101 protein-coding genes (1 of these 101 cut by a window edge) are annotated in these 113,770 nt (G+C 73.3%); 60 read left to right on the top strand and 41 right to left on the bottom strand.

Annotated features, from left to right (window positions below; translation table 11 throughout):
• Together DT076_RS07885 and DT076_RS07880 are read left to right on the top strand one after the other, a co-directional pair.
• Positions 1-1,857, top strand: the 3' portion of a protein-coding gene (locus tag DT076_RS07885; RefSeq protein ID WP_114126118.1) for a carbon starvation CstA family protein. The gene continues 381 nt to the left of window position 1, outside the view; only the last 1,857 of its 2,238 coding nucleotides appear in the window; its start codon lies off the left edge, out of view; its stop codon occupies positions 1,855-1,857.
• Positions 1,857-2,069, top strand: a complete 213-nt coding sequence (locus DT076_RS07880; RefSeq protein ID WP_114126117.1) for a YbdD/YjiX family protein — start codon at positions 1,857-1,859, stop codon at positions 2,067-2,069. Before DT076_RS07885 ends, DT076_RS07880 begins: the two co-directional genes overlap by 1 nt.
• Positions 2,070-2,158: 89 nt before the next feature.
• Here DT076_RS07880 and DT076_RS07875 read toward each other — a convergent pair whose 3' ends face one another.
• Entirely contained in the window at positions 2,159-3,130 is a 972-nt protein-coding gene (locus tag DT076_RS07875) for a DNA polymerase domain-containing protein (protein WP_114126116.1), read from the bottom strand.
• A 25-nt stretch (positions 3,131-3,155) separates the two neighbouring features.
• Here DT076_RS07875 and DT076_RS07870 point away from each other — a divergent pair, with 25 nt between their 5' ends.
• Both DT076_RS07870 and DT076_RS07865 read left to right on the top strand, forming a co-directional pair.
• Positions 3,156-3,833, top strand: coding sequence for an HAD family hydrolase (locus DT076_RS07870; protein WP_199539042.1), 678 nt, complete (start codon positions 3,156-3,158; stop codon positions 3,831-3,833).
• Between the two features lie 73 nt (positions 3,834-3,906).
• The gene (locus DT076_RS07865; protein ID WP_114126115.1) at positions 3,907-4,245 is read left to right on the top strand and encodes a TFIIB-type zinc ribbon-containing protein; all 339 of its coding nucleotides are present in this window, start codon (positions 3,907-3,909) and stop codon (positions 4,243-4,245) included.
• Positions 4,246-4,267: 22 nt separating this feature from the next.
• Here the strand turns inward: DT076_RS07865 and DT076_RS07860 are convergent, their stop codons facing one another.
• A complete protein-coding gene (locus DT076_RS07860) occupies positions 4,268-5,116 on the bottom strand; it encodes an NAD-dependent epimerase/dehydratase family protein (RefSeq protein WP_114126114.1) in 849 nt (282 codons plus the stop codon).
• Between the two features lie 119 nt (positions 5,117-5,235).
• Between DT076_RS07860 and DT076_RS20240 the strand changes: the two genes are divergently transcribed.
• The 3 genes from DT076_RS20240 (at position 5,236) to DT076_RS07845 (ending at position 7,508) form a co-directional block, all read left to right on the top strand.
• Positions 5,236-5,607: an ArsR/SmtB family transcription factor gene (locus tag DT076_RS20240; RefSeq protein WP_114126113.1), complete on the top strand. Its 372-nt coding sequence runs from the start codon at positions 5,236-5,238 to the stop codon at positions 5,605-5,607.
• On the top strand, positions 5,604-6,083 hold the full coding sequence (locus DT076_RS07850) for an SRPBCC family protein (protein WP_114126112.1): 480 nt from the start codon (positions 5,604-5,606) through the stop codon (positions 6,081-6,083). Before DT076_RS20240 ends, DT076_RS07850 begins: the two co-directional genes overlap by 4 nt.
• Positions 6,084-6,287: 204 nt before the next feature.
• Positions 6,288-7,508, top strand: a complete 1,221-nt coding sequence (locus tag DT076_RS07845) for an ATP-binding protein (RefSeq protein ID WP_114126111.1) — start codon at positions 6,288-6,290, stop codon at positions 7,506-7,508.
• A gap of 135 nt (positions 7,509-7,643) precedes the next feature.
• Here DT076_RS07845 and DT076_RS07840 read toward each other — a convergent pair whose 3' ends face one another.
• From DT076_RS07840 to DT076_RS07830, 3 genes are all read right to left on the bottom strand, one after another.
• A complete protein-coding gene (locus DT076_RS07840) occupies positions 7,644-8,090 on the bottom strand; it encodes a DUF779 domain-containing protein (protein ID WP_114126110.1) in 447 nt (148 codons plus the stop codon).
• Positions 8,090-9,613 carry an acetaldehyde dehydrogenase ExaC gene (exaC, locus tag DT076_RS07835; RefSeq protein ID WP_114126109.1) on the bottom strand — a complete coding sequence of 508 codons (1,524 nt, stop codon included), beginning with the start codon at positions 9,611-9,613 and terminating at the stop codon, positions 8,090-8,092. Before exaC ends, DT076_RS07840 begins: the two co-directional genes overlap by 1 nt.
• A gap of 114 nt (positions 9,614-9,727) precedes the next feature.
• A complete protein-coding gene (locus DT076_RS07830) occupies positions 9,728-11,005 on the bottom strand; it encodes a sigma-54-dependent transcriptional regulator family protein (RefSeq protein WP_114126108.1) in 1,278 nt (425 codons plus the stop codon).
• A 60-nt stretch (positions 11,006-11,065) separates the two neighbouring features.
• Here DT076_RS07830 and DT076_RS07825 point away from each other — a divergent pair, with 60 nt between their 5' ends.
• The 10 genes from DT076_RS07825 (at position 11,066) to DT076_RS07780 (ending at position 22,674) form a co-directional block, all read left to right on the top strand.
• Positions 11,066-11,359 (top strand): DUF503 domain-containing protein, encoded by a 294-nt coding sequence (locus DT076_RS07825; protein WP_114126298.1) that lies wholly within the window; start codon positions 11,066-11,068, stop codon positions 11,357-11,359.
• A 105-nt stretch (positions 11,360-11,464) separates the two neighbouring features.
• Positions 11,465-11,755 (top strand): DUF1540 domain-containing protein, encoded by a 291-nt coding sequence (locus tag DT076_RS07820; RefSeq protein WP_114126107.1) that lies wholly within the window; start codon positions 11,465-11,467, stop codon positions 11,753-11,755.
• Between the two features lie 69 nt (positions 11,756-11,824).
• The gene (locus DT076_RS07815) at positions 11,825-12,445 is read left to right on the top strand and encodes a trimeric intracellular cation channel family protein (RefSeq protein WP_233493775.1); all 621 of its coding nucleotides are present in this window, start codon (positions 11,825-11,827) and stop codon (positions 12,443-12,445) included.
• A gap of 54 nt (positions 12,446-12,499) precedes the next feature.
• Positions 12,500-14,065: an FAD-dependent monooxygenase gene (locus DT076_RS07810; protein WP_114126106.1), complete on the top strand. Its 1,566-nt coding sequence runs from the start codon at positions 12,500-12,502 to the stop codon at positions 14,063-14,065.
• 108 nt (positions 14,066-14,173) lie between these two features.
• Complete coding sequence (locus DT076_RS07805) at positions 14,174-15,160, top strand: ABC transporter permease (RefSeq protein WP_114126105.1); 987 nt, start codon at positions 14,174-14,176, stop codon at positions 15,158-15,160.
• A gap of 10 nt (positions 15,161-15,170) precedes the next feature.
• Positions 15,171-16,148, top strand: a complete 978-nt coding sequence (locus DT076_RS07800) for an ABC transporter permease (RefSeq protein ID WP_114126104.1) — start codon at positions 15,171-15,173, stop codon at positions 16,146-16,148.
• Entirely contained in the window at positions 16,148-18,283 is a 2,136-nt protein-coding gene (locus DT076_RS07795; RefSeq protein ID WP_114126103.1) for an ABC transporter ATP-binding protein, read from the top strand. The genes DT076_RS07800 and DT076_RS07795 overlap by 1 nt, the downstream gene beginning before the upstream one ends.
• Positions 18,284-18,407: 124 nt before the next feature.
• Positions 18,408-20,099: an ABC transporter family substrate-binding protein gene (locus tag DT076_RS07790; protein WP_114126102.1), complete on the top strand. Its 1,692-nt coding sequence runs from the start codon at positions 18,408-18,410 to the stop codon at positions 20,097-20,099.
• 165 nt (positions 20,100-20,264) lie between these two features.
• Positions 20,265-21,620 (top strand): hemolysin family protein, encoded by a 1,356-nt coding sequence (locus tag DT076_RS07785; RefSeq protein WP_199539041.1) that lies wholly within the window; start codon positions 20,265-20,267, stop codon positions 21,618-21,620.
• Positions 21,613-22,674, top strand: coding sequence for a hemolysin family protein (locus tag DT076_RS07780; protein WP_114126101.1), 1,062 nt, complete (start codon positions 21,613-21,615; stop codon positions 22,672-22,674). The genes DT076_RS07785 and DT076_RS07780 overlap by 8 nt, the downstream gene beginning before the upstream one ends.
• Positions 22,675-22,820: 146 nt before the next feature.
• Here DT076_RS07780 and DT076_RS07775 read toward each other — a convergent pair whose 3' ends face one another.
• Both DT076_RS07775 and DT076_RS07770 read right to left on the bottom strand, forming a co-directional pair.
• On the bottom strand, positions 22,821-23,642 hold the full coding sequence (locus tag DT076_RS07775; RefSeq protein WP_114126100.1) for a carbohydrate ABC transporter permease: 822 nt from the start codon (positions 23,640-23,642) through the stop codon (positions 22,821-22,823).
• Positions 23,639-24,565 (bottom strand): carbohydrate ABC transporter permease, encoded by a 927-nt coding sequence (locus DT076_RS07770; protein ID WP_233493773.1) that lies wholly within the window; start codon positions 24,563-24,565, stop codon positions 23,639-23,641. The genes DT076_RS07775 and DT076_RS07770 overlap by 4 nt, the downstream gene beginning before the upstream one ends.
• 545 nt (positions 24,566-25,110) lie before the next feature.
• Here DT076_RS07770 and DT076_RS07765 point away from each other — a divergent pair.
• Both DT076_RS07765 and DT076_RS07760 read left to right on the top strand, forming a co-directional pair.
• The gene (locus tag DT076_RS07765) at positions 25,111-27,354 is read left to right on the top strand and encodes an alpha-L-rhamnosidase (RefSeq protein ID WP_233493772.1); all 2,244 of its coding nucleotides are present in this window, start codon (positions 25,111-25,113) and stop codon (positions 27,352-27,354) included.
• 114 nt (positions 27,355-27,468) lie between these two features.
• Positions 27,469-28,392, top strand: coding sequence for an aminoglycoside phosphotransferase family protein (locus tag DT076_RS07760; RefSeq protein ID WP_114126098.1), 924 nt, complete (start codon positions 27,469-27,471; stop codon positions 28,390-28,392).
• A 64-nt stretch (positions 28,393-28,456) separates the two neighbouring features.
• On the opposite strand, the gene DT076_RS07755 is transcribed toward DT076_RS07760, so the two are convergent.
• Positions 28,457-29,770, bottom strand: a complete 1,314-nt coding sequence (locus DT076_RS07755) for an ABC transporter substrate-binding protein (protein ID WP_114126097.1) — start codon at positions 29,768-29,770, stop codon at positions 28,457-28,459.
• 202 nt (positions 29,771-29,972) lie between these two features.
• Entirely contained in the window at positions 29,973-31,031 is a 1,059-nt protein-coding gene (locus DT076_RS07750) for a glycerophosphodiester phosphodiesterase family protein (RefSeq protein ID WP_233493765.1), read from the bottom strand.
• A gap of 197 nt (positions 31,032-31,228) precedes the next feature.
• On the opposite strand from DT076_RS07750, the gene DT076_RS07745 reads away from it, so the two are divergent.
• Both DT076_RS07745 and DT076_RS07740 read left to right on the top strand, forming a co-directional pair.
• Positions 31,229-31,804, top strand: a complete 576-nt coding sequence (locus DT076_RS07745) for a type 1 glutamine amidotransferase domain-containing protein (RefSeq protein WP_114126096.1) — start codon at positions 31,229-31,231, stop codon at positions 31,802-31,804.
• Positions 31,804-33,192: a glucose-6-phosphate dehydrogenase gene (locus DT076_RS07740; RefSeq protein WP_114126095.1), complete on the top strand. Its 1,389-nt coding sequence runs from the start codon at positions 31,804-31,806 to the stop codon at positions 33,190-33,192. The genes DT076_RS07745 and DT076_RS07740 overlap by 1 nt, the downstream gene beginning before the upstream one ends.
• 96 nt (positions 33,193-33,288) lie before the next feature.
• On the opposite strand, the gene DT076_RS07735 is transcribed toward DT076_RS07740, so the two are convergent.
• From DT076_RS07735 to DT076_RS07720, 4 genes are all read right to left on the bottom strand, one after another.
• Positions 33,289-34,134 carry an ATP-binding protein gene (locus DT076_RS07735; RefSeq protein WP_114126094.1) on the bottom strand — a complete coding sequence of 282 codons (846 nt, stop codon included), beginning with the start codon at positions 34,132-34,134 and terminating at the stop codon, positions 33,289-33,291.
• Between the two features lie 33 nt (positions 34,135-34,167).
• Positions 34,168-35,535, bottom strand: a complete 1,368-nt coding sequence (locus DT076_RS07730) for a hypothetical protein (protein ID WP_114126093.1) — start codon at positions 35,533-35,535, stop codon at positions 34,168-34,170.
• 79 nt (positions 35,536-35,614) lie between these two features.
• Complete coding sequence (locus DT076_RS07725) at positions 35,615-37,594, bottom strand: choice-of-anchor I family protein (RefSeq protein ID WP_114126092.1); 1,980 nt, start codon at positions 37,592-37,594, stop codon at positions 35,615-35,617.
• A gap of 115 nt (positions 37,595-37,709) precedes the next feature.
• Positions 37,710-38,231: a GNAT family N-acetyltransferase gene (locus DT076_RS07720; protein WP_199539040.1), complete on the bottom strand. Its 522-nt coding sequence runs from the start codon at positions 38,229-38,231 to the stop codon at positions 37,710-37,712.
• A 114-nt stretch (positions 38,232-38,345) separates the two neighbouring features.
• On the opposite strand from DT076_RS07720, the gene DT076_RS07715 reads away from it, so the two are divergent.
• Positions 38,346-38,780 carry a PPOX class F420-dependent oxidoreductase gene (locus tag DT076_RS07715; RefSeq protein WP_114126091.1) on the top strand — a complete coding sequence of 145 codons (435 nt, stop codon included), beginning with the start codon at positions 38,346-38,348 and terminating at the stop codon, positions 38,778-38,780.
• A 106-nt stretch (positions 38,781-38,886) separates the two neighbouring features.
• On the opposite strand, the gene DT076_RS07710 is transcribed toward DT076_RS07715, so the two are convergent.
• Both DT076_RS07710 and DT076_RS07705 read right to left on the bottom strand, forming a co-directional pair.
• On the bottom strand, positions 38,887-40,221 hold the full coding sequence (locus DT076_RS07710) for a lytic transglycosylase domain-containing protein (protein WP_199539039.1): 1,335 nt from the start codon (positions 40,219-40,221) through the stop codon (positions 38,887-38,889).
• Positions 40,222-40,326: 105 nt separating this feature from the next.
• Complete coding sequence (locus DT076_RS07705; protein WP_158548075.1) at positions 40,327-41,364, bottom strand: Y-family DNA polymerase; 1,038 nt, start codon at positions 41,362-41,364, stop codon at positions 40,327-40,329.
• A gap of 112 nt (positions 41,365-41,476) precedes the next feature.
• Here DT076_RS07705 and DT076_RS07700 point away from each other — a divergent pair, with 112 nt between their 5' ends.
• The 5 genes from DT076_RS07700 to DT076_RS07680 all read left to right on the top strand — a co-directional run bounded on the left by DT076_RS07700 (position 41,477) and on the right by DT076_RS07680 (position 47,183).
• Positions 41,477-42,265 (top strand): NUDIX hydrolase, encoded by a 789-nt coding sequence (locus DT076_RS07700; protein ID WP_199539038.1) that lies wholly within the window; start codon positions 41,477-41,479, stop codon positions 42,263-42,265.
• Positions 42,262-43,518: a quinolinate synthase NadA gene (nadA, locus tag DT076_RS07695; RefSeq protein WP_114126088.1), complete on the top strand. Its 1,257-nt coding sequence runs from the start codon at positions 42,262-42,264 to the stop codon at positions 43,516-43,518. The genes DT076_RS07700 and nadA overlap by 4 nt, the downstream gene beginning before the upstream one ends.
• 22 nt (positions 43,519-43,540) lie before the next feature.
• Entirely contained in the window at positions 43,541-45,049 is a 1,509-nt protein-coding gene (nadB, locus tag DT076_RS07690; protein WP_114126087.1) for an L-aspartate oxidase, read from the top strand.
• 108 nt (positions 45,050-45,157) lie between these two features.
• A complete protein-coding gene (gene nadC, locus DT076_RS07685) occupies positions 45,158-46,006 on the top strand; it encodes a carboxylating nicotinate-nucleotide diphosphorylase (protein ID WP_114126086.1) in 849 nt (282 codons plus the stop codon).
• 67 nt (positions 46,007-46,073) lie between these two features.
• Positions 46,074-47,183: a cysteine desulfurase family protein gene (locus tag DT076_RS07680; RefSeq protein ID WP_114126085.1), complete on the top strand. Its 1,110-nt coding sequence runs from the start codon at positions 46,074-46,076 to the stop codon at positions 47,181-47,183.
• Between the two features lie 77 nt (positions 47,184-47,260).
• Here DT076_RS07680 and DT076_RS07675 read toward each other — a convergent pair whose 3' ends face one another.
• Positions 47,261-47,890 carry a TetR/AcrR family transcriptional regulator gene (locus DT076_RS07675; RefSeq protein ID WP_114126084.1) on the bottom strand — a complete coding sequence of 210 codons (630 nt, stop codon included), beginning with the start codon at positions 47,888-47,890 and terminating at the stop codon, positions 47,261-47,263.
• Positions 47,891-47,968: 78 nt separating this feature from the next.
• On the opposite strand from DT076_RS07675, the gene DT076_RS07670 reads away from it, so the two are divergent.
• The 8 genes from DT076_RS07670 to DT076_RS07635 all read left to right on the top strand — a co-directional run bounded on the left by DT076_RS07670 (position 47,969) and on the right by DT076_RS07635 (position 56,057).
• Positions 47,969-48,724 (top strand): alpha/beta fold hydrolase, encoded by a 756-nt coding sequence (locus DT076_RS07670; protein WP_199539037.1) that lies wholly within the window; start codon positions 47,969-47,971, stop codon positions 48,722-48,724.
• A gap of 112 nt (positions 48,725-48,836) precedes the next feature.
• Positions 48,837-49,838 (top strand): CPBP family intramembrane glutamic endopeptidase, encoded by a 1,002-nt coding sequence (locus tag DT076_RS07665; RefSeq protein ID WP_114126083.1) that lies wholly within the window; start codon positions 48,837-48,839, stop codon positions 49,836-49,838.
• 29 nt (positions 49,839-49,867) lie between these two features.
• The gene (locus DT076_RS07660) at positions 49,868-52,417 is read left to right on the top strand and encodes a DEAD/DEAH box helicase (RefSeq protein ID WP_267896811.1); all 2,550 of its coding nucleotides are present in this window, start codon (positions 49,868-49,870) and stop codon (positions 52,415-52,417) included.
• 40 nt (positions 52,418-52,457) lie between these two features.
• Complete coding sequence (locus DT076_RS07655) at positions 52,458-53,444, top strand: exonuclease/endonuclease/phosphatase family protein (protein ID WP_114126082.1); 987 nt, start codon at positions 52,458-52,460, stop codon at positions 53,442-53,444.
• A gap of 213 nt (positions 53,445-53,657) precedes the next feature.
• Positions 53,658-54,371, top strand: a complete 714-nt coding sequence (locus tag DT076_RS07650; RefSeq protein ID WP_233493763.1) for a L,D-transpeptidase family protein — start codon at positions 53,658-53,660, stop codon at positions 54,369-54,371.
• Positions 54,372-54,424: 53 nt separating this feature from the next.
• Positions 54,425-54,616, top strand: coding sequence for a hypothetical protein (locus tag DT076_RS07645; RefSeq protein WP_114126288.1), 192 nt, complete (start codon positions 54,425-54,427; stop codon positions 54,614-54,616).
• Between the two features lie 133 nt (positions 54,617-54,749).
• Entirely contained in the window at positions 54,750-55,661 is a 912-nt protein-coding gene (locus DT076_RS07640) for an endonuclease/exonuclease/phosphatase family protein (protein ID WP_147264100.1), read from the top strand.
• A gap of 75 nt (positions 55,662-55,736) precedes the next feature.
• Positions 55,737-56,057: a putative quinol monooxygenase gene (locus tag DT076_RS07635; protein WP_114126080.1), complete on the top strand. Its 321-nt coding sequence runs from the start codon at positions 55,737-55,739 to the stop codon at positions 56,055-56,057.
• A 6-nt stretch (positions 56,058-56,063) separates the two neighbouring features.
• Here the strand turns inward: DT076_RS07635 and DT076_RS07630 are convergent, their stop codons facing one another.
• Together DT076_RS07630 and DT076_RS07625 are read right to left on the bottom strand one after the other, a co-directional pair.
• Positions 56,064-56,612, bottom strand: coding sequence for an rRNA adenine N-6-methyltransferase family protein (locus DT076_RS07630; protein ID WP_114126079.1), 549 nt, complete (start codon positions 56,610-56,612; stop codon positions 56,064-56,066).
• A gap of 96 nt (positions 56,613-56,708) precedes the next feature.
• Positions 56,709-57,452: a helix-turn-helix domain-containing protein gene (locus DT076_RS07625; protein WP_114126078.1), complete on the bottom strand. Its 744-nt coding sequence runs from the start codon at positions 57,450-57,452 to the stop codon at positions 56,709-56,711.
• A 326-nt stretch (positions 57,453-57,778) separates the two neighbouring features.
• On the opposite strand from DT076_RS07625, the gene helR reads away from it, so the two are divergent.
• Positions 57,779-59,947, top strand: coding sequence for an RNA polymerase recycling motor ATPase HelR (helR, locus tag DT076_RS07620; RefSeq protein WP_114126077.1), 2,169 nt, complete (start codon positions 57,779-57,781; stop codon positions 59,945-59,947).
• Positions 59,948-60,065: 118 nt separating this feature from the next.
• Positions 60,066-60,629: a VanZ family protein gene (locus tag DT076_RS07615; protein WP_114126076.1), complete on the top strand. Its 564-nt coding sequence runs from the start codon at positions 60,066-60,068 to the stop codon at positions 60,627-60,629.
• 155 nt (positions 60,630-60,784) lie between these two features.
• On the opposite strand, the gene DT076_RS07610 is transcribed toward DT076_RS07615, so the two are convergent.
• The gene (locus DT076_RS07610) at positions 60,785-61,915 is read right to left on the bottom strand and encodes a citrate/2-methylcitrate synthase (protein WP_114126075.1); all 1,131 of its coding nucleotides are present in this window, start codon (positions 61,913-61,915) and stop codon (positions 60,785-60,787) included.
• A gap of 78 nt (positions 61,916-61,993) precedes the next feature.
• Between DT076_RS07610 and DT076_RS07605 the strand changes: the two genes are divergently transcribed.
• Together DT076_RS07605 and DT076_RS07600 are read left to right on the top strand one after the other, a co-directional pair.
• A complete protein-coding gene (locus DT076_RS07605; protein WP_114126074.1) occupies positions 61,994-63,286 on the top strand; it encodes a citrate/2-methylcitrate synthase in 1,293 nt (430 codons plus the stop codon).
• A gap of 94 nt (positions 63,287-63,380) precedes the next feature.
• Positions 63,381-64,481 (top strand): NADH:flavin oxidoreductase/NADH oxidase, encoded by a 1,101-nt coding sequence (locus DT076_RS07600; RefSeq protein WP_114126287.1) that lies wholly within the window; start codon positions 63,381-63,383, stop codon positions 64,479-64,481.
• A gap of 28 nt (positions 64,482-64,509) precedes the next feature.
• On the opposite strand, the gene DT076_RS07595 is transcribed toward DT076_RS07600, so the two are convergent.
• Positions 64,510-65,790, bottom strand: coding sequence for a glucuronyl esterase domain-containing protein (locus DT076_RS07595; protein ID WP_199539036.1), 1,281 nt, complete (start codon positions 65,788-65,790; stop codon positions 64,510-64,512).
• A gap of 97 nt (positions 65,791-65,887) precedes the next feature.
• On the opposite strand from DT076_RS07595, the gene DT076_RS07590 reads away from it, so the two are divergent.
• The gene (locus DT076_RS07590; protein ID WP_158548074.1) at positions 65,888-66,406 is read left to right on the top strand and encodes a class I SAM-dependent methyltransferase; all 519 of its coding nucleotides are present in this window, start codon (positions 65,888-65,890) and stop codon (positions 66,404-66,406) included.
• 274 nt (positions 66,407-66,680) lie between these two features.
• On the opposite strand, the gene DT076_RS07585 is transcribed toward DT076_RS07590, so the two are convergent.
• Together DT076_RS07585 and ligD are read right to left on the bottom strand one after the other, a co-directional pair.
• A complete protein-coding gene (locus tag DT076_RS07585; RefSeq protein ID WP_114126073.1) occupies positions 66,681-67,295 on the bottom strand; it encodes a TetR/AcrR family transcriptional regulator in 615 nt (204 codons plus the stop codon).
• The gene (ligD, locus tag DT076_RS07580; RefSeq protein ID WP_114126072.1) at positions 67,295-68,305 is read right to left on the bottom strand and encodes a non-homologous end-joining DNA ligase; all 1,011 of its coding nucleotides are present in this window, start codon (positions 68,303-68,305) and stop codon (positions 67,295-67,297) included. Before ligD ends, DT076_RS07585 begins: the two co-directional genes overlap by 1 nt.
• A 189-nt stretch (positions 68,306-68,494) precedes the next feature.
• On the opposite strand from ligD, the gene DT076_RS07575 reads away from it, so the two are divergent.
• Positions 68,495-70,621: a hypothetical protein gene (locus DT076_RS07575; protein WP_147264099.1), complete on the top strand. Its 2,127-nt coding sequence runs from the start codon at positions 68,495-68,497 to the stop codon at positions 70,619-70,621.
• A 15-nt stretch (positions 70,622-70,636) separates the two neighbouring features.
• Positions 70,637-71,581 (top strand): DUF4436 family protein, encoded by a 945-nt coding sequence (locus DT076_RS07570; protein ID WP_114126070.1) that lies wholly within the window; start codon positions 70,637-70,639, stop codon positions 71,579-71,581.
• A 61-nt stretch (positions 71,582-71,642) separates the two neighbouring features.
• Here DT076_RS07570 and DT076_RS07565 read toward each other — a convergent pair whose 3' ends face one another.
• From DT076_RS07565 to DT076_RS07550, 4 genes are all read right to left on the bottom strand, one after another.
• Positions 71,643-72,350, bottom strand: a complete 708-nt coding sequence (locus DT076_RS07565; RefSeq protein WP_114126069.1) for a ZIP family metal transporter — start codon at positions 72,348-72,350, stop codon at positions 71,643-71,645.
• A gap of 9 nt (positions 72,351-72,359) precedes the next feature.
• Positions 72,360-73,538, bottom strand: a complete 1,179-nt coding sequence (locus DT076_RS07560) for a pyridoxal phosphate-dependent aminotransferase (RefSeq protein ID WP_233493761.1) — start codon at positions 73,536-73,538, stop codon at positions 72,360-72,362.
• A gap of 52 nt (positions 73,539-73,590) precedes the next feature.
• Positions 73,591-74,622, bottom strand: coding sequence for a sigma-70 family RNA polymerase sigma factor (locus DT076_RS07555; RefSeq protein ID WP_114126068.1), 1,032 nt, complete (start codon positions 74,620-74,622; stop codon positions 73,591-73,593).
• 77 nt (positions 74,623-74,699) lie between these two features.
• Positions 74,700-75,029, bottom strand: coding sequence for an ArsR/SmtB family transcription factor (locus tag DT076_RS07550; RefSeq protein ID WP_199539035.1), 330 nt, complete (start codon positions 75,027-75,029; stop codon positions 74,700-74,702).
• A gap of 16 nt (positions 75,030-75,045) precedes the next feature.
• Here DT076_RS07550 and DT076_RS07545 point away from each other — a divergent pair, with 16 nt between their 5' ends.
• Positions 75,046-75,519: an SRPBCC domain-containing protein gene (locus DT076_RS07545; RefSeq protein ID WP_114126066.1), complete on the top strand. Its 474-nt coding sequence runs from the start codon at positions 75,046-75,048 to the stop codon at positions 75,517-75,519.
• A gap of 20 nt (positions 75,520-75,539) precedes the next feature.
• Here DT076_RS07545 and DT076_RS07540 read toward each other — a convergent pair whose 3' ends face one another.
• Positions 75,540-76,412, bottom strand: coding sequence for an alpha/beta fold hydrolase (locus tag DT076_RS07540; protein WP_114126065.1), 873 nt, complete (start codon positions 76,410-76,412; stop codon positions 75,540-75,542).
• 249 nt (positions 76,413-76,661) lie between these two features.
• Here DT076_RS07540 and DT076_RS07535 point away from each other — a divergent pair, with 249 nt between their 5' ends.
• A complete protein-coding gene (locus DT076_RS07535; protein ID WP_114126283.1) occupies positions 76,662-77,993 on the top strand; it encodes a hemolysin family protein in 1,332 nt (443 codons plus the stop codon).
• A gap of 9 nt (positions 77,994-78,002) precedes the next feature.
• On the opposite strand, the gene DT076_RS07530 is transcribed toward DT076_RS07535, so the two are convergent.
• The 5 genes from DT076_RS07530 to DT076_RS07510 form a co-directional block, all read right to left on the bottom strand.
• On the bottom strand, positions 78,003-78,944 hold the full coding sequence (locus DT076_RS07530) for an FAD-dependent oxidoreductase (protein WP_114126064.1): 942 nt from the start codon (positions 78,942-78,944) through the stop codon (positions 78,003-78,005).
• Between the two features lie 264 nt (positions 78,945-79,208).
• Positions 79,209-79,559: a bifunctional 3-phenylpropionate/cinnamic acid dioxygenase ferredoxin subunit gene (locus tag DT076_RS07525; protein WP_114126063.1), complete on the bottom strand. Its 351-nt coding sequence runs from the start codon at positions 79,557-79,559 to the stop codon at positions 79,209-79,211.
• 39 nt (positions 79,560-79,598) lie between these two features.
• Positions 79,599-80,384: an aldo/keto reductase gene (locus DT076_RS07520; protein ID WP_114126062.1), complete on the bottom strand. Its 786-nt coding sequence runs from the start codon at positions 80,382-80,384 to the stop codon at positions 79,599-79,601.
• A 118-nt stretch (positions 80,385-80,502) separates the two neighbouring features.
• On the bottom strand, positions 80,503-81,486 hold the full coding sequence (locus DT076_RS20235) for a hypothetical protein (protein WP_114126061.1): 984 nt from the start codon (positions 81,484-81,486) through the stop codon (positions 80,503-80,505).
• A gap of 264 nt (positions 81,487-81,750) precedes the next feature.
• On the bottom strand, positions 81,751-83,109 hold the full coding sequence (locus tag DT076_RS07510; protein ID WP_114126060.1) for a cryptochrome/photolyase family protein: 1,359 nt from the start codon (positions 83,107-83,109) through the stop codon (positions 81,751-81,753).
• A gap of 97 nt (positions 83,110-83,206) precedes the next feature.
• Between DT076_RS07510 and DT076_RS07505 the strand changes: the two genes are divergently transcribed.
• Together DT076_RS07505 and DT076_RS07500 are read left to right on the top strand one after the other, a co-directional pair.
• A complete protein-coding gene (locus DT076_RS07505; protein ID WP_147264098.1) occupies positions 83,207-84,703 on the top strand; it encodes a trypsin-like peptidase domain-containing protein in 1,497 nt (498 codons plus the stop codon).
• 91 nt (positions 84,704-84,794) lie between these two features.
• A complete protein-coding gene (locus DT076_RS07500; protein WP_147264097.1) occupies positions 84,795-85,412 on the top strand; it encodes a DUF4232 domain-containing protein in 618 nt (205 codons plus the stop codon).
• Positions 85,413-85,425: 13 nt separating this feature from the next.
• Here DT076_RS07500 and DT076_RS07495 read toward each other — a convergent pair whose 3' ends face one another.
• A complete protein-coding gene (locus DT076_RS07495; RefSeq protein WP_114126057.1) occupies positions 85,426-86,721 on the bottom strand; it encodes a glycosyltransferase in 1,296 nt (431 codons plus the stop codon).
• 66 nt (positions 86,722-86,787) lie between these two features.
• On the opposite strand from DT076_RS07495, the gene DT076_RS07490 reads away from it, so the two are divergent.
• A complete protein-coding gene (locus DT076_RS07490; RefSeq protein WP_114126056.1) occupies positions 86,788-87,432 on the top strand; it encodes a TetR/AcrR family transcriptional regulator in 645 nt (214 codons plus the stop codon).
• Positions 87,433-87,454: 22 nt separating this feature from the next.
• Here DT076_RS07490 and DT076_RS07485 read toward each other — a convergent pair whose 3' ends face one another.
• A complete protein-coding gene (locus DT076_RS07485; protein WP_199539034.1) occupies positions 87,455-87,619 on the bottom strand; it encodes an Lsr2 family DNA-binding protein in 165 nt (54 codons plus the stop codon).
• A gap of 208 nt (positions 87,620-87,827) precedes the next feature.
• A complete protein-coding gene (locus tag DT076_RS07480) occupies positions 87,828-94,856 on the bottom strand; it encodes a DUF7927 domain-containing protein (RefSeq protein WP_114126054.1) in 7,029 nt (2,342 codons plus the stop codon).
• 463 nt (positions 94,857-95,319) lie between these two features.
• On the opposite strand from DT076_RS07480, the gene argE reads away from it, so the two are divergent.
• Positions 95,320-96,492 carry an acetylornithine deacetylase gene (gene argE, locus DT076_RS07475; protein WP_114126053.1) on the top strand — a complete coding sequence of 391 codons (1,173 nt, stop codon included), beginning with the start codon at positions 95,320-95,322 and terminating at the stop codon, positions 96,490-96,492.
• Here the strand turns inward: argE and DT076_RS07470 are convergent.
• A complete protein-coding gene (locus DT076_RS07470) occupies positions 96,489-97,325 on the bottom strand; it encodes a class I SAM-dependent methyltransferase (RefSeq protein ID WP_114126052.1) in 837 nt (278 codons plus the stop codon). The genes argE and DT076_RS07470 overlap by 4 nt on opposite strands.
• A 113-nt stretch (positions 97,326-97,438) precedes the next feature.
• On the opposite strand from DT076_RS07470, the gene DT076_RS07465 reads away from it, so the two are divergent.
• Together DT076_RS07465 and DT076_RS07460 are read left to right on the top strand one after the other, a co-directional pair.
• Positions 97,439-97,915 (top strand): hypothetical protein, encoded by a 477-nt coding sequence (locus DT076_RS07465; protein ID WP_114126051.1) that lies wholly within the window; start codon positions 97,439-97,441, stop codon positions 97,913-97,915.
• Entirely contained in the window at positions 97,912-99,087 is a 1,176-nt protein-coding gene (locus DT076_RS07460) for a zinc-dependent alcohol dehydrogenase (protein ID WP_114126050.1), read from the top strand. The genes DT076_RS07465 and DT076_RS07460 overlap by 4 nt, the downstream gene beginning before the upstream one ends.
• A gap of 55 nt (positions 99,088-99,142) precedes the next feature.
• On the opposite strand, the gene DT076_RS07455 is transcribed toward DT076_RS07460, so the two are convergent.
• Both DT076_RS07455 and DT076_RS07450 read right to left on the bottom strand, forming a co-directional pair.
• Positions 99,143-99,505 carry a YciI family protein gene (locus DT076_RS07455; RefSeq protein ID WP_114126049.1) on the bottom strand — a complete coding sequence of 121 codons (363 nt, stop codon included), beginning with the start codon at positions 99,503-99,505 and terminating at the stop codon, positions 99,143-99,145.
• Positions 99,506-99,540: 35 nt separating this feature from the next.
• Positions 99,541-99,891 carry a cupin domain-containing protein gene (locus DT076_RS07450; RefSeq protein WP_114126048.1) on the bottom strand — a complete coding sequence of 117 codons (351 nt, stop codon included), beginning with the start codon at positions 99,889-99,891 and terminating at the stop codon, positions 99,541-99,543.
• A gap of 83 nt (positions 99,892-99,974) precedes the next feature.
• Between DT076_RS07450 and DT076_RS07445 the strand changes: the two genes are divergently transcribed.
• From DT076_RS07445 to DT076_RS07430, 4 genes are all read left to right on the top strand, one after another.
• Complete coding sequence (locus tag DT076_RS07445) at positions 99,975-100,961, top strand: DUF5937 family protein (protein WP_114126282.1); 987 nt, start codon at positions 99,975-99,977, stop codon at positions 100,959-100,961.
• A 41-nt stretch (positions 100,962-101,002) separates the two neighbouring features.
• A complete protein-coding gene (locus DT076_RS07440; protein ID WP_114126047.1) occupies positions 101,003-101,398 on the top strand; it encodes a hypothetical protein in 396 nt (131 codons plus the stop codon).
• On the top strand, positions 101,391-101,825 hold the full coding sequence (locus tag DT076_RS07435) for a hypothetical protein (RefSeq protein ID WP_114126046.1): 435 nt from the start codon (positions 101,391-101,393) through the stop codon (positions 101,823-101,825). Before DT076_RS07440 ends, DT076_RS07435 begins: the two co-directional genes overlap by 8 nt.
• A gap of 61 nt (positions 101,826-101,886) precedes the next feature.
• Positions 101,887-102,408, top strand: coding sequence for a hypothetical protein (locus tag DT076_RS07430; protein ID WP_147264096.1), 522 nt, complete (start codon positions 101,887-101,889; stop codon positions 102,406-102,408).
• Between the two features lie 5 nt (positions 102,409-102,413).
• Here the strand turns inward: DT076_RS07430 and DT076_RS07425 are convergent, their stop codons facing one another.
• A complete protein-coding gene (locus DT076_RS07425; protein WP_233493759.1) occupies positions 102,414-103,457 on the bottom strand; it encodes an EamA family transporter in 1,044 nt (347 codons plus the stop codon).
• Positions 103,458-103,704: 247 nt separating this feature from the next.
• On the opposite strand from DT076_RS07425, the gene DT076_RS07420 reads away from it, so the two are divergent.
• A complete protein-coding gene (locus tag DT076_RS07420; RefSeq protein ID WP_233493757.1) occupies positions 103,705-104,247 on the top strand; it encodes a CGNR zinc finger domain-containing protein in 543 nt (180 codons plus the stop codon).
• A gap of 36 nt (positions 104,248-104,283) precedes the next feature.
• Entirely contained in the window at positions 104,284-105,177 is an 894-nt protein-coding gene (locus DT076_RS07415) for a mechanosensitive ion channel family protein (protein WP_114126044.1), read from the top strand.
• Between the two features lie 259 nt (positions 105,178-105,436).
• Here DT076_RS07415 and DT076_RS07410 read toward each other — a convergent pair whose 3' ends face one another.
• Positions 105,437-106,027: a mycothiol transferase gene (locus tag DT076_RS07410; protein WP_114126043.1), complete on the bottom strand. Its 591-nt coding sequence runs from the start codon at positions 106,025-106,027 to the stop codon at positions 105,437-105,439.
• A 75-nt stretch (positions 106,028-106,102) separates the two neighbouring features.
• On the bottom strand, positions 106,103-107,380 hold the full coding sequence (locus tag DT076_RS07405) for an alpha-L-fucosidase (RefSeq protein WP_114126042.1): 1,278 nt from the start codon (positions 107,378-107,380) through the stop codon (positions 106,103-106,105).
• A gap of 335 nt (positions 107,381-107,715) precedes the next feature.
• Here DT076_RS07405 and DT076_RS07395 point away from each other — a divergent pair, with 335 nt between their 5' ends.
• The 4 genes from DT076_RS07395 to DT076_RS07380 all read left to right on the top strand — a co-directional run bounded on the left by DT076_RS07395 (position 107,716) and on the right by DT076_RS07380 (position 113,553).
• Complete coding sequence (locus DT076_RS07395; RefSeq protein WP_147264095.1) at positions 107,716-109,482, top strand: type 2 periplasmic-binding domain-containing protein; 1,767 nt, start codon at positions 107,716-107,718, stop codon at positions 109,480-109,482.
• A 28-nt stretch (positions 109,483-109,510) separates the two neighbouring features.
• Positions 109,511-110,401: a carbohydrate ABC transporter permease gene (locus DT076_RS07390; RefSeq protein WP_114126039.1), complete on the top strand. Its 891-nt coding sequence runs from the start codon at positions 109,511-109,513 to the stop codon at positions 110,399-110,401.
• Positions 110,398-111,405 carry an ABC transporter permease gene (locus tag DT076_RS07385; RefSeq protein ID WP_233493755.1) on the top strand — a complete coding sequence of 336 codons (1,008 nt, stop codon included), beginning with the start codon at positions 110,398-110,400 and terminating at the stop codon, positions 111,403-111,405. The genes DT076_RS07390 and DT076_RS07385 overlap by 4 nt, the downstream gene beginning before the upstream one ends.
• Positions 111,406-111,609: 204 nt before the next feature.
• Entirely contained in the window at positions 111,610-113,553 is a 1,944-nt protein-coding gene (locus DT076_RS07380) for a S9 family peptidase (RefSeq protein WP_114126278.1), read from the top strand.
• Positions 113,554-113,770: the final 217 nt, after the last annotated feature.

Raw genomic sequence — 113,770 nt, 5'->3', positions numbered from 1 at the left:
GGTCCGGTGCTGGCCGCGCAGATGGGCTACCTGCCCGGCACCCTGTGGATCATCGTCGGGGTCGTGCTGGCCGGGGCCGTCCAGGACTACCTGGTGCTGTTCTTCTCGATGCGCCGCAGCGGCCGCTCGCTCGGCCAGATGGCCCGGGAGGAGCTCGGCCGGATCGGCGGCGCGGCGGCCATCGTCGCGACCCTGCTCATCATGGTCATCATCACCGCGATCCTCGCGCTGGTGGTCGTCAACGCCCTCGGCGAGAGCCCGTGGGGCGTGTTCTCCGTCGCGATGACGGTGCCGATCGCGCTGTTCATGGGTGCCTACCTGCGCTGGCTGCGTCCGGGCCGGATCACCGAGGTCTCGCTGATCGGCTTCGTGCTGCTGATGGCCGCCATCATCGGCGGCGGCGTCATCGCCGACACCGCCTGGGGCGCGGAGCTGTTCACCCTGGACCGCACCACCATCGCCTGGGGCATCATCATCTACGGCTTCATCGCCGCCGTGCTGCCGGTGTGGGTGCTGCTGGCCCCGCGCGACTACCTGTCGACGTTCATGAAGATCGGCGTCATCCTCGCCCTGGCGCTGGCCATCGTCGTGGTACGGCCAGAGATCTCGGTGCCGGCGTTCAGCGAGTTCGCGAGCGGGGAGACCGGACCGGTCTGGCCGGGCGCGCTGTTCCCCTTCCTCTTCGTCACCATCGCCTGCGGGGCGTTGTCGGGCTTCCACGCCCTGATCGCCTCCGGCACCACCCCGAAGATGCTGGAGAAGGAGCGCCAGACCCGCTTCATCGGCTACGGCGGCATGCTGATGGAGTCGTTCGTGGCGATCATGGCGCTGGTCGCGGCCATCTCCATCGACCGCGGCATCTACTTCGCGATGAACGCCTCCGCCGGCGCCACCGGCGGTACGGTCGAGGGCGCGGTGGCCTTCGTCAACGGTCTCGGCCTGACCGGTGTGAACCTCACCCCGGAGATGCTCACCTCCACCGCCGAGGCGGTCGGTGAGGAGTCGATCGTGTCCCGCACCGGTGGCGCTCCGACGTTGGCCCTGGGGCTGGCGCAGGTGATGCAGGGCTTCATCGGCGGGCCGGCGCTGATGTCGTTCTGGTACCACTTCGCGATCATGTTCGAGGCGCTGTTCATCCTCACCGCCGTCGACGCCGGCACCCGGGTGGCCCGCTTCATGCTGCAGGACACCCTGGGCAACGTCGTCCCGCGCTTCCGCGACACCTCCTGGCTGCCCGGGGCCTGGCTGTGCACCGCGATCATGGTGGCCGCGTGGGGCGCGGTGCTGCTGATGGGCGTCACCGACCCGCTGGGTGGCATCAACACGCTGTTCCCGCTGTTCGGGATCGCCAACCAGCTGCTGGCCGCCATCGCGCTGGCGGTGGTGCTGGCCATCGTCGCGCAGCGGCGCACCTTCCGCTGGCTGTGGATCCCGGCGCTGCCGCTGGCCTTCGTCGCGGTGGTCACCATCACCGCCTCGTTCCAGAAGATCTTCTCCCCGGTGCCGGCGGTCGGCTACTGGGCCCAGCACGCCGCCTACCGCGACGCGCTGGCGTCCGGCCAGACCTCCCTCGGCAGCGCCGACACCGTCGAGGAGATGCAGGCGGTGGTCCGCAACACCGCCATCCAGGGCACGCTGTCGATCGTCTTCGTGGTGCTGGCGATCGTCGTCATCATCACCGCGCTGGTGGTGGTGGCACGCGCCCTGCGCGGGGAGCAGCTGACCGAGCACGAGGACGCCCGGGTGCCCTCGCGCCGGTTCGCCCCGGCCGGCCTGGTGCCGACCGCCGAGGAGCGCGAGCTGCAGCGGCAGTGGGACGCGCTGCCGGCCGAGCAGCAGCCGTCGCGGGGCCACTGATGGCACGCCCCGGCGTCGACGTCCCCGTCGCGCGGCGGGTGTGGCGCGGGCTCCGCTGGTACCTGCACGGGGTGACCGGGGAGTCGCGCTACGAGGCCTACCTCGACCACGAGCGCCGCACCCACCCCGACCGGACGCCGCTCAGCCGGTCGGAGTTCTGGCGCGGCGTCCACGCCGACCAGGACCGCAACCCGCAGGGCCGCTGCTGCTGAAGGCTGCGCCAGTTCCTGTCGATGGCGTCCCGTCAGGGCCCCTACGGGCCTGAGGGGACGCCATCGACATGTTCTGGAGCGCTCCCGGGCTAGTCGGTGTCGTCCGTCTCGCGACGCCGCCGCGCCCGGCGCCTGCCCTCGTGCATGGCCGCCACCCGGGCGACCGGGATGTCGTGGCCCTCGGCGACCAGGTTGGCCGGCAGCTGCTGCGGGTCGGGCAGCTCGGCCCAGCGGTCGGTGCCGAGCCGGGCGGTCACCGCGCGGAGCGTGAAGTCGCTCGGGTGGACGTCGGTCAGCTCGTCCCAGGCCAGCGGCCAGGAGACCGGCGTGCCCGGGCGGATCCGCGGGCTCCAGGCGGCGACCACGGTGGCCCCGCCGGCCCGGGTGGAGTCGACGAAGACCCGTCCGCCGCGGTCGGCCTTCACGTACTCGACGGTCGCCCGGTCCGGGTCGAGGGCGGCGGTGCGGGCGGCCAGCGCGCGGGTCGCGGCGGCGGCGTCGGCCGGGTCGCCCCCGGCCAGCGGGACGACGACGTGGACGCCCTTGGAGCCGCTGGTCTTCACCGCCCCGGCCAGGCCGCACCCCGACAGCACCTCCCGCACCACCAGGGCCACCGCGGCCGCGGCGGCGAAGGCGTCCGAGCCCTCCGGCGGGTCGAGGTCGACCACCAGCCGGTCCAGCACGGACGCGTCGTCGGCCCCGCGCCGGTGCAGGGTCGGGTGGTACTCGACGGCGCGCTGGTTGCCGAACCACACCAGCGTCCGGGTCTCCTCGCACAGCGCGTAGGACACCTCGCGGTGCGAGGCCTCGGCCCAGATCGGCACCCGCGGGATCCAGTCCGGGGCGGAGGCCGGCAGGTTCTTCTGCATGAACGGCTGCTGGCCGGGCCGCACCCGGATCACCGACAGCGGACGCCCGGTGAGCTCGGGCAGCAGGAACGGCGCGACCGCCTCGAGGTAGTCGAGCAGGTCCCGCTTGGTCGCCCCGGCCCCGTCGAAGAGCTCGGAGTCGAGACTGGTGACGGGGACGCCGGCCCGCGTCTGCGTCGTCGCTGCGGCCACGACGTCAGCCTGCCATGCTGACGGGGTGATCGACACGGTGCTGCTCGACCTCGACGACACCCTGCTCGACACCCGGGCCGCCACGCGGGCCGCGGTGCTCGCCTGGGCGGCTGACCTCGGCATCGGCGGCGACCCCGACGAGATCGCCTCCCGTTGGAGCCGCGTCGCCGAGCCGCTCTACGCCCGCTACCAGCGCCGCGAGCTCAGCTTCACCGAGCAGCGACGGGCCAGGGTGCGTGCCTTCGCGACCCACCTCGACCTCGCCGAGGACGCGGTCGTGGACGAGCTGTTCGCCGACTACCTGCGCCGCTACGAGGACGGCTGGCGCCTGTTCGACGACGCGGTGCCGACCCTGCGGCGGCTGCGGGCGGCGGGTCTGCGCACGGGGGTGCTCACCAACGGCGAGGAGGAGCAGCAGACCCGCAAGGTCGAGCGGCTCGGGCTCGCCCCGCTGCTCGACGTGGTGATCGCCTCCTCCTCCCTCCCCTTCGGCAAGCCGCACCCGCTGGCCTTCTCCGGTGCGGTGCAGCGGCTGGGCACCCGGGCCGAGCAGGTGCTGATGGTCGGCGACTCCCTGGAGAACGACGTCCGCGGCGCCTCCGCCGCCGGGCTGCGGGCCGTCCTGCTCGACCGTGACGACGTCCACGGCGAGGCCGACGTCGAGCGGATCCGCGAGCTGGGAGAGCTGACCGTCCCCGGCTGAGCGTCGCCACCGCGCCATGACGGCCGGGGCCGCGTCCCTGCCGGCCCGGCGGGTGGGCTCCTAGAGTTGCGCCATGGACCTGACCTGTCCGAAGTGCCGAGCCGGCATGCGCCACTACGAGCGCAGCGGCGTCATCATCGACCAGTGCACGGAGTGCCGCGGGGTCTTCCTCGACCGCGGTGAGCTGGAGAAGCTGATGGACGCCGAGACGTCCTACTACGGCGGTGGTCAGCAGGCCGCCCCTCCGCCGGCGGCCGGCTACCCGTCGCACCAGGGCGGCTACCCGCCGCAGCAGCCGGTGCGGCCGCAGCGGCGCGGGTGGGGCAGCCCCGGCTCGCCGGACTCGCCGAGCTACCACGGCGGCTACCACCGTCGGCGCAAGGGCGGCTTCCTCGGCGACCTGTTCGGCTGAGCCGGCCCGGCGCGGCGCCCCGTCAGCCGCCGACGTGGTCGCGCCAGCTGTGCCGCGGCTCGTAGCCCAGCACCCGGCGCGCCTTGTCGATCGAGAGCAGGGTGTCGTTCGGGCCGGCGGTCTCCCGGTACTCCACGCCAGGGAACACCTCGGCCACCAGCTCGGCGTTGGGCCGGCTCATCACGGTGTCGGCGTTGGCGATGATGTAGCGCTCGAAGCCCTGCGGCGCGCGCTCGAGCGCCCGCTCGACCGCCTGCGCGGCGTCGCGGCCGTCGATGTAGCCCCACAGGTTCCACTTGCGCTGCATCGCGTCGGCGTCGAAGGACGGGAAGCGGGCGTAGTCCTCGGGGTCCATCACGTTGGAGAACCGGAAGGCGCTGATCGAGAGCCGCGGGTCCCACCGGCACAGCTCGACCGCCATCGTCTCCTCCAGGTGCTTGACCAGGGAGTACACCGATTCCGGCCGGGCCGGGTACTCCTCGTCGACCGGGATGTAGGGCGGCGGGGTGTCGAAGGGCAGACCCAGCACCGTCTCGCTGGAGGCGTAGACGATCTTCGTGATGCCGAGCCGGACCGCGGCCCAGAACGCGTTGAAGGTGCTGACGACGTTGTTGGCGAAGGTGGCGGCGTCGGTGAGGATGCCCGGCGCGGGGACGGCCGCCAGGTGCACCAGCGCCTCCACCGGCTCGCTGCGGTCGACCCCGGCGAGCGCGTCCAGCACCTGGCCGAAGTCGGTCGTCTCCAGCACCACGTCGCCGGCCGCCCGGTCGCCGCGCCGGTCCAGGCTCAGCACGTCGTGCCCGGACGCCCTCAGCTCCCGCACGACCGTCCGCCCCAGCTTGCCCGCCCCGCCCGTCACCGCGATCCGCATGCGGACCAGTCTGCCCTGCGGCCTCCTGTGTCCACCGGCCGACGCCTTCGTCAACCAGATGGTTGACAACGCCTGAGCGCCGGTGTGTAATCAACCTATCGATTGACGAAGGAGGCGGCATGGCGACGGAGGACGAGCTCGACCGGGCGTTCCTGGCCCTGGCCGACCCGGTGCGGCGGACCATCGTCGCCCGGCTCAGCCGCGGCTCGGCGACCGTGAACGAGCTGGCCGACCTGTTCCCCATCTCCAAGCAGGCGGTCTCCAAGCACATCCAGGTGCTGGAGCAGGCGGGGCTGGTCACCCGCTCCCGGGACGCCCAGCGCCGCCCGGTGCACCTCGCACCGGAACGGCTGGAGGCGCTGACCGCCTGGATCGACCGCTACCGACTGGTCCGCGAGGCGCAGTACCGCTCGCTGGACGCCCTGCTCGGGTCGAGCGACCCGGGCGCACCACCACACCACGCACCACCCGACAAGGAGCACCCGTCATGAGCAACGCACTGTCCGTCGAGGCCCCGGAGGGCCTGCCCTTCATCGACTACACCCGGGAGTTCGACGCCCCGGTCGAGGACCTCTTCCGCGCCCACGCCGACCCGGGGCTGTTCGCCCGCTGGGTCGGCCCGTCCGACCTCACCACCGAGCTGCCCACCTACGACTTCACCAGCGGCGGCCGCTGGCGGATGGTGCAGCGCCGGGGCGAGGAGGAGTACGCCTTCCGCGGCACCTTCCACACCGTGCGCGAGAACGAGCTCGCCGTCCAGACCTTCGAGTTCGAGGGCTTCCCCGACGCCGTGAGCCTGGAGTTCCTCACCTTCGAGCAGCTCCCGGGCAACCGGTCGCGACTCGTCGGGCACGCGGTCTACCCGACGCTGGAGGCCCGCGACGGCATGATCTCCAGCGGGATGGAGAGCGGGATGGCCGACGGCTACGCCACGCTGGAGGCCCTGCTGGCCGAGCAGGCCGGCTGACCCCCGACCCCCACACACCTCCGTCGACCCGCACACCGGTTGCAGCCGGTGTGCGGGTCGACGGACGTGTGTGCCGGACGGCGATCACCGTCGCTAGGGACGTCTAGGGCCGGCGCTAGACCGCGCCAGAGGGCGGCATCGCCGACGCCCCGACACGCTACGGATGTCTACGACGCAGCCTAGACAGCGCCATACGCTGCGATCGTGGACCCGATCCAGAACCCGTACGCCCCCGGCGCCGGGCAGCGTCCGCCCGAGCTGGCCGGACGCGACGACCAGCTGCGGGCCTTCGGCATCGTGCTGGAACGGGTGTCGCGCGGACGCCCGGAGCGCTCGCTGGTGCTCACCGGGCTGCGCGGGGTCGGCAAGACGGTGCTGCTCAACGCGCTGCGCTCCGACGCCGTGCGCCGCGGCTGGGGCACCGGCAAGCTCGAGGCCCGTCCCGACCAGGGGCTGCGGCGCCCGCTGTCGGGCGCCTTGCACCAGGCCGTCCGTGAGCTCGCCCCGGGCGGACCGGAGTCGGCGCACGCGGACTCCCAGCAGCACGTGCTCGGCGTGCTGCGCTCCTTCGCCCAGCGCGACGCCGGGGCCGGCGCCAAGCTGCGCGACCGCTGGAGCCCGGGCATCGAGGCCGCCCCGGTGCGCGGCCGGGCCGACTCCGGAGACATCGAGATCGACCTGGTCGAGCTGCTCAGCGACGTCGGCGGGCTGGCCGCCGAGCTCGACCGCGGGGTGGCGGTGTTCCTCGACGAGATGCAGGACCTCGGCCCCGACGACGTCTCCGCGCTGTGCGCGGCCTGTCACGAGATCAGCCAGGCCGGGCTGCCGCTGATCGTGGTCGGCGCGGGTCTGCCGCACCTGCCGGCGGTGCTCAGCGCCAGCAAGTCCTACTCCGAGCGGCTGTTCTCCTACCAGCGGATCGACCGGCTGGGCCGCGAGGCCGCCGACCTGGCCCTCACCGCCCCGGCCGCCGAGGAGGGCGCGGCCTACCAGCCCGACGCGCTGGCCGCGATGTACGCCGCGACCGGCGGCTACCCCTACTTCATCCAGGCCTACGGCAAGGCGGTGTGGGACCGGGCCCCACGCTCCCCCATCACCGCCGAGGACGTCGCCGTCGCCGCCCCCGAGGCCGAGGAGGAGCTCGCCGTCGGCTTCTTCGGCAGCCGCTACGAGCGCGCCACGCCCGGTGAGCGGGAGTACCTGCGGGCGATGGGTGAGGTGGCGCTGCAGCTGTCGGAGGACGAGCGCGACGAGATCGGTTCCGTCCCCACCGCCGACGTCGCAGCCTTCCTCGGCCGCAAGCCGCAGTCGCTCTCCCCCGCCCGGGACGCGCTGCTCAAGAAGGGGCTGATCTACTCCGGCGAGCGCGGCCGGATCGCCTTCACCGTCCCGCACTTCGGCCGCTACCTGCGCGACCAGGCCTGATCCGGGTCCGGCCGCTGCTGCTCGGACGGGCCCGGATGATCCACCGGGTGCGGTCGACGGCGGAATCCAGTCGTGTCTGGACGCCGCCGTCGGCCGCACCCGGTGGGGAGGACCGCGCTGGGACAGTCGGGGGATCTACCCCAGCGCGGCCCGTTCGTGGGGGGTGAACAGCCGGGAGCGGAGGAGGAACCGCTGCCCGGTGGGGCTCTCGACCGAGAACCCGGCACCCCGTCCGGGGACGACGTCGATGGTCAGGTGGGTGTGGCCCCACACCCGGTACTGCTCCTTGGAGATCCACACCGGCACCCGGTCCGGACGCGGCCCGTCGGCCGGCGGCTGCGCCGACGCCTCGGGAGCGTCCGGATCGGTGATGTCGAGGTCGCCCAGGTGCAGGTCGGCGCTGCCGGTGAGGAAGGTCCCCGCCGGATAGCACATCGGAGAGGAGCCGTCGCAGCAGCCGCCGGACTGGTGGAACATCAGCGGCCCGTGCTGCTGCACCAGCTGGCGCAGCAGCGCAGCCGCCGCCGGCGTGACGGCCACGCGCGTCACGGTCTCCGGCGTCCCGGCGGGGCTGGTGGTCATCAGAAGAAGCCCATCGCCTTCGGCGAGTAGCTGACCAGCAGGTTCTTGGTCTGCTGGTAGTGGTCGAGCATCATCGAGTGGTTCTCCCGCCCGATGCCGGAGGACTTGTAGCCGCCGAAGGCCGCGTGCGCCGGGTACTGGTGGTAGCAGTTGGTCCACACCCGACCGGCCTGGATGGCCCGTCCGGCCCGGTAGGCGGTGTTGACGTCACGCGACCACACCCCGGCACCGAGCCCGTAGAGGGTGTCGTTGGCGATCCGCATGGCGTCGTCGAAGTCGTCGAAGCCGGTCACCGAGACGACCGGGCCGAAGATCTCCTCCTGGAAGATCCGCATGTCGTTGGTGCCCTGGAAGATCGTCGGCGCCACGTAGTAGCCGCCCGACAGGTCACCGCCGAGGTCGACCCGCTCGCCGCCGGTGATGACCCGCGCGCCCTCCTGAATGCCGATGTCGATGTAGGACAGGATCTTCTCCAGCTGGTCGTTGCTGGCCTGGGCGCCGATCTGGGTCGCCGGGTCGAGCGGGTTGCCCTGCACGATCCGCTTGGTCCGCTCGGTCGCCTCGGGCAGGAACGCGTCGAGGATCGAGTCCTGGATCAGCGCCCGGCTGGGGCAGGTGCACACCTCGCCCTGGTTGAGCGCGAACATCGCGAAGCCCTCGAGCGCCTTGTCGTAGAAGTCGTCCTGGGCCTGGGTGACGTCGGCGAAGAAGATGTTGGGGCTCTTGCCGCCGAGCTCGAGGGTGACCGGGATGAGGTTCTGGCTGGCGTACTGCATGATCAGCCGGCCGGTGGTGGTCTCACCGGTGAAGGCGATCTTGCGGATCCGGCTCGAGGACGCCAGCGGCGCGCCGGCCTCGACGCCGAAGCCGTTGACCACGTTGACCACACCGGGCGGCAGCAGGTCGCCGATCAGCTCCATCAGCAGCATGATCGAGGCCGGGGTCTGCTCGGCCGGCTTGAGCACCACCGCGTTGCCGGCGGCCAGCGCCGGAGCGAGCTTCCAGGTGGCCATCAGCAGCGGGAAGTTCCACGGGATGATCTGCCCGACCACACCCAGCGGCTCGTGGAAGTGGTAGGCGACGGTGTCGTCGTCGAGCTGGGAGAGGTGGCCCTCCTGGGCGCGGATGGCGCCGGCGAAGTAGCGGAAGTGGTCCACGGCCAGCGGCAGGTCGGCGGCCAGCGTCTCGCGGACCGGCTTGCCGTTGTCCCAGGTCTCCCCGACAGCGAGCATCTCCAGGTTCTGCTCGATCCGGTCGGCGATCTTGTTGAGCACCACGGCCCGCTCGGCCACCGACGTCCGGCCCCAGGCGGGTGCGGCGCGGTGGGCGGCGTCCAGGGCGAGCTCGACGTCCTCGGCGGTCGAGCGGGCGACCTCGCAGAAGACCTTGCCGTTGACCGGGGAGGGGTTCTCGAAGTACTGGCCCTTGACCGGGGCGACGTAGCCACCGTCGATCCAGTTCTCGTAGCGCGAGCGGTAGCTGACGACACTGCCCTCGGTACCGGGGGCGGCGTAGACGCTCATTCCGAGGCTCCTCTCCTGGCACCGCCGACGCTGGCGGGGCCTCCGACGCCGCCGACGTTACGCAGCCCGACGTTGCAACGACGTTGCGTGCGCGGGTGGCGTGCGGGCGGGGCCTCAGGCCAGCTCGGACTCCAGCGTCGCGACCTGAGCAGCAGCCCAGCCCGCGCGCACCGACCCCGCCGGGGCGCGGTCGCGCAGCGCCGTCCACAGCTCGAGGTCGTCGTGGCCGTGCGGGCTGTCGGCCAGGGCGAGCAGCGCCTCCTCGTCGTCGCCGGCGAGCACCGCGGTGCGCAGCTGCTGGTGCAGGGACTGGCGCAGCCGGACCACCCCGGGCGCCTCGGAGGCGGGCAGCACCGGCCCGCGGTAGCCCGCCACCGCCCGGGCCAGCTCGCCCTCGCGCAGGTGGCGCCGGACCCGCTCGGCGTCCACCTCGGGCCGCTGCGGCAGCCGGTAGGGCCGCGAGCTGGGGGCCAGCGCCGGCAGCAGCCCCCGCAACCGTGAGAGCTCGGCCCGCACCGTGACCTCCGGCAGGTCCTGCTCGCTCAACGCCACCGCCAGCTGCCCGGCGGTCAGACCGTCCTCGGAGGTGGCCAGCAGCAGCAGGATCTCGCTGTGCCGCAGCGACAGCCGCAGCGGGCTGCCGACCCCGCGCAGGACGGCGCCGTGGACGCCGAGGACGTCCAGCCCGAGCCGGCGCGGGCGGGGCGCGGGCCGACGCGGGCGCCGGTCGTCCAGCCGTCGCAGCCGCAGCTCCGCCTCGGCCGCCGCGACGGTGGCGCGCACCAGCGACAAGCTCTGCACGCCGGCCACCTCGGGCCCGCCGGTGAGGTCGACCGCCCCGAGCACCCGGCCGGTGTCGGGGTCGTGGATGGGTGCCGCCGAGCAGCTCCAGGAGGTGACTGGGCGGCTGAGGTGCTCGGGGCCGAAGATCTGCACCGGGGCGTCCAGGGCCAGTGCGGTGCCCGGCGCGTTGGTGCCGGCGCTGGTCTCCGACCAGTCCGCCCCCGGCAGGAAGTGCATCCGCTCCGCGGCCCTGGCCAGCTCCGGGGCGCCCTCCACCCACAGCAGCTGGCCGCAGGCGTCGCTGACCGCCACCAGCAGACCCGCGTCGGCCGCGGCCTCGACCAGCAGCCGGCGCACCACCGGCATCACCGCGGCCAGCGGGTGGCACTCGCGGAACTCGGCCACGGTCGCCTCGTCCAGCCGGATGATCGGCAGCGAGCTCTCGGGGTCGACCCCGTGGCCGAGGCTGCGTCGCCAGGACTCCGCGACCACCGGGCGCACGGCGGGGTCGGCCGCACCGGTGCTGAGGAACGTGTCGTGGGCACGGTGCAGCGAGGACGCCAGGTGCCGCAGGTCGACACCGCGAGGCACCGCCACCTCGGAACCCATGGTGCGGAGTGTACGGAGCGCCCAGCTCCAGCCAGCACCGGTCCGGCTAGCGTGGGCGCGGTGTGGATCGGCTGGATCGAGTTCGACCTGCTGCTGGGCGACGTGCACTCGCTCAAGGCCAAGCGATCGGTGGTGCGGCCGCTGGTGGCCGAGCTGCGCCGACGGTTCGAGCTGAGCGTGGCCGAGTCCGGCCACCTCGACCTGCACCGGCGGGCGGCGGTCGGGGCCAGCGTGGTGGCCGCCGACCCGGGCCACGTGCGCGACGTGCTGGACGCGGTCGAACGGGCCGTCGCGGCCCGTCCCGAGGTCGACCTGCTGTCGGCCCGCCGGGGCCTGCATTCCAGCGATGACTAGGGGCTTCGGGAAGCCTTCCCTACGCCTTATCAGTCTTCCCTGACCGGGGGGTCGGCGTCCTAGCGTGGGCCGCAGGACGACACCGACCGACCCGAAGGGAGTGCCATGACCGTCACCGAGCTTCCCACCGTGCACGACTGCTCCGTCACCGGCTGCTCGTACAACCACGACACCGAGTGCCACGCGGGTGCCATCAACGTCACCGGCTCCTCCGCCGGCTGCGCCACCTTCATCGAGCTCGGCCAGCACGGCGAGCTGGCCCGCAACGTCGCCTTCGTCGGCGCCTGCCACCGCAGCGACTGCGTCCACAACGAGGGTCTGGAGTGCCACGCCGAGTTCATCCGCGTGGGCGCCAAGGAGGATCCGGCCGACTGCCTCACCTACCAGACCCGCTGAGCCCGGCCGGCTGAGCCCGCCGCCGCCGCGACCCGCGGCCGCGGCGGGTCGGCGCAGTAGCGTGCGGGCGTGCTGACCCCGCTGCAGCTGGCCCTCGACCTGGGCGGCGTCTTCGTGTTCGGGCTGTCGGGGGCGCTGGTCGGCGTCCGCAACCGGCTCGACGTGCTGGGCATCCTCATGCTGGCCGGGCTCACCGGGCTCGGTGGTGGGGTGGTCCGCGACGTCCTCATCGGCTCGGTGCCCCCGGCCAACCTGGCCGACTGGCGCTACCTGCTGGTCCCGGCGCTGGCGGGGCTGGTCGCCTTCCGCTTCCACCCCCGGCTCAGCCGGATCGAGCGCTACATCAACTGGTTCGACGCCCTCGGCCTCGGGTTGTTCTGCGTCACCGGCGCGGCCAAGGCCCTGCAGTTCGGGCTCAACCCGGTGGCTGCTGCGCTGCTCGGCATGCTCACCGCCGTCGGCGGCGGCATCCTGCGCGACGTGGTGGCCGGACGCACCCCGCTGGTGATCCGCAACGACGAGGTGTACGCGCTGGCCGCCCTGGCCGGTGCCTGCGTGGTCGTCGTCGCCTGGGAGACCGGCTGGTACGCCCCCTGGGTCGCGGTCGCGGGCGCCGGGGTGTGCATCGCGCTGCGGCTGCTGGCGATCCGCTACTCGTGGCGGGTGCCGCGAGCACAGAGCCCCGACTGAGGCAGGACGCCCGACCCCCTGGCCGGACGCCCGGGCTGGCGCTAGCGTGCTGCCGTGGCCGACACCAGCACCGACGTCCTCGTGGTCGGCGCCGGCCCGACCGGGCTGATGCTCGCCGCCTGGCTGGCCCGCCTCGGCGTCGACGCGGTGCTGGTCGATGATGGCGAGGCCCCGACCGTGGAGTCGCGGGCGATCGTGGTGCAGGCCCGCTCGATGGAGCTCTACGCCCAGCTCGGCATGGTCGACGCCGTGCGCGACCGCGTCACCTGGGCACGCCGGCTCCGCCCCGGGTGGGAGGACCGTCCCGCCCCCGGCGGTGCGCTGCCGCTGGCCGACATGATGCGTGGGCTGACGCCCTACCCCGGCGTGCACGTGCTGGAGCAGTCGGCCAACGAGCGGCTGCTGGGGGCGCGGCTGCGCGAGCTCGGCGGGCAGGTCACCTGGCGGCACCGGCTCACCGACCTCCACCAGGACGCCGACGGCGTCACCGCCGAGCTGGACACCCCCACCGGCCGCCGTCGGCTGACCGCCCGCTGGGTGGTCGGTGCCGACGGCGCCCGCTCGGTGGTGCGCGGCCGCACCGGGGTGCCGTTCACCGGCACGACCCACGCGCAGACGTTCTGGGTGGCCGACGCCACCGGCGTGGACGGCCTGGCCGACGCCACCATCACGGTGCGTGGCGGGCGCGACCGGTTCCTGCTCACCTTCCCGCTCGGACCCGACCACCACCGCCTGATCGGCATCGCCGAGGGCGAGGACGTCGACCTCGGACGGACCCGGCAGCAGGTGGCCGAGCGGTTCGGGCTCACCATGCCCGAGCCCAGCTGGTTCGCGACCTACCGGCTGCACCACCGGGTCGCCGACCGCTTCCGCGCCGGCCGGGTGCTGCTGGCCGGGGACGCCGCCCACGTGCACTCCCCCGTCGGCGGGCAGGGCATGAACACCGGTCTGCAGGACGCCCACAACCTCGCCCTCGCGCTGGCCGACGTCCTCGCCGGGCACGCCGACGACATCCGGCTGGACCGCTACCAGGCCGAACGGCGCCCGGTCGCCGAGCGGCTGGTGGGCACCACCGACCGGCTCTTCGCCACCGTGGTCGACCCCTCCCCGCGGGCCGTCGCCACCCGGCGGGCGGTGTTCCCGGTGCTGGCCCCCCTGCTGGCCACGGCGGTGCCCCGGCTGCCGCTGGCCCGACGGATGGCCGGCTACGTCGGCCAGCTGCGGATCCACTACTGGATGACCCCGGACGCCGAACGCGAGGCCGGCGGCCGCCGCGGGCGGGTGGTCGGGCGCCGGCTGCCCTGGACCGGCGCCAACCACGACGTGCTGCGGGCGGCCGGCTGGCAGGTGCACGCCTACGGCCCCACCCTGCCCGAGCTGGCCGGGCTGCCCTCGCTGGTCGGCGCGAGCCACCGCTTCGACCCCCGCCCCGACCTCGGGCTGGACGCCGGGCGGTGGCTGCTGGTGCGCCCCGACGGGTTCGTCGCGGCGGCCGCCGAACCCGGGCGGGCGGCGTCGGTCTTCACCGACGTGCTGCGCGCCCAGGGCTACCGCGACGCGGCGCTGCGGCCCCACCCGGCACCCGCGACCGCCGTCGGTCCCGACGCCGGGCCGGGCTGAATCGTTACCGGGCGGTCACACGGCGGCTTGGGAACCGGGGAGGGCGTCGCTTAGGTTGTCCGCGATCGGGCCACCGGAGGCCACGGAGAGAGGACGCGCCAGCCACCCATGGGCAGATACATCCTGCGGCGGTTGCTGAACTACGCCATCCTGCTCTTCGTCGCGGTCAGCCTCACCTACTTCCTGGCTGCCAGCCAGCTCAACCCGCGGGTGCTGTGGGAGGTGGCCAACCCGCCGCCACCGGAGGGGGTGATCGAGGCCTCGCTGCGCGCCAAGAACCTCAGCGACCAGGTGCCGCTGCTGCAGCGCTACTGGACCTGGCTCACCGGGATCGTCACCGGCTGGGAGTGGGGCGAGCAGCCGCGGGCGGCCGTCGACGTCAGCGAGGAGGTCGGCCGCCGGATCGGGGTGAGCATCCGGCTCATCACCATCGGCGTCCTCGGCGGCATCACCCTCGGCGTGGTGCTCGGCGCCTGGACCGCCACCCGCCAGTACAAGATCAGCGACCGGGTCACCACCTTCGGCGCGCTGGCGATCTTCTCGGTGCCGGTGTTCGTGCTCATCAGCGTCATCCAGGTGCTCGCCACCACCTGGAACGACGTCACCGGCATCCGGGTGTTCGAGTACATCGGCGAGACCGGCTCGGTCGGCAGCTACCCCGGCGCCTGGCTGGTCGACCGGCTGCAGCACCTGCTGCTGCCGACCCTCGTCCTCGTGCTCAGCCAGGCCGCCTTCTTCAGCCGCATCCAGCGCAACCTCATGCTGGACGCCCTCGGCTCCGACTTCGTCCGGACGGCCCGCGCCAAGGGTCTACGCCGGGGGAAGGCCGTCATGAAGCACGCGCTGCGCACCTCGCTCATCCCCACCGGCACCTACTTCGCGTTCAGCGTCGCCACCCTCTTCCTCGGGTCGACGTTCGTGGAGGTGCTGTTCAGCTTCCACGGCATGGGCGAGTTCGCCATCACCACCATCCAGGGCCAGGACGTCCACGGCGCCGTCGCGGTCGCCGCCTTCGGCGGGGTGTGCGTGCTGGTGGGCGCCACCCTCGCCGACATCATGGTCGCGGCCCTCGACCCCCGCGTCCGCGTGAGCTGAGGAGACGCCGATGTCCGTCGTGAACCCCGAGGTCCTCGAGCCCGCCGTCCCCGGCGCCGGTGGCGGCGGCGGTGCGCCGGTGCAGCGCCGGATCACCCGCCGCCGACTGGTGCTGCGCCGCTTCCTGCGCAACAAGACCGCCGTCGTCGGCGCCGTGCTCATCCTGGCGCTCGGCTTCCTCGCCGCCTTCGGTCCGCTGATCTCGGCCTGGGACTACAACCAGGTCGACCGGTACGCCTTCCTGCAGCCGCCGGACTCCCGCCACCCGTTCGGCACCACCCAGAGCGGCCAGGACGTCTTCGCCCTCACCATGCGCGGGCTGCAGAAGTCGCTGCTGATCGGTCTGCTGGTCGCCGTCTTCTCCACCGGCATCGCCGCGATCGTGGGCTCGTTCGCGGCCTACTTCGGCGGCTGGTTCGAGCGGGTCGCGCTGTGGATCATCGACCTGCTGCTGGTGGTGCCGTCCTTCCTCATCATCGCCATCATGAGCTCGGCCAACCGCGGCGGCTCCAACCAGTCCTTCTTCGACCGCGCGGTGCTGCTGCTGCCGCAGTGGATCCTGCTGGTGGTGCTGCTGACGCTGTTCGGCTGGATGCTCGCCGCGCGCGTGGTCCGCTCGCTGACGCTGTCGGTGAAGGAGCGGGAGTACGTGCAGGCGGCGAAGTTCATGGGCATCCCGGCGCCGGTCATCATCGTCCGCCACATCCTGCCCAACATCAGCTCGCTGCTGATCATCGACGCCACCCTCAACGTGGCCGGCGCGATCCTCGCCGAGACCTCGCTGTCGTTCTTCGGCTTCGGCATCAAGGCCCCCGACACCTCCCTCGGCGCGCTGCTCGGCACCGGAGCCCGGCAGGCCACCACCTTCCCCTGGCTGTTCGTGCCCGCCGCCGTCATCGTCGTGCTGCTCATCCTCTCGGTGAACGCGGTCGGTGACGGCCTGCGCGACGCCCTCGACCCCAACTCCGCCTCAGGAGGCCGCGCCTGATGGCCAGCCGACCCGCCGCCCCGACGAGCTCGACCGACCGACCCACCGGACGCCGGACCGCCGCCGGCGAGGTGGTGCTCAGCGTCCGCGACCTGCACGTCTCCTTCCCCAGCGAGGCCGGCGAGGTGAAGGCCGTCCGCGGGCTCGACTTCGACCTGCGCGCCGGTGAGACCATGGCCATCGTCGGCGAGTCCGGTTCGGGCAAGTCGGTGACGTCGCTGGCGATCATGGGACTGCACCCGTCCTCGGCCCGGATCAACGGCTCGGTCCGGCTGCACGGCGAGGAGCTGCTCGGACGCACCGACGAGCAGCTGTCGAAGCTGCGCGGCAAGGCGATGTCGATGGTCTTCCAGGACCCGCTGTCGGCGCTCACCCCGGTGTACACGATCGGCGACCAGATCGTCGAGGCGATCCGGCTGCACCGCGACGTCAGCGCGGCGCAGGCCTGGAAGGAGGCCGTCGAGCTGCTCGACCTCGTCGGCATCCCCCACCCGCAGTCGCGGGTGCGCTCCTTCCCCCACGAGTTCTCCGGCGGCATGCGGCAGCGGGCGATGATCGCGATGGCGGTCGCCAACGACCCCGACGTCATCATCGCCGACGAGCCCACCACCGCCCTCGACGTCACCATCCAGGCCCAGGTGCTGGAGGTGCTCAAGCGGGCCCAGCGCGAGACCGGTGCGGCCGTCATCATGATCACCCACGACCTCGGCGTGGTGGCCGGGATGGCCGACCGGGTGACGGTGATGTACGCCGGACGCCCGGTCGAGCAGGGCTCGGTGGACGACATCTACTACCGCCCGCACATGCCGTACACCATCGGCCTGCTCGGGTCGGTGCCGCGGCTGGACGCCGGGGAGAAGCAGCCGCTGGCCACCGTGGAGGGCAACCCGCCCTCGGTGGTCTCGCTGCCGCCGGGCTGCCCCTTCGCGCCGCGCTGCCCGCTGGCCGAGGACCAGTGCCGTGAGGTCGAGCCGGCCCTGGTGCCGCACGCCCCGGCGCACTCGGCGGCCTGCCACCTGGCCGACCGGGTGATCCGGGACGGGATGGGCTACACCGACATCTTCCCCGTGGGCGAGCACACCCCCGGCGCGCTCGAGCGGCTGCCGCGGGAGGAGCGCGAGACCGTCCTCGACATCTCCGGGCTCAAGCGGCACTACCCGCTGATGAAGGGGTCGGTCTTCCGGCGCCGGGTCGGCACCGTCTACGCCGTCGACGGCATCGACCTGGAGCTGAAGGAGGGCGAGACCCTCGGGCTGGTCGGTGAGTCCGGCTCCGGCAAGTCGACCACCCTGATGGAGGTGCTCAACTTCGTCCCGCCGACCGAGGGCCTGATCACCGTCCTCGGCCAGAACCCGGCCGAGCTGCGGGGGAAGGCGCGCAAGGCGCTGCGTCGCGACCTGCAGGTGGTCTTCCAGGACCCGATGGCCTCCCTCGACCCGCGGATGACGGTGTTCGACCTCATCGCCGAGCCGCTGCACGCCCACCGCTGGTCCAAGGCCGACACCAGCGCCCGGGTGGAGGAGCTGATGGCCACCGTCGGGCTCGACCCGGCCCACGTCAACCGCTACCCCGGGCAGTTCTCCGGCGGGCAGCGCCAGCGCATCGGCATCGCCCGGGCGCTCGCGCTGAAGCCGCGGCTGCTGGTGCTGGACGAGCCGGTCTCGGCCCTGGACGTCTCCATCCAGGCCGGCGTCATCAACCTGCTCGACGAGCTCAAGGCCGAGCTGGGCCTGTCCTACCTGTTCGTGGCCCACGACCTGGCGGTGATCCGTCACATCGCCGACCGGGTGGCGGTGATGTACCTGGGCCGGATCGTGGAGCAGGGCGAGGTCGACGAGGTCTACGACCACCCGCGCCACCCCTACACCGAGGCGCTGCTCTCGGCCATCCCCATCCCCGACCCCCAGACCGAGCGCACCCGGGAACGGATCCTGCTCACCGGCGACCTGCCCAGCCCGGCGAACCCGCCCTCGGGCTGCCGGTTCCGCACCCGCTGCCCCCGCAAGCCGGCGCTCGGCGAGGACGACCAGCGCCGCTGCGTGGAGGAGTCCCCGGTGCTGCTCGGCGTCGGGCCCGACCACACCTCGGCCTGCCACTTCAACGACGTCGACCGCCATGTCGACTTCCGGGCCTGAGCCCGGGCCCGGCCGCATTGTTGTCAGCCTGTAACCGCCCCGGGCACCCACGGCCGGCCGATCCGGCTTAGGGTCACCCTCAACTGCGAGAAGTCCCCCGCACGACCATTCCTCTGGAGGAACAGTGAAGTTACGCAAGCTCCTTGCGTTGCCGGCCACGGCGGCCCTGCTGCTCACCGCGGCCTGCGGTAGCACCGAACCACCCGCACCCACCGACCAGGGCGGCGGCAACGCCCCGGAGGAGTCCGGCATCGGCGCGGTCGACCTCAACGCGGTGCCGCGCGAGGAGCTGCAGCAGGGCGGCACGCTGCGCATCCCGGTCACCGAGTTCGTCTACTGGAACCCGTTCAACGTCAACGGCAACGAGGCGGACTACGCCGACATCTCCGAGGCCCTGTTCCCCAACCTCTTCGTGGTGCCCGACTCCGGTGAGCCCGAGCCCAACCCGCTGTACCTGGAGTCGGCCGAGCTGAGCTCGGAGGACCCCACGGTGGTCAACTTCACGCTCAACCCGGCCGCGGTCTGGAACGACGGCGAGCCGCTCGGCGTCGACGACTTCCAGGCGATGTGGCAGGCCTGCAACGGCGAGAACACCGAGTTCCAGTGCGCCACCAACCAGGGCTACGACCAGATCGAGTCGATCGAGCAGGGGGCGACCGAGCAGGAGGTGGTGGTCACCTTCTCCGGCCCCTACCCGGACTGGACCCAGCCCTTCTCCCAGCTCTTCCGGGCCGAGTCGCTGGCCGACCCGGCCACCTTCAACGAGGGCTGGTCCGACGTCACCCAGATCGGCGACTGGATGTCGGGCCCGTTCGAGGTCGGCAGCTACGACGAGACCCAGCAGGTGCTGACGCTCGTGCCGAACGACACCTGGTGGGGTGACGCCCCGCTGCTGGACGAGGTCCAGATCCGCGTCATCTCCGCCGACGCCCAGGCCAACGCCTACATCAACGGCGAGCTCGACTCCTTCGAGATCGGACCCGACCCCGACGCCTTCCAGAAGGCCAGCGGGTACGCCGAGGGCGACGTCCGCAGTGCGCTGGGCCCCAACTTCCGCCACTTCACCTTCAACCACGAGGCCGGTGTCCTCACCGACCAGGCCGTCCGCCAGGCCATCGTCATGGGGCTGGACCGCCAGGCCATCGGCCAGTCCGACATGGCCGGCATCGACGTGCCGGTCCAGCCGCTGAACAACAACATCTTCCTGGCCTCCCAGGAGCAGTTCGTCGACATGGCCGCCGAGACCGGCATCGACTACAACCCCGACGCCGCCCGCCAGAAGCTGGAGGAGGCCGGCTGGACGCTGCCCGAGGGCGCGACCGTCCGCGAGAAGGACGGCGAGCCGCTCGAGGTCGACTTCAGCCAGATCGTCGGCGTCCCCGTCTCGGAGAACGAGGCGCTGCAGGCGCAGGCCCAGCTCGCCGAGATCGGCGTCCAGGTGAACATCGTCGACGCCACCCAGGACAACTGGATCGACAGGCTCACCGCCGGTGAGTTCGAGATCTTCGCCTTCTCCTGGATCGGTACGCCGTACCCGTACCAGTTCCGCCAGATCTACGTGACCGGCGGGGAGTCGAACTTCGGCCACCTGTCCAACGAGCGGATCGACGAGCTGGCCGACCTGGTCGACACCACCGTCGACCCGACCGAGCGCACCACCCTGGCCAACGAGGCCGCCCGGCTGATGTGGGAGGAGGTGTCCACCCTCCCGCTGTACCAGCGTCCGGAGATCGTGGCCGCCAGGTCCAACCTCGCCAACTACGGCGCGTTCGGGCTGAACACCATCCGCTGGGAGAACGTCGGCTTCCAGGCCTGACCCACCCTCCAGCACCGCCACCGGGGCCCCGTCCAGCACGGACGGGGCCCCGGGGCCTCTCCCGGGGTCGCCGGTCTGTCGCTAGGATCTGCGGACCATGGGTGATCCTCCGAGTCCGCAGCCCCATCCCGGGGCTCCCTCCAACCCGTCACCGGACGGTGCACGGTGACCTTCGACCTCCTCATGCTCGGCGTCGGCCTCGTGCTGACGATCGGCACCGGGCTCTTCGTCGCCTCGGAGTTCTCGCTGGTCAACCTCGACCGCGGAGAGCTCGAGGCCCGCCAGTCCCGTGGCGAGAAGCGTCTCGGCCCCACCATCGGGGCGCTCAGGACCACCTCCACCCACCTCTCCAGCGCCCAGCTCGGCATCACGCTGACCACGCTGCTCACCGGCTACACCTTCGAGCCGGCGATGAGCCGGCTGCTGGAGCGCCCGCTCGCCACCACCCCGATCCCCGACGCCGCCCTGCCCGTCATCGGCATGGTGGTCGGCGTCGGGCTGGCGACGCTGCTGTCGATGCTCATCGGTGAGCTGGTGCCGAAGAACTTCGCGCTGGCGCTGCCGCTGCGCACCGCCAAGGTGGTGGTGCCGTTCCAGGTCGCCTTCACCGCCGTGTTCAAGCCGCTGGTGCTGCTGTTCAACGGCACCGCCAACGCGGTGATCCGCTCGATGGGCATCGAGCCGAAGGAGGAGCTCTCCGGCGCCCGCAGCGCGGAGGAGCTGTCCTCGCTCGTGCGGCGCTCGGCGCGCGAGGGCCAGCTGGACGCCGACCACGCCACCCTGCTCAGCCGGACGCTGCGCTTCACCGACCACTCCGCCGGGGAGGTGATGACCCCGCGGGTGCAGATGGCCAAGCTGTCGGTCGACGACGACGCCCGCGCGATCATCGACCTGGCCCGCCGGACCGGCTACTCCCGCTTCCCGGTGATCGGGGAGGACGTCGACGACATCGTCGGCGTGGTGCACGTCAAGGCCGCCTTCGGCCTCGACCCCGACCAGCTCGGGCGGACCAGCGTCCGCAGCCTGATGGTGGAGCCGCTGCGGGTGCCGGAGCTGATGGGGGTGGAGCGGCTGCTCGGGCTGCTGCGCACCGCCGGGTTCCAGATCGCCGTCGTCACCGACGAGTACGGCGGCACCGCCGGGATCGTCACGCTGGAGGACCTGGTCGAGGAGCTGGTCGGTGAGCTGGAGGACGAGCACGACCGGGCCCGGGTCGGCCTGGTCCGCCACCGCGACGGCTCGGTCGTCTTCAACGCCCGGCTGCGCCCCGACGAGCTGCTGGAGCGCACCGGCATCGACGTCCCCGACGACGACGAGTACGAGACGGTCGGCGGGTTCGTCATCGACGTCCTCGACCGGCTGCCCGAGGTGGGTGACGAGGTGCGGCTGCGCCAGGGCGTCCTGCGGGTCGAACGGCTGGACGGGCCCACGGTGGAGCGGCTGAGGTTCATCGAGGTCGTCCCCGACCCCGACAACGCCAACGCCACGGCCCCGACGCGGACGGAGGGCGAGGATGTCTGAGTACGTGCCCGGGCTGGTCGCGCTCTTCGTGCTGCTGCTGGCCAACGCCTTCTTCGTCGGTGCGGAGTTCGCCGTCATCTCCGCGCGCCGTTCCCAGATCGAGCCGCGGGCCGAGCAGGGCAGCAGCGCGGCCCGCACCACGCTGTGGGCGATGGAGCACGCCACCCTCATGCTGGCCACCAGCCAGCTCGGCATCACCATCTGCTCGCTGCTGATCCTCAACGTCTCCGAGCCGGCGATCCACCACCTGCTGGAGTACCCGCTCGGGGCGACCCCGCTGCCGGAGGGGGCGATCAGCGCGATCGCCTTCGTCATCGCGCTGCTGCTGGTGACCTTCCTGCACGTGGTGTTCGGCGAGATGGTGCCGAAGAACCTGTCGTTCTCCCTGCCCACCCGGGCGGCGCTGCTGCTGGCCCCGCCGCTGGTGTTGTTCTCCCGGCTGGTACGCCCGGTGATCTGGCTGCTCAACGGCGCCGCGAACGCCGTCCTGCGGCTGTTCCGGGTCGAGCCCAAGGACGAGGCGCAGAGCACCTACACACTGGAGGAGGTGGCCACCATCGTCAAGCAGTCGACCCGGGAGGGCACCCTCAGCGACACCACCGGCACGCTGAGCAACGCCTTCGAGTTCACCGAGAAGACCGTCGCCGATGTCGAGGTGCCGCTGGAGTCGCTGGTGCTGCTGCCCTCCGACGTCACCCCGGCGCAGCTGCAGCGGGCGGTCGCCGAGCACGGCTTCTCCCGCTACGTGGTGACCGACACCGAGGGCTCACCGGCGGGGGGCTCACCGGCCGGCTACCTGCACCTCAAGGACGTCCTCGACCTCACCACCGACTCCCGCCGCGACGAGCCGGTGCCGACGAGCCGGATCCGCACCCTCAGCCCGGTCTCCCGCGACGCCGAGCTGGAGGACGCGCTGGCCGTGATGCGGCGCGAGTACAGCCACCTGGCCACCTGCCTGGACGCCGAGGGCGAGCCCACCGGCGTCCTCTTCCTCGAGGACATCATCGAGGAGCTGGTCGGTGAGGTCGAGGACGCCGCCAGCACCACCGACTGACCCATCCGTCGGCCGCCGCCACGCACCGCCGCCCCCTCCGGACCGGCCACCTCACACACCTTCGTGCGACGCCACACCCGCTGCAGCATGTGCGCCGTCGCACGAAGGTGTGTGGAGCGGGGCGGAGGGCGGGCCGGGGCGCCCGCTCAGCCCTTGATCGCCCCGGACGTCATCCCCGCCACCATCTGCCGGTTGAACACCAGGAACATGATCAGCGGCGGGATGGTGATGAGCAGGATGTTCATGAACAGCAGGTTGTTCTGGGTCAGGTACTGGCTCTGGAAGTTGTAGAGGGTCAGCTGCACCGTCGGGTGCGAGGGCAGGAAGTACAGCGGGTTGACGAAGTCGTTGAAGACGTTGACCGACTGCACCACGATGACCGTCACCGCGACGGGACGCAGCAGCGGGAAGACGATCCGGAAGAACAGCCGCAGCGGCCCGGCCCCGTCCACGATGGCCGCCTCGTCCAGGTCCTTCGGGATGGTGGCGATGAAGGCCCGGAACAGCAGGGTCGAGAACGACAGCCCGAACACCACCTCGATGAGGATCAACCCCGGCATGGTGCGGAACAGCCCGAGCGCCTGCAGCACCCAGATGGTGGGCACCACCGCCGGCGGGATGATGAGCCCCGACAGCACGATCAGCTGGATCACCGGGCCGCTGCGTCCCGGCCGGCGCTGCCAGACGAAGGCGGTCATCGCCGAGAGGATGACCATCAGCGCCACCGAGACCACCGTCAGCACGGTGGAGTTGATGAAGGCGATCACCAGCAGGTACTCCCGGGTCTGCAGCACCTCGACGAAGTTCTGCACCAGGGCGACCTCGGTGGGCCAGCTGAACTGCAGCAGCGACGACTCCGCCGGGGTCTTGATCGCCGTCAGCGCGATGAAGACGAACGGCACGATGAACACCACCGCGAAGACGGCCAGCACGAGCACCGAGAGCGCGACCCGCACCGTGCGGTTCACAGGTCGACCTCCCGCCGGGTCAGGAACCAGTTGAGCGGCAGCGCGATCGCGGTGACGACCAGGAAGAGCACCACGTTGCCGGCGGTGGAGAGCCCGTAGAAGCCGGCCTGGTACTGCTTGTAGATCACCGAGGCGATGACGTCGGAGGCGAACCCGGGACCGCCGCGGGTCATCGCCCAGATGAGGTCGAAGGAGCGCAGCCCGCCGATCAGGGACAGGATGATGACGGTCGCGGTGGCCGGTCGGGAGAGCGGCAGGATGATGGTGAAGAACTGCTGCAGCCGGCCCGCGCCGTCCACCCGGGCGGCCTCGAAGTACTCGTGCGGGATGGCGAGGATGCCGGCGATGTAGATCAGCGTGGCCAGCCCGATGCCCTTCCAGATGTCGACCAGCGCCACCGAGTACAGCGCGAGCGCCGGGTCGGCCAGCCACAGCACGCCGTCGATCCCGAACAGCGCGAGGACGGAGTTGATGAGGCCCTCGTCGTCCATCAGCGCGGTGAAGGTGATGCCCACGCCGATGGTGCTGACCAGCACCGGGAAGAAGAGCACCGAGCGCAGGAACGTCCGGCCGATGATGCCGGAGGTGAGCAGCACCGCCAGCGGCAGCCCGAGCACCACCTTCGCCCCGGAGGTGATGACGGCGTAGACGAGGGTGTGCCACAGGCCCTGCACCAGCGACGGTTCGGCGAAGAACCGGGCGAAGTTGGCCCAGCCGATCCACTCCGCCTCCCGCAGGTCCCAGCGGGTGAAGGCGAAGTAGAACGACGAGACCGTCGGCACGATGAACAGGACCAGGTAGAGCACCGCGGGCACGACGTAGAACCACAGCGGGTAGACGCGGTCGCGGTAGCTGGCCCCGCGGCGTGACGCGGACGTCGCGGTGCGCAGGACAGGTGGTGTCCGGACCTCAGATGCCGACACTGGCGGCCCCCTCTGTCGACGGTGACAACGGGACTTGAATCGTTCCACGGAACTTATCGCGCCACGACCTGCTGTCAAGACCCCCGCCGCGCCCGCCGCGCCCGGCCGCCCTGCCGGCCCCTTCCCTCCCCATCCCCCAACCCCCGCGAGTGTGGCGATCCCGTCGCACCCGTACTGCCGGATCCACCGGAACGCCCACATCCCCTCGCGGACGACGCACCGACCGGCCTCCCGGACGGCCCCATCCGCCGCCCGCCGTCCTTCCCGATGACGCCATCCGCCGCCGGCCGTCCTTCCCGCGGGTGTGGGCGTTCCGTCGTTCCGGCGTCGTCGAAAGCGACGGAACGGCCACAGTCGCGACGGGAGGGAGGCCGGGGCCGGCGGGAGGCGGGGCCCGGCGGGAGGCGGGGCCGGGGGCCGGCCGGGCGGGAGGGCGGGGTTGGGGGGCTCGTCGCGGGGAGCGGGACGGCGGGCGTGCGGTCTTGACGGTCGGACGCGGCGTGTGCTGGGCTCTTGAATCGTTCAAGCAACCGGAGGAGACAACGATGTCCGACGGGCTCAGCACCGACGCCCAGATGATCACCGCCGCCGACGCCACCGACCCGGCCCCGCTGTTCCGCACCACGCTCGCGCTCGACCCCGGGCACGGGGACGTCCGCAGCGCCCGGCTGCGGGCCAGCGGGTACGGCGTGTTCGAGGCCAGCATCGACGGCCGACCGGTGAGCGAGGCGGTGCTCAGCCCGGGGTGGTCCAGCTACGAGTGGCGGCTGCGCCACACCGACGACGACGTCACCGCACTGGTCCGCGACGGGGCGGTGCTGGGCTTCGCGGTGGGCAACGGCTGGGCGCGCGGCCGGCTCGGCTCCCGCGGGCTGAAGGACGTCTACAGCGACCGGCTCGGCGTCATCGCCGACCTCGAGGTCGAGTTCGCCGACGGTCACCGTCAGCACCTGGTGACCGGTGAGGGCTGGGAGTCCGGACCGTCCCGCACGCTGGCCAACGACCTGTACGACGGCCAGCACATCGACACCCGGCGGCGTCCGGCCGACCCTTGGGCCGACCCCGACGGCTGGCAGCCGGCCACCACCATGGCCTTCGACCACGCGCTGCTGACGCCCTACCTCGGCCCGCAGGTGCGTCGGCACGAGGAGCTCTCCCCGCAGCGCATCTGGACCTCGCCCAGCGGGCGCACCCTGGTCGACTTCGGGCAGAACCTCGCCGGCTGGATCCGCGTCCGGCTGTCCGGCCCAGCGGGCACCGAGATCACCATCCGGCACGCCGAGGTGCTCGAGCACGAGGAGCTCGGCACCCGTCCGCTGCGCTCGGCCCGCGCGACCGACACCTTCGTCTGCTCCGGGGAGGTCGAGGAGGTCGAGCCGACCTTCACCTTCCACGGGTTCCGCTACGCCGAGGTGAGCGGCTGGCCGGGTGAGCTGCGGCCGGAGGACCTGACCGCCGTCGTGGTGCACTCCGACCTGCACCGGCTGGGCCACTTCCGCTGCTCCGACGAGCGGGTCAACCAGCTGCACGACAACGTGGTGTGGAGCCAGAAGGGCAACTTCCTCGACCTGCCCACCGACTGCCCCCAGCGCGACGAACGGCTGGGCTGGACCGGTGACATCGCCGCCTTCGTGCCCACCGCCACCTTCCTCTTCGACGTGCAGGGCTTCCTGCTGGACTGGATGGCCGACGTCGAGGCCGAGGCGTCCCACAACGACGGCATCGTGCCCTTCGTGGTGCCCGACGTGCTCAAGTACGAGGCACCGCGTCCGGGCCGCGACCGCAACAGCACCTGCCTGTGGAGCGACGCCGCGGTGTGGGTGCCGTGGGCGCTGTGGCAGGGCTACGGGGACCTGGGTGTGCTCGAACGCTGCTACCCGACGATGACCGGCCACGTCCGCCACGTCCGCGGGCTGCTGTCGGACAACGGGCTGTGGGACACCGGCTTCCAGTTCGCCGACTGGCTCGACCCCACCGCCCCGCCGGACGACCCGTTCCGGGCCAAGGCCGACCCCGGTGTGGTGGCGACCGCCTGCTACTACCGCAGCGTCGACCTGCTCCGCCGGACCGCCGAGCTGCTCGGCCGCACCGACGACGCGGCGGAGTTCGGCCAGCTGGCCGACGACCTGCGCGCCGCGTTCCAGCGGCACTACGTCAGCGACGGCGTGGTGGCCTCGGACTGCCCGACGGTCTACGCGCTGGCGATCTGCTTCGGTCTGCTCGAGCCGTCCGACGAGACGGCCGCCGGCGCGCGGCTGGCCGAGCTGGCCGCCGAGAACGACCACCGGGTGGCCACCGGGTTCGCCGGGACGCCGTTCGTCTGCGACGCGCTCACCCGCACCGGCCACCTCGACGTCGCCTACCGGCTGCTGCTGCAGACCGAGAACCCGTCGTGGCTCTACCCCGTGACGATGGGCGCCACGACCATCTGGGAGCGGTGGGACTCGATGCTGCCCGACGGCACCATCAACCCGGGCCAGATGACCAGCTTCAACCACTACGCGTTCGGCGCGGTAGCCGACTGGCTGCACCGGGTGGTCGGTGGGCTGGCACCGCTGGAGCCCGGCTACCGTCGGGTGCTGGTGGCGCCCCGTCCCGGGGGCGGGCTGACCTCGGCCAGCACCGCGCTGGAGACCCCGCAGGGCCGGGTCGAGGTGGCGTGGGAGGTCTCCGGCGCGGAGGTGCAGGTCGAGGTGATGCTGCCCGCGGGTGTCACCGCGGTCGCGGAGCGCCCGGACGGTCAGCGCGAGGAGCTGACCGCGTCCACCCGCCTCAGCTGGCCCGCCTGACCACCCGCTCGCAGGCGGGGACGTCCCGGCGCGGACGGACCGGGCTAGCCTCGCCCGCATGAGGGGTGCAGGCGTGCGGACGGACCGGGCGGTGCGCGTCGCCCCGGCGATGCCATGAGCGAGGTGTTCGCGTTCGGGCCCGCCCCCAGCCGCGTGGCCGTGGACGCCCCGCTGGTGCGGGCGCTCGTGGCCGAGCAGTTCCCCCAGTGGGCCGACCTGCCCGTCCAGCCGGTCGAGCACGGCGGGTGGGACAACCACACGTTCCACCTCGGCCGCGAGATGTCGGTGCGCCTGCCCACGGCGGCCGAGTACGCGCTGGCGGTCGAGAAGGAGCACCGCTGGCTGCCCCGGCTCGCGCCCCAGCTCCCCGTGCCCGTCTCCACCCCGCTGGGACGCGGCCGGCCGGGTCAGGGCTTCCCCTTCGCCTGGTCGGTCTACCGCTGGCTGGACGGGCAGACCGCGGACGCCGAGCGCATCACCGATCCGGTCGGGCTCGCCGTCGACCTCGCCGACTTCCTGCTCGCGCTGCAGCGGGTCGACCCGACCGGCGGCCCACCACCGGGCACCCATTGCTGGTTCCGCGGTGGGTCCCTGCGCACCTTCGACCCGTTCACCGAGGACGCCTTGCAGACGCTGTCCGGCCACCTCGACACCGAGCGGGCCCGTGAGGTCTGGGCGTCGGCGCTGGCGGCGCCCTGGGACGGCGTCCCGCGGTGGTTCCACGGCGACGTCGCCGAGGGCAACCTGCTGCTCGAGGGTGGGCGGCTCGCGGCCGTCATCGACTTCGGCACCTGCGGGGTGGGCGACCCGTCCTGCGACCTCGCCGTCGCCTGGACCGTGCTCGACGCCGCCGGCCGGTGGGTGTTCCGGGAACGGCTGGGCGTCGACGACGACACCTGGGAGCGCGGGCGGGGCTGGGCGCTGTGGAAGAGCCTGGCGACGTACGCCTCCTCGCTCGGAGAGGACGACCACGCCGCCCCCGGGGCCTGGCGCGCCGTCGAGGCGCTGCTCGAGGACGACCGGCCACCGACGAGCTGAGCCCGGGACACGACGCGGCGCCCGCCCGAGAGGGACGGGCGCCGCGGTCGTCAGCGGGCCGGGATCACCAGCCCGGCAGACCGAGCTGCTCGGCCTGCTTCTTGACGTCCTCGTCGTACAGCGCGGCCGCGTCGGCGGCGCTGCGGGTGCCGGTGCCCACCTCGATGCAGATCTGCTCCAGGGCCGGGCCCTTCACCGGGGAGACGAACTCCAGCGCCGGCGTGGAGTTGCCCTGCTCGGAGTAGGCGACGACGTCCTTGATCCCGCGCGGCACCGAGTCCGGCACCGTGCAGCTCCGCATGCCGTAGGCGCCACCGGGGAAGGCCGACTCCGACATCGCCGTGCACCCCTCCTGGCTGGCGACGAAGGCGACGAACCGCTTCGCGGCCTCCAGCTCCGGGCCGGTGGCAGTCGCCGGGATGTAGAGACCGCCGGGCTGCCACTCGGTCAGGCCGTAGTTCGCCTCGTCCTCACCGGGCAGGGCGAAGAAGCCGATGTCGTCGACCGCGTCCGGGTTGTTCTGGGCCAGCGACTCCAGCGTCCAGCTGAGGATCGGGAAGTGCACGCCGTCGCCGCTGGCGATCATCGCCAGCGCCTCGTCGAGGGTGGTGGAACCGGCGTCCTCGTTGATGTAGCCGGCCTCCCGCACCTCCTCGATGTGGGTGAACCCGTCGAGCGCGGGTGGGTCGGCGTACTTGACCTGGTTGGCGGTGTACTGCTCGGCCCAGCCCGGGCTCTCGGCCTCGACGTTGTGGTAGTCGGCCAGCACGAACAGCTGGGACGTCCAGGTGGTGCCGTAGGCCTGGACGACCGCGGTCTTGCCGGCCGCCTTGATCTCCTCGTTGTTGGCCATGAACTGGTCCCAGGTGCGCGGGATCTCCAGCCCGAGCTCCTCGTAGACGGCCGCGTTGTACATCACGCCGCCGCCGCTGCCGGCACCCCAGGGGGCGCCGTAGACCTGGCCGTCGGCCGTGACCGTCGGGGCGAAGTTCTCCGTCAGCTCGGCCACCCAGGGCTGGTCCGACATCAGTGTCAGGCTCTGGGTGGGGTTGAGGGCCTGGAACAGCGAGCCCGAGTTGTACTCGAACAGCTCCGGCATGTCCTCGGTGGCCAGCCGGGTCTTGATCAGGTTGTCGCCCTCCGAGCCGCCGGGGCGGGTCTCGATCTGGATGGCGACATCGGGGTTGGCGGCCTCGAAGGCCTCGACCACGCCCTCGGTCAGCGCCACGTCGGTGGGCTCGCTGCCGGAGAGGAACGTGATCGTGGTCTCGGCGTCGCCCGTGGTGCTGGTCAGGTCGCCCGCCTGGCAGGCTGTCGAGGCCAGGAGCAGCGAGATGGCTGCGACCGCTCCGGCCCCCGTCTTCGGTGAACACCTCATCGTGTACCTCCGCACAGAAACGTTTCAACGACTGTAGGGAGGGGGCTGCGCGAGGGTCAAGGGTCGGCGGGACAACGATCCGGTCACGCCCTCGCCCCTTCACACACCGTCGTGCACCGCCACCCATGCTGCAGCAGGGGTGCCGGTGCACGAAGGTGTGTGCCGGGTCGGGGTGCCACGGCGGCCGCGGGCGGCCCGGCGGTCAGGGGGCGGGGTAGGCCGGGGGCAGCGGGAGGCCGTTCTCGGCCATCACGGTGCGCAGCCGGTCCGGGTAGTCGGTGATGATGCCGTCGACGCCCAGGTCGATGAAGTGGTCCATGGTGGCGGGATCGTCGACCGTCCACGGGATCACCTTGAGCCCGCGGGCGTGGGCGGCCTCGACGACCTCCCGGGTGGTGAAGGGGACGAAGTCCGGGTCGTCGATCGAGCCGCCCTGCGGGTCGCCCTGCACCGGGGACACCGCGGTCAGCCCGGGGATGGTCGCCGCCGCGGCGATCCAGTCGCCGCCGAAGTCGTCGACGTCGCGCCCGCCCAGCCATCGCGAGCGTCCCGGCTGGCCGGCCTGCAGGAACTGCTGGCCGTTGGTGAGCGCCACCAGCGGCAGCTCGGGCGCGATGGCGTTCATCAGGTCGAGCGCGCCCCAGTCGAAGGACTGCACGGTGACCTGGTCGGACATCCCGGAGCGGTGGATCTCGGAGGCGACCGCGCGCACGAACCGCCCGCGTGGGGCGGTCTCGCGCGGGGCGCCTGCCTCGACCTTGGTCTCGATGTTGAGCATGACGTCGTCGGCCCCGTGCTGGCGGACGACCTCGAACACCTCCCACAGCTCGATCATCCGGGCGCCCTCGACCACCTCCTGGTCGGGGTGGCCGGGCGCGGGCCGGAACCCGCAGTCCACCGTCTGCACCTGCTCCAGCGTCAGGTTGGTGATGTACTTCCCGACGTAGGGGAACTCGGGGTCGCCCGGGGTGACCGGCGCGGTGTCGCGGCACTTGGTGGCCGAGATCTGGCGGTCGTGGGTGACGACGACGTGGTCGTCCTCGGTCACCTGGGTGTCCAGCTCGAGGGTGGTGACACCCAGCTGCAGCGCCTTGGCGAAGGCCTCGCGGGTGCTCTCGGTGGTCAGCCCGATGCCGCCCCGGTGGGCCTGCAGGTCGAACGCCTCGTCGGCGGCGGTGGCGTGGGTGGCGGGCAGCGTGGTCAGGGTCAGCAGGGCGACGCCGGCGGTGACGGCGGCCCGGGTGCGCAGGGAGGTGGTCACCCTCCCCAGTCCACCCCATCCCACCCCGCCTGGCCACCCCGGTCGACCGCTGTCCGGCGAGTGTTCACCGCCCTGACACCCCTCCGGGCGTCTGGTGGAACGTCCGGCTGCGATGACGCAGCGGGACGTTCCACCGCAATGCGCGCCGTCGCCGGGGCGGCCGTTTGGGCACGTCGGGGCCCGGGCAGAGTGGGGGCATGAGCACTGAGCAGAAGACCGTGGCCTTCCTCGTCGCGAGCGAGGGCATCGAGGCAGCCGAGCTGACCGAGCCGTGGCAGGCGGTCACCGACGCCGGGCACCGGGCCGTCCTGATCAGTCCCGAGCCGGGGAGCGTGCAGCTCTTCGAGCACCTGGACAAGACCGAGACCCGCGAGGTGGACGTCATCGTCGCCGACGCGCAGCTGGCCGACTACGACGCGCTCGTGCTGCCCGGCGGGGTGGCCAACCCGGACGCCCTGCGCCTGGACACCGACGCCGTCTCCTTCGCCCGCGAGTTCGTGGAGTCGGGCAAGCCGGTCGCCGCGATCTGCCACGCCCCGTGGACGCTGGTCGAGGCGGACGTCCTCAAGGGTCGCCGGCTGACCTCCTGGCCGAGCCTGCGCACCGACATCCGCAACGCCGGCGGTGAGTGGGTCGACGAGGCGGTGGTGGTCAGCGACAACCTCATCACCAGCCGCAACCCCGGCGACATCCCGGACTTCAACAACGCCCTGCTGGAGGCGCTGCACCACGGCGCCGCCCAGCACGCCGGCTCCGTCTCCCAGGGATCCTGATGGCGGACGGTCCGCAGGAGACCGACGGGCCGGTGGAGGACGCCGTCACGCTGGCCGTCCTGGGCGCCGGCGGTGACCTCTTCACCCGGCTGCTGCTCCCGGGGCTGGCGAGCCTGCTCGCCGACTCACCCGGGCTGCGGGTGACGCTGGTCGGCGCCGGCCGCCGTCCGTGGGACGACGACGAGTTCACCCGGCTGGTCGCCGACGGCGTCCCCGAGGACGTCCGCGACGCCCCGGCCGGGCGGTACCTGCTCGAGCACGTCCGCTGGGCGCCCACCGACGCCACCGACGCCGACGACCTGCGCCGGCTGCTCGACGGCGCCGAGGGGCGCACCGCGCTGTACTTCGCCCTGCCGCCGCGCGTGACCGTCGAGTGCTGCGAGGTGCTGGCCGGGCTCGACCTGCCCGACGGGCTACGACTGGTCGCGGAGAAGCCGTTCGGCACCGACCACGAGAGCGCGGCGGCGCTCAACGAGCGGATGCGGGCGCTGGTCGACGAGGAGGACATCCACCGGGTCGACCACTTCCTCGGGCTGCCGTCGACGTGGACGCTGCTGTCGCTGCGGCTGGCCAGCCGGGCGCTGGCGCCGCTGTGGCACCGCGACCAGGTCGAGTCGGTCGGCATCGTCTGGGACGAGACCCTGGGCCTGGAGGGACGGGCCGGGTTCTACGACGGGACCGGCGCGCTGGTCGACATGGTCCAGAGCCACCTGCTGCAGGTGCTGGCCGTGGTCGCGATGGAGCCGCCCGCCGCGATGACCTCCCGCGACCTGCGCGACCAGATCGCGGCCGCGCTCCGGGCGACCTCCGTGTGGGACGGCGACCCCGTGGCCAGCAGCCGGCGGGCCCGCTACACCGAGGGCACCGTCGACGGGCGGTCCCTGCCGTCCTACGTCGACGAGGACGACGTCGACCCGTCGTTGGAGACCGAGACGCTGGCCGAGCTGACGGTGCAGGTGGCGACCGGGCGGTGGGCCGGCGTCCCGTTCCGGCTGCGCAGCGGCAAGGCGCTCGGCGCGGACCGGTCCGAGCTGCGGCTGACCCTGCGCCCACCGGCCCACCGGGTGCCCGGGCTGACCGGTGACCCCGGTCCGGAGGTGCTGGTCGTCGACCTGCGCACCGGCGACCTGCGCTGGGAGCTGACCACCAGCGGACGCGGCGACCCGTCCGAGCTCGAGCGGACCCCGCTGGTCGGCCGGCTGGGCGAGCCGCGGATGGAGCCGTACGGCGAGGTGCTGCGCGCGGTCTTCAGCGGCGACGCCCGCCTCTCGGTACGCGGCGACGCCGCCGAACGGTGCTGGGAGATCCTCGCCCCGGTGCAGGAGGCCTGGCGCTCGGGCGAGGTGCCCCTGGAGGAGTACGCCGCCGGCTCCGACGGCCCGGCCTGACCGCAGGCGCCGGGTCGTCGCCCTTCGACAGGCCCTGCGCGGGGGTCGGGTCGCCGCACACCTCACGACGGGCGTGAGCCTCAGGGCGCTGGCGGGTCAGGGTGCGGGGAGCTCGACGGAGCGCAGGGCCTGGCGGGCGTGGGCGGCGGTGACGGGGTCGGTGCCGGAGCCGAGGGCCCAGACGGCGGCGGCGGCGGACTGGAGGCGTCCGGGGTGGCCGTCGGCGGTGGCGACGACCAGCTCCACCGCCTCGGGCTCCCACCGCACGCCCACCCGCTCGGCGGGCCGCTGCAGCGCGCGGGACGCCTCCTCCTCCGACAGCGCCGGCAGGGGGCGCAGGTCGAACCACTTCTCCGGGTGGTCGTTCACCGGCCGCAGGCCGTCGCCGCGGAGCCGCTCCCAGGTGTCGGGGCCGCCGGTGGCGACCAGCAGCACCGGGGCGTCCGGCGGCGTCTCCATCAGCTCGACCGCGACGCCGAGCCGGCCGGCCTCCTCGGGGTCGACGAGGTGGAGGTCGTCGATCCCGACCACCAGCCCGCGTCCCTCGCCGTCGACGCCGGCCAGGTCGGTGAGCACCTCGGCCAGGAAGCCGGGCAGCCGGGCCACCCGCTCGGCCAGGGCAGCCGTCTCGTCGGCGTCGAGCAGGTCCAGCCGCAGCCCGAGCGTCGCCAGCTCCGGCGCCAGCGCGTCCCGCAGCCACGCCCCGGGGCGGCCGTCGACGCGCAGCACCCGGTAGCCCTCGCCGGCGGCGAGCTCGAGCGCCCGCCCGAGCAGCACCGTCCGTCCCGCGCCGGGAGGGCCGGTGTGCACGACGTCCTTGGGCAGGTGCGCGGCACCGCGGGCCGTGCTGAGGGTGCCGGTCCAGCGCTCGAGCACCGCGTCGCGCCCGACCAGCTCCGGCGGCACCCGTCCCGCCCCGGGGGTGTACAGCGGCTCACGCATCGTCGTCCTCCCTGCTGCCGTCCTCGACCCACCTCACCGGTCGACCCCCCTGTCCCCCGGCCGGCGCGGCAACCGGATCCGGGCGCCACGGCGGGTGCCGTCGCCGGTGGTCGTCCCGGAGCCGTCGAGCTCACGGCGGGCGGCGCCGGGGAAGGTGATGCGGCGCAGCGAGTGCAGCGCCGACCCGAGCACGGACCGCTGCCCCGCCGGTTCGGCCGTCACCTCCGGTGGACGCTCGCGGACGGCCCGGGCGTGCAGCTCGAGGACGAACCGGCGGTCGGCGGGGTTGGCCAGCGTCAGCGCACCGCTGCGGGTGCGGTGCAGGTGGCCCGCACCCAGCAGGGCGTCGCGGACGGCGTCCGGGTCACCGGCGCTGCCCAGCGTGGCGCGCACGTCGGCGGAGGTGGTCGTGCCGCCCCGGGCGCAGACGGCGGCCAGGTAGTCCAGCTGCCGGTCGTCCAGGCCGGCCACCCGGCGCGAGGTCTCCACGGCGTGCTCGTCGACCACCGCGGCGATCCCGCGGGCGGCGTGCTCCACGGTGACCGGTTCCAGACCGTGGCCCTGCTCCCACACCCCGCGCGCGTAGCGCTGCAGCGCGGCCGGGTGGCCCTCGGAGGCCTGCAGCACCATCCGCACCGCCTCCGGCTCCCAGTGCACGCCCAGCTGGTGGGCGGGGTAGGCCACGGCGTGGTAGGCGTCCTGCGGCGAGAGCTGCGGGGCGAGGTGGTCGAAGCGCAGGACGCCCTCGGGGTCGACGACCCCGCGCTCGGCGTCCCCGCGCAGCCGGTCCCAGACCGAGGGGTCCCCGGCCCCGACCAGGGTGACCGGCGCCTGCCCGTGGGCGCGGTCGAGCTGGCTGAGGGTGGCGTCGAGGAAGCGCAGCTCCTCCGGCGTGGCCCGGTGCAGGTCGTCGACGAGGACGACCAGCCCACCGCGGTCACGACGCCGGCGGCCGGCGGCCAGGGCGTCGAGCGACGCCGCCATCTGGACCGGGCTGCGGGTCAGCTCCTGCTCACGCAGCTCGGTCCGCACCCCGGCCGACGCGGTGAACACCCCGAGGTTGAGCCGGGCGCTGAGGTCCTGGCCCGAGAGCCGCCAGCGGCGTCGCCCCCGCTTCCCCTCCTCCAGCGCCTGGCAGGCCGCGGCCAGGCTCTCGGTCAGCCGCTCACCGGAGATGCGGATGACCTTGACGTCCTGCTGGCGGGCGAGCTCGGCCATCCAGTGCAGCAGCGCCGACTTGCCGCCGCCCCGGGAGGCGGTGAGGACGACGTCGTCGGCGCCGGCGCGCCCGCGCGCACGCAGGTCGGACAGCCGGTGCTGCCAGGCCCGCAGCCGGTCGTCGTGCCCCACCAGCAGGGGCGGCGGCCGGTCACCGCGGGTTTCGTAGAGCTGTGGACGCATCGTGGACCTCCCGGCGCTGAGGCTAGCCACCGGTGGGCTCGCCCGGGCCGCCCCCGGGACGGCGGCCCCTGGCGGACGTTCAGGAGCGCACCCGGCCCAGCAGGGCGGCCGAGCCGGCCAGCGCGATCAGCGCGAGCCCGAAGGCGGCCAGGGTGCCGGCCGGCAGACCGGTGTCGGCCAGGTCGTCGCCGTCGGTGCCGCTGCCCGTGCCCTGGTCGGCGTCGTCGTCCGCACCGACCGGGTCGGCGGACGGCGAGCCCGTCGGCTCGGCGGTGGGCGTCGGCTGGCCGGGGGTCGGCTCGGGCGTCGGCTGCCCGGTGGGGGTCGGCTCGGGGGTCGGCAGGGGCTCCGGGGTGGCGGTGGGCTCCGGCGTCGGCTCGGGCGAGGACTGCTCGGTCAGGTCGAGTGCGTACAGGGTGGTGGTGCCGGACACCTCGTTGCCGACGGCCAGCAGCGGCTCACCGGTGGGCGAGCTCTCCGCCGCGATGAACACCACGCTCTCCGGGCCGAGGTCGCCGGCCTGCGCCAGGCCGTCCGGGTCGTCCTCCACCGAGACCGAGAAGTCGCGGTTGTTGACGTAGGTGACGAAGGCGGCCGCTGTCGGCTCGGTGACGTCGAAGACGGCGACCCCGCCGATCCGCTCGAAGCCGACGAAGGCGTACACGCGGCCGTCCAGCTCACCGATGGTGATCGCCTCCGGCTCCGGGCCCTTGTCGTCGGAGCGGCCGTCGAGGTTCGACTCGGAGTGGTTGGAGTTGAAGAAGTCCGGGACGGCGGCGGCGGTGATCTGCTCGAAGGCGTCGGCGGAGTCGAAGACCCGGTCGCCGTCGGAGTCGAGGATGCTGAACGAGCGCCCGCCGAAAGCGGTCGGCTCGGCGATGCAGCTGCCGTCCTCGCTCAGCCCGGCGGCGGTGGAGATGGTGAGCCGGCCGATCTCGTCGGCGACCGCGGCCGCCTCGGCGTCCTCGCACAGCGGCGGCAGGCCGTCCTCGCCGAGGTCGGCGACCCGTGCCTCCTCGGAGTAGCCCTCCCAGTCGCGGGAGTCCCCCTCGTTGGCGGTCACCAGGTACGTCTCGCCGTCGACGGTGTAGGAGCTGATCGCGTCGGGCTGGAACATCGAGCTGACCGGGTGGGTGGCGATGTCGATCGCGCCCTCGCCGTCCTCGCCGTCCTCGTCGGAGAGGTCGGCGGGCACCTCGCGGCGGTCCTGGACACCGAGGGCCCAGACGTCGGTGACCTCGGCGCGCTCCACGTCCACCACGGCGATCGCGTTGTTGTCCTGCAGGCTGACGTAGGCCGTCTCCCCGGCGACGGTGATGTACTCAGGCTCCAGCAGCGCGAGCACCGGGTCGGCGCCGTCGGCGGTGGGGCCGGCCAGGTGCAGCCCGTCGGGCAGCGGGACGTCGGCGAAGTCGGCGGTGCGGACGTCGTCCTGGCCGGGGGCCTCCAGGTCGTCGGGCAGCGCGACCACGCTGATGGTGCCCTCGGGGTCGACGGAGTAGTCCTCGGCCGGCTCGCCCTCGTTGGCGACCAGGGCGTAGCCACCGTCGGGGGAGATCGTCACCATGTCGGGCAGGGCGCCGGCCTCGACCACGCCGAGCGGCTCGCCGTCGCCGGCGGCGTCGAAGAAGACGACCCAGCCGGTGTCGGTCTTCTCCGGGGCCTCGACGGCCACGGCGACCAGGCCGTCCGCGCGCACCGCGACCGAGTTGGCCGAGGCGCCGTCGGCGGTGACCGGGGTGGCGTCCAGCTCGCCCACCTCCGTCGGCGTGGTGGGGTCGGACACGTCGAGGACGTCGACCGAGCCCTGGGCCGCGTTGACCACGAGCATCCGCTGCGTGGCCGGGTGATGGGCCACGATCTCCGAGGCGCCCTCGTCGATGGTGCCGGTCTGGTACTGCCCGATCGGGGTCAGCTCGAAGGCGGCGCCGTCGGCGCTGCTGCTGATCGGCTCGGCGACCAGGTCGGCCCGCGCGGGCAGGGTCGCGAAGCAGGTGGCGGCCAGCACCGCGGCGGCCGACAGGGCGCCGATCCGGGTGGCCCGAGGACGGGTGCGCATGGGTGTCTCCGCTCGCTCGACGTGTGCGGCGACAGCCCACCGCCCGCTGGTGAACCCTCGGCGGTGGTGAGATGAACATCTCGCGCCTCGGACCAGCGCCCGGCGGCGCACGGGCTCAGAGCTCGAGCTTGAACCCGAGGTGGCTGTCGACGAAGCCGAGCCGTTCGTAGAAGTGGTGCGCCTCGGCCCGGCGGCGGTCGGTGCTCAGCTGCAGCAGGGTGGCGCCGCGTTCGCGGGCGTACTCGATGGCCCACTGGAAGACCGCGGTGCCGATGCCGGTGCCGCGCAGCGGCTCGGCGACCCGGACCGCCTCCAGCTGCGCCCGCAGCGCGCCGCGCCGCGACAGCCCGGGGATGAAGACGATCTGCAGCGTGACCACCGGCTCGTCGCCCACCAGGCCGGCCACCTGGAGCTGGCGCGGGTCGGCGTCGACGGCGTCGAAGGCCTGCCGGTAGGCCTCCTCGTCGTCGGCGTCCTCGCGGTCGACGGCGATCTCGTCGTCGGCCAGCAGCCGCGCGATGGCCGGCACGTGCTCCCGCCGGGCGCGCACCAGCCGGATGTCGCCCGCCACGGAGTGCAGGCGGCCGAGGACGTCCTCGGCGGCGGGACTGTCGGGGACCAGCTCGGGGTGGGTCATCGTGCGGCCTCGTCGGGTGGGGTCGGGCGGCGGGGGGCGCCTGGGACGACCCTAGGACCTCCGCGGGCCTGCCGGGCAGGGGACTAGCGGCGCCGCCGGCGATGTTGTCGGAACGTGACCGACCTCGATCCTGCCCTGCTGTCCCTCTTCGAGCAGTCCTCGAAGTCCGTGCTGGTGACGCTGCGCCGCAACGGCCGGCCCCAGCTGTCGAACGTGCTGCACGCCTTCGACGCCCGGAGCGCGACCGCGCGCATCTCGGTCACCGCCGACCGGGCCAAGACCCGCAACGCGGCCCGGGACCCGCGGGTGTCGCTGCACGTCAGCAGCGACGACTTCTGGTCGTACGCGGTGCTGGAGGGCACCGCGGAGCTGGGACCGCTGGCTGAGCACCCCGACGACGAGGGGGTGCGCCAGCTGGTGCAGCTCTACCGCGACGTCAGCGGCCAGGAGCATCCCGACTGGGACGACTACGCCCGCGCCATGGTCGCCGAGGGGCGCCAGGTGCTGACGGTGCGCGGCGAGCACGTCTACGGGATGACGCGGGGCTGACCCGGCTCTCGCCCGGTGGAGGACGGCGGGGCGCTTCGACGAGCCCAGCGCGCTCCGGCTGGGTGACCCCGACGGTACGGTGCCGCAGCTCGCTGCCAGGTCGCGGTCAGCGGCTCGGACTCGGGCTCGGGCCGTCCGACGGACTCGGACTCGCCGTCCCGGAGGGGCTGGGGCTGGGCGAGCCGGACGGGCTCGGGCTCGGCGAGCCGGACGGGCTCGGGCTCGGCGAGCCGGACGGGCTCGGGCTCGGGCTCGGCGACCCGGACGGGCTCGGGCTCGGCGACCCGGACGGGCTCGGGCTCGGCGACCCGGACGGGCTCGGGCTCGGCGATGCGGAGGGCGTCGCGCTGGGCGAGGGCGACGGGCTCGGCGGCGTCGGGCTGCTCGACGAGCTGGGCGACGGGGAGCCGGAGGGGCTCGGACCCGGTGGCTCCGACGGGTCGGGCGTGCCGGACGGGCCGGGTCGCGACGGCTCGGACGGGTCGGGGTGCGGCGGGACCGTCGGCAGCGCGACCCGTCCGTCGCGGTAGGCCTCGGCGATCCCGAGCACCAGCGTGACGTACTCCGCGGAGTGGTTGTAGCGGAGCACCGCCGCCTCGGCCCCGGTGCGGGTGCCGAGATCGCCGGAGCCCGCGCACAGGTACCGCGCCGCGGCCAGCGCCGCGTCGTCGAGGTCGTGCGGGTCGCGCACCCCGTCACCGTCCCCGTCGGCAGCCACCCCGGCCCAGGTGGAGGGGATGAACTGCATCGGCCCGACCGCCCGGTCCCAGACCGGGTCGCCGTCCAGGCGTCCGCCGTCGGTGTCGCGGATCGCCGCCACCCCGCCCGAGCCGTCCAGCGGGACGCCGATGATCCGCGGCGAGGTGCTGCCGTCGACGCCGACCACCGAGCCGCCGTGGCGTCCGTGGTCGGACTCGACCCGCCCGATGCCGGCCAGCAGCGCCCAGTCGAGCCGGCAGGAGGGATCGGTCCGGGCGAGCGCGTCGGCCGCGCCCCGGTAGGCGCGCAGGGCGGCCGCCGGCAGGTCGAGGTCGGTCACCTCGCTCGACGGGTCGGGCAGCGTGGCCGGGTCCCGCTCCGGGCTCGCCGGGACGTCCGGGTCGAGCGTCACCGGGTCGGACGGCCCACCACCCGGGGACGGCCCGGGCGAGGGCGTCGGTGTGCCGACGGCCGACTGGTCCGGCAGTGTGCCTCCGGCGCGGTCCTCCCGCTCGACCGTGCGCTGCGGGCGCTCGACCGGGCCGGCCTCGGGCTCCACGACGGGCGGCCGCGGCGCCGGCACCGCGCTCAGCGGGTGGGTGAGCGGCACGGCCGAGACGAGGGGCACCGACACCATCGCCGCGGTCGCGACCGCGGCGGCCGTGCGGGACCGGCGGCGTGGGCGCTCCCGCTCCGTGGGCAGGGCCCTGCGCGGCCCGTCGCCGTGCCCGTCCGATGTCACATCCCGACCTGTCCGCCGTCGTGTGCTCCGCCGCCCACGCTAGCCCGGCCGGCCGGCGAGCTGAACCCCCTGCCGGCCGCTGTTCGGCCACCGTTCACGCCCGGGTCAGAACAACGGGTCCTGACGGGGCCGGTCGGTCGCCGACAGGTCGGAGAGCGTGACGGTGAGCGTGTCCACCAACGGCACCGCACCGGCCGCCAGCAGCTCTGCGACGCAGCGCCGCAGCAGGTCCTCCTCGGCACTGGCGGAGTCCAGCCGGGCCCGGCGGTGCTCGGTCGGCACGCCCTCACGCGCCAGCGAGACGGTCACGGTGCCGGCCACCAGACCGGCCTCGCCGGCCCGGTGCGCGAGCCGCCGGCAGACCACGTCCGCGAGCTCGGCCGGGCTGCGGTCGGCGCGCCCCCAGCCGACCGTGGCCGTCCCCGCGCTCAGGGTCTGTCGCGAGCGCACCGGACGCACCTCGGCGTCGTCGCAGCCCTCGACGACCTGCCGCAGCCGCCGGGCCATCGTGGTGCCGCACAGCTCGTGCAGCCGGTGCACCGGCACGCCGGCCAGCTCCCCCAGCGTGCTGACGCCCAGGGCGTGCAGCCGTCCCAGCGTCCGCGCCCCGACCCCCCACACGTCGGCCAGCGGCAGGGTGGTGCGCAGCCGGCGCTCCTCCTCCGGCCCGATCACCCGCAGCCCGTCGGGTTTGGCCGTCCGCGAGGCCAGCTTGGCGAACAGCTTGGTGCGGCCGATCCCGGTGGTGACGGTGATCCCGAGCCGCTCGCGCACCTCCCGGCGCAGCGCCCGGGCCTGCTCCTCGACCTCGGCCCAGCCCAGCGCGCTGGTGTCGAGGAAGGCCTCCTCCATCGACCCCGGTTCGACAGCGGGAGCGGCGCGGTCGAGGATCCGGAACAGCTCGTCGCTGACCTGCTCGACCTCCTCCCCCGGCACCGGCAGCACCACCAGCGACGGGCAGGTGCGCAGCGCCTCGGTGATCCCGGTGCCCGAGCGAACGCCGGCGGCCCGCGCGGGGTAGCTGGCGCAGGCGACCACCGGGTCGCCGACCACCACCGGACGTCCGGCGAGGTCGGGGCGGCCGCGCAGCGCGACGGAGACGAAGAAGGCATCCGCATCGGCGTGGATCAGTGGGCCGGACACGCGCCTCATCGTCGCACAGGTGTTCGATTAGGACCACACCGACGCGCTCGCGAACTCAAGGTGCGGATGACCAGAAGTCGCGCTAGAGTGTTCATCGCAAGTTAAAGTCATCATGACCTCAACTCGAGCGGCGGACGGCATGACCGAGCAGCGCGGTCTCACCCTGGCGGTGTCCACGGTGATCTTCGCGCTGCGCCCGCACCCCGACACCGGCCGGCTGACGCTCTGGCTGCCGCTGGTGCGCCGGATCCGCGAGCCGTTCCGCGGCCGCTGGGCCCTGCCGGGCGGGCCGCTCGACCCCGGCGACGACCTCGCCACCTCGGCCCGCAGGACGCTGGAGCGCACCACCGGCCTGGCCCCGCACTACCTCGAGCAGCTCTACGCCTTCGGCGCGGTCGACCGCTCCGGCGCCGTCACCGACGAGGGCCGGGTGGTCTCGGTCGTCTACTGGGCGATCATCCGGCCCGACGAGGCCGAGCGCAGCGTGGTCGGCGAGAACGTCGAGTGGCAGGTGGCCGACGAGGTCGGCGCCTGGGGCGGGGCGGCCCCGCTGGCCTTCGACCACGACACGGTGCTGCGCTACGCGCTGGCCCGGCTGCGCGCCAAGATCGGCTACAGCCCGATCGCGCTGGCCTTCCTCACCGAGGAGTTCACCCTCGCCGCGCTGCGCGAGGTGCACGAGGCCGTCACCCAGCGCACCCTCGACCCCGCCAACTTCCGCCGCCAGGTGCTCGCCGCGAAGACCGTGGCGCCCACCGGACGCCGCCTGGCCGGCACCGCCCACCGCCCACCCGCGCTGTACCGGCGCGCGGTGGAGATCCCGTCCTCCGACCCGGCTCGCGTGACCGTCACCGAGCCCACCCACCCAGCCGACACCGACCCGCCGAAGGGGCTCTCATGACCTCCGTCCAGCAGTCCATCGCCCTCGCCCCGCAGTCCAGCTGCGACGCCGACCTGGCGGCCGGACCCTGGGTGTTCGACCTCTCACCCGGCTACGGCCCCGGCGCGTCGGAGGCCGACGTGCTGCCCGACCCGGTGGTCCGTCCCGGCCAGCTGCCCGAGGCCTACCAGCAGATGGACGAGGCCGAGCTGCACCGTCGGATCCGCGCCGCCAAGCAGACCCTCGGCGACCGGCTGGTGGTGCTCGGGCACTTCTACCAGCGCGACGAGGTGGTCCAGCACGCCGACTTCGTGGGCGACTCGTTCCAGCTCGCCAACGCCGCGCTGACCCGTCCCGACGCCGAGGCGATCGTCTTCTGCGGGGTGCACTTCATGGCCGAGACCGCCGACATCCTGTCCCGGCCCGACCAGCACGTCGTGCTGCCCAACCTCGCCGCCGGCTGCTCGATGGCCGACATGGCCGACGAGGACTCGGTGGAGACCGCCTGGGAGGAGCTGCTGGACGTCCTCGGCGAGACCGAGCCGGACGGCCGGGCGTCGGTGGTGCCGGTCACCTACATGAACTCCTCCGCCGCGCTCAAGGCGTTCTGCGGGCGCAACGGCGGCATCGTCTGCACCTCCTCCAACGCCGCCACGGTGCTGGAGTGGGCCTTCCAGCGCGGACGCCGGGTGCTCTTCTTCCCCGACCAGCACCTGGGCCGCAACACCGCCAAGGCGATGGGCATCGGGCTGGACGCGATGCCGATGTGGGACCCGCGGCGTCCGCTCGGCGGCAACACCGAGGAGGCGCTGCGCTCGGCCTCGGTGATCCTGTGGCACGGGTTCTGCTCGGTGCACCGGCGGTTCTCCGTGGCCCAGATCGAGCAGGCCCGCGCCCAGCACGCGTCCGTCAAGGTGGTCGTCCACCCCGAGTGCCCGATGCCGGTGGTCGACGCCGCCGACGCCGCCGGCTCGACCGACTTCATCCGCAAGTACGTGGCGGCCTCGCAGCCCGGTGACGTCATCGCCATCGGCACCGAGGTCAACCTCGTCAACCGGCTGGCCGCCGAGCACCCCGACCGCACCATCTTCTGCCTCGACCCGGTGATCTGCCCCTGCTCGACGATGTACCGGATCCACCCCGGCTACCTCGCCTGGGTGCTGGACGGGCTGGTCGAGGGCGAGGTCCGCAACGAGATCGTGGTGGACGCGGCCGTGGCCGCCGACGCCCGGGTGGCGCTGGAGCGCATGCTCGCGGCGCTGCCGAAGAGCTGAGATGGCCTGCCGAGGAGCTGAGATGACCCGTCCGCACCTGCTCGTCGTCGGCAGCGGGATCGCCGGGCTGACGGCCGCGCTCGACGCCGCCGCCACGCACCGGGTCACGCTGCTGGCCAAGGACGAGCTCGACCAGTCCAACACCCGCTACGCCCAGGGCGGCATCGCCGTCGTCTCCACCCCCGAGGACAGCGTGGCGGCGCACGTCGCCGACACGCTGGCCGCCGGCGCGGGGCTGAGCGACGCCGAGGTGGTGCGGGTGCTGTGCGCGGGCGGGCCGGACGCGCTGGCCTCGATGCTGGCCCGCGGTGTCGCCTTCGACCGCGACGGCGACGGGCTGGCGCACGGGCTCGAGGCGGCCCACTCGGCCGCCCGCATCCTGCACGCCGGCGGGGACGCCACCGGGCACGCGATCGTCTCCGCGCTGCTGGACCGGCTGACGGCGAGCCCGGTGGAGGTCCGGCCGCGCAGCACCGTGGTCGACGTGGTGGTCCGCGACGGCCGGGCGGTCGGCGTCCGGCTGCTCGGCGGGGAGGAGGTCGCGGCCGACGCGGTGCTGCTGGCCACCGGCGGCGCCGGGCAGCTGTACCCGTTCACCACCAACCCGGCGGTGGCGACCGCCGACGGGGTGGCGATCGCGCTGCGCGCCGGAGCGGCGGTGGCCGACCTGGAGATGTACCAGTTCCACCCGACCTCCCTCGACGCGCCCGGCAGCTTCCTCGTCTCCGAGGCCGTCCGTGGCGAGGGGGCGGTGTTGCGCGACGCGTCGGGGCACCGGTTCATGACCGACCTGCACGCGTCCGCCGAGCTCGCCCCGCGCGACGTGGTGGCGCGCGGGATCGCCGCCACCATGGCCCGCACCGGACGTCCGGTCGTGCTGGACGCCACCGCGCTCGGGCCGGAGTTCCTGGCCCGCCGCTTCCCCACCATCGACGCCGCCTGCCGCGACCTCGGGCTGGACTGGGGTCGCACCCCGGTGGCGGTCACCCCGGCCGCGCACTACGCGATGGGCGGGGTGCGCACCGACAGCTGGGGGCGGACGTCCGTACCGGGGCTGCTGGCCGTCGGGGAGGTCGCCTGCACCGGGTTGCACGGCGCGAACCGGCTGGCGTCGAACTCGCTGCTCGACGGGGCGGTGTTCGGCGCGCGGGCGGTCCGGGGGCTGCGGGAGCGTCCGGCGGTCGAGCCGTTCGACGCCACCTGGGCCGAGCCGGTGCCCGTCGACCTGGCCGACGCGGACGGGGCCGAGCCGTTCACCCGCGCCGACCTGCAGCAGCTGCTGTGGCGCTGCGCCGGGCTGTCCCGGGACGCCGCCGGGCTGACCGAGGCCGCCGCCGAGCTGCGCCGCTGGCGCACCCCGGAGGTCGACGACGTCAAGGGCAGCGAGGACGCCAACCTGCTGCTCGTCGGCCGGGCCCTGGTGGCCGCCGCGCTGGCCCGCACCGAGTCCCGCGGCAGCCACCACCGCACCGACTTCCCCGACCGCGACGACACCCAGGCCGTGCACCGCTCCCTGGCGCTCCAGCCGTGAGCACGCTCCTCACCGGGCCGGCGCGCTGACCCGACCCCGGAGCCCTGACCCGACCCGAACGCCCTGAGGCTGTCGAAGGGCGACCCCGCACCACCCCGAGAGGACCCCATGAGCACGCTCGACCACCGCACCATCGCCCGGCTCGTCGACCTGGCCCTGGAGGAGGACGCCCCCTTCGGCGACCTCACCAGCGAGACGCTGGTGCCGGCCGGGGCCCGCGCGGTGGCCGACCTGGTCGCCCGGGAAGAGGGGGTCCTCGCCGGCGGTGAGGTGTTCGCGGCCACCTTCACCCGGCTCGACCCGTCCGTCATCGTCGAGGTGCACGCCGCCGACGGCGACCGGTTCGAGGCGGGCGCGGTGCTGGCCCGGGTGGACGGACCGGCCCGGTCGCTGCTGCGAGCGGAGCGGGTCGCGCTGAACTTCGCCCAGCGGATGTCCGGGATCGCCACCCAGACCGCCCGTTACGTCGCCGCGGTGACCGGGACCGGGGCGCGGGTGGTCGACACCCGCAAGACGACGCCGGGTCTGCGGGCGCTGGAGCGGCACGCCGTCCGCGCCGGCGGCGGGCACAACCACCGGTACTCGCTGTCGGACGCCGTGATGGCCAAGGACAACCACCTGGCCGTGGTCGACGACCTCGGCTCGGCCCTGCGGGCGGCGCGGGCGTCCCTGCCGCACACGGTGCACCTGGAGGTGGAGGTGGACCGGCTCGACCAGCTCGACGTCGTGCTCGAGGCCGGGGTCGACACGATCATGCTCGACAACTTCTCCCTCGACGACCTGCGCGAAGGCGTGCGGCGGATCGGCGGACGGGCCCTGGTGGAGGCCAGCGGCGGCATCACGCTCGACACCATCGCCGACGTCGCGGCCACCGGGGTCGACGTCATCTCCGTCGGCGCCCTCACGCACAGCGTGCGCGCCCTCGACCTCGGGCTCGACGTGGTGGTGCGCCGGTGAGCCGATCAGCAGGGAGGGTTCTGCACCGACTTCGGTGCACAACCCTCCCCCGTCGCGGAGGAGTCCGGTGATCTACCTGGACGAGGCCGCCACCAGTCCGGTGCGGCGCGAGGTGCTGGAGGCGATGTGGCCGTGGCTGGCCCGCGACTTCGGCAACCCGGCCAGCCACCACGGGGTCGGGGAGACGGCGAGGGTGGGCCTGGAGGACGCCCGGGCCCGGATCGCCCGGCTGCTCGGCGGGCGTCCCGGCGAGGTGGTGCTCACCTCCGGCGGCACCGAGGCCGACAACCTCGCCGTCAAGGGCATCGCGCTGGCCGACCCGCGGGGTCGTCATGTGCTGGTCTCGGCCGTGGAGCACCCGGCGGTGCTGGAGTCGGCGGCGTTCCTGTCCCGGTTCGGGTTCGAGGTCGAGCACATCCCGGTGGACGCCGACGGCCGGGTGACGCCGGAGGCGCTGCGGGCGGTGCTGCGGCCCGACACCACCCTGGTCAGCGTCCAGCTGGCCAACAACGAGGTGGGCACGGTGCAGCCGGTGGCCGAGCTGGCCGCGGTCGCCGCCGAGCACGGCGTCCCGGTGCACACCGACGCGGTCCAGGCCGCGGGCGTGCTGCCGGTCGACGTGGCGGCGCTCGGCGTCCGGGCGCTCAGCCTGTCGGGGCACAAGCTCGGCACGCCGAAGGGGATCGGCGTGCTGTGGCTGCACCGCCGGCAGCGGGTCGAGCCGCTGGTGCACGGCGGCGGGCAGCAGCGCGGGCTGCGGTCGGGCACCGACGACGTCGCCGGTGCGGTGGGTCTGGCGACGGCCCTCGAGCTGGCCCAGGCCACCGGCACGGCGGCGCTGGCCGCCCGCCGCGACGCCTTCGTCGAGCGGGTGCTGCGCGAGGTGCCGCGGGCCCGGCTGACCGGTCACCGCACCGATCGGCTGCCCGGGCACGCGTCGTTCGTGCTGCCGGGGGTGAGCGGGGAGTCGGTGCTCGTCGACCTCGAGGCCCGCGGCGTCATCTGCTCCTCCGGCTCGGCCTGCGCGGCCGGCAGCAGCGAGCCCTCGCACGTCCTCACCGCCATGGGCCTGGACGCCGAGACCGCCCAGACCGCCGTCCGCTTCACCTTCGGCGCCGCCACCACCACCGAGCAGCTCGACCGCGCCGCCGAGGAGCTGGCCGCCGTCGCCCGCTGAGCCGCCGACCGCCGCGACCTCCCGGAGCGTCGAGCCGCGGGGGGCTGGTGCCGCCCGGTCCGACGCACCGGCACGGATCACCGCGGGGCCGGTGCCCCGACCGCGTGCGCCCCAGGAGCGAGGAGTCCGGCGGCGAGCCTGGCCATGCCCACCAGCTCGTCCCGGGTGGCGCCGAGCTCGGCGCGGCACGACAGGCCCTGCCACACCGTCTGCACGAGCTCGGTGAGCGCTGCTGCCCCCACCGCCGGCGGCAGGTCGCCGGTTGCCTCCGCCTGCTCGAGCCGGGCCCTCAGACGCGCTCCGTCGGAGCGCTGCAGCTCGGCGACGTAGCCGCGGACGTCGAGCGTCGGCGGCGCGTCCGCCATCACAGCACTGCTGGTGAGGCAGCCCGGGTGCCCCTCGTCGGTCCGGGTGAACTCCGTCGCGGAGTCGGTGAGCAACCGGTCGATGACGCCGTGCACCGTCGGCTCCGCCACCGCGGCGGCGTAGATGGCGCTGTAGCGCAGCGCGTAGGTCCGGACGGCCTCGTCGAAGAGGGCGCCCTTGGTGCCGAAGGCGGAGTAGAGGCTCGAGGTCGAGATGCCGAGCGCCGAGGCCAGCATCCGCGTCGAGGTGCCCGAGAAGCCGTGCTGCCAGAAGAGGTGGGCCGCTCGGCGCAGCGCATCGCCGCGGTCGAAGGACCGGGGGCGACCGACGGGTCGTGCCATGCCGGGATTGTAGGACGAGTGATCCATAATCGCGTTGTGGAGCTATTGATACGGAATGCACCCGTCGAGGGCACCGAGGTGGTGATCGACGTGTACGGCGAGGCCGACGGCCCAGCGATCGTCCTGGTGCCGGGGGGCATGGCGGACGCCGCGGCCTGGGCCGCGGTCGCGGAGCACCTCCAGGGGTGGCCGACGGTCGCCGTCGTCAACCGTCGCGGACGGCACCCGTCGGGCCCGCTGCCCGACGGCTACCGGATCGGGACGGAGGTGCAGGACGCGGCAGCGGTCCTGCGTGCGTTCTCCGACGTGCGGACACTGTTCGGCTGGAGCTACGGGGGTCTGGTCGCGCTGCACCTCGCGAACGACGTGGCGATCCCGCACGTGGTCGCGTACGAACCGGTGATGGCGCCCTTCGGGGCGGAGGCCCTGGCGGACCTGCGCGCGGCGCACGAGGGCGACGACCTCGACGCACTCGTCGCCGTCGCGCTGCAGCAGGTCACCGGGATGCCTCCCGACGCCGTCGACCGGCTGCGGTCGCAGGACGCCGTCTGGGCCGGGATGCGTCGCCTGGGCGCACCGCTCTACCTCGAGACCCGGGCGATCAACGAGGCGCCCGCGCCGGCGGAGCTCGCGACGCAGGCAGCACGGGTCGACCTGGTCCTCGGCGGGGCCAACCGCGGCGAGGCGCCCTACGGCACCTCGTTCGAGGACGTCGTGCGGCGCACCCCCCGCGCGACCGTGCACCTGCTGCCCGGACAGGGGCATCTCGCGCACCTGCAGGAGCCAGGCGAGCTCGCAGCCCTCATCAGCAGGCTGCGGGGCCCGACGGCCTGACCTCGGAGGGCGCGGCCACCGTCCGCGTCGTCAGCCGGGCCGGACGGAAGGCCTGTGGACGACCACCCCGCAGCCCGGCGACGGGGCGCCTCCGCTCCCTAGCGAGACCGGCATGAGCGCCGACCTGCCCACCCCCGCACCCCCGACGCCACCGACGACCGGACCGACCGACTCCGGTCCGGTCACCTGCGGCCCGCATCCGGGGGCGCCCGAGCCGCTGCCGTACCACCTGCTCGCCCGCACCCGACCCGGCCACCGGTGGCGGACGCTGCTGGTGGTGCTGCTCGCCGCCGCCCTCTGGTTGGGGGCCTGCCTGGTCCTGCTGGCGTTCGACGCCGCCACCCGCCGGGTGCTCGGCCTCGACCTGGTCGCCCGCATCCTCAGCACCGACTTCACCGACCCGGTGGGCTTCATCGGCGGGTTCGGGATCGTCGCCCTGATGCTGCCCGCGTCGCTGGTCGCGCAGCGGCTGCTCGGGGCGCGTCCGACGGGGCTGCTCTCCTCGGTGACGGGACGGCTGCGCTGGCGCTGGCTGCTCCACTCGCTCGCCCTCGTCCTCGGCGTCCAGCTGGTCGTCCTCACCGTCGACATCGTGGTGCTCACCCCGCTCCTCGGCGGGGAGGTGCCCGCTCCGGTGCTGCAGCCCTGGGCCTGGTTCACCCTGCTCGGTGCCGTCCTGCTCGTCCCGGTGCAGTGCGCCGGCGAGGAGTACGCCTTCCGCGGTCTGGCGATGCAGCTGGTCGGCAGCTGGCTGCGGCACCCGGCCTTCGCGATCGTGCTCCCGGTACCGGTCTTCGCCCTCGGGCACGGCTACGACCTGTGGGGCGCGCTGGACGTCGCCGTGGCAGGTCTGGCGGCGGGCTGGGTGGCCTGGCGCACTGGCGGGCTGGAGGCCGCGATCGCGTTGCACGTGGTCAACAACGTCACGATCACGGTGCTGACCGCCGTCGGCTGGGCCGACCCCGCGGCTACCAGCGGCAGTCCGCTCGGCCTGGCGCTCTCCCTGGCGGGCACGACGGCCTCGCTGTGGCTGGTCACCCGCGCCGCCGACCGAGCCGGAGTGCAGCGTCGCCGTCCCGCCCTCCCCACCGGGGAGGCCGTCGCCGTCGGCTGAGCGCTGGCCCCGGGTGGGAGACTGGCCGGGTGCCCGCCCCCGCCCTGATCGCCGCCCTGCCCGACCCGGCGGACGCCGACGCGCTCTACACCGCCTTCACCGGCTGGGCCGAGGGCACCGGGCGACCGCTCTACCCGCACCAGGAGGAGGCGCTGATCGAGATCGCCTCCGGGGCGAACGTGATCATGGCGACGCCGACCGGCTCGGGAAAGTCGATGGTCGCCCTCGCCGCGCACTTCAGCGCGCTGGCCGAGGACCGGGTCAGCTTCTACACCGCGCCGATCAAGGCCCTGGTCAGCGAGAAGTTCTTCGACCTGGTCGGCGTCTTCGGCGCCGAGAACGTCGGCATGGTCACCGGCGACGCCTCGGTCAACGCCGACGCCCCGATCATCTGCTGCACCGCGGAGATCCTGGCCAACATCGCGCTGCGCGAGGGCGCGGAGGCCGACGTCGGCTGCGTGATCATGGACGAGTTCCACTTCTACTCCGAGCCCGACCGCGGCTGGGCCTGGCAGGTGCCGCTGCTGGAGCTGCCGCAGGCCCAGTTCGTGCTGATGTCGGCCACCCTGGGCGACGTCACCTTCTTCGCCGACGACCTCACCACCCGCACTGGACGCCAGACTGCGGTGATCACCGGCACCGAGCGCCCGGTGCCGCTGGAGTTCGCCTGGTCGGAGATCCCGCTGCACGAGGAGATCACCGCCCTGGTCGAGGCCGACCGCGCCCCTGTCTACGTCGTCCACTTCACCCAGGCCGCGGCGCTGGAGCGCGCCCAGGCGCTGGTCGGGCTCAACGTCACCACCCGGGCCGAGCGGGACGCCATCGCCGAGCGGATCGGCGCCTTCCGCTTCTCCGCCGGCTTCGGCCGGACGCTGTCACGGCTGGTCCGCCACGGCATCGGCGTCCACCACGCCGGGATGCTGCCCAAGTACCGGCGGCTGGTGGAGCAGCTGGCCCAGGACGGGCTGCTCAAGATCATCTGCGGCACCGACACCCTCGGCGTGGGGATCAACGTGCCGATCCGCACCGTGCTGTTCACCGGGCTGACCAAGTTCGACGGCACGAAGATGCGGCTGCTCAAGGCGCGGGAGTTCCACCAGATCGCCGGACGCGCCGGCCGGGCCGGGTTCGACACCCGCGGCTGGGTGGTGGTGCAGGCGCCGGAGCACGTGATCGAGAACGCCCGCGCGGTCGCCAAGGCGGGAGACGACGTCAAGAAGCAGCGCAAGGTGCAGCGCAAGAAGGCCCCGGAGGGGTTCGTGTCCTGGAACGAGGACACGTTCACCCGGTTGATCGGCGCCGAACCGGAGCCCCTGCAGCCCCGGCTGCGGATGTCGCACTCGGTGCTGGTCAACCTGCTGGCCCGGCGCGGCAACCCGGTCGCCCACGCCGCCCGGCTGATCGAGCAGAACCACCACGACGGCCCGGCGCGTCGCCGGCTGCGCCGCCACGCCCTGGTGCTGGCCCGGGAGCTGATCACCTCCGGGGTGGTCGAACGGCTCGCCGACGCCCGCGAGGACGGCCGCCGCTACGCCCTCACGATCGACCTGCAGCGCGACTTCGCGGTCAACCACCCGCTGGCACCGTTCGCGCTGGCCGTCCTCGACACCCTCGACCCGGAGTCCGACAGCTACGCCCGCGACGTCGTCTCGGTCTTCGAGGCGATCCTGGAGGACCCCCGCCCGGTGCTGCAGGCACAGCAGCACCGCGCCCGCGGGGAGGCGGTGGCAGCGATGAAGGCCGACGGGATCGAGTACGACGAGCGGATGGAGCTGCTCGAGCAGGTCACCTGGCCCCAGCCGCTGGCCGACCTGCTGGAGGTGACGCTGACCGCCTACCGCCAGACCCACCCCTGGATCGCCGAGGACGCGCTCAGCCCGAAGTCGGTGGTCCGGGAGATGTACGAGCGCGGGATGACCTTCGGGGAGCTGGTCAGCGAGTACGGGCTGTCGCGCAGCGAGGGCGTCGTGCTGCGCTACCTCTCCGACGCCTGGCGGACGCTGCGCCACACCGTGCCCGAGCACCGCCGCGACACCGAGCTGGAGGACCTGGTGGAGTGGCTGGGCGAGGTGATCCGTCAGACCGACTCCAGCCTGCTCGACGAGTGGGAGCAGCTGGTCAACCCCGCCGCGGAGACCGAGGTGCGCCCCGGTCTACGAGAGCAGCAGCCGCGTCCGATCACCGGCAACGAGCGCGCCTTCACGGTGCTGCTGCGCAACGCGATGTGGCACCGGGTCGAGCTGGTCGCCCGCGACGACGCCGAGGCGCTGGCCGCGGTCGAGCGCCGGGTCGCCGAGGTCACCGACCCGCCCACCCCGGTCACCATGGACGCCGCGGCGTGGGGCGAGGCCCTCGACGACTACTACGACGAGCACGACACGGTCGTGACCGACGCCGACGCCCGCAGCCCCCGCCACCTGCAGATCGAGCGGATGCCCGGACGCTGGCGGCTGCGTCAGGTGCTGGTCGACCCCGAGGGCCACCTCGACTGGGCGCTCGAGGCCGACGTCGACCTGGCCGCCAGCGACGCCGCCGGCGCGGCCGTGGTGGTGGTGAGCGGTCTGCGCCGGATGGGGTGATCCCGCGCCGGTGACCCCTCCGCCGACCAGCATGCGCCCCATGGACACCGACGACACCACCCCTCCCGGCTCCTCCACCTCCGCCCGGCTCTCCCGCCGCACCCTGCTCGGCACCGGCGCCGCCGGCCTCGCCCTGGCCGGCACCTCCCTGCTCAGCCCCACCGCGGCCTCGGCCGCCGCCCGGTCGAGGGTCCGGGTGGCCACCTACAACCTCAACACCGGCAGCGCGACCGCCACCCGCGCCGACCTCGACGTGCTCTCGGACCGGGTCGCCCTGCTCGGGGTCAACGAGTGCATGGGCGTCGAGCGCGAGGCCATCGCCGCCTGGGTGAGGGCGCGCCCGAACTGGCGGTGGCACCGACCCGTCAGCCGGGGCGGCGAGACCCGCTTCAAGGGCTCCAACGCCGTCCTGTGGGACCGACGGGTGTTCCGTCTGCGCGCCCAGGGCGCCCGCTTCGGCTCCAGGTCCCACACCCCGAACTTCGAGATCGACGAGCGGTGGATCACCTGGGTGGAGCTCACCCACCGCGACAGCGGACGCGACATCGTGTGGATCCAGACCCACATGGACCCCACCGTCGAGCGGGACGGCCGCCCGCGCAAGGGCGCCGAGGCGCGGATCGAGGGGAACCTCACCTACATGCGCAGGGTGAAGGCCCTCGCCGCGGCCAAGAGCGAGGGCGCGGAGGTGCTGGTCGCCGGCGACTGGAACGTCGACGCCCGTGCCGACCGCCGGGTCGGCCACCACCGGTTCCCCTTCGCCGTGCTCGAGGAGCGCGACGCCCCGGCGAAGCTCCCCGGCCTGCGCACCACCTACAGCCACTTCCGGTTCGACGTGCCCGCCACCTCGGGCCCGGCGAAGACCGGCGCCTACATCGACGACCTGGCGCTGTGGGTGCGCAGGTCGAAGGCCGCCCGGGTCGTCCGCTTCACCGACCACCGGGTGCTGACGGGGCTCCGCTCCGACCACCGCCCGCTCGTCGCCGGCCTCGTCATCGATCACGCCGGGGCGGGCCGGACCTCCTGACGACCCGCCGGCGGGTCGGGCGCCGGCCGAGCGGTGGCCGACCTGCCGGGCGGGACTGGTGCTCCGGTGCGCGGCAGTGGTTCACTGTGCGCACCGGACCCGGCCTCGCCCCTGGTCCGGGGTGTGACCACCTTCGGCGAGGCGGTTCTGGACGGCTCCCCGTCCACAGCGAAGGGACGTGGGGCCATGGGGCTCAGGTCGGTCAGGAACACGGTGCTGGTCCTCCTCGCGACGGTGCTGGTGCTCGGCATCTCGCTGAGCTCTGCCACCTCGGCGCAGGCCCGCGGGCGCGACCTGCAATACGGCATGTCGGGCGGGGACGTCAGCCAGCTCCGGGTCGCTCTGGACCGCAACAAGCGCGCCGACTACCTCGCCGGCGGCAGCGCCGGCCGCAAGTTCGACTCCGCCACCAAGGACGGGCTGAAGCGCTGGCAGAAGGCGGCCGGCTACCAGGCCGACGGCCGGATCACGGTGGGCACCAAGGAGTGGCAGAAGCTGCGCTCCGAGCAGGGCCCCGCCCGCCCGGCCCCGAAGCCCAAGCCGAAGGGTCCGTCGGTGCCGGCCGCCTGCAAGGTCAAGGGCCGCGTGCTGTGCGCCAGCAAGAAGGACGACAAGCTGCGCTACTACGAGAACGGCTCGCTGAAGATGACCATCGACGCCCGCTTCGGCTGCGCGAGCGACCGCACCCGTGAGGGCACGTTCACGGTCTTCCGCAAGGTGCGCAACGACTGGAGCTACCTCTACGACACCCCGATGAAGTTCAGCATGTACTTCAGCGGCGGCCAGGCGGTGCACTACTCCTACGACTTCAAGGCCCGCGGCTACAACGGCTGCAGCCACGGCTGCGTGAACACCCGCGACTGGTCGCGGACCGAGCAGCTGTTCGCCAAGATCCGGGTCGGCGACCGGGTGGTCGTCCACCGCTGACCCCGCACGCCCCGCCCGGTGTGACGCACCGACCGGGCGGGTACCGGGCCGGCATGGACATCTGGGAGCGCATCCGCTACGCCCGAGACCAAGCCCTGGAGGCCGAGCGCACCGAACGGCGCCGACTGGACGAGGCCGACACCAACGAGCTCCAGCAGGCCGCCTCCGTCCGGCTGGCCACGCGCCAGGCCGTGCGTGAGGCGCTGGACGACATCCTCGACGAGTCCACCGACCCGGAGGCCTGAGCGAGCCCGGGCTCGCCGGCCGCGGCCTCCGGGTCGCAGGCGTGGAACGGCATTCACGTGCGGCTGCGGTGTCGTTCACCGAGCGGACACCTGCAACCGGTGGGGTGAGGCCACCCCCCACCGAGGAGTCCGCTTGAGCGCCACCAGCCACCGCCATCCTCCGAGGACGCGCGGCGGCAGCGGCGCTCCTGCGGCGCCCAGCCCGCCCCCGCGCGGTCGTCGGCGCTCGGAGGTGCGCACCCTGATCGGTGAGGCGCGTCGTGGCGAGCTGCACGTCATGAGCTTCGACATCGGGCTCGACACCGGCCGCACCGACCCGGCCGACCCTGCCCACTGGCCCACGCGCGAGCCGCTGGTGTCCCGGCTGCTCGAGCTCGAGCAGCCCACGCTGCTGGGGGCCCAGGGTGCGCTGTTCCACCAGCTCCGCTCCATCGAGGACGGGCTCCCCCAGCGCTACCGGATGATCGGCGCCGGCAGCGAGGGAGGCTCGCACGGCGAGCACTGCCCGGTCTTCTACGACCCGCTGCGGGTCCGGCTGGAGGCCTGGGAGCAGTGGTGGCTCTCCGACTGCCCCGACCGGGTCGGCTCGGTGGGCTGGGACGCCGACCGTCCGCGGGTCGCGCTGCACGCGCGGTTCGTCGAGCTGGCCACCGAGCGCGCGTTCTGCCTGCTCAACACCCGGCTCGACCCGGCGGCGCCCGAGGCCCGCCGGCAGGCGACCACGATGCTGGTGCGTCGTCTGCGCGAGTGCGGGCTGCCGACCGTCGTCACCGGCGACGTCGCCGGGGCCGGGGACGCCGACAGCACCTGGGAGCTCGTCCGCACCGCCCACCTGACCGACTCCTGGAGCTCGGCCAGCCAGCGCGTGACCCCGCTGGTGGGTACCCGGCACGGCTACGCCGAGCCGCAGCCCGACGCCCCGCGAGTCGACTGGGTGCTGACCAGCCCCGCGGTGCGGGTGCTCCAGGCGGGGGTCAACACCACCGCCTTCCTCGGACGCCGACCCAGCGACCACGCCCCCGTCCAGGCCCTGCTGCGGCTGTAGCCGCCGGATTGACGGGGCGCGCCGCGCTCAGCACGATGGCCGGCGTCAGCGACGTCATGGAGAGGACAGCCCCGGATGTACTTCATCGTGGTCAAGTTCCAGACCAAGCCCGAGTGGTCGGACCGGTGGCTCGGTCTGGTCGACGACTTCACCCGCGCCACCCGCGCCGAGCCCGGCAACCTGTGGTTCGAGTGGTCGCGCAGCGTGGAGGACCCGAACGAGTTCGTCCTGGTGGAGGCCTTCACCGACGACGGCGCCGGGCCGCACGTCAGCAGCGAGCACTTCCAGCAGGCGATGCGGGAGCTGCCGCAGGCGCTCGCGTCCACCCCGAGGATCATCAGCCGTCAGATCGAGGCCGACGGCTGGGAGGAGATGGGCGAGATGCAGGTCGGCTGACCCCGGCTACCGACGGCGGACCCGCAGCACCGAGGAGTCCACCTGCGGCGGCGGGCGGAACGCCGACCGGGGCAGCCGCCCGCCCTCGCTCAGCCGGTAGCGCCGGGCGTGCCGGGCCCGCACACCGCCGTCGGACAGCCGGCGCACGGCCCCGCGCTGCAGCACGAGGTCGGCCGAGAGCAGCCGGTCGGTGCCGAGCAGCCCGCGGACGAGCTCGGTGGAGAGCTGGTACGGCGGGCTGGCGACCACCCGGAACGGCCGCCGCGGCCAGCGCAGCTCGCGCAGGTCGACCGCCAGCACGCGGACCTCCCCGCCGAACCGCTCGGCCAGCCGGGCCGCCCGTCCCGGGTGCAGCTCGACGGCCAGCACCTCCGCCCCGAGACGGGTCAGCGGCGCGGTGAGCGCGCCGGTGCCGGCCCCGAGGTCGAGGACGAGGTCGCCCGGTCGGACCGGGGTCGCCTCGACCACCCGCTCCGCCCAGTCAGCGGTGAGCGGGTGCCACCCCCACGCCCGACGGGAGCCGGACGGGCGTCCCGGTCGCTGCCGGCCGGGCACGGCGCACCATCATGAACATCGGCATGCCGCGACGGTAGGGCCCGCGGCGCTGGCGGTCACCCGCTTTTCCGCACCCTCCCGGGTCGGCCTCCCGCGTCAGCCGTCCTGCCCGGCAGCGGAGCCGTCCTCGGCGAGCAGGGCGTTCACCCGCCGGAGGACGTCGACCTGCGCGGGGTTGTAGAGCTCGTTCAGCGCCCGGCCGAGGGTGCGCCCCGCCGGTCCCGGGCCTCCGACCAGCTGGGCCCCCAAGGTGGCCACCGCCGGGTTGTCGCGGAGCAGGTGCCGGATCTGCGGGGTGTAGCGCTCGGCGAGGTCGCGCCGGGCCTCCTCATCGGCGTCGGCCGGCAGCGCCTCGAAGTCCTCGTCCTCCGGCGTCCGGTCGGCGGTGCGCAGCATCTCGCGCACCGTGTCCATCCCGGCCTCGTCGAACAGGCGGGAGTAGATGAGCACCAGTGCGCGGTCGGCGTCGGTGAGGTGGGCGCCGACGGTGCCGAAGCCCTCGGGCAGGTCGACCGGGGTCCCGTGCCGCAGGATGACCCGCAGCTCGGCGCGGACGCGCTGCAGGCGCTCGATGGTGGCGGCGAGCTCGGCGTCGAGCACCTGCAGCGCCTCCTGCGGACGCTGCTCGGCGTCACCCAGGTCGGCGATCTGGGACAGCGGCAGCCCGAGCTCGGCGAGCCGCTTGATCCGCAGCAGCCGGACCAGGTGCTGGATGCGGTACTGCTTGTAGCCGTTGCTGGCACGCTCGGGCTCCTCCAGCAGACCGACCTCGTGGTAGTGCCGGACCGCCTTGACGGTCGTGCCCGCGAGCTCGGCCAGCTCACGCGTGCTCCACGCCATGGGCTCCTCCTGCCTCCGTCGTCGGGCACCCATGGAAGACCATGCCCCAGGGGCAGGCTCAAGCCCGACCGGGGACGGCCTGGGGCGACGGGGTCCCGTCGGGCACGGCCGGAGGCTGACGGGGGGCGGCGGTGACGTCGGAGCGCTGCACCCAGCCCCGGAACCCCCGCCGTTCCCAACGTATAGCGGAGCAGGGGTCTTGCCGCAAGACCCCGGTGAGCCAGCAGAATCGCTCCTCGCCAGGTGCCCGGACGGCGATCAGGAGGCAGAGCCGAGCGCACCGGCGACCCCAGCCCGCGCACCCAGCCGTGGACCGGAGAGACCGCATGAGCCCTGCCGACGTGTTCGCCCTGCCCGCCCGCCTGGCCGCCAAGGCCGACCCCGCCCTCATCGCCACCGACCAGCAGCACCTCGCGGCCGTGGCCGCCAGCCTCGACCAGCAGGTGGCTGGGCTCGCGGAGCGGCTGGACGAGCTGCGCCGCTCCCCCGGCGGCAAGGGCCGGGCGGCCGCCGACCGGGACCGCGAGATCCACCGGCTCAGCGGACGGCTCCGGCTGCTGAGCCGCTTCGGCGTCGACCTCTGCCTGGGCCGGATGGTCGGTGCCGACGGCGCCGAGCCGGTCTACGTCGGGCGGCTGGGCCTGACCGACGCCGACGGCCGGCGGCTGCTGGTCGACTGGCGCGCCCCGGCGGCCGAGCCGTTCTTCGCCGCCACCCACGCCCGGCCGATGGGGCTGGTGAGCCGGCGGCGCTACCGGTGGACGCAGGGACGGATCACCGACTACTGGGACGAGGTGTTCAGCCCCGACGGGCTGGAGGGGCACGCCGCGCTCGACGACCAGTCCGCGTTCATCGCCAGCCTCGGCGCCAGCCGCTCGCCGCGGATGCGGGACGTGCTCAGCACCATCCAGGCCGACCAGGACGCCATCATCCGGGCCGGGTCGGCCGGTGCGCTGGTGGTCGACGGCGGTCCGGGCACCGGGAAGACGGTCGTCGCGCTGCACCGCGCCGCCTACCTGCTGCACGCCGACCCGCGGCTGGCCGAGGGGCGCGGCGGGGTGCTCGTCGTCGGGCCGCACCGCCCCTACCTGAGCTACATCGCCGACGTGCTGCCCAATCTCGGCGAGGAGGGCGTGCAGACCTGCACCCTGCGCGACCTCGTCCGCGAGGGCGCCACCGCGGTGGCCGAACCCGATCCGGAGGTGGCCCGGCTCAAGTCGTCGGTGGAGATGGTCCGGGCGGTGGAGCCCGCGGTGGGGCTGTACGAGGAGCCGCCGACCCGTCCGCTGCTGGTCGAGACCGAGTGGGTCGAGCTCCGCGTCACCCCCGCGGACTGGGCGGAGGCCTTCACCACGCCCGACCCGGGCACCCCGCACAACGAGGCCCGGGACGAGGTCTGGGAGGCCCTGGTCGAGCTGCTGCTCGAGCAGGTCGACGAGGACGACGAGGAGGTGCCGCTGCCTCTGCTCCGGCGCGCGCTCGCCCACGACCCAGGACTGACCGAGGCGTTCGACCGGGCCTGGATCCTGGTCGAGGCCGCGGACCTCGTCGGCGACCTGTGGACCGTGCCGGCCTACCTGCGCCGGTGCGCGCCCTGGCTCGGTGAGGAGGACGTCCGGCGGCTGCAGCGCGCCGACCCACAGGCCTGGACGGTGCCCGACCTGCCGCTGCTGGACGCCGCCCGGCTGCGGCTGGGCGACCCCGGGGCGTCTGGTCGCCGACGCCGGCGGGAGGCCGCCGCGGCCGCCGACCGCGCGGTCATGGACCGGGTCGTCGAGGACATCCTCGAGGCCGACGACGATCCCGAGAGCAGTCTCATCCTGCTGCGCGGGCAGGACCTGCGCGACGCCCTGGTCGACGACGGGGCGGTGCCGGAGGCCGGGCCGGACCGGCTGACCGGGCCGTTCGCCCACGTCGTCGTCGACGAGGCGCAGGAGCTGACCGACGCCGAGTGGCAGATGCTGCTGCGCCGCTGCCCGTCGCGCAGCTTCACCGTCGTCGGCGACCGCGCCCAGGCCCGGAACGGGTTCGCCGAGTCGTGGGAGGAGCGGCTGCGCCGGGTCGGCTTCGACGACGTCCGGCTGGCCCCGCTCGGCGTCAACTACCGCACACCGCAGGAGGTGATGGCCGAGGCCGAGCCGGTGATCCGCACGGCGCTGCCGGACGCCAACGTGCCGACCTCCATCCGCAGCAGCGGGGTGCCGGTGCGCCACGCCACCCCCGCCGAGCTGGGCGACGTCCTCGACCGCTGGCTGGCCGAGCACCCCGAGGGCACCGGCTGCCTGATCGGGACCGACGGCGTCGAGGTGCCGGCCCGGGCGCGGGACCGGGTCCGCGCGCTCGCCCCGGACCAGGTCAAGGGTCTGGAGTTCGACCTGGTGGTGCTCCTCGACCCGGCCTCCTTCGGCAGCGACGTGGCCGGCACGGTCGACCGCTACGTGGCGATGACCCGCGCCACCCAGCAGCTGGTGGTGGTCGAGCCCGAGCCGGTCTGACCGGGGGCCACGGCTGGGCGCCCGGTACCTCCGCCCCCGGTCGTGGACGTCCGACCCCGGGGTCGGTCGCCCCGGTCGGGGCGCCGGTGCCGGTGCTCCCGCGGCTACGCTCACCGGCGTGATCGAGCGCTTCGCGGGAACGGCGACCATGGTGCTCGGCGCCCTGGTGCTCGGCGTCGTGCTGCTGGCCGTGGCGGTGGCGGTCCGCCGACGGGTCGGGACGGTGGCCGCCTTCGCCCGGTCGGGTCTGGTCTGGTCGCTGCTGGTGATCGCCCTCGTCACGCTGGTGCCGCTGGACGGCATCGACCTGGAGCGTCCGGTGGCGACGGCCCAGCAGGTGTGCTCGCTGGACTACGGCGGTCCGGCGCCGGACGGGTTCCTCTTCTTCTCCGGCGGCCAGCGGATGCTCAACACCGTCCTCTTCGTGCCCGCGGGGGCGTTCCTGGTGCTGGTCGCCACCCGCTGGCGGGCCGGCTGGCTGCTGGCCGTGCTCGGGCTGGGGGTGCTCGCCGCCTACTCCGTGGGGATCGAGATCACCCAGCTCGAGCTCTCCCGGATCGGACGCGCCTGCGACGTCACCGACATCGTCGACAACGTCCTCGGGGCCGGCCTCGGTGGCGTCGTCGGTGCCCTGCTGGCGGTGGTCCTCCGCCCGTGGCGGGAGCGGCGCCGCCGCCGCTGACCTGGGCCCGCGGGGGTGATCGCCCTTCGACAGGCTCAGGGCGTTGGGGTCGGGTCGAGCGCTCAGGTCACCTCGAGCGCGACCACGACGCGCACCTCACTCGAGCGCGGACCCCACCACAGCGCGCTGAGCCTGTCGAAGCGCCGGGGTGGGGCTCAGCGGCAGGGTTCGGGGCCGGTGTAGCGGGCGAGCGGGCGGTAGATCTTGGTGCCGGCGGCCTGCTCGAGGATGTGGGCGCCCCAACCGACCACCCGGGCACAGGTGAAGGTGGGGGTGAACATCGAGCGCGGCAGCCCGCACTGCTCCATCACCACCCCCGCCCAGAACTCGACGTTGACGTCCAGCCGGCGGCCCGGCTTCAGCTCGGCCAGGGTGGCCAGCACCGTGTGCTCGGTGGCGGCGGCGAACTCGTAGAGCTCGCCCCCGTGCTCGGCGGCGATCCCGCGCAGCACGCGGGCGCGCGGGTCCTCGGTGGTGTAGACGCCGTGGCCGAAGCCCATGATCCGGCCTCCGGCCGCCACCTGCTCACGGACCCACGGCTCCACCCGGTCCGGGGTGCCGATCTCGTCCAGGGCGTCCAGCGCCCGGTCCGGCGCTCCGCCGTGCAGCGGGCCGGTGAAGCTGCCGATTGCCCCGCACACCGCGGCCACCACGTCGGCACCGGCGGAGGTGATCACCCGGGCGGTGAAGGTGGAGGCGTTGAAGCCGTGGTCCACCGTCAGCCCGAGGTAGGTGCCGATCGCCCGCTCCACCTCCACCGACGGCGTCTCCCCGGTCACCATCCGCACCCAGTTCGCCCCGGCCGACAGGTCCGGGTCCGGCGGCACCGGGTCGAGGCCCTGCCGCGTGCGGTGCAGGGCGGCCAGCAGGGTCGGCACCACGGCGGCCACCCGCAGCACGTCGGCGCGCACGGACGACCGGTCCGCACCCCACACCGGGGCGAACGCCTCCACCGCCCCGAGCTGGGACAGGCAGGTGCGCAGCCGCGGCATCAGGTCGCGCTCCTGCCCGGACCCGGCCACCACGGGCACCAGGTCGGCCAGCTCCGGCGGCAGCGCTCGGAGCGGAGCGACCTCGGCGGTGAAGGCGTCCAGCTCGGCAGGGTCGGGCAGGTGGCCGTCCACCAGCAGGTGCCAGATCTCCTCGAAGCCGCGCTCACCGGCCAGCCGGGCGGCGTCGTGCTCGCGGTAGTGGAAGAAGCCCTCGGCGCCGCGGACCTCGCCGATCTCGGTGTCGGCCACCACGACGCCCTTGAGCCCGGGTGGGGCGATCAGTGTCTCGGTCATGCCGTCAGCGTGCGCCCGGGTTGATCGGCGGTCAACGTTGACCGGATCAACGTCGACGGACCGCGGATCGGTGGCAGCATGAGGCCGGTGGAGGCCCTGCGGATCGACGGCGTGGACCACCTCAGCGCCGAGCAGGTGGCCCGGCGGCTGGGCGTGAAGGTGCAGACCGTCTACGCCTACGCCAGCCGTGGCGTGCTGCGCCGGCGGCGGCTGCCCGGACGCCGGGAGAGCTACTTCCCGCTGGCGGAGGTGGAGGCGCTGACGTCCGGCGGTGGCACCCGGCGCCGTCCGCCCGGGCTGAGTGAGGACGTCCGCACCGCGCTCACCCTCGTCGAGCACGACCGGTTGAGCTACCGGGGGCACGACGTGGTCCGACTGGCGCGGGAGTCCACCTTCGCCGAGGTGGTCGCGCTGCTCTGGGGCCTCGAGCCCCGTTTCGAGACCGACGCCGAGACGGTGGCCGCCGTCCGGCGGGCGCTGGCCCCGCTGCCGGGCACCGCCACGCTGGCCGACCGCGTCCGCGTCCTGCTCAGCGTGCTGGCCGCCGACAGCCCCGACCGCCACGACCTCGACCCGGCGGTCGTGACCGCCGCGGTGGGACGGGTGATGGCGACCAGCGTCGCCTGCCTCCTGTCGGGCCGACCACCGTGGCCCGTCCCGGGAGGCACCCCGCACACACCTCCGCGCGACCGCACCCATGCTGCAACCCGTGTGCCGCCGCACGAGGGTGTGTGCCGGCCCTCGCTGGATCCCCCGGACGGCGGTCTGCCCGCCGCCCTGGCCGCGGCGCTCGGGGTCACCGACACCCGGTGGGTCGAGCAGGCCTGCATCCTGCTGGCCGACCACGACATGGCCGGCTCGACCACCGCCGCCCGGGTGGCGGCCAGCGTCCGCACCGACCCCTTCGGCGCCCTCACCGCCGCGCTGGCCGCCTTCGACAGCCCACTGCACGGGACGGCCGGACGCCGCGTGCACGCGCTGCTCGGCGAGCTGCTCGACGACCCGGCCGGCACACTCGCGCACTGCCTGCACGCCGAGACCGTGCCGGGTTTCGGCCACGTCGTCTACGAGACGCTGGATCCGCGGGCCGAGCTGCTGGTCGAGCACCTCGCCCGCACCGTGGACCACCCGCTGCTGGCCGCCACCGAGCGGCTCAGCGACCGCCTCTGGCAGCGCCGCGGGCTGCCACGCACGGTCGACCTCGCGCTCGCCCTCGGCGCCCACCTGCTCGGCGGGGACGCCGACCTGCCCGAGACGGTCTTCCTGCACGCCCGGATGGCGGGCTGGACCGCCCACGTGCTCGAGGAGTACGCCGAGCCGGCGCTGCGGTTCCGGCTCCGCGGCGTCTACACCGGCGCCCGCCCCACCTGATCGGGCGCACCTGAACCGCCGCACCGGCGGGGGTGTGACGCACCTGACGCGGCGGCCCGGAATCGTCGTCCCGGACGCCCGGTTGCCGCAGGTCGTGAGCGCACTCTTCGAGCCCCTGACCCTGCGCGGCCTGACGGTCCGCAACCGCATCTGGCTGGCCCCGATGTGCCAGTACTCGGTGGAGGCCCGCGACGGCGTGCCGACCGACTGGCACCTGGTCCACCTCGGCGCCCGGGCCACCGGCGGGTTCGGGCTCATCCTCACCGAGGCCACCGCGGTCACCCCCGAGGGTCGGATCAGCCCACAGGACACCGGGCTGTGGGACGACCGCCAGCGCGACGCCTGGCGCCGCGTCGTCGACTTCGTGCACGACCAGGGCGCGGCGATCGGCGTCCAGCTGGCCCACGCCGGACGCAAGGCCTCGACCTACCGCGGCTTCGCCGGCGAGCCCACCGGCAGCGTCCCGGCCTCCGAAGGCGGCTGGGTGACCGGCTCGGCGACCGACCAGCCCTTCCCGGGCTACGCCGCCCCGCAGGCGCTGACGACCGACGAGCTGGCCGAGGTGGTGACCGCCTTCGCCGACGCCGCCCGGCGCGCCGAGCAGGCCGGCTTCGACACCGTCGAGGTGCACGCCGCCCACGGCTACCTGCTGCACCAGTTCCTCAGCCCGTTGACCAACACCCGCACCGACGGCTACGGCGGGGACCTGGCCGGTCGGAGCCGGCTGCTGCTGGAGGTCGTCGACGCCGTCCGGGCGGTCTGGCCGACCGAGAAGCCGGTGCTGGTGCGGCTGTCGGCCACCGACTGGACCGAGGGCGGCTGGGACGCCGAGCAGACCGTCGCCGTCTCGCGGCAGCTGCGCCAGCGCGGGGTCGACCTGGTCGACGTCTCCAGCGGCGGCAACGTGCTCGCCGACATCCCGGTCGGCCCGGGCTACCAGGTGCCCTTCGCCCGGCAGGTCCGCGAGCAGGCCGAGGTGGCCAGCGGCGCGGTCGGGCTGATCACCACCCCGGCCCAGGCCGAGCAGGTGCTCACCGACGGCGACGCCGACGTGGTGCTGCTGGCCCGGGTCGCCCTGCGGGAGCCGAGCTGGCCGCTGCGCGCCGCCGCCGAGCTGGGGGTGCCGTGGCGCGAGGCCGGCTACCCCGCGCCGTACGCGCGCGGGCACTGGGAGGACGTCCCCGTCAACGCCTGAGCCAGCGGCCGCTGCCCACGTCGTCGGCTCAGCCCCAGAGCCGGTCGGCGAGGTCGGTGTAGCAGCCCCAGTCCTGGGTGGTGAGGTCGTGGCCGCCGCGGCGGATGTGGTACTGCCGCGGCAGGACGCGCAGCGGGTCGTCCAGGGCCGGCATGGCGTCGGTGGGGATCGGCTCGCGGCCGAACAGCGCGTACACCGGGGAGGCGTGCGCCAGGGAGAGGAACTCCCCGCGCGGGTCGGCCCACAGGTCCTCGTCGGCGCTGCCGACCGCGACCGCGCGCGGGGCCAGCAGCGCGATCAGCTCGTGCTGGTCGACGGGCAGCTCGTCCTCGGCCCCGTTGAAGCGCTGGAAGCCCCGGCAGAACCAGTGCGGGAAGGTGGTGTTCACCTCGGCCACCGTCTCGCCGAAGATGCGGCGGCTGAGCGCGGCACCGCCGGCGCCGGAGTCGTTGGAGACGACCAGGGCGAACCGCTCGTCCTCCGCGCCCGCCCACAGCGCCGCCTTGCCACCGCGGGAGTGCCCGACCACGGCGACCCGGGTGGCGTCGAGGGCGTCATCGGTCTCGACGTAGTCCAGCGCCCGGCTGCCGCCCCAGCCCCAGGCCGACAGCGCCGCCCAGGCGTCGGCCGGACGGGTGCGGCCCTCGCGCTCGAACAGCCCGATCACGCCGTCGGTGAAGGTGTCGGGGTCGTCGGGGGCGAGGTCGCGGACCTGCAGCGCGGCGATCGCGTAGCCGCGGGCGACCACCTGCTCGGCCGGCCAGAAGGGGGAGATCGTCGCGCGGGTGGGATCGGTGTTCTCCGGACCGCGGTTGTTGAGCAGCAGGAACACCGGCACCGGACCGGCGACGGCGTTGGGCACGAACAGGACGACCTCGAACGCGTGGGTGCGGCCGTTGTGGTCGGTGCTGATCCGCACCCGCTTGAGGGTGGCGGCGCCGTCCATCGCCGCGGGGTCCTCCTCCACCACCCGGAACCGGTGCCGGGCGTGCGACGCCGCGGCCGGGCGACGGCCGTAGACGTGGGTGCGGAAGAGCTCGAGCAGCTCCGCGCGGCGTGCGGGCCAGTCGCGGGCCGAGGTGACGCGGCGGCCGTCCAGGGTCCGCAGCGGGTCGGGCAGCGTGTAGGGCGGCACGTCGGCCTCGTCGTAGATGAACCCGGGACGCTCGGCCTCGTTGCGGGCGACCACCGCCGGGTCGGCCTGCCAGCCGTGCCCGTCGGCGCGGGCCAGCGGAGCACCTGCGGCGCCGAACGCCGCCAGACCGGCGACCCCCGCTCCCAGCACGACCTGTCGTCGGTTGAGCTCCATGTCGACACCCCTTCGTGCGCTGGACGACCGTTCGACCGTAGCAGCCGGGCACGTCCGGGGTCTGTACGGACAGCGAGTGCCGTCCTACGTTTGGGTTGTGCAGACAAACAAGTCTCCGGATCCCTCAGCCCGGGTGATGCCCTGGTCGGAGTTCGAGCGGCTGCGCAGCGCGGTGCTGGCCGAGCTGGGCGGCACGGTGCTCGACCTCGGCGCGGGTGACGGCAGCCGGCGACGCCCGCTGCCCGCCGCGCAGCGCTGGATCGGGCTCGAGCCGGACCCGCGGCTCGCCGCCCGGCTGCGCCGCCGCACCACCGGCCGGGACCGGGTGCTGGAAGCCCGGGCCGAGGACATCCCGCTGCCCGACGCCTCGGTCGACGCCGTGCTGTGCAGCTTCGTGCTGTGCTCGGTCGACGACCCGGCGACGGCGCTGGTCGAGGCGCAGCGGCTGGTCACCCCGGCCACCCGCCTGCTCGACCACGGCTGCCGCCCCACCCGCGACAGCGAGACCGAGCTGCGCCGCAGCGGCCTCGTGCTCCGCTCCCTCCAGCGGCTCGAGGTGCCCGTCGTCGCCGGCTGGCGCGTCCCCCTCGTCCTCGGCCTCGCCACCCGCCCCTGAGCGGCTGTATGTCGATCCGGCCACGGCCGGCGTGTCGCGGCGCGTCTCCCCCGCCGCCGTCCGCTGCGTACACGATCCCAGGGTGAGCGGCCACCGAGCCGGCCCCGGGGGGCGTCCTGGGAGCGGACCTCGCCGACGCGGGGTGACGGGCCGCCCCGTGCGGAACCGGCACCCGGGTGCCCGACCGTCGGCCCTGAGATCGTGTACGCCGCTCCGGAACAGGCCGCCGACACGCCGCGACACGCCGGCCGTGGCCCGATCGACATACGCGCGTTCAGGGAGCGGTGGCGCGGATGAACAGCTCGGTCAGCTCGGCGGTGAAGGCGTCCGCGTCGGCGTGGCCGTCGGTGAGGAAGCGCTCGCGGTAGCCCTCGGCCGAGCAGTGCAGCGCCTGGGCCATCACGGCCACGTCGAAGACGCGGAAGACGCCGCGCTGCTGCCCGTCCCGCAGGATGTCGGTGAGCAGCGTGGGAGGCAGAGCGGTGGTGCGGCCCCGCCCCGCCAGCCCCTCCGCGGCTCCGGTCGCCAGCAGCCGCCAGACCGCCGCCACCTCGTCGCGGTGGGTGTCCTGGTAGCGCACCAGCTCGGCCAGGTAGGCCCGGAGCTGCGCGACCGGGTCGCCCCCGGCCTCGGCGACCCGCGCCGCGAGGGACGACTCGAGCCTGGTGAGGATGTGCTCGACCACCTGGCTCATCAGATCGGTCTTGTCGGTGAAGTGGTAGCTGATCAGCCCGGGGCTGGAGAGCGCGGCCTCGGAGGCGATGCTGGTGAACGCCGTCCCGGCGGGCCCGTGGCGCGCCAGCAGCCGGATGGTCGCCTCGACGATCTGGCGACGACGCTCCTCCCCCGCGCTCGTCCGCCGGCGCTGCGGGAAGCGGGTGCTCGACATCAGCGCTTCCCCGACGCCCCGGCCCCGCCCCGGTCGGCGGCAGCGGGGTCGGCGTCCGGGTCGGGGGCGTCGGCGCCCTGGCGCTCGTCCCGCTCGGCCCACTCCAGCAGGGTGTCGAGTCGGTGCGGGGTGGCGTCGATGCCAGCGTGCAGGTCGCCCAGCTCGGCGAACCGGGCGGGGACGGTGGCGATGGTGAAGTCGTCGGGCTCCACGTCGTCGACCTCCTCCCAGCGGATCGGCGTGGACACGGTGCCACGCGGGTTGCCGCGGACGGAGTAGGCGCTGGCGATGGTGTGGTCGCGGGCGTTCTGGTTGTAGTCGACGAAGAGCGCGGCCGGGTCGCGGTCCTTGCGCCACCAGGTGGTGGTGATCTGCTCCGGGGCACGGCGCTCCACCTCACGGGCGAACGCCCAGGCGGCGCGGCGCACGTCGGCGAACCCCCACTCGGGCTCGATCCGGACGTAGACGTGCAGCCCCCGTCCGCCCGAGGTCTTCGGGTAGCCGGTGATGCCCAGCTGGTCGAGCACCTCGGCGGTGAGGTGCGCGGCCCGGCGGACGGTGTCGAAGGTGCAGTCCGGCATCGGGTCGAGGTCGATGCGCCACTCGTCGGGCTTCTCGGTGTCGGCCCGCCGGCTGTTCCAGGGGTGGAACTCCACCGTCGACATCTGCACCGCCCACACCACCTGCGCGAGCTCGGTGACGCACAGCTCGTCGGCGGTGCGGTTGTAGCGGGGGAAGTGCACGCGCACCGTCTCCAGCCACGGCGGCGCACCGTGCGGCACCCGCTTCTGGTGCACCTTCTCCCCGTCGACGCCGGTGGGGAAGCGGTGCATCATGCACGGTCGCTCACGCAGCGCGTTGACGATGCCCTCGCCCACCGACAGGTAGTACTCGACGAGGTCGAGCTTGGTCTCGCCGCGCTCGGAGAGGTACACCCGGTCGGGGTTGGTCACCTTGACGACGCGGTCGTCGACCTCGATCTCGACCGCCGGGGAGGACGCCTTCGCCATGCCTCACCCTAACCACGGGGGACCGCCGGAGCTCGACGGTCGGTGCCGGGGTGGGGGTCGGGAGCGTCAGCCAGCGGGCGACGACGGCTCACGGAGCGCGATCTCTGGAGGAGCGTGGGCCGGTGCACTACGGTGCTGCCGGACACCCGCGGGGGCGAGTGCCACTTCACCTCAGCAAGGAGCCCGCCGATGTCCCCGCCCACCCCCCGTCCCCGGTCCGTCCTGGCCTGCGCAGCCGCTGCTGTGACGGTGCTGCTGACGGCGGTGGGCGCGGTCCCGGCTCTCGCGATCACCTCGTCCGGAGGTGAGGGACGCCCAGGGGAGGTCGTCGCGGTCGAGCTCGCCACCGAGCGACCCCAGCAGGGGCCCTGGCTGGTCCGTGCGCCGGCGGGCACCATCTTCGCCGCCACGCCGAGCGTCCAGGGCGGCGGCCCCGGCTCCTCCTGCGTCGTGGTCGACGCCACCGAGGCCCGCTGCGTCCGCCAGGGGCGGTGGCCCGCGGGCAGCCGGCTGCGGGCCCGGCTGGCCATCGCGGACACGGCGCCGGCCGGGAGCGTCAGCGCGACCTCGACCGTGGGCGAGGAGACGGCCGGCTACACGGTCACCGTGCTGCCGCCACCGCCTCCCAGGCTCAGCGCGCCCGCGACCACCCGTGACCGGACCCCCACCCTCAGAGGCACCCGGGAGGCGCTGCCGAGCTCGGGCGGCCCGGGCCACTCGGTGACGGTCACGGACGCGGACGGACGGCGGCTCTGCCAGGTCCCGGCGGGGAACGAGGCGGCCTGGAGCTGCACCCCGCGGGAGCTGCCGCTGGGTGAGACGGTCCTGGTGGCGAGGCAGACGAGCCCCGGCGGGAGCACCTCCGCCGCCAGCGAGCCGTCGGTGGTCCGGGTGGTCGGTGAGGTCAGGCTCGACCACCCCGTCGACGGGTCGAGCACCTTCGCCCGCGACGTCACCGTGTCGGGGACGGCCGACCCGGGCTCGGAGGTGCGGGTGGCCCTGTCCGGGCGTCGGGCGACCGCGCCTGTCAGCGACCGGGGCCGCTTCACCGTCGACTTCGACGACGTCTCGCCGGGCCGGCACCGGGTGACCGCGGAACAGCGGCTGCCGGGCGTGCCCCCGTCCCGGGCGAGCACCGACGTCCTGGTGCGCGAGCTGGCCCCCCCGACGGTGTCCGACCCTCCGGCCGGGAGCCGGACGCAGGAGCAGCGCCCACTGCTCCGTGGTCGGGGTGAGCCGGCCGCCCGTGTCGCGGTCGACCTGGCGGGACGACGCCACACCGCGCAGGTGGACCGCTCCGGCCGCTGGAGCCTGCGGCCCGTGGACGAGCTGCCGCTGGGCACGCACGAGCTCCTGGTCCACCAGACGGTGGACGGGGTGGACTCCACGGCGAGCCGCTCCTCGTTCACCGTGGTCCCGCCACCGCCGCAGCAGCCGGCCCCAGGAGCCGCGCCCTCGTCGCCTGCAGAGCAGCCGGGAGATCCCGTGCCGGGCCCGACTCCGGAGCGAGGTCCGGCTCCCGGGCCGTCCGAGCCGGACGCCGCCGAGCCCCAGGGGGATCCGGACCAGGAGCAGCCGCCGACCCCAGCACCAGGTCCGGCCCCCGGGCCGCCCGAGCCGGACGCCACCGAGCCGGACGCCACCGAGCCGGACGCCGCCGTGCCGCAGCCGGAACCGGGCCGGGAGCAGCCGACCGGGACCGGGGAGGGCTCCGGAGACGTCGAGCGGCCCGGTGAGGACGACGGTCCGACCCGGAGGCATCCCCCGGAGGCCACCCAGACCCCCGGCGGTGGCGCGTGGAGCTCGACCCGCCTGATGCCCGTGTCGCTGACGGCCGGCTCGGTGGACGTGGTCCCTGGCACCGCCGCGCAGATGTCGGGACGGATCGGTCCGAACCCCAGCGACGAGATCGTGACGGTCACCGTGGACGGCCACGTCACCGGGGGCGTCCGCTACCGCGAGGTCACCGTGCTGGCCGGAGGGGGCCGCTGCACGGTGGCCGAGGACCGCTTCCAGTGCCAGGTCGAGCTCGGCCCGGCCGAGGAGACCACGTTCGCCATCACGTTCCTGGCTGACGCCGCCGCCCACTCCGACCAGGGCGTCCACCGGCTGCACGTCCGGGGAGACGGCCGCGGCGCCGGCGACGGCCCCGGCACGGTCAACGCCGTGACCAGCGTCCTCGACCTCACCGCAGACGCTCCCACCGACACCGAGGTCCTGGCCCGCGAGGTGTCGGAGTTCCCGGGCTCGGTCGTCGTGGTCCTCGCCCTGTTCCTGTTCGCCCTCGCCGCCACGCTCGCCGAGCGCGGGCGCTGAGCCTAGGAGACGCCGATGTCCCACACCGCCCCCGACGCCGACCTGGCGACCCCGGAGCCCTACCGTCAGCGGCGCCGCAACCCGGCGCCGGTCATCCTGCTGGCCGTGGCGGTCCTGCTGGCCGTCTACTACGGGGTGGTGGGGCTCTCCGGTGTGCTGCAGTCCACCACCACGGTGCCGATCCAGGGCTCCCAGCCCCGCTCCGGGGACTACGTCACCCTGCAGATGCGGACCGAGGACGTGGATCTGACCAATCGCACCATCCAGGCCGCCGTGCTCCCCGTCCCGCACGGGAGCCTGGTGGGGGCCAAGGCGGGGGAGATGTCGCAGAACCTGCGCATCGAGGTCCTCAGCGGTGGGGTGACCAGCTCGGTGGTGACCGTCCCGGGCGAGTCGGTGGTCGACCCGACCGCGCTCACCCTGAGCCTGCAGCGCGGGGACTCCGCCTACCCCTTCGACGAGCCGTTCACCCACTTCCAGATCTCGGTGACCAACGACACCACCGGGGCCGACGTCCCCTTCGAGGTCGTGATGGAGAACGCCGCCCGCCCGTGGACGCTCCACGGCGAGGTCACCCCGGTCCGGGGGCAGGCCGGCGCCGCCTCCGCCCTCACCCTGGAGGGCGCCCGTGACCCGCTCAGCATCATGCTGGTCCTCTTCTACGTGCTCGCCATCCTCCTGACCACGCTGATGGCGGTGGTGACCGTCGGCACGGCCCTCGTGAAGCGGGAGCTGGAGTTCAGCAACGTCATCTGGCTCTCCGCCACCTTGATCTCCTTCCCCACCCTCCGGAGCGCCATGCCGGGGGCCCCGCCGATCGGCACCGCGATGGACTACATCGTGTTCTTCCCCTGCATGTGCCTGATCGCCTGCCTCCTGGTGTGGACGGGCTTCCACCTGCTGTGGCGCGAGAGCGCCCTGCTGCGACGCCGGCACCTCGACAGCCCCGAGGAGCAGTGAGGAGAGACGACGAGCGGTCCCGGCTGCGGACGGCACCCTGGACCGGAGCCGGTCGCTCCGCTCAGGAGAACGCCGACAACCCGGCCGCGACGGCGAAGCCGAGCACCGTCGCCAGGCCGGCCACCTCGCGGGCCTTGGCGGTGGCCTCGGGGATCATCGAGTCGGTCAGCATCACCAGCAGCGCCCCGGCGGCGAAGCCCTGGATGCCGGCCTGCCACGAGGGCCCGACGACGTCGGCCAGCGAGAAGCCGCCCAGGGTGGCCAGCGCGGTCACGACGGCGACGCCCACCCACATCAGCAGCACCCGTCGGCGTGGACGCCCGGCCGCTCGCATGTCGGAGGCCGAGCCGATCGCCTCCGGCAGGTTGGAGACGAAGATCGCCACCAGCAGCGACACGCTGATCCCGTTGCCGGCCGCCAGCCCGATCCCCAGCACCGCCTGCTCGGGAATGCCGTCGAGCAGCGCGCCGAGGGCGAGAGGGGTCCCGGCGGAGCCGCCGCCCTCCCGGCCGCCCATCCGCTCCACCCCCTTGTCGGCGAGGAAGAACGCCAGCGCGCCGAGCCCCAGCCCGAGCGCCACCGGCACGGCGCCGGCCAGGCTGAACCCGTCCAGCACGAGGTCGAAGGTGACGCTGGCCACCAGCGCCCCGGCACCGAAGGCCAGCACCACCCCGACCACCCGGTCGCCCCAGCCCCGTAGCACGCCGAGGAGGGCTCCGAGCACCAGTGACGAGGCGGCGAGCAGCCCCCAGCCGAGTGCGGCGATCATGCCGGAGGGCTACCCGGCGAGAGCGGTCTGGAACCGCAGGATGCGCTCCACCGCGCGGTCCACCGCGTGGGCACCGGGGGCCAGCGACACCCGGACGTGGGTGCCGCCGGCGACCGGGTCGAAGTCCAACCCCGGGGTGAGGCCGACGTCGTGCTGCTCGAGCAGCGCGGTGCACCAGGCGCGCGAGTCGGGGTGCCGGCCCAGCACCGGGGAGATGTCGGCCCAGACGTAGAAGGCGCCGTCGGCGGGCGCGACGTCGCCCCAGCCCAGCTCGCCGACCCGGGCCAGCATCCGTCGCCGGGCCTCGGCGTGCGCGGCGACCGCGGCCTCGGCCTCGATCAGCGACTCCGGCTGGAAGGCGGCCAGGGCGGCGTACATCGAGGGCACCGGCGGGCAGAGGGCGTAGTTGCCGGCCAGCGCGTCGACCGGCGCCACGAGGTCGTCGGGCAGCACGGCCCAGCCCAGCCGCCAGCCGGTCATGCCCCAGTACTTGGAGAACGACGACACCACGACCGCGGTCGGGTCGGAGGCCAGCGCGGAGACGCCGGGGGCGGGTGGGTCGGCACCGGGAGGGGTGGACGGGTCGCGGTCGGTGATGCCGTGGTAGATCTCGTCGCTGACCAGCCGGACGCCGGCATCGGCGCACCAGGCGGCCAGCGCCGCCATCCGGTCGGCGTCCAGCATGGTGCCGGTGGGGTTGGCCGGGGAGGCGACCACCAGCCCGTCCAGCGGGCCCGCGGCCTCCAGCAGCTCGGGGGTGGGCTGGTAGCGCTCGGCCGGGCCGCAGTCCAGCTCGACCACCTCACAACCCAGGCTGGACAGGATGTTGCGGTAGGCCGGGTAGCCGGGACGGGCCAGCGCGACGCGGTCGCCGGCGTCGAAGGCGGCCAGGAAGGCCAGCAGGAACGCCCCGGAGGAGCCGGTGGTGAGCGCGATCCGGTGCGCGTCGACGTCGAGGCCGTAGCGCTCGGCGTACCAGTGGCTCAGCCGCTGCCGCAGCTCCGGGAGCCCGAACGCGGCGGAGTAGCCGAGCCCGACGCCCTGCTCGAGCGCGCGCACCAGCGCCGCCCGGACGGGAGCCGGCGCACCCTGGGACGGCTCGCCGACGCAGAGGTTGACCACGTCGCGACCGGCGGCGCGCCGACGGGCGACGGCGGCCAGGACGCTCATCACCTCGAACGGCGGCACCTGGCCGCGGGCCGAGGCTGACCGGCCGCCGGACGGCGTGGCGGGGCCCACCTCAGAGCGTCTCGGGCAGCCCGAAGCGGTCGAACAGGGTGCGGTCGAAGAAGCAGGCGACGTGGTCGATGCCGTCCGCGCCCACCGACAGCACCTGCAGATGGAAGGGGCGGTGCACGCCGTCCTGCCCGCGCATGTAGAGCCCGAACGCCGGCTGGCCGTTGGCCACGGTCCACCGGATCCGCATGTCGTCGGGCTTCTCCGCCGGGCACCGGGTGGCGATGAGGGTGCCGATCTGCTCCCGGCCGGAGTACCAGGCCTCGAAGGGCGGCATCTCCCACGAGGCGTCCTCGGTGAGCACGGAGACGATCTCGGCGATGTCGTAGCGCTCGAAGGCCTTGGCGTAGCGCTCCACCAGCTGCTGGGAGCGCTCGTCCAGGCTCGCGTGCTCCCGGCTGGACGGCATCTCCTGGCCGTCCATCCGCGCCTTGGCCCGCTGCATCGCGCTGTTGACCGCCGCCACGGTGGTCTGCAGCACCTCCGCGGTCTCGATCGCGCTGTAGCCGAGCACCTGGCGCAGCACGAGCACCGCCCGCTGCACCGGCGTCAGGTGCTGCAGGGCGGCGACGAAGGCCAGCCTGATGCTCTCGTGGCCGACGGTGACCGCGGCCGGGTCGGGGTCGGGGGCGTCAGCGGCCCCGGGCCACGGCTCGAGCCAGGTGACCTCCTCCCGCACGACCAGCTCGTCGCGGGCGTCGGAGGCGGGAGCGCCGAGGCCGGTCGGCATCGGACGCTTCTTCCCCTTCTCCAGCGCGGTCAGGCAGGCGCGGGTGGCGATGGAGTACATCCAGGTGCGCAGGCTGCTGCGTCCCTCGAAGCGCTCGTGGGCCTTCCAGGCGCGGAGGTAGGTCTCCTGGACGAGGTCCTCGGCCTCGTGCACCGAGCCGAGCATCCGGTAGCAGTGCGCGGTGAGCTCGCGTCGCAGCGGCGCGACCAGCTCCATGAACTCGCCGTCGAGGAGCTCGCCGTCGAGCTCGGTCGTCGTGACCGACGGTGCGGAGGACGGGGCGGCGACCCCGGTCGTCTGCGGCATGGGCCGACTCTAGCGCCGACCTCCGACGCTGTCGTGGGCTCTTCCGGACACTTCGCCCACACTTCCGGCCAGCGCGCTCAGTCCTCGTCCAGCCGCTGCAGCAGGTCGACCGCGGCCTCCATGTACCCCCTGATCCACCGGTCGTGGATCCGCTTGATCGGCAGCGGCGCCAGCGACAGGTGGCGCTCCCGCCCGACCTTGCGCCCGGTGACGAGCTCGGCCTCCTCGAGGACGCGCAGGTGCTGCAGCACCGTCGTGCGGTCGAGGTCGGGCAGCTCGGCACAGAGCGCGCCGACCGTCCGTGGGGACGTCCGCAGCGCGTCCAGCATCCGCCGCCGTACCGGCGAGGCGAGCGCCTTGAACACCCGGTCGTCGTCCTCACGGCTCTTGCCGGGCTCCACTGACATGTTGTAAGAATACAACATGTCTACTGACGCGTTGCACCAGCTCTCCTTCACCGTGTCCGGGCGGGTGGCCCGCCCCTGCGCCGAGGTCTACGAGGCGGTCGCCGACCCCGAGCAGCTCTCCCGCTACTTCACCACCGGCGGCGCCCGTGGACGCCTGGAGGCGGGCGCGGAGGTGACCTGGGACTTCGCCGACTTCCCCGGCGCCTTCCCGGTCACCGTGGTGGAGGCCGACCCGCACCACCGGATCGTCGTCGAGTGGGACGGCGAGGCGACCGCCGGCGGCACCGGCACCACCCGCACCGTCTTCGAGTTCGAGCCGGTCGACGACGACACCCGCACCCTGGTGACGATCACCGAGTCGGCCTGGGAGCCGACGGGCGACGGCGCGAAGGCGGCCTTCGGCAACTGCGAGGGCTGGACCGGCATGCTCGCCGCGCTCAAGGCCTGGGTGGAGCACGGCATCAACCTCCGCGACGGCTTCTACCGCTGAGCGGGCTCGCCCGCCGCTCGTCAGGACGTGGTGCGCTCGAGGAACCCGCGGACCAGCGGGACGACCTCGTCGAGGTGGGTCTCCAGCAGCCAGTGCCCGCCGCCGAGCAGGTGCAGCTCGGCCCCGGGCAGGTCGCGGGCGTAGGCCCGCGCCGAGGCCTCCGGCATGTAGCCGTCGTGCGGACCCCAGACGATCAGCGTCGGCGGGCGGTGCTCGCGCAGGTAGGCCTGCTGGGCCGGCATCCACCCCAGCGTGGACGGCTGGTCCTCCAGCAGCCGGACCAGGTTCGCCAGCCGCTCAGGGGTCGACATCAGCGCCCAGTGCAGCGTCCACAGGTCCGGGCTCACGCGGTCGGCGACGTCGTCGGGCAGCTCACCGGCGAACTCGTCGCGGAAGCCCTCGAGGGTGATGTGGGCGGCGATCGCCCGGCGGGCGTCCGGGCCGGGGTCGTCCCACAGCCGGCGCAGCCCGTCGTACTTGGGGCCGAAGGCGTCGGGGTAGATGTCGCCGTTCTGGATGACCAGGCCGAGCACCCGCTCTGGGGCCGACAGCGCCAGCTGGAAGCCCAGCTGGGAGCCGTAGTCGTGCAGCCAGACGACGTAGCGGTCGAGGCCGAGGACGTCCACGAAGCGCTGCAACCAGTCGGCGTAGGCGGCGAAGGTGTAGCCGAAGACGTCCGGCGGCGGGGTGTCGCTGTGGCCGAACCCGGGCAGGTCGGGGGCGACCGTGCGCCACCGGTCGCCGAGCGCGGCCATCAGCCCCCGGTAGACGGAGGAGGACGCCGGGTAGCCGTGCGGCAGCAGCAGCACCGGGGCGTCAGGCGGCCCGGCCTCGCGGTAGGCGGTGCGGATGCCGTCGACCTCGACGACGCGGTGGTGGACGGGGCTGGTCATCCGGCTCCTCCTGGGGGCTCGGGTCGGGGGCCTGCACGCCGGCACCCAGCATGGCCGCCCGCCACGCCCACCGGTAGGGGTCGCGGTACGCGGCGGGACGGCGTCGTGGCCGTCCTCACTACACTCCGGGGCCATGGACACCGACCCGAGTGACAGTCCCGGGCGTCGCAGCCTCCCGCTGCGACGCCTCTCCTCCCGGCGCTCCGCCGCCGGACGCCCCTCCCCGGCCCCGACCGGAGCTGGTGCGTGATGGACGTCCTGCTCAACTCCCTCATGGTGCTGCTGTTCGTCCTGATCGGCGGCGTGTTCGCAGCGACCGAGATGGCGCTGGTCTCCCTGCGCGAGGGCCAGATCCGGCGCCTGGAGCGCACCTCGAAGGCGGGCCGCAAGGTCGCCGCCCTGGCCAAGGACTCCGGCACCTTCCTCTCCGCGGTGCAGATCGGCGTCACCTTCGCCGGCTTCTTCTCCTCCGCCTTCGGCGCCTCGACGATCGCCCCGAGCATCGCCCCGCTCTTCGTCAGCCTGGGGCTGCCCGAGGGCGTCGCCACCACCGTCGCGCTCGTCGTGATGACGGCCCTCGTCTCCTACCTGTCGCTGGTGCTGGGCGAGCTGGTGCCCAAGCGGATCGCGCTCTCCCGCAACGCCGCCGTCGCCACGGTGGTCGGCCCGCCGCTCAGCCGCTTCGCCGTGCTGATGAAGCCGCTCATCTGGATCGTCGACGCCTCCTCCGCCGCGATCCTGCGGCTGATCGGCGTCAACCCCGACGACGACGGCTCGGCGATGAGCGACGAGGAGGTGCGCGACCTGGTCACCAGCCACGAGGGCTTCGACCGGGCCGAGCGCGACATGGTCGAGGACGTCTTCCAGGCCTCCGACACGCTGCTGCGCGAGGTGATGCGCCACCGCCGCGACGTGGTCGCGCTGCGCGACGACATGACCCTGGCCGAGGCGGTCGCCTTCGTCCGCCAGCAGCCGCACTCGCGCTACCCCGTCTTCCACGAGACGATCGACGACGTCGTCGGCTTCGTGCACATCCGCGACCTCTACGAGGCCGCCGCGACCGCCGGTCCCGAGGCCGGTATCGCCGAGGTCGTCCGGCCGGTGCTCGAGCTGCCCGGCACGGCGACGCTGGTGCCGGCGCTCAACCACATGCGCAGCTCGGGCCAGCACCTGGCGATGGTCATCGACGAGTACGGCGGCACCGACGGCCTGGCCACGCTGGAGGACCTGCTCGAGGAGCTGGTCGGCGAGATCTGGGACGAGCGGGACAGCGCCGAGCACCGCGAGGAGATGCAGCTGCACGACTCGCGGACCTTCGACGGCCGCACGACCCTGGAGGACTTCGCCGACCGCACCGGCGTCACCCTGGCCGAGGGCCCCTACGAGACGGTCGCCGGCTGGATGCTGTGGCGGCTGGGCCGGCTCGCCGCGACCGGTGACGTGGTGCCGATCGCGGCCGACGACACCGCCGACCGGGCCGACGACGAGTCCGCCGACATCCGCTACCAGCTGGAGGTCGTCACGGTCGAGGGCAGCCGGATCACCACCGTGGAGCTGCAGAAGACCACCGTCGACGCCTGAGGGCGGCGCTCAGCGTCGCAGCAGCGAGCGCAGCGGCACCGACGGGTCGGCCAGGGCGGCGGCGTCCAGCTCGACGCCGCGGCCGGCCAGCCGGCGGGCGGCCTTGACGGTGGCGGGGTCGTCGACGCTGGCGGCGGCGACGAGCCGACCGCCGCGCAGCCCGAGGACGGCGAAGGGCGGCTCGCCGAGGGTGCCGCGCACGACCTGCTGCTCGGCGTCGGCCATGGTGCCGAGCACCTCCAGGTGGTGGCCGTGACGGTCGGACCAGAACCAGGACGGGCCGCGGGCCGGCGGGCTGCCGCCCAGCAGACCGGCCGCGGCGGCCTCGCCGTCGAGCCGGGCCGCCTCCCAGTGCCCGGCCGAGCGACCGAGAGCCCGCGGTGCGGAGCAGTCACCGACCGCCAGCAGCCCGGGCACGCTGGTGCGGCCGAGCTCGTCGACCAGCACCGCACCGTCCGGCGCCAGCTCGGGCGCCGGGTCGAGGTGCGCCGGCAGCACCGGGGCCAGACCGGTGGCGACGAGCACCACATCGGCCGGCAGCACCGCCCCCTCGACCTCGACCGCGAGGCTGGTCCCGGTCCCGCTCGCGGCTGGGGTGATCGAGCGGACGAGGTCGGCCACCATCGTCACCCCGCGCTCACGGTGCCGCAGGTGCAACCAGACCGCGAGGTCCCAGCCGAGCACGTCGACCAGCGGCACCACCGGGTCGACCAGGGTGACCGCCGTGCCCAGCCGGGTCGCGGTGGCGGCGACCTCGGAGCCCACCAGCCCGGCGCCGACGACGACCAGCCGGCGGCCCGGCCCGAGGTCGGCCCGCAGGCGGTCGGCGTCCGCGCGGGTGCGCAGGGTGCGGGCGTGCTCGACACCGGGCACCGGGGGCAGCGCCGGCGTCCCGCCGGTGGCCAGCACGACCGTGTCCGCGGGCTGGCGTCGGCCGTCGGCGTCGTCCACGACGAACCCGTCGCCCTCGCGCCACGCCGACCACCGGGACGCCGTGGCGGCGCCGCACGCCGTGGGCCTCCCACCACCCAGCGGGCTGCAGGTCGACCGGGGTGGCGGGGTCGGCGAGGTAGCCCTTGCTCAGCGGCGGACGGTCCTCGCCCGGGTGCGCGGCGGCCTCCAGGACGGTGATCTCGGCGGTCGAGCCGCCGGCCCGCAGGGCGGTGACCAGCCCGACCGCCGCCAGCCCGGAGCCGACGACGACCAGCCGGTCGCTCACGGGGCGGGCGCCTCGGCCGGCTCGCCGGGGAAGAGGTAGACGTCCTCGCCGCGCACCTCGACGCGGTGGGTCCGCACGGGCTGGGTGGCGGGCAGGCTGAGCGGCCGACCGGTGGTGAAGGAGAACCGGGCGGCGTGCAGGGGGCACTCCACCGTGCAGTCCTCGATCCAGCCCTCGGCCAGCGAGGCCTCCTGGTGGGAGCAGGTGTCGTCGAGGGCGTAGAAGGTGCCGTCCTCGTCGCGGAACAGCGCGATGTCGTCACCGGTGCCGACGACGGCGGCGTCGACCACCTTGGCCTCGGCCGGGGCCAGCTCGTCCACCGTGGCCACCTTGATGCCGTCGCTCACGGCACCTCCTCCGGGTGGGCGCCGTTCGGGGTGCGGGGGTCAGCTGGCGAGGCCATCGATGCGGCTGACCTCCTCCGGGGTGAGCTCGATCCGCGCGCCAGCGGCGTTGGACTCGATCCGCTCGCGACGGGAGGACTTGGGGATGACCACGAACTGGTGGGCGATGTGCCAGGCCACGACGATCTGCGCGGGCGTCGCGTCGTGGGCCTCGGCGACCTCACGCAGGGTCGGGTCGTCGAGGTCGGAGGCCTTGAACGGGCTGTAGCCCTCGAGGACGACACCGCGCTCGGACAGACCGGCGACGGTGGCGGCGTCGTAGATCGACGGGCTCCAGCGGATCTGGTTGACCGAGGGCGTGACGCCGGTGGCGCGGGTCAGCTCGTCGATCTGCTCCAGCGAGTAGTTGCTCACCCCGATCCGGGTGGTCAGGCCGTCGGACTGGGCGCGGACCACCTCGGCCCACACCTCCGGCGAGGCCTCCTTGTTCGGCGGCCAGTGCACGAGCCAGAGGTCGACGGAGTCCAGGCCGAGCTTGGACAGGCTCTCCTCGATGGTCTGGCGCTCCCGGCCGGCGTTCTCCGGCGGCAGCTTGGTGGTGACGAAGACCTCGTCGCGGGCCAGCACGGAGGCGGCCAGGGCCCGGCCGATGCCGGCCTCGTTGCCGTAGCCGGTCGCGGTGTCGATGTGGCGGTAGCCGAGCTCGAGGGCGGTACCGGTCACCTCGGCGGCGTCGGCGTCGCTGATCTGCCAGGTGCCGAAACCCAGCAGCGGCATGCGGTGCCCGTCGAGGTCGACCGCCGGTTCGGCGTAGGAGCTGCTCGTCATGGGGCCCAGTCAACCCGATGGGTCGCCACGGCCGTCACCCAGCCCGGGGAGTGGCCGCAGACGCGCGCAGGCCCGGACGTCGGTGACGTCCGGGCCTGCGCGGTCAGGCGTGAAGGGTTCAGAGCTTGGCGGCGCCGGCCTTCTCGGCCTCGGCCTCGGCCGAACCGGTGCGCTCCTCGAACTTCTTCTGCAGCGCGTCGGCCCGGGTCTGGGGGGCCTCGGCGACAGCCATGCGGCGGGCGGCGGTCGCGGGAGCGGACTCCTCGAAGTCGCCCCGCACCTGGCCGCGGACGACGTTGTTCTCACCGACGGTGGCGACGGGGTCGTTGCCGTTGAGGGCCACGTTGCCGTTGACGATGTTGTTGTCCACGGTCACGCCGCCGGTGTTGCCGCTGGCGGTGACGTTGGCGCCCCAGTAGCTGGTGCCCTCGCAGGAGGTCTCCGGGCCGTCGCTGCCGAGCTGGACCGGACCGGCGTTGTCGGCGAACAGCGCACGACCCTGGACGACCACGGCGCAGTTGATGCTGCCGAGCTCGTTGCCACGGACGGTGACGGTGCCGTCGACCCAGGTCTCGTACAGGTCGGTGTAGTAGGAGCCGTTGGAGTTCACGTTGCCGGCCACGTCGGAGGTCTCGAGCAGCACCTCGCCGCCGTTGGAGACCACGTTGCCACCGACGGTGGTGTCGGCGGTGAGCACGGAGCCACCGGCGATCTCGTCGGTGCCGCGGGTGACCAGGTTGCCACCGATCTCGGTGCCGTCGAGGTAGGTGCCGAAGGCGGTCCGCAGGTTCAGCTGGCCGGTGACCTCGGAGTCGGTCAGCTCGGCGTAGCTGTTCTCCTGGCCGATGACGTCACCCTCGACGGTGATGTCGGTGGCGACCAGGTCGGCACCGCGGGCCACGCGCACGTCGCCCTGGATGGTGGTGCCGGTCAGCGTGCAGGCCTTGCCGGCGGGGATGACGAGGTCACCCGGGACGGTGACGGCACCGGCCTCGCCGACGCACCGGCTGACGATGTCGGCGCTCGCGGGGGCAGCCCAGATCAAGCTGGAACCAGCCACGATGCCGGCCGTCGCCGCGAGGGCGAACAACTTCTTCTTCATGCTTCCTCCATGCATTGGGACAGGGACGTGCCGCCACGTCGAGAAGTTCTTCGCGGCTCGAGCCATGGACCCCGACAGCTCTCCACCTGACGACGTGTGGGGGGTGATGCCCACGTTCCAGGAACGTATGGGTCTAGACGGCTGGGGGTCAATGCCTCTCAGCCGACTCTTTGTATTCGTGCGCGAGAGTCCGACTGCACGTCGTCGACGCGTAACCGCGCGCAAGGCGCGGTTCACCTGACGCCGGCGCGGCGGCGGGGCGGGTCAGCCGCGGACGGCCTCGTAGCGGACCAGCGCCTCGGCCCGCTCGACGGCGTGCTCCACCACGGGTGCGGGGTAGCCGGAGGCGGTGCCCTCGGCCGTCTTCCAGGGCTCGTGCACCGCCGCACCCTCCAGGTGGCGCAGCTCCGGCACCCACCGCCGGACGTAGTCGCCCTCGGGGTCGTACCGGCGGGCCTGGGTGACGGGGTTGAAGATGCGGAAGTAGGGCGCCGGGTCGGTGCCGGTGCCGGCGACCCACTGCCAGTTGTGGTTGTTGGAGGCGAGGTCGCCGTCGCGCAGGTGGGCCATGAAGTGCCGGGCGCCGTGCGGCCACCAGACGTGCAGGTCCTTGGTGAGGAAGCTGGCGGTGACCATCCGCACCCGGTTGTGCATCCACCCGACGGCGGCCAGCTGGCGCATGCCGGCGTCCACCAGCGGGAACCCGGTGCGGCCCGCGCGCCAGGCGTCGAAGGTCGCGCCCGGCTCGTCGTAGCGCATGCCCCGCAGTGTCGGGCGGAGGTCCTGCCAGGCCGAGCGAGGGTGGTGCCAGAGCACGTCGGCGTAGAACTCACGCCAGGCCAGCTCGCCGCCGAACTTCTGCGCCCCCTCGGCCGCCCTGCTGCGGGCGTCGATGCCGGTCAGCCCGTCGAGGACGGTGCGCGGGTGCACGGTGCCGTACTTGAGGTGCATCGACAGCTCCGACGTCCGGTCGAGGTCGGGACGGTCGCGGTGCTCGGCGTAGTCGACCAGTCCGTCGTCGAGGAACGCCCGCAGCCGCTCCTGCGCCGCCTGCTCGCTGCAGACCGGCAGCTCGGGTGCGTCCTCGGCGCCGGCGAGGGGGCTGGGCGGCAGCTCCTCGCTGTCGACGCGGCGGCTCCAGCGCACCCGCGGTGTCGGCGCCGGCGGACGCCAGCCGTGCTCCCGCCAGGCCCGGGCGAACGGGCTGTACACCTGGAACGGCGCGCCCTCGGCGTTGCGGAGACGGCCCGGGGTGACGGCGTACGGGCTGCCGGTGCCGACCAGCGGGACGTCGAGGGCGGCCTCGACGGCGCGGTCGCGGCGGCGTCCGAACGGGGTGGTCTCCGCGGTGACGTGGACCGCCTCCGCACCGACCGCGGCGACCAGGTCGGGCAGCACCGTGGCGGGATCACCGGTGCGGATGACGAGCGCGCCGTCGGTGGCGCGACGCAGGGCGTCCAGCGCCTGCAGCAGGCAGGAGGTGCGGACCGGGCCGGCGGTGGCCAGCAGCCGCGGGTCGAGCACGAAGACGGGCAGCACCGTGCCCGAGCCGGCGGCCGCCGAGAGCGCCGGGTGGTCGGACAGGCGCAGGTCGCGGCGGAACCACATCAGCGAGGTGCTCACGGCTGCGAACCTACGCCGCGGGTACCGCGGCCGATCTCGTAGCACCGGATCAGGCCGGGCACAGCAGACGCACAGGATGCGCGCGTGTGCTGTGGTCATGACCTCCTCCGCGCAGAACCCGCAGCACCCCCAGCCGGGCCCGTCGGACGACGCGCCGCCGCTGTTCACCGCGCCCGTCGGTTCCTCCGGTCGGTCCGGGTCGGCGCAGCCCGGGCAGTCCGCCCCGTCGGCGCCGTCGGCAGAGCCATCGTCCGCCCAGCACGCCCCGTCGCCCCAGCACGCCCCGTCGCCCCAGCACGTCCCGTCGGCGGCGTCGGTGTCCGCGGCGCACGCGGGCCCGACCGGGCCGAGCGGGCCCTTCGGCACCGCACCGACCCCGCACTGGGCCGGCGCCCAGCAGCGCCCCGACGGTGCGCCCTCATTCGGGCCCGCCCCGGGCAGCGCCCCCTTCGGCACCCCGAGCGCGGGTCCCGCCGGAGCGTACGGCGCGCCGGCGCCCGCCGCGGCCTCCCAGCGCCGCCCGGGCTCGATGCGGCTGGTGGCCGTGGTCGCCGCGGTGGCCGCGCTGGTCGGCGGCACCGCCGGCGTCGGCGGCTACGCGCTGCTCGACGACGACGCCGTCCCCAGCGCGGTCCAGGTGGCCGGCGGCAACGCCCCGGTGAGCGCCCAGGTGGACGGCACGGTGGCCGCGGCGGCCCAGGTGATCTCGCCCAGCACGGTGACCATCCAGGTGCAGAGCGCCGGTGGCAGCGGGGTCGGCACCGGCATCATCGTCGACCGGCAGGGCCACATCCTCACCAACCAGCACGTGGTGGCCTCCTCCGGCGGGAGCACCCGGATCCAGGTCGTGCTCGAGGACGGCCGCACCGCCACCGCCCGGCTGGTGGGCGAGTCCGCCGCCAACGACCTGGCCGTCATCCGGATCGAGGGTGGCGAGGTGGACCCGGCCTCGCTCACCCCGGCGACCTTCGCCCCCTCCGACACCGTCACCGTCGGCCAGACGGTGGTGGCGGTCGGTGCGCCGCTGGGGCTGAGCAAGACCGTCACCAGCGGCGTGGTCTCGACGCTGGCCCGTCCGGTGCGCTCGGGGCCGAGCGGTGAGGCGGTCTACCAGGCCGTGCAGACCGACGCCGCGATCAACCCGGGCAACTCCGGCGGGCCCCTGGTCGACCTGGAGGGCCGGGTGATCGGCATCAACTCCTCGATCGCCAGCACGGCCGAGCAGGGCGAGCAGGCGGGCAGCATCGGCATCGGCTTCGCCATCCCGTCCGACGTCGCCAGCCGGATCGCCGACGAGCTGATCGCCGACGGCAGCGCCGACGACACCACGCTGGGCGTCACCGTCGGCGTGGACGGCTCCCAGGGCTCCGACGGGCCCGGCGCCCAGCTGCGCTCGGTCAACCCGGGCAGCCCGGCCGAGCAGGCGGGTCTGGAGGCCGGCGACGTGGTCACCGCCGTGGACGACGTGCCCACCGGGACGGCCGACGCGCTGATCGCCGCCATCCGGTTCCACGCGCCCGGGACCACGGTGACCATCACCTACCTGCGCGACGGCCAGGAGCAGACCACCCAGGCGACGCTGGCCGCGTCCTGAGCCGCGGGGACCCGGCCGCACCGGCTGCGCGATGTGTGGGCGGCTCCGACAGGGGCCGCACCGGCTTGGCCGCACCGTCCATGATGGCGCCGTGCACCGAGCAGCCGTGGCCGCCGTCGTCGCGGTCGCGGCCGCGCTGTCGGCCTGCCAGGCGACGACGCTGCAGGCCGTCCCGCAGAACCAGGCACCCAGCCGGATCCCCGCTCCCCCGACGGCCCCCGCCCCGGACCCCGACCGCCCGCCGAGCGGCCCGACCCGCGATGCCACGCCGCCTCCGCCGCTGGGCGGCGGGTGCTCCGGCAGCACCGAGCCGGTGCTCGCCAGCAGCCGGATCGAGCCCGCGCTCGGGCACCGCCACCTCGTCCTCGGCGTCACCAACTGCACCGAGCAGCCGCTCGTGCTCGACGGGGCGCCGAGCCTCGTCGTCCGCGACGGCACCGGCGGGCTGCTCGACCCGACCGCGACGTCCGACCCCTTCTCGCCACCCACCCCGTACACCCTGGCGCCGGACGCCTCGGCCTACCTGCAGCTGCACTGGCTCGCGGCGGCGACCCCGTCCTCCCCCGACGCCGGGCACGAGCTGGTGGTCATCGCGCCGACGCAGCCGCCGGTCACGCTCACCCTCCGCGACCAGCTCGACCTCGACGACGCCAGCACCATCGAGGTGCACGACTGGGCACCGACCGTCGCCGAGGCCGTCCAGCAGTGACCGGCCTGATCGCTCAGGCGCTGACCGCCACCGACCCACCGAGCCCGGCCAGCACGGCGTCCAGCCCGGCCAGCCCGGGGGCACGTGCGATCTCGGCCCCGATCCGCGCCGCCGCGGTGCGGTAGGAGGGGTCGCGCAGCACGGTGTCGACCGCCGCCGCGACGTCGGCGTCCGCGGCCCGGTCGGTGCGCAGGTTGATCCCCGCACCCGACCACCCGACGCGCGCGGTCACCTCGAGCTTGTCCTCGGTCTGCCCGGCGACCACGAGCGGGACGCCGTGCGCGAGCGCCTGCTGGACCCCACCGTAGCCCCCGTTGGTGACCATCACGTCGACCAGCGGCAGCAGCCGGTCGTAGGGCAGGTACTCCGCGACCCGGACGTTGGCGGGCAGGTCGTCGCCGAGCAGCCCGACGGGCCGGCCGCCGGTCGAGACGACGACCAGCACGTCGCGGCCCGCGAGCGCCCGCACCGTCGGCAGGATGAGCTGCTCGGGATCGCTGTTGGCGATGGTGCCCTGGGTGACGTGCACCACCGGACGTCCGCCCTCCAGCTCAGGCCACCAGGCCGGCACGGCGACCTCCGAGACGGCCGGCGGGAGCGGCCCCACGAAGTGGACGCTCGCCGGCAGGTCGCTGCGGGGGTACTCGAAACCCGGCACCGTGAACTGCACCAGCGCGTCGGCCGTGGTGGTCCAGTCCATCAGGAAGCGGCGCAGCGGGGCGCCCGCCGTCGAGCGGAACAACGCCTCGGCCTCGCGCTGCACCGACCCGAACACCACCCGGGACGCCACCACGTTGAGCACCACGTTGCGCACCCGGCCCAGCGGGCCCGGCACCGGCGTCAGCCCGAGGCCGAACGGTGCGGCGTCCCGGCTCATCGCCCCGAGCGGGAAGATGCCCAGCGCCACCACCGGCGGACGGGTCGCCCGCGGCCGGGCGGTGAGCATCGCCGCCCCCACGAACAGCGGTTCGGTGAGGACGGCGTCCACCGACTCGGTCGCCGGCACCGCCTCCACGGCCGCCAGCTGGGCCGGCGCCGGGCGCAGGAAGAGCTGACGCAGGTCGAACCTCATCGCCGCCGGGCCGCGGAGGCCGGCCCGTCCGGGCAGGTCGGCCGCCCGGTCCAGGTCGACGTCGGCGTCGGCGGGCAGCGGGACGAGCCGGGCGCCGGCGGCCTCCACCCGGGCCCGGTACCGCTCGCTGGTGAGGACGAGCACCCGGTGCCCGGACGCCTCGAGGTGGCGGGCGACCGCCACCAGCGGCAGGACGTGGCCGTGGGCCGGTGTGCAGCAGATCAGGAACGTGGACATCGCAACTCCCCCTAAGATGAATACCGCAACAAAGTATTGAGTACACCGTGGAGGTAGTCAATAAGTATGGCGGAACGTCGTGTGTACCGGTCCGAGCTGCGCGCCCAGCAGGCGGAGGAGACCCGCCGAAGGGTGGTGCGCGCGGCCGCGGAGCTCTTCGCCCGGACCGGCTACCAGAGCACCACGCTGGCCGCCATCGCCCGTACCGCCGGGGTGTCGACGGAGACGGTCAAGGGTCAGGGCTCGAAGGCCGCGCTGCTGCTGGCCGCCTTCGAGACCACCTTCGCCGGCAGCGAGGGCCGCACCTCCCTCGTCGACACCGAGGTCGGGGCTGGCGTGCTGGAGGTGCCGGACGAGCAGTTCCTCCCGGCGGTCGTCGAGATCCTGGCCACGGCCAACGAGCGGGGCCACGCGCTGTGGACGGTCGTCCTGGCCGCGGCGCTGTCCGACCCGCTGGTCGCCGACGCGCTCGAGCAGATCCTGCAGCGCCGCCACGCCGACCTCCTCCGGCTGCTGGACGAGCTGCGCCGGCGCGGGATCGCCTCTCCCGACGCGCCCGACTCGGTGGCGGCCGAGCTGTCGTTCCTCGGCTCCCCCGAGGCCTGGCAGCAGCTGGTGGTCCAGTCCGGGTGGACGCGGGAGGCCTACACGGCGTGGCTGCTCCGCTCGGTCACGGCGGCGGCCGCCCGGGGCGGCGGCGAGCCGGACTGAGACCCGTCGCGCCGACTCCGGGTCATCCCCCGTGGGCGGCGCGGTAGGCCGCCTCGACCTGCACCGAGAGCCGTCCCTGGTCGCGGACCGGGTAGCCGTTGGCCCTGGCCCAGTCCCGCGCCACGGCGGCGGGCTGACGGGGGACGGGGCCACTGCTGTCGTCATGGCCGGTGCTGAGGCCGTCCACCAGCGGCTTCTCGACCCGTCACCCGACCATGATGGAGCCTCCCCCGTGTCACGCCCACGCCCTCCTCGCCGTCACCGGGATGGGTGCCGCTCAGCTGCGGAGCGTCGAGAACCTCCCGGCGCGACGCTGATGGTGCTCCTGAGGCACCGCGCACGAGGTGCGCGGTGCCTCAGGGGTGCGGACCCGCGGGTCGCCTTCGCTCAGCCGATCACTCGCCCAGCCGGAGCCCGAGGAGCCGGCGACGGCGGGCCACCAGCACCCCGCTGCCGATCAGCACCAGCACCAGCCCGGCCAGCAGGGCCGCGACCATCGCCGACGGCGCACCGGTGTCGGGCAGCTGCCCGCCTTCCGGAGACTGGGCCGGCGGCTGGTCAGGGTCCGGAGCAGGAGCGCCAGGCTCCTGGACCGGGTTCTCGGTGCAGAGCTGGCTGCCCTCGACGCACTCGGCATCGGCCGGGGACTCCTGACCGGTCGGGGTGACGAAGTTGACCAGCCGGTGGTCTCCCTGCTCGTCCCAGTCCCGCACCTGGACGGTGTAGCTGACCGTCACCGTCTGGTCAGCGGCCAGGGTGCCCTGGACGGTGTACTGGTCGTCGCCCTCGGCGACGGTCAGCACATCCTCCGACGGCGTCGGGAACCCGGTCACCGCGGCGTCGTCGAGCACACCGGCCATGTGGTCGGTGTGGTCCACCACACCCTCACCGGCGCCGGTGTTGGTGAAGGTCAGGGTGTAGGACAGCTCGTCACCCTGCTGCACCTCCGACCCGGTGGCCGGGTCGACCGACTTCGACACCGTGATGTCGGAGACGGGGTTGAAGGTGCAGTCCTCGCCCTCGCAGACCGGCTCGGACGGGGGCTCCTCCTCCGGGTCGAGCAGGAAGTTCGCCAGCTGCGAGTCCCCCTGCTCATCGGCATCCAGCACCGTCACCGTGTAGGACACGGTCACGGTCTGACCAGCGGCCAGCTCACCGGTGACGGTGTAGCGGTCGTCGGCCAGCTCCGACACCGACAGGGTGTCATCGGAGGCCACCGGCTCGGAGGTGATCTCGGCGTCGTCGAGCACGTGGGTCAGGTCATCGACCCGATCCACGCCGCCCGCCGCGCTGCCCTCGTTGCTGAAGGTCAGCGTGTAGGTCAGCTCGCTGCCGGCCTGCACCGAGGCACCCGTCTCCGGATCCACCGACTTGCTGTCGACGACCTTGGCCGCCGGGTTGGTGGTGCAGTCCTCGCTGCCCTCCGCACACGCCGGCTCCTCCGGAGTCGGATCGGCCGGGTCGAGCAGGAAGTTCGCCAGCGCACCATCACCCATCGCCTCGGCGTCCTTGACCACCACCGTGTAGGTGACCGTCACGGTCCGGTCCGCAGCCAGCTCACCGGTGACCGCGAAGCGACCATCGACGACCTCGCCCACCGACAGAGCCTCATCGGAGGCCGTCGGGCCCTCGACCAGCTCGGCATCATCCAGCAGGTGGCTCAGGTCATCGACCCGGTCCACCACAGCCGGCGCCTGACCGATGTTGGCGAAGGTCAGCGTGTAGGTCAGCTCCTCACCCGAAGCCACCTCGCTCCCGGTCTCCGGATCGACCGACTTGGAGTCGACGATGTTCGGGATCGGGTTGAAGGTGCAGTCCTCGCTGCCCTCCGCACACACCGGCTCCTCAGGAGTCGGATCTGCCGGATCGAGCAGGAAGTTGGCCACCTGCCCATCACCCAGCTCCGCCGCCTCGTCGATGGTCGCCGTGTAGGCGACCGTGACGCTCTGACCGGCCGCCAGCTCACCAGTCACACCGAACCGTCCGTCCACGATCTCAGAGACCGTCAGCGACTCATCCGAAGCTGTCGGCTCGGTGGTGATGCTGGCGTCATCCAGCAGGTGGGTCAGGTCATCGACCCGATCCACCGCACCGGCCGCGCTGCCCTCGTTGCTGAAGGTCAGCGTGTAGGTCAGCTCCTGACCCGGCTCCACCTCGGTCCCGGTCTCCGGAGCCACGCTCTTGGAGTCCAGCACCTTCGGCGCCGGGTTGGTCGTGCAGTCCTCGCTGCCCTCCTCACACACCGGTTCCTCAGGAGTCGGATCGGTCGGGTCGAGCAGGAAGTTCGCCAGGGTGGCGTCTCCCATGTCCTCGGCCTCCCGCACCACCACCGTGTAGGTGACCGTGACGGTCTGGTCGACCGCCAGGTCACCGGTGACGGTGAACCGGCCGGCAACGATGTCGGACACCGTCAGCGCCTCGTCCGAGGCGGTCGGGCCCTCGACCAGGTCGGCGTCGTCCAGCAGGTGGGTCAGGTCGTCGACCCGATCCACCGCACCGGCGGCGGTGCCCTCGTTGGTGAAGGTGAGCGTGTAGGTCAGCTCCTCACCCGAGACCACCTCGGTCCCGGTCTCGGGGTCCACCGACTTGGAGTCCAGCACCTTCGGCGCCGGGTTGCTGGTGCAGTCCTCGTCGCCCTCCTCGCACACCGGCTCCTCGATCGGCGGATCGGTCGGGTCGACCAGGAAGTTCGCCAGGGTGGCGTCTCCCATCTCGTCGGCGTCCCGCACCACCACGGTGTAGGTCACCGTGACCGTCTGGTCCGGAGCCAGCTCACCGGTGATGGTGTAGCGGCCGTCGACCAGCTCCGACACCGACAGCGCCGGATCAGAGGCCACCGGGACACCGACCAGATCCGCGTCGTCCAGCACGTGGGTCAGGTCGTCGGCCCTGTCGACCGCGCCCGGGCCCTCACCGATGTTGGCGAAGGTCAGGGTGTAGGTGACCTCCTGACCGGAGAGCACCGTCGTCCCGGACTCCGGGGCCACGGACTTGGAGTCCACGATCTCAGCGACGGGGTTCTCGGTGCACAGTCCGTTGCCGTCCTCGCACTCCGTCGGCGGGTCGACGACCCCCGGCGGGAGGACGAAGTTGCCCAGGACGTTGTTCCCGCGCTCACCGTCAGGCAGGACCTCCACGGTGTAGGTCACCGTGGAGGACTCGCCAGCCGGGACCGTGCCGGTGACGGTGAACCGGTCATCGGTGATCGCCGAGACCGTCAGGTCCTCGTCCGAGGCACTCGGACCCTCGGACACCTCCGCGTCGTCGACCACGTTGGTCAACGCATCGGTCCAGCCGTCGACGACCGCCTCGGCGATGCCGTCGTTGGAGAAGGTGATCGTGTAGGTCAGCTCCTCCCCCGCGCTCACCGTGGTGCCCGAGGCCGGGTCGACGGTCTTGGTGACCTCCAGCAGCGCACCGGGGACGGTCACCCGACCACAGGGCAGCCCGGTCTCCGGGTCCAGCCCGTTCTCATCGGCCGGGTCGCACGCCGGGGTCGGCGGGGGGGTGTCGCAGTTCGGGTCATCGGCCCCGCACTGCGGGCCGAAGGCCACGTTGACCAGCTCGGTGTCACCGGCACCGGTGTAGGTCACCGTGTAGGTGATCGTCACCGTCTCGCCCACGGCCAGCTCACCGGCCCACGTGATCAGCGGGTCGGAGAAGGTCGGCGCCGCACCCAGGTCCGCAGTCAGGCCGTCCGGGCCGGTGGCATCGTCCAGCACCGCCGACACATCATCCAGCACCACCGCCGGACGGGTCGCCGTGAACGGCGCCTCACCGGAGTTGGTCGCCGTCACGGTGTACCCCACCGTCTCCCCGACACCGGGCAGCTCGGTCCGGTCGGCGGTCTTGGTGATGTCCAGCTTCGGCAGCAAGAACTCCACGCTGTCGCAGGCCAGACCGGTGGCCGGGTCCACTCCGTCCACACACTCCTGCGGCGGGGTCGGGTCGCAGTCGGGCTCATCGGCCGGGCACACCGTCTGGAAGGCGGTGTTGTCCACCGACTGGTCCCCCGCCCCGGTCAGAGTGACCGAGTAGGTGATCGTCACCGTCTCATCCGGACCCAGCGCACCGAACCAGGTGAGCCGCGGCTCGGCGTAGGACACGGTCCCGCCGGTGGCGGTCTCGTCGTCGTTGTAGGTCGCGTCGTCCAGCACCCCGGACAGGTCGTCCTGGACCCGAGCCGGGTCCTCAGCGGTGTAGGCGACCTCACTCGGGTTGTGCACCGTCACCGTGTAGGTGACCGTGTCACCGATGCGGGTCTCGGCGGTCGCACCGAAGGTCTTGTCCACCTCCAGCGAACGCACCAGCACCGCGTAGTCCTCGACCTCACCGGCACCGGCGTTCCCCAGCGGGGAACGGTCGGTCTCGGTGCCCGGGAACAACCGGAACCGGGCGAAGACCCCCGAGGTCGCGGTCGCAGCCGGGAAGGTCAGGGTGTAGTCGGCGGTGCCGGAGTTCGCCGGCACCTCGACCGTGACCCGCTCGGACTCCTCGAAGGAGCCGTCACCATCCAGGTCGACCCACCCGGCCAGCGTCGCCGCCGCACCGGTGTCGTTGGTCGCCGAGACCGAGACCACCGGCGCGTTGGCCGAGATCTGGATCGGGCCGCTGACCGCGTCCTCGTCGTCCGCGCCGGTCGTGTCGTCCCCGTCGGCGTCCGGGGTCGGCACGCCGTCGAGGTCGATGTCGATGCTGGAACCCAGCATCAGCGGAGCCGTCCCGGTGGCCGCGTCGTAGTCGGGCACCCCGTGCCGCGGACCGTCGTCGACCAGCTCCGTGCCGTAACCGGCCGGCGCGTCACCGAAGTCGATCGGCAGCGGCGCGTTCGCGCACCGTGCCCCGTCGTTGCCGGCCGAGATCGGACCCTCCGGAGCCAGCAGCGCCGCAGTGTTCGTCTCGGTGTCGACCCGCCAGATCTCACCGGTGTTGTTGTAGGAGGCGTACAGGTTGCCGTTCGGGTCCGCGAACGTCGCACCGGTGACGTTGTCACTCACCGGACCCAGGTCCACCGGGGTGGTCCAGGTGTGGGTGGTGATGTCGAAACCGATCAGGGAGGTGCTGCCCAGGGCCGCGTTGGCCGGCAGACGCCACAACTTGTTCGTGCCCGGGACGAAGGCCCAGTCCACACCCGAGGTCAGACCCGGGGTGGGGGCGTTGCCCCAGTCCACGATCGTGTTGGTGGCCAGATCGACCTGGAACCAGTTCCCGTTGTTGGGGTTGTAGGACCAGTACTGGTTGTTCGGATCCACATCACCCACGGCCCCACCACCGGGGAAAGCGGCCACCGCGTCGGCATCGCCCGTGGGCATGCCGAGGAAGACCACGCTGCCGTCCGAGCCAACCCGAACCAGACCGGTGCGACTCGTGTCGGGGTGGGAGCCCCAGCCGTAGATGTAGTCGTCCTGGACGTTGTACCCGACGCCGTTGACCGTCCAACCCTCCACGATCTGCGGGGCCGGGGTGTCTCCGGTGACCAGGTCGACGTTGACGATGTTCAGCGGCGGCGTGGCGTTCGGGTTCTGGAACAGCAGACCCGTCGGCTCGCACTGCCAGATCGCCTGCTCGGCGAAGGTCACCGCGTGGTCCTCGACCTCACCGCCCAGCGCGTGGCCGGTGGGCGAGGGGTCCGTGACGTCACCCGGGAAGAGCCGGAAGCGAGCCATCGAATCGCTGGACCCGGTGGCGACCTGGGGGAACTGCAGCGTGTAGGTGTCAGCGCCCGAGCCGGCCGGGACCGGGACGAGAACCCGCTCGGAGTCCTCGAAGGTGCCGTCGGCGTCCAGGTCGACCCAGCCGGCCAGGGTGGCCGGCTCACCGGTGTCGTTGGTGGCCGCGACTGTGACCGTCGGCCCGCTGAAGGCCAGCTCGTCGGGAGAGACGAGACCGTCCTCGTCGGCGCCGTCGCCGTCGGCCGCCGCTCCGGGCTGACCGTCGGTCTCGCCGTCGACGTCGGTGCCGAGGCTCAGTCCGGGCACGATGTTGTGACGGGCGCCGTCGTCGGCCAGGAGCGTGTCGTAGGACTCCGGCGCGTCACCGAAGTCGACCTCGTACTGGCACTCGAACAGGTGGAAGTCGTCGAAGTTGACCCACGTCTGACCAGCCACGGTGCCGTCCGCTGCGGGATCGGCGTTACGCACCTCCACCCGCAGGTACGACCAGGGCTGGCTGGCGTTCAGCGTGAACTCGACCCGCTCCCACTCAGGGGTGGCACCCGCACCGGGGAACTCGGTGACGGGCGTCGAGAAGAGGGGCTCGGAGTTGGCCGGGGTCGGAGCCACCACATTCGTGCCGGGGACGGAGCCCACGTCGGGATCGCTCACGCCGAAGAACTGCATGTAGCCGTCGCCCTGGCGGCTGTAACCGCCGGCGGCGATCGAGTAGTAGCCGACGTAGGTCGACAGCGGGTCCAGCGGCGCGAGCAGGGTGTTCGTCGCCCCCTCGCCCACGCCACCCATGGAGTGCCCACCCATGAAGCCGTAGCCCTCGGCACCAGCACGCAGCGGCATCACCGCTGCGCCCGGGCCGGAGTCGAACGTCGGTGAGAAGTAGTGGTACTGACCGCCCGTGGGGTGGCTGTCCTGCCACCCGGTGGCGAAGCCGATCGTGCTCGCCGCTGAGCTGTTCTGGAAGTCGCCGGTGCGGCTCTCGAAGCTCGGGTTCTGAATCAGGTCGACCGGGACCAGCGTCCCGCCGGGACCACAGACGGGCGGGTCGGGCTGGACGGACAAGGTGAAGGAGTGGCCGTCGCCGCTGGTCGCCTCGTCGATGTCCGTCAGGTCGATGGAGATGGAGTCGAAGGTCCCGGTGAGCTGGACGGAGCCGCAACCAGCGGGCGGGAGGGCGTCGTCATCGGCGTTACAACCCGCGCCGTTCGCAGGGACGTTGGTCTCGTTCGCTGTCGAGCCGACGACCTCCAGGGCGTCGTTGCCCGAGAGCTTGGTGAGCGTGCCGTCCTGGAACCGCCACTGCGCCGCATCCAGGTTGTACAGGTGGAAGACGGGGTCGGTGACGGGCTGGTCGAAGGTGATGGTCATCGTGCCCGTCACCGCGTTGTCGGGACATACCGTGCTCGATCCGACCGAGAGCATCTCCACGGGATTCGGCAGGGCCGGTGTGTACCAGGCCCCGGGGAAGTTCGGCGCCGCCCCTGCGGACATGCTGCCGATTGCGCCGATGTTGGTCGGTGACCCTCCATCGGGGGTGCCGCACTCCGTCGGCTCGAGCTCGACGGTGCCGGTGGTGCCGTCGGAGAAGGTGAACACGGCATTCGGGCCAGGCGTGGTCCAGTCGGCGTAGTCGGTCGCACCGGCCGCGAGAACGTCGACCGTGTCACCCGGTTCTGCGGTCGCCACGGGCGCCGGGGCCGCGATCAGCCCCACTGCGCTCAGCATCGAGGCCAGCATCGCCATCGATGCGGTCACACCAACAGCCTTCCGGAAGCGGCTCACCGATCCGGTAGGTGCCGCCGTCAGTTCCTTGCTCATGTCACCCGATCTCTAGAGGGGGGGTCGCAGCCCCCGTCCGGAACGTGGAACCCGGAGCGGACGACTGCGCTGCCCATCTCTTCCGAGATGGACCTGCGCCATGGATATCGCCTGCAGAGCGAGCCCCGGCAGGGCTAAGCGTGAACTTGGCCCCCCTCTTAGCCCCCCTGATGGCCCGGTGCGCACCCGTCCCGAACCTGCTGCCCACCGACCGTGAGCGCGCCCCGACGCCGGCCCGAGCTCGAGCCCACTGAGACAACCCAGGCGAGGACGCCCCAGCTGGAGCTGGTCCTCGTGACGTCGCGGCTGCGCAGCGGGGCGTCACGAACGAGGTCGCGGGTGCCGCCTGCCGACGACCTGAGCCTGGGCGGCTGTCCGTGCCGGCGACTAGGGTCGCCCCGTGACCGACACCCCACGCTCGCTCGAGTGGATCGAGCGTCTCGTCCGCATCGACACCACCAGCCGCGGCTCCAACCTCGAGCTGATCGAGGTGGTCGCCGAGGAGCTGCGCCGCCACGGCGTCGAGCCCGACATCCGGCCCGACCCGACGGGGCAGAAGGCCAACCTGCTGGCCACCATCCCCGCCGCGGACGGCAGCCGCACCGGCGGGGTGGTGCTGAGCGGGCACACCGACGTCGTCCCGGTCGACGACCAGGAGTGGACCAGCGACCCGTTCGCGCCGGAGGTCCGCGACGGACGTCTGTACGGCCGCGGCACCTGCGACATGAAGGGCTACCTCGGCGTCATCGTGGCGGCCCTGCCCGAACTCACCTCGGCGCGGCTGCGCGAGCCGGTGCACCTGGCCTTCAGCTACGACGAGGAGCTCGGCTGCCTGGGCGGCTGGCCGATGGTCGAGGCGATCGGCGAGCTCGGGCTGGCCCCGCGGGTGTGCGTGGTGGGCGAGCCCACCTCGATGCGGGTGGTCCGCGGGCACAAGTCGGTCAACACCGTGCACGTCACCTTCACCGGCGTCGCCGCGCACTCCTCGCTGACCCCGCAGGGCGTCAACGCCATCGAGCACGCGGCCCGCTTCATCAGCGCCGTCCGGCAGATCGCCGACGGCTGGCGCGCCGACGGCCCGCACGACGAGGCGTACCTGGTGCCGGCCAGCACCGCCAGCGTCAACATCGTCCACGGCGGGATCGCCGGCAACACCGTCCCCGACCGCTGCCGGGTCGAGCTGGAGTTCCGCACCATCGACGCGGTCGACCCGCAGCAGGTGGTCGACCGGCTCCGGGCCGAGGCGGCCGAGGTCGAGCAGCAGATGCAGGCCGAGCAGCCCGGCGCCCGCGTCCAGGTCGACGTCCCGGCGATGGTGCCCGGGCTCGACACCCCCACCGACTCCCCCGCTCTCGCGATGCTCCGCGACCTCGGGCTGGAGGTGGCGGAGGGGAAGGTCACCTACGGCACCGAGGCCGGCCAGTTCGCCGGCACCGGGATCGCCACGGTGGTCTGCGGCCCCGGTGACATCGCCCAGGCCCACGCCGCCGACGAGTACGTCGAGCTGAGCCAGGTCGAGGAGTGCGAGCATTTCCTCGACCGGCTCGTCGCGTCCCTGGCAGAGGACGGCTAGAGCCGGTAGCGCAGCACCCGTCCCATCGTGCGGAAGGCGGGCACGGCCAGCGCCACCTTCAGCTGCCGGCGCATCTTCGGCGACAGCCGGTCGCGGACGTCCTCGGTGACCATGTCCTCCACCCCGGCCACCTGCAGCAGGGTCATCCCGAGCGCCTCCAGCGCGTACGGGTCGTCGATCCCCCAGCCGAGCACCGCCCGGCTGCGGCGCACCACCCGGTTGAGCCACTGCAGCCGGATGCCGAGGCTGGAGTAGGTGTCGAAGACCGCCTCGCCGCCCGGTCCCTGGCGGCCGAAGCGGTCCGACAGCCGGGTGAGCAGCGCGGCGCCGGTCTCGGGACGCAGGTACATCGTCAGCCCCTCGGCCACCACCAGGGTCGGACGTCCGTAGGGCACCTCGTCCAGCCACTCCCGCCCGGTGACGTCGGCGACGATGCTGTGCTGGCGCTCACCGGCGGGTGGGAGCACCGAGGCGCGGACGGCCATCACGTCGGGCTGGTCCACCTCGTACCAGTCGACGTCCGGCCCGGGCTGCAGCCGCTGGTAGCGGGTGTCCAGCCCGCAGCCCAGGTGCAGCACCACCGCGTCGGGGTGCTCGTCGAGGAAGGGCCGGCACCAGCGGTCGACCAGGCGGGCCCGGAGCGCGATCGACAGCGCCAGGTCGGCGTCGACCCCGAGCCGGTCGACGTCGGCCTCCACGCGGGCCAGCGCCTCGGCGGCCCAGCGGTCGCCCAGCACGGGCTCGTCCAGGCCGGCGTCCAGCGCCCGGCCGGCCAGCGTGCCGAGCATGGTCAGCTGCTCACCGTGCAGGGACACCCGCTGCGCGCTCGTCATGGGGGTGAGTCTGCTCCGGTCCGGCGCCCTTGTCAGCAGCCCTCATCCCGGTTCGGCGCCGCCACGCGGGGTACGTGCCGGGCCAGGCCAGGACCGACGGGTTGGGGTGGCAGATGAGGCTGGGGACGAGCGTCGTGGTCGGCGCGCTGGGAGTGGGGGCGGGTGCGCTGGTGCGCCGGCTCTGGGCGCGGGGTTCCGCGCAGGCGGAGACCTCGCGGGAGCGGTGGCTGGTGGTCACCGTGCTGCTGCCGGAGGACGAGGTGGCTCCCGCCGGTCGCCTGCCCGAGCCGCTGGCGGAGCTGGGCGACCGGATCGAGGTCGAGGTGCGGCCCGCGCCGGGCGACAAGGGCACCGAGATCGCGGCCCGCTACCGCGACCCGAAGGAGGAGCACGCCGGGCTCGCCTCGCGGGTCGAGGGCGAGTCCCCGCGCCAGCAGCTGCGCTCGGCACTGCGGCGCAGCAAGCAGCTCCTCGAGGTGGGCGAGGTGCTCCGGGTCAGCCCGGCCCCGCACGGCGAGCGCAGCGCCACGCCGGGCGGCGCGCTGCTGGAGAAGGTCACCGAGGTCGGACGCAAGGAGGGACGGCTGTGAGGGCACTGTGCTGGACCGGGGTCAACAAGCTCTCGGTGGAGACCGTGGAGGACCCGACGCTGCTCAACGCCGAGGACGTCATCGTCAAGGTCACGCTGGGCACGAGCTGCGGGTCGGACCTGCACCTGATCGGCGGCTACATCCCCTTCATGCGCTCCGGGGACATCCTGGGCCACGAGTTCATGGGCGAGGTGGTCGAGGTCGGCTCCGAGGTGCGCAGGCACCAGGTGGGTGACCGCGTCGTGGTCTGCTCCTTCATCGCCTGCGGACGCTGCTGGTACTGCCGCCAGCAGCTGTTCTCGCTGTGCGACAACGGCAACCCCAACCCCGCCATCACCGAGGCGCTGTGGGGTTTCGCCCCCGGCGGCTGCTTCGGCTACTCCCACGCCATGGGCGGCCACGCCGGCAGCCACGCCCAGTACGTCCGCGTCCCCTACGCCGACCACGGTGCGTTCCCGGTGCCCGACGGCGTGGACGACATGACCGCGCTCTTCGCCTCCGACTCCGCCGCCACCGGCTGGACGGGCGCCGACCTCGGTGAGGTACGTCCCGGTGACACGGTCGCGGTCTGGGGTGCCGGCGGGGTGGGCCAGATGGCCGCGGCCGCCGCCTGGGCCCGCGGTGCGGAGCGGGTGGTCGTCATCGACCGGCTGGTCAACCGGCTGCAGCAGGCCGAGCAGCACGTCTCGGCCGAGACGCTCAACTACGAGGAGACCGACATCGGCGGCGAGCTGCGCGAGCTGACCGGCGGACGCGGCCCGGACGTCTGCATCGAGGCAGTGGGGATGGAGGCCCACACCACCGGACCGATGCAGATCTACGACCAGGTCAAGCAGCAGCTGCGGCTGCAGACCGACCGGCCGAGCGCGGTCCGGGAGGCGGTGCACGCCTGCCGCAAGGGAGGCACGGTGTTCACCCTCGGCGTCTTCGCCGCCGTCGTGGACAAGTTCCCCCTCGGCGCCGTGATGAACAAGGGTCTGACGCTGCGGGGGGCGCAGATGCACGGGCACCGCTACATCCCCGAGATCCTGGAGCGGATGGCAGCGGGCACCCTCACGACGGCCCATCTGGCCACCCACGTGATGTCGCTGGAGGACGCGCCGAAGGGCTACCAGATGTTCAAGGACAAGGAGGACGGTTGCGTCCGCGCCGTCTTCCGCCCCCACGACTGACTCCGGGCACCACGCAGGTGGTGCGGTCGTCCCGCACCCCCTGCGCACCGGCGGCTCACTGCAGCGCGCGGACCTCGATCCGGCTCTGCAGCACCGCCGAGCACCGCTCGGCCCAACCGAGCGCGGTCTCCTGGTCGGCGGTCTCGATGATCCAGAACCCGCCGACGTACTCGCTGGCCTCGACGAAGGGCTGCGGCAGCCGCTGCACCTCCGGCCCGGTGGCGTCCACGGTGACCGCGGTCGACGGCGGCTGCAGACCGCCGGCGTGGACGAACGCCCCGGCGTCCTCCAGCGCGGTGGTGAAGTCGTCGACGGCGTCGGCCAGCGCCTCGAGCTCGGCAGGGTCCATCTCCTGCATCGACTCCATGGTGGGCTCGTCGGCGGTGTCGTGCGGGATGGTGAGGAAGTACTGGGTCATGGTCGTGCTCCGTTCTCGTCGTGGGAAGGGGTGGCTCAGGCCTCGTCGGCCCACTCCTGGATCATCACCGGGCTGGCGTGGATGCAGACGATCCGCAGCGTCCCGACGCCGGTGTTGGTGAAGCGGTGCCAGACGTCGGCGGGGGCGACGGCGGTGTCACCGGCCCGGGCGACGACGGTCTGGTCGCCGACGACGATGGTGGCCTCGCCCTCCAGCACGCTCCAGGTCTCGTCGTAGGGGTGACGGTGCAGACCGGGGCCCTGACCGGGGTCGGAGGTGACGAGGAAGAACGAGACGGTCGAGCCGTACGGCTGGCCCTCGAACCGCAGGGTGCGGCTCTGCCCGATGAGGAGGGCGTCGGCGGGGATCGCGAGCGAGCTGGTCATGGGAGTTCTCCTTTCCGGTGGAGCCGGGTGCTCCGATGGCTCCACCCTCCGCGCGCTGGCACCGGGCTGACTACGCTTTCGACGTGCATCGAAAGCTGGTCGAGTTCCGGCTGGGCTCCAGCGACATCTCGGCCGTCCGGTTCGGCATCTCCCCTGGTCACGAGCTGGTGCACGCGGTCCGGGTGCTGCTGCGGCCGCAGACCGCGCCGCTGCACTGGGGCTGGTTCCGCACGCTGGCGCAGCCGCCCGCCGGGGCGTTCCGGCTGATGGCGGTGGTCTCCGGCGCCGACGGCTACCTGCCCGACTTCCTCACCGCCACCCCCTCGGGTGACATGAGCCCGGAGGAGGAGGCGGCGCGGCTGCGGGAGGTGCCGACCGAGCGGCTCCAGATCGACCTGCACAAGCGGGTGCTCCGCTCCACCGGCGCGGTCCAGGACGAGCTGCGGACGCTGCTCGCCGACCCCGACCGGACCCGCACCCGGATCGCCGCCGCCTGGCAGGAGGTGTGGGACGCCCTGCTGGCGCCGGTCTGGCCCCAGCTGCTCCGGCTCATGCGTGCCGACGTCGCCGTCCGCGCCCGTCGGATGAGCGATGCGGGGCTGGGCGAGATGGCCAGCACCCTGCACACGACGGTCAGCTGGGACGACGAGGTGGTGCAGGTCGAGATGCGCGCCCACGAGGAGGTCGTGGACTGCGGCGGCACCGGGCTGGTGCTGGTGCCCTCGGTGATGATGGACCCCCGGGGCTGCTCGGTGCTCACCGAGAAGCCCGCGCAGCCGACGATCTTCTACCCGGCGCACGGGGTGTCGGAGACCTGGCACCGTGGCGGCGCGGACACGCTGGCCGCGCTCACCGCGCTGCTGGGGGCGGCGCGGGCGCAGCTGGTGCTCGAGCTGCAGCAGCCGCTGTCCACCTCGGAGTGCGCGCGGCTGACCGACCTGGCGGTCTCCACCGCCTCCCACCACCTCACCGTGCTGCGCGACGCCGGCCTGGTGGACAGCCGGCGCACCGGTGGGCGCGTCCTGCACACCCGGACCCCGCTCGGCGAGGCGCTGGCCGGCATCGGCTGAACCCGCTCGCGCCGGCCCGTCCGTGGCGCGAGGATGGGGGCATGGCCCGCCCGACCCGTCTGGTCACCTACGTCGACCCCGACGAGGACACCAGCCCCACCCGCTTCTCGGTCTCGGCCCGGCTGGAGGCGGTGCTCGACTCCGGCGAGCAGGTGGTGCTGCTGGACGACCGCGGCTGGGGCAGCTCGGGCGGGTGGGCGTACCAGGGCGTCGAGGAGGTCGCGCAGACGGCACGGGTGGTCGTCGGGCCGGACGAGCCGCCTCCGGGCCGGACGTCGGAGGAGGAGGCGGCGATGCACTGGGCCACGCTCGCGGGCGCGCTCACCGCCGCGGGCGTCGCGACCGACGCGACCACCTTGCGCGGGCTCCCGCACGACGTGGTCCTCGCCGAGGGCGTCCTGCGCCTGCTGCCGCCGGAGGCGGGGCACCGTGGCTGACGACCGGCCGGCGAGCGTGCAGGACGTCCACCGCTGCGCCGAGGCGATGCCGCACGTGGCGGTGGACCGCTCCGATCTCGACCACCCCGTCTACCGGGTCGGGGGCCGGCCGTTCGTCCTCTTCCGCACCCGCCGCCCCGACGCCGTCGACGTCACCACCGGCGAGCGCTACGACGACGTCATCGTGCTGTGGGTGGCCTCGGAGGAGGAGAAGCAGGTGCTGCTCTCCCAGCCCGGGACGCCGCTGTTCACCACCCCGCACTTCGACGGCCACCGCTCGGTGCTGCTGCGCGGGCGCGACGTCGGCCGGTTCAGCCGGCAGGAGGTGTTCGAGCTGGTCGCCGACGCCTGGCTCTCCCAGGCCTCCGCCCGCCGCGCTCGCGCCTGGCTCGACCAGCAGGGCTCCGCTGACGCCGGGTGCGCCTGACCTCCGGCGTGGCTAGCCTGCTCAGGCGCCAGCGGGAGACGTCGACAGATCGGAGCCGGGAGTGACTCAGCAGCCGTGGCCGACGGTGCCACCGACCGGTGCCGGCGGACCCTGGTGGGACGTCCTGCACGGGTGGGACGCCGAGCTGCAGCGCACGGGCCGGGTCGAGCTCCGGTCCACGGCCGGGCTGCGGGTCCTCGCGATCGCGCTGGCCGCCTTCGCCGGCGCGGTCTGCCTCGCTCCCGCCATCGCCCTGCCCATCGCCTTCGGCCCCGTCGCGCTCGTGTTCGCCACCGTCCCGCTGCTCCTCTGCACGGCGCTCCTCGTCGTGGTCGTCGTCCAGCAGACGCGGTTCCTGCGTCGGCACCTGGTCGTCACGGTCGACGGCATCGAGGTCACGGGTCTGGCCACGGTGCCCTGGCGCGACGTGCTGGCGACCCGGACCTCCCTCGAGGCGGTGCAGATCCGCGTGTCGACGGGTCGGGGCTCGCGGTGGCTGCCGGTGGGCACGCTCGAGGCGCCGTCCGCGCAGGTCGTCGCCTGGCTCGAGCTGGTGCGGCACCGGGCGCAGTCCGGGCGCTGAGCAGGCTACCCGCCGGCGTCTGAGCGCGTTCCCGGCACCGACGCGGTCGAGCCGGCCGGGTGGACGCCGGCACGGCGTCGCCGGGCCGCCAGCACCTCGTCCAGCTTGACGGCGACCACGCCCAGCATGATCACCGCCCCGCCGACCAGCTGACCCCCGGTCGGCAGCTGCCCGACGAACAGCCACGCCACCGCGACGGCGAAGACCACCTCGAACAGCCCCACGAACGAGGCCAGCGGGGCGCCGAGCCGTCGGGTCGCCGCGATGCCGGTGGCGTAGGCCAGCGCGGCGGCCACCAACGAGATGCCGAGCAGCGGCACCAGCGGGCTGGTCGCGATCCCCATCAGCACCACCGGCTCCGACGACCAGGCGAACGGCAGCAGCCCGACCGCGCCCACCGCGCCGAGCACCGCGCCCGCGCTCAGCAGTCCGCCGGCGGCCAGCACCAGTGGCGGCAGCCCGTCGTCGGTGCGTCCCGACATCAGGAAGTAGGCCGCGAGGGTCACCGCCGCCCCCAGCCCGAACAGGACGCCGACCGGGTCGAGCCGCATCCCGGCGAAGACGTCGAGGACCAGCACCAGACCGCCCATCGCCACCCCTGCGCCGGCCAGCCGCAGCCACCCCGGCCGCCGGCGGGTGCGTGCCCACACCAGGGCGACGATCAGCACCGGCGCGGTGTACTCCAGCAGCAGCGCCACCCCGACCGAGAGCCGGCTGACGGCGTAGAAGTAGCAGAGCTGGCAGGCGGCCATGGTGACCGCGCCGTAGAGGACGATCCGGGGCCAGCGGGTCCGCAGCAGCCCGAACCGGCCGCGCAGCTGCCACAGCGCCGGCCCGAGCAGGGCGAGCCCACCGAGGGCGAGCCGGACGGTGACCAGGGCGCCGGGCGTCCACCCGCTGGCCAGCAGCGCGGCGGCGAAGGCGCCGGAGGTGGAGAACGCGGCGGCGGAGAGGACGGCGAGCAGCGCGCCGGCGCTCGCCGGGCTCGGACGGTGGAGCGGCCGGGCTCCGGGGCCGGTGCCGACGTCGGGCACGGGCACAGCACCCACCAGGTCACCTCCACCTTCCACAGCGGCTCCATCGGTGGCCAGGGTGCAGCCACTCGGAGTCAGGAGCCAAACACGTCATGGTCCTGACAGTAGGACGTCCGGACGTCATGGGTCAACGGTTCTTCACTCCTGACGTGGACCCGTCGACGGCGGGCTGCGTCACAGCGCTGGTGACCGGGCACGGTCGCGCTAGCCTCGGGAGGCGTCCGGAACGAGCAGCACGACCGACGAGCGGGGGAGGTGAGCCGTGGCGATCTTCGCGGCCGACACCGAGGTGGCGCTGGCCTGCGCGGCCGCGCTCATCACCACCGCCGGCGATCCCGACACCCTGGGCACGCTCGACGAGCTCGCCGACTTCGTCCGGCGCTGGGGGTACACCGGCCGGGTCACCCGCACCCGGGCCGAGCTCGACGAGGTCCGCGCCCTGCGCCCGGTGCTGCGTGAGCTGTGGCAGGCCGAGGAGGACGAGGCGGTGGCCCTCACCAACCGGCTGCTCGCCGACGCCGGGGCCACCCCGCAGCTGGTCCGCCACGACAGCTGGAGCTGGCACCTGCACGCCACGACACCCGACGCGCCGCTGGCCACCCGGATCGCGGTGGAGACGGCGATGGCCTTCACCGACGTCATCCGCAGCGGTGAGCTGTCCCGGCTGCGCACCTGCTCCGGTCAGGGCTGCGACGACCCCGTGCTCGACCTCAGCAAGAACCGTTCCCGGCTCTACTGCGACACCAGCTGCGCCAACCGGACGCACGTGGCGGCCTACCGTGCACGCCAGGCCGGCACCGCCTGACCCTTCCCGTCCCCGTCCACCCGAGAGGAGACGCCTGTGCCACCGGTCCCCCAGGCCCTCAACCTGGTCTGGCCCGACACCGCCATCACCATCGCCGTGATCGTCCTCGCCGCGGTGGTGGTGCGGCTGCTGCTGGCCCGGGCCATCACCCGGATCGTCGCGGCGGCGGTCAGCCGCAGCGAGCGGCACACGCTGAAGTCCCCGGGCGGCCGGCTGCTCAAGCACACCACCGGGATCGGCAGCGAGCGCTACAAGCAGCGCGCCGAGACCCTGGGCTCGCTGCTGCGCAGCGTCAGCACCGCGCTCATCGTGGTGCTGACCGTGCTCACCATCATGTCCGAGATCGGGCTGCCGCTCGGGCCGCTGCTAGCCTCGGCGGGGATCGGCGGCATCGCGCTCGGCTTCGGCGCGCAGAGCCTGGTCAAGGACTACTTCGCCGGCATCTTCATGATCATCGAGGACCAGTACGGGGTCGGTGACTTCATCGACACCGGTGAGGCGACCGGCACGGTGGAGGAGGTGACGCTGCGCGTGACCCGGCTGCGGGATCCCACCGGCGTCGTCTGGTACGTCCGCAATGGCGAGATCGTCCGGATCGGCAACCAGTCGCAGGGCTGGTCGACCGCGATCGTCGACATCCCGGTGGCCTCCACCGAGGACCCGGCCCGCGTCATCGAGCTGCTCCGCGGCGCGGTCGCCGACGTCGCCCGGGAGGAGCAGTTCGCCGAGGACATCATCGAGGACCCGGCCGTGGTGGGGGTCGACTCCATCGTCGGCAACACCATGACGATCCGGATCCTCGGCAAGACCAAGACCAACGCGCAGTGGGCCCTGCAGCGGGAGATCCTCGAGCGCTGCCAGACCACGCTCGCCGCCGCCGGCATCAAGGGGCCGCCGGTCGTCCCGGGCGCCCCGCTCCCCGCGGTGTGACGAACTTGACGAATCGGCGGCTCCGACCGCATCCACGCGTGGGCCGTGTCGACAGCGGAAGTGCGGATCGGTTAGTGTCGTGCCTGTCGGATCCGTCTATCCCCCGAGGACGGATCCGACCTTGACTTTCTTGACAGGATCGACGCCGGTGCGGCTCTTCTGCACCGGCGTCGTCCTGTTCCCGGCGGAGGTCGCAGACGGCAGCGCGGGTGTGACGCGGGCCACGTGTTCGGGCACCCCGCCGCCTCGACCCGTCGGCTCAGACGGCGGCCGGCGCCCAGGGGACGAACCAGTCGCTGGCGGGCCAGCCCTCCCGGGTGCCCATCAGCTGGTACATGGTGGCCCCGTCGAGGCCCTCGCGGATGATGTCGGCGTGGCCGGCGTGCCGGCCCACCTCCTGCACGAGGTGCAGCAGCACCCAGCGCACCGACCAGCCGTCGACCCCCTGCGGCCACCACGGCGCGTCGTCGGGGACCGGGACGACCGCGTCCAGGTCGAGGGTCGGAACCACCTGGCGGACGCGCCGGCCGAGCTCGTCGAGCCGTGCGTCCCAGCTCTCCGCGGTGTCGGTGTCGGCGAGGAGGAAGTCGCTGCCGTAGTCCCCCATGGCGTACTCCGCGTCCCCGGCGAAGCGCCCGGGGGCGGCCTCGACGCGCTCGAGCCAGCCCAGCGCGGTGGCGTGCGCGTGCGACATCAGTGCGCCGACGCTGAGCGTGGAGGCCGTCGGGGTGGCGCGCAGCTGCTCGGGGGTCAGCCCGAAGCCGGCGTTGCGGATGCCGTCGAGCTGGGCGACGACGTAGTCGGCGAGCAGGGTGTGCTCGGAGGTGCTGGGAGCGACGGTGCCGGGCATGGACGGGGTCCTCTCTGTCGATGATGACCCCAGTCCACGCCCGGTTCCGGTCAACTCCTGTCCGCTAGCACCGGCTCACTGCAGGAAGATCTCCACCACCGGCAGCGCGACCTGCGGCGGGCGGATCGGCAGGGTGAGGGTGACCGTGCCCGCGGGCTGGCCGCCCATCGAGGTGTTCTGCGCCACCTGGCTCGGGTCGGCCTCGGCGAAGGCGATCTCCGAGGCGTCGTTCATCAGCTGGGCGTAGGCCACCTTCCCGGCGAGCCCGGGCAGGTGCACGTGACGCATCGGCCAGGCCAGCAGGTGCAGGTAGAGCCGGTCGCCGCGCTGGGTGTAGACCGCTCCGGGCGGCGGGGTGAACTCCGACGGCCCGGCGCCGTAGATGGACGCGGAGTGCAGGTCCATCCACTGCCCGATCTCGGCCAGGCGGGCGACGTCCGGCGGGTCGATCTCGCCGCGGCCGTTGGGCCCGACGTTGAGCAGCAGGTTGCCGCCCTTCGACACCCCGTCCACGAGCATCCGGATCAGCAGGTCGACCGGCTTGGCGTCGAGGTTGTCCCGGTCGTAGCCCCAGCTGCCGTTGATGGTCTGGCAGGCCTCCCACACCACCGGCTCGCCGTCGCGCAGCATCGGCCCCGACGGCTGGTACTGCTCCGGCGTGACGAGGTCGCCGGGGATGTCGAGGCGGTCGTTGACGATGATCCCGGGCTGCAGCTCCCGCGTCATCGCCATCAGCTCCTCCGAACCCCACGCCTCGCGACCCTTGCCCGGGAAGCGGAAGGCCGGCGGACGGCCGTCGGGGTAGGAGAAGTCGTAGAACAGGTAGGAGATCTCGCCGTAGTTCGTCAGCAGCTCACGCACCTGGCCGTGCAGGTACTCCCGGTACCTCGCGATGTCGCGGCCCTCGTTGAGCTTCTCCGCGTCGGGGTGGTCGCGCAGCGGGTGGACGTCGTCGATCGGGAAGTCGGGGTGGTGCCAGTCGATCACCGAGTGGTAGAAGCCGACCTTGAGCCCCGCGCCGCGCACCGCCTCGACGAACTCCGCAACCAGGTCGCGTCCGGCCGGCGTGTTGGTGGCCTTGTAGTCGGTGAGCGCGGAGTCCCACAGGCAGAAGCCCTCGTGGTGCTTGGTGGTGAGCACGACGTACTTCATCCCGGCGGCCCTGGCGGCCTCGGCCCACTTCACCGGGTCGTAGCGGTCCACCAGGAACCGCTCGGCGTACTTCTCGTAGCGCTCGGGCTCGATCCGCTCCCGGTTCTGCACCCACTCGTGGCGTGCCAGCAGGCTGTACAGCCCCCAGTGCACGAACATGCCGAAACGGTCGTGGGTGAACCACTGCTGGTCCTCGGGCATCGATGCCAGTCCTCTCGCGGCGCCGGGCCGGCGATCCGATCGAGCGGGCGCCAGCGCCAAGTCATCGGATCACTTTCGGGTGGTCGTCATGCTGGCACGTCACCCGGGTGCCGTCCAGAGCCCACCGGCGTCTTTCCCGGACGCCGTGCGCAGCTCGCCGACCCGCACGATGTCTCTACTGGTCGACGCGCGGTCGACCACGTCGGGCGCTGGGGTCCACCCCTCATCGTGGTGGCAAGAACTTCTCACCACAAGTGGTTGATCTTTCCGGCTAAACATCAGATGCTTCCAGGCAAAGGTCGGAGTGGTCCGACCCTGGCCACAAGGAAGTGCCCATGTCCCCGAACGTCTTCTCCTCGCAGCTGAGCCGGCGGAACCTCTTCCGCGGGACGGCGGTCGGCCTCGGCGCCCTGGCCGCCGGTCCGACGCTGGCGGCCTGCTCCGGCGGTGCCGACGACCCCAACGCCCCGGCCGGGATCGACGACGTGCCGAAGATCGAGCTCGGCCCGCCGCGCACCGACATCACCTACCCCGAGGGCTACGTCGGACCGCGGGCGCACGACCGGGCACCGTTCGGCGACGGCACCACGACGTTCCGGGTGGTGGTGCCCCAGGACGCCACCAACGTCGGCGACTGGGCGACCAACGCGACGTCGGCGGAGATGGAGCGGCGCACCGGGCTGAAGATCGAGTACGTCCCGGTGCTGGTGCGCGGCACCGACGGCTCGATCGACATGACCAAGATCAACGCGATGCTCGCCAGCGGCGACCTGCCCGACGCCTTCCTCGGCATCCCCTTCACCACCGCCCAGCTCTCGCTGTACGGCCAGCAGGGCCTGTTCGTCGCCCTCGACGACTACATCGAGACCTACGCGCCGATGACCCGCCAGGCGATGGCGGAGTACCCCGACCTGCGCGGGCTGAAGGTCAGCACCGACAACAAGCTCTACACGATGCTCGGCGTCAACGACTGCTACCACTGCCGCTCGTCGAACAACCGGGCCTGGGTGTCGCAGAGCTACCTGGACAAGGTCGGCGGGACGATGCCGGAGACCACCGACGACCTGCGCGAGCTGCTGCTGGAGTTCAAGAACCAGAACCCCTCGGGCAAGTCCGGCTTCCTGCCCTTCGCCTCCTCGGAGTCGACGCCGATCGACACCTACTTCATGAACGCCTTCACCTACAACCCCGGCAACCCCGGCGGCAACCGGACCGGCGGCTGGCTGCGGCTCAACGGCGGCACGGTCGAGTTCGTGGCGAACACCCCGGAGTGGCGGGAGGGGCTGCGCTACCTGCACCAGCTGGGCCAGGACGGCACCCTCACGCGGGCCACCTTCTCGATGAAGGACACCGAGCTGCAGCAGAACGGCAACAAGGGCCTGGTCGGCTTCGCCCGGGCGTACTGGTGGGGATCGTTCTTCAACCCCATCAACCTCGACATGGACGAGCCCTGGCGCGACTACGTCGCGGTGCCGCCGCTCAAGGGTCCGGCCGGGGTGCAGTACACCGGCTGGGACTACTACGGCTACTACACCGACGCCCTGCAGATCACCTCGGCCTGCGCCAGCCCCGAGCTGCTGGTGCAGTGGACCGACTACATGATGGATCTCGAGGCCACCATGTGGACCTACGCCGGCATCAAGGACGACAACTGGAGCTTCGACCACAGCGGGAAGGGCATCAACGGCAAGACGTCGCTGTTCGCCAACAAGCTGTTCCCGGCCCCCGCCGGCCAGTCCTGGGGCCAGTACGCGGTGATGTACCGCTCCTCGGACTTCCGTCTCGGTGAGAAGGTCGACCCGAGCGCGCCGACCTTCGAGGCCGGGCTGTACGAGGCGGGTCAGGCCTACGAGGCCTACGCCCAGCCCAAGGAGATGCAGCTCCCGCCGCTGATCATCTCCGACGCCGACGCGGCCGCGGTGGCCGACACCGCCACGGCCGTGACCGCCGCGGTGAAGACCGGGCTGGCGCAGTTCAGCCTCGGTGAGCTGGATCCGAACAACGACGCCGACTGGCAGAGCTACACCGACCAGTTCACCGCGATGGGCATCGACGCCTACCTGCAGGCCCACCAGGCTGCCTACGAGAGCCGACCCGCATGAGGTGCGGAGGCGAGCGGGACGGCGTCCGATGAAGATCCGGGACACCGCGGGCGACCGGACCTTCCACGTCGTCAACGTGGCGATCCTGTCCGTCTTCACGATCCTCGTGCTCTACCCGCTCATCTTCGTGGTCAGCGCGTCGTTCTCCAGCGCCGAGGCGATCGCGAACCAGGAGGTCTACCTGTGGCCGGTCGGGTTCAACGCCGAGGCGTACTCGACGGTGCTGGCCTCGCCCAACCTCATCACCGGGTTCGTCAACTCGGTCTTCTACACCGTGGTCGGGGCGCTCATCGGCACCGTGCTGACGGTGCTGGCGGGTTATGCGATCTCCCGTGACGACCTGCCGTTCCGCAAGTCGCTGACGTTCTTCTTCCTCATCCCGACGCTGGTCTCGGCCGGCATCGTGCCCACCTACATCGTGGTGCGCCAGATGGGGCTGCTGGACACCCGGTGGGCGATCCTGCTGCCGGGCGCGATGAGCGTCTTCAACGTCATCATCACCCGCACCTTCTACAAGATGAACGTGCCCAACGAGATGCTGGAGGCGGCCCGGGTGGACGGCGCCAGCGACTTCAACTTCTTCTTCCGGGTGGCGCTGCCGCTGTCCAAGCCGATCATCGCGGTGAACCTGCTCTTCTACGGCCTGGCGCAGTGGAACGGCTGGTTCTCGGCCTTCCTCTACACCAACTCCCCGGACCTGGCCCCGATCCAGCTGGTGCTGCGCGAGCTCCTGGCGCAGAGCCAGGTGAACCCGGCGATGATCGGCGGCGGCGACGTCTCGGAGATCATCAAGAGACGCGAGCTGTTCGACAAGCTGAAGTACGCGATGATCGTCATCGCGATGATCCCCCCGCTCATCGCCTACCCGTTCGTGCAGAAGCACTTCGTCAAGGGCGCGCTGATCGGATCGCTCAAGTGAGCGCGCCGCAGCAGGTCACCCGCCGGGTGCTCACCGACGTCGAGCGGACGACGGCGGAGGCGCTGCAACCGTCCCGGGAGCCGGAGCGCCGCCGGTCCACCAGCCTGGGCACCCGGCTGCGCCGGAGCTGGCAGCTGTACGTGCTGCTGATCCCGCCGGTCGTCTACTGCGTGCTCTTCCTGTACTGGCCGATGTACGGGCTGCAGCTGGCGTTCAAGGACTTCAACCTCACCAAGGGCATCACCGGAAGCCCCTGGGCCGGGTTCAAGTACATCGAGCAGTTCGTCAGCTCCTACCTGTTCTGGCCGGTGCTGTGGAACACCATCGTGCTCAACCTGTACGCGCTGGTGGCCCTGTTCCCACTGCCGATCATCCTGGCGCTGCTGCTCAACCAGGTGCGCAGCAGCAAGTTCCGCAAGACGGTGCAGATGATCACCTATGCGCCGTACTTCATCTCGGTGGTGGTGCTGGTCGGCATCGTGCTGATGCTGTTCTCGCCCAACACCGGCATCGTCAACGTGCCGATCCGGGAGCTGACCGGCCAGCCGATCGACTTCCTCGGCCCGGACATGTTCCGCCACACCTACGTGTGGTCCGGTGCCTGGCAGACGCTGGGCTACTCCGCGATCATCTACCTCGCCGCGTTGGCCGGCGTGGATCCGGAGCTGCACGAGGCGGCACGGGTGGACGGCGCGGGGGTGCTGAGACGGATGTGGCACATCGACCTGCCCAGCATCCTGCCGGTGACGATCACCCTGCTGATCCTCAACATGGGCCAGATCCTCACCACCGGCTTCGAGAAGGTGCTGCTGATGCAGACCCCGCTCAACACCTCGGTCTCGCAGGTGATCGACACCTACTCCTTCCAGGTGGCGTTCAACTCCCAGATCCCGCAGTACTCCTACGCGACCGCGATCGGGCTGTTCAAGTCGGTGATCTCGCTGGTGCTCATCCTGCTGGCCAACTGGCTGGCCCGCCGGGTGGCCAAGCAGAGCCTCTTCTGACCGCCGGTCGGGGCGCTGCCGATCCACCCGCAGCGCCCCGACCCGAGCGCCCCGAGTCCACCCCCCAAACGCCCTGAGCCTGTCGAAGGGCGAGGACCCGAACCACCTCGGAACGCTCCCTTGACCCTGCCCCTGCGGCACGGTGTGCAGTGGTTCGCGACGGTGCCCGACCGGGCACCACACGACCGCTGGAAGGACCAGAGCATGACCGAGGTGCCGGGCCGAGGTGCCCCGCCGGAGCTCATCGACGTCGAGGACTTCTTCGCCGACCCCGACTTCGCCCACCCGCAGATCTCCCCGGACGGCACGCGGCTGGCGTACCTGGCCCCGCGGCACGGCCGCAACCAGGTGTGGGTGCGCGGCATCGAGCAGGAGCACGAGGACGCCGTCTGCGTCACCGACGACACCCGGCGAGGGATCAGCACGTACCAGTGGACCGACGACCCGCGCTGGCTGGTCTACCTGCAGGACACCGACGGCAACGAGGACTGGCACCTCTACCGGGTCGACCTCGAGGCCCCGGAGGAGCCGGCAGTCGACCTCACCCCGCTGGAGGCGGGCTCCCGGGTCTTCGGCATGGACACGCTGCCGGGAGAGCCGGGCACGCTGCTGGTGACGATGAACCGGCGTCCGATGTTCATCGACACCTTCACGCTCGACCTCGCCACCGGTGAGGCGACCGTGCACGCGGAGATCGACGACCCGACCACCAGCATCCTGTTCGACCTCCAGGGTCGGCCGGTGTTCAGCTCGCGGCTGACCGCGGAGGGCAGCTACGAGTTCACCGCGCTCGACCCCGACGGCGGGAGCCGGGTGCTGCTCACCGTCGGCGGCGCGGAATACCCGGTCGGCGTCCAGCCCCAGCAGGTGACACCGGACGGTCGCGGGCTGCTGCTGGGCCTCTACGGCGACTCCGACGACCTGCGCCTGGTGCGCGTGGACCACCAGTCCGGGGAGCAGACGGTCGTCGCTGCGCTCGAGGGGCACGACCTCGACGTCCTGGGCGCGATGGCTCCCGGCCTGCTGCCGCCGACGGTCTACACCCGACGCGGCGACGGGGAGATGCTGGCGGTCCGCTTCGTGGGGGGCCGGCCGATCATCAAGGTGCTCGACCCGCACTTCGAGGAGGTCTACGCCGCACTGGCGAAGCTGTCGGACGGGGTGCTGGGCACCCTCTCCTCCGACGAGTCCGGCCAGCGCTGGGTCGCCACCTTCGTCCACGACCGCCGACCGGGCGAGGCCTTCTTCTACGACCACGCGACCGGGGAGAGCCGCATGCTGTTCCGCGCCTTCGGCCACCTCGACCCGCAGGTACTGGCGCCGATGGAGCCGGTCACCATCCCTGCGCGGGACGGGTTGGCGCTGCCGTCCTACCTGACCCTGCCCGTCGGGGTGGAACCGACGAACCTGCCCCTGGTGGTCGCGGTGCACGGTGGGCCGTGGGCCTACGACTTCTGGGGCTACAGCTCGCTGGCGCAGTTCTTGGCCAACCGCGGCTACGCGGTGCTGCAGGTCAACTTCCGCGGCTCCGTGGGCTACGGGCGCCGGCACACCGTCAGCGCGATCGGCGAGTTCGGCGGGGCGATGCACGACGACCTGATCGACGCCGCCACCTGGGCGGTGGAGCAGGGCTACGCCGACCCGACCCGGATCGGCATCTACGGCGCGTCCTACGGCGGGTACGCCGCGCTGGTGGGGGTGACCGTCACGCCGGACTTCTTCGCCGCCGCGGTGGACTACGTCGGGATCTCCGACCTGGCCAACTTCATGCGGACGCTGCCGCCGTTCACCCGGCCCTACATGGCCAACAGCTGGTACCGCTACGTCGGCGACCCGGACGTCCCGGAGCAGGAGGCCGACATGCTGGCCCGCTCGCCGATCACCATGGTGGACAGGATCCGCACCCCGCTGCTGGTGGCCCAGGGCGCCAACGACGTCCGGGTGGTGCAGGCGGAGTCGGACAACATCGTCGCCTCGCTCCGCGAACGCGGCGTCCCGGTGGAGTACATCGTGGCCGAGGACGAGGGCCACGGCTTCGCCAACCCCGAGAACCGGATCCTGCTGCACCGCGCCATGGAGCGCCACTTCGCCGAGCACCTCGGCGGCCGCCGGGCCCCCGAGCCCGCCGAGGCCGACGCCACCACCTGACCCCCGTCTCTCCCTCGCCTCCCCCTCCCCCTCCCCGCTCGCCGCCGGTTCGAGGTCATCGCGCGCCTGCGGGCATCCGCTGATACCTCGGACCGGATGCGCTTCCCCTCGGTTCGAGGTGATCGTGGGCACCCGGACGTGGCGGATTCAAGGGGTGTGCGCAACAGTGAGTAGTTCGTTGAGTTTCTCAGCCGGGGTGGCGTAGTCCAAGACCTTG

Origin of the sequence: Desertihabitans brevis (genome assembly GCF_003327535.1) — a bacterium.
Classification (GTDB): Bacteria; Actinomycetota; Actinomycetes; order Propionibacteriales; family Propionibacteriaceae; genus Desertihabitans; species Desertihabitans brevis.
The sequence above is the reverse complement of the archived record's forward strand: the minus strand, read 5'-3'. Positions and strand labels throughout refer to the sequence as shown.

What these genes read in the sequence shown, in the direction of transcription:
- DT076_RS07880 (WP_114126117.1), top strand. Translation starts at nt 1,857, where the DNA reads ATGGCACGCCCCGGCGTCGACGTCCCCGTCGCGCGGCGGGTGTGGCGC.
- DT076_RS07865 (WP_114126115.1), top strand. Translation starts at nt 3,907, where the DNA reads ATGGACCTGACCTGTCCGAAGTGCCGAGCCGGCATGCGCCACTACGAG.
- DT076_RS07860 (WP_114126114.1), bottom strand. Translation starts at nt 5,116, where the DNA reads ATGCGGATCGCGGTGACGGGCGGGGCGGGCAAGCTGGGGCGGACGGTC.
- DT076_RS20240 (WP_114126113.1), top strand. Translation starts at nt 5,236, where the DNA reads ATGGCGACGGAGGACGAGCTCGACCGGGCGTTCCTGGCCCTGGCCGAC.
- DT076_RS07850 (WP_114126112.1), top strand. Translation starts at nt 5,604, where the DNA reads ATGAGCAACGCACTGTCCGTCGAGGCCCCGGAGGGCCTGCCCTTCATC.
- DT076_RS07840 (WP_114126110.1), bottom strand. Translation starts at nt 8,090, where the DNA reads ATGACCACCAGCCCCGCCGGGACGCCGGAGACCGTGACGCGCGTGGCC.
- exaC (WP_114126109.1), bottom strand. Translation starts at nt 9,613, where the DNA reads ATGAGCGTCTACGCCGCCCCCGGTACCGAGGGCAGTGTCGTCAGCTAC.
- DT076_RS07830 (WP_114126108.1), bottom strand. Translation starts at nt 11,005, where the DNA reads ATGGGTTCCGAGGTGGCGGTGCCTCGCGGTGTCGACCTGCGGCACCTG.
- DT076_RS07820 (WP_114126107.1), top strand. Translation starts at nt 11,465, where the DNA reads ATGACCGTCACCGAGCTTCCCACCGTGCACGACTGCTCCGTCACCGGC.
- DT076_RS07805 (WP_114126105.1), top strand. Translation starts at nt 14,174, where the DNA reads ATGGGCAGATACATCCTGCGGCGGTTGCTGAACTACGCCATCCTGCTC.
- DT076_RS07800 (WP_114126104.1), top strand. Translation starts at nt 15,171, where the DNA reads ATGTCCGTCGTGAACCCCGAGGTCCTCGAGCCCGCCGTCCCCGGCGCC.
- DT076_RS07795 (WP_114126103.1), top strand. Translation starts at nt 16,148, where the DNA reads ATGGCCAGCCGACCCGCCGCCCCGACGAGCTCGACCGACCGACCCACC.
- DT076_RS07780 (WP_114126101.1), top strand. Translation starts at nt 21,613, where the DNA reads ATGTCTGAGTACGTGCCCGGGCTGGTCGCGCTCTTCGTGCTGCTGCTG.
- DT076_RS07765 (WP_233493772.1), top strand. Translation starts at nt 25,111, where the DNA reads ATGTCCGACGGGCTCAGCACCGACGCCCAGATGATCACCGCCGCCGAC.
- DT076_RS07760 (WP_114126098.1), top strand. Translation starts at nt 27,469, where the DNA reads ATGAGCGAGGTGTTCGCGTTCGGGCCCGCCCCCAGCCGCGTGGCCGTG.
- DT076_RS07755 (WP_114126097.1), bottom strand. Translation starts at nt 29,770, where the DNA reads ATGAGGTGTTCACCGAAGACGGGGGCCGGAGCGGTCGCAGCCATCTCG.
- DT076_RS07745 (WP_114126096.1), top strand. Translation starts at nt 31,229, where the DNA reads ATGAGCACTGAGCAGAAGACCGTGGCCTTCCTCGTCGCGAGCGAGGGC.
- DT076_RS07740 (WP_114126095.1), top strand. Translation starts at nt 31,804, where the DNA reads ATGGCGGACGGTCCGCAGGAGACCGACGGGCCGGTGGAGGACGCCGTC.
- DT076_RS07735 (WP_114126094.1), bottom strand. Translation starts at nt 34,134, where the DNA reads ATGCGTGAGCCGCTGTACACCCCCGGGGCGGGACGGGTGCCGCCGGAG.
- DT076_RS07730 (WP_114126093.1), bottom strand. Translation starts at nt 35,535, where the DNA reads ATGCGTCCACAGCTCTACGAAACCCGCGGTGACCGGCCGCCGCCCCTG.
- DT076_RS07725 (WP_114126092.1), bottom strand. Translation starts at nt 37,594, where the DNA reads ATGCGCACCCGTCCTCGGGCCACCCGGATCGGCGCCCTGTCGGCCGCC.
- DT076_RS07720 (WP_199539040.1), bottom strand. Translation starts at nt 38,231, where the DNA reads ATGACCCACCCCGAGCTGGTCCCCGACAGTCCCGCCGCCGAGGACGTC.
- DT076_RS07700 (WP_199539038.1), top strand. Translation starts at nt 41,477, where the DNA reads ATGACCTCAACTCGAGCGGCGGACGGCATGACCGAGCAGCGCGGTCTC.
- nadA (WP_114126088.1), top strand. Translation starts at nt 42,262, where the DNA reads ATGACCTCCGTCCAGCAGTCCATCGCCCTCGCCCCGCAGTCCAGCTGC.
- nadB (WP_114126087.1), top strand. Translation starts at nt 43,541, where the DNA reads ATGACCCGTCCGCACCTGCTCGTCGTCGGCAGCGGGATCGCCGGGCTG.
- nadC (WP_114126086.1), top strand. Translation starts at nt 45,158, where the DNA reads ATGAGCACGCTCGACCACCGCACCATCGCCCGGCTCGTCGACCTGGCC.
- DT076_RS07675 (WP_114126084.1), bottom strand. Translation starts at nt 47,890, where the DNA reads ATGGCACGACCCGTCGGTCGCCCCCGGTCCTTCGACCGCGGCGATGCG.
- DT076_RS07665 (WP_114126083.1), top strand. Translation starts at nt 48,837, where the DNA reads ATGAGCGCCGACCTGCCCACCCCCGCACCCCCGACGCCACCGACGACC.
- DT076_RS07655 (WP_114126082.1), top strand. Translation starts at nt 52,458, where the DNA reads ATGGACACCGACGACACCACCCCTCCCGGCTCCTCCACCTCCGCCCGG.
- DT076_RS07645 (WP_114126288.1), top strand. Translation starts at nt 54,425, where the DNA reads ATGGACATCTGGGAGCGCATCCGCTACGCCCGAGACCAAGCCCTGGAG.
- DT076_RS07635 (WP_114126080.1), top strand. Translation starts at nt 55,737, where the DNA reads ATGTACTTCATCGTGGTCAAGTTCCAGACCAAGCCCGAGTGGTCGGAC.
- DT076_RS07625 (WP_114126078.1), bottom strand. Translation starts at nt 57,452, where the DNA reads ATGGCGTGGAGCACGCGTGAGCTGGCCGAGCTCGCGGGCACGACCGTC.
- helR (WP_114126077.1), top strand. Translation starts at nt 57,779, where the DNA reads ATGAGCCCTGCCGACGTGTTCGCCCTGCCCGCCCGCCTGGCCGCCAAG.
- DT076_RS07610 (WP_114126075.1), bottom strand. Translation starts at nt 61,915, where the DNA reads ATGACCGAGACACTGATCGCCCCACCCGGGCTCAAGGGCGTCGTGGTG.
- DT076_RS07605 (WP_114126074.1), top strand. Translation starts at nt 61,994, where the DNA reads ATGAGGCCGGTGGAGGCCCTGCGGATCGACGGCGTGGACCACCTCAGC.
- DT076_RS07595 (WP_199539036.1), bottom strand. Translation starts at nt 65,790, where the DNA reads ATGGAGCTCAACCGACGACAGGTCGTGCTGGGAGCGGGGGTCGCCGGT.
- DT076_RS07585 (WP_114126073.1), bottom strand. Translation starts at nt 67,295, where the DNA reads ATGTCGAGCACCCGCTTCCCGCAGCGCCGGCGGACGAGCGCGGGGGAG.
- ligD (WP_114126072.1), bottom strand. Translation starts at nt 68,305, where the DNA reads ATGGCGAAGGCGTCCTCCCCGGCGGTCGAGATCGAGGTCGACGACCGC.
- DT076_RS07575 (WP_147264099.1), top strand. Translation starts at nt 68,495, where the DNA reads ATGTCCCCGCCCACCCCCCGTCCCCGGTCCGTCCTGGCCTGCGCAGCC.
- DT076_RS07570 (WP_114126070.1), top strand. Translation starts at nt 70,637, where the DNA reads ATGTCCCACACCGCCCCCGACGCCGACCTGGCGACCCCGGAGCCCTAC.
- DT076_RS07565 (WP_114126069.1), bottom strand. Translation starts at nt 72,350, where the DNA reads ATGATCGCCGCACTCGGCTGGGGGCTGCTCGCCGCCTCGTCACTGGTG.
- DT076_RS07555 (WP_114126068.1), bottom strand. Translation starts at nt 74,622, where the DNA reads ATGCCGCAGACGACCGGGGTCGCCGCCCCGTCCTCCGCACCGTCGGTC.
- DT076_RS07550 (WP_199539035.1), bottom strand. Translation starts at nt 75,029, where the DNA reads ATGTCAGTGGAGCCCGGCAAGAGCCGTGAGGACGACGACCGGGTGTTC.
- DT076_RS07545 (WP_114126066.1), top strand. Translation starts at nt 75,046, where the DNA reads ATGTCTACTGACGCGTTGCACCAGCTCTCCTTCACCGTGTCCGGGCGG.
- DT076_RS07540 (WP_114126065.1), bottom strand. Translation starts at nt 76,412, where the DNA reads ATGACCAGCCCCGTCCACCACCGCGTCGTCGAGGTCGACGGCATCCGC.
- DT076_RS07535 (WP_114126283.1), top strand. Translation starts at nt 76,662, where the DNA reads ATGGACGTCCTGCTCAACTCCCTCATGGTGCTGCTGTTCGTCCTGATC.
- DT076_RS07520 (WP_114126062.1), bottom strand. Translation starts at nt 80,384, where the DNA reads ATGACGAGCAGCTCCTACGCCGAACCGGCGGTCGACCTCGACGGGCAC.
- DT076_RS20235 (WP_114126061.1), bottom strand. Translation starts at nt 81,486, where the DNA reads ATGAAGAAGAAGTTGTTCGCCCTCGCGGCGACGGCCGGCATCGTGGCT.
- DT076_RS07505 (WP_147264098.1), top strand. Translation starts at nt 83,207, where the DNA reads ATGACCTCCTCCGCGCAGAACCCGCAGCACCCCCAGCCGGGCCCGTCG.
- DT076_RS07495 (WP_114126057.1), bottom strand. Translation starts at nt 86,721, where the DNA reads ATGTCCACGTTCCTGATCTGCTGCACACCGGCCCACGGCCACGTCCTG.
- DT076_RS07490 (WP_114126056.1), top strand. Translation starts at nt 86,788, where the DNA reads ATGGCGGAACGTCGTGTGTACCGGTCCGAGCTGCGCGCCCAGCAGGCG.
- DT076_RS07470 (WP_114126052.1), bottom strand. Translation starts at nt 97,325, where the DNA reads ATGACGAGCGCGCAGCGGGTGTCCCTGCACGGTGAGCAGCTGACCATG.
- DT076_RS07465 (WP_114126051.1), top strand. Translation starts at nt 97,439, where the DNA reads ATGAGGCTGGGGACGAGCGTCGTGGTCGGCGCGCTGGGAGTGGGGGCG.
- DT076_RS07455 (WP_114126049.1), bottom strand. Translation starts at nt 99,505, where the DNA reads ATGACCCAGTACTTCCTCACCATCCCGCACGACACCGCCGACGAGCCC.
- DT076_RS07450 (WP_114126048.1), bottom strand. Translation starts at nt 99,891, where the DNA reads ATGACCAGCTCGCTCGCGATCCCCGCCGACGCCCTCCTCATCGGGCAG.
- DT076_RS07440 (WP_114126047.1), top strand. Translation starts at nt 101,003, where the DNA reads ATGGCCCGCCCGACCCGTCTGGTCACCTACGTCGACCCCGACGAGGAC.
- DT076_RS07410 (WP_114126043.1), bottom strand. Translation starts at nt 106,027, where the DNA reads ATGCCCGGCACCGTCGCTCCCAGCACCTCCGAGCACACCCTGCTCGCC.
- DT076_RS07405 (WP_114126042.1), bottom strand. Translation starts at nt 107,380, where the DNA reads ATGCCCGAGGACCAGCAGTGGTTCACCCACGACCGTTTCGGCATGTTC.
- DT076_RS07395 (WP_147264095.1), top strand. Translation starts at nt 107,716, where the DNA reads ATGTCCCCGAACGTCTTCTCCTCGCAGCTGAGCCGGCGGAACCTCTTC.
- DT076_RS07390 (WP_114126039.1), top strand. Translation starts at nt 109,511, where the DNA reads ATGAAGATCCGGGACACCGCGGGCGACCGGACCTTCCACGTCGTCAAC.
- DT076_RS07380 (WP_114126278.1), top strand. Translation starts at nt 111,610, where the DNA reads ATGACCGAGGTGCCGGGCCGAGGTGCCCCGCCGGAGCTCATCGACGTC.